The sequence below is a fragment of the Paenibacillus sp. J22R67 genome (assembly GCF_059692175.1).
This window is the reverse complement of record NZ_JCAUAX010000008.1, coordinates 115344-230686: the sequence shown is the minus strand read 5'-3', so window position 1 is coordinate 230686 and position 115343 is coordinate 115344. Positions and strand designations below refer to the sequence as shown.

Sequence of the window (115343 nt, the reverse complement as noted above, 5' to 3'; positions counted from 1 at the left end):
CAACAGCCGGCCAATTTAGTGGTGAAGCTACTTCAGACTTCATTACTTGGCATCCTTATGAGGCGGATTATCCAACGCCTTACGGAATTAGTAAAGGAATTCTTGCGGATGAAGCGATGAACAGATCGACACAAACCGTCCCTGGCATTGTGGAACACTATGGCAATAAAGGCATTGGCTACGTCATGTGGGAGTTCGGTATCGGCCGAGATAACACACGTTTCCCTTGGGGGTCGGACACGAATCCAATGACATCAGAGCCGGCTATGCCTTTCCATGGGATAGCTTATCCAGATGGGCATCCTTGGGATGTGAACGATATTAAGGCTTTGACAGGCGCTGCTTACGATACGCTGCCTGTATTCAACGTAAACTATTTCAAAGATGATCAATTCGCATCGTTAGCCAAATCCTCCATCACGCCAAAAATTGATTTTGACCTTGGAGATGAGAAGGGTACAGGAGCCTCCGATCCAACCGTCGGTATCGGCGAAGACCATTTCTCCACACGATGGATGGGGACTGTGCAGCCTGCGAATACAGGAGCGCATACGATCTACGTGGATAGCGACAACATCGCTAGAGTGTGGATTGGCGAGACACTGGTCGTTAATAAAACAAGCGGTACAAGAGAAGAAAAAAGCGGAACAATTTCATTAACAGCTGGACAACAATACCCTGTTAAAGTTGAGTATGTGCATGCAACTGGTGATGCAAGTTTGCATGTTAAATGGTCTCATGCCAATTTAAGCAAACAAGCCTTAACGCCTGTTTATTCAGGGAAAAGCGTGCAGTCTGTTACTTTGGATGCGGCAACGTTAACTGTCAAGGTGGACGAAACGAAAAAACTGACGGCTACGATCGCGCCTGAAGACGCTTCTAGTCAGCAGCTAACGTGGAGTTCCAGCCATACAGGTACCGCAAGAGTTGATAGCAACGGATACGTGAAAGGGATTAACAAAGGAACAGCGACCATTACGGTTACGGCAGCGGGAGGCGTGAAAGCTTCTGCCGTAGTAACGGTTTCGGATAGCGGTACATTCAAAAATCCGATCGTACCTGTTTCAAGCGGTGCGGGTTCAGCAGATCCGAGCGTTATATTTAAGGATGGCTACTACTATTATGTGAAATCCGAGAATGACGGTTTAATTCAAGTGGCGCAAGCCAAACGCCTTCAGGATATCGGGATCGCGCCTCGCGTAACGGTCTATACACCGCCTACTGGACAAATGTATTCGAAGGAATTATGGGCGCCTGAAATTCAGTATTTGAATGGCAAATGGTACATCTATTTCGCTGCGGATGATGGCAACAATAATAACCACCGTATGTATGTAATCGAAAGTGATACGCAAGACGCGCAAGGGACTTATACGTTGAAAGGAAAGATTGCAGATGCCACAGATAAATGGGCTATTGACGGCACGGTCTTAACGAAAAGCGATAATTCGATGTACTTCGTGTGGTCTGGTTGGGAAGGCGACACCAATGTAAGTCAAAATTTATATATCGCTCCAATGAGCAATCCTTGGACGATTAGCGGGCCTAGAGTGCTGGTGTCCACACCTGATCAAGCTTGGGAGCTGATAGGGGCGCCGCCTAGCATTAATGAAGGTCCGGAAATCTTGATGAAAGATGATAAAATCTTCATCGTCTATTCAGCAAGCGGCAGCTGGACGGATGATTATACGTTAGGCATGTTGACGAATACGGATGGTGATGTGCTGAATCCTGCTTCTTGGACGAAGTCCGGTCCCGTGTTCAGCAAAGCTCCGGGGGCATTTGGTCCGGGACATAACAGCTTTACGAAGTCCCCGGATGGTTCGGAGAATTGGATCGTTTACCATGCTGATCTTAAGTCGGGCGGAAGCTGGGGGAATCGCACCGTTCGTGCGCAAAAATTCACTTGGAACCAGGATGGCACGCCAAACTTTGGTACACCAGTCGCTTATGGCGCATTGGTCCAAGAGCCGTCTGGCACACCGTCTATCTCCATGTACAGCTACGAGGCGGAGGATGCTGATCTTGGCGGAAACGCGAGAATCAACAATTCAGATGACGCATCTGGCGGCAAAGTGGTCGGTTATGTGGACACGGCAGGCAGCGACTATATCTTATTCAACGTCAACGTAGAAGAAGCGGGAACTTATGCTATGACGGTCATTGCCTCTAACGGAACGGGAGGCACGGTCATTTCCCAGCACGATGTTATTGTCAACAATGGAGCTAATCAAGTTATTGACTACAAACAATTCGGGTGGGGACGTTACAATCCGTCTTTCCTATCAGTAACGTTGAATCAGGGCATAAATACGATTAAGTTGACCAAAAAGACGAACTTTGCAGAGGTTGATAGGCTTATTCTCGAGCTTAAGGAGCCAGCCAATCCAACGGGGCACAAGGCGGCTCTATTGGCAGCTATCGCTTCGGCTCAAACGAAACATGATCAAGCCGTTGAAGCTGAGCAAGATGGCTTCTATGCGCCGGGAGCCAAAGCGGCGCTGCAAGCAGCCATCGATCAAGCAGCGCTTGTTGCAGGCAATAGCGTCTCAACGGAGGAGCAGTTGATTGCTGCGATTGACAGGCTGGCAGAGGCGGTTACTGCCTTTGAAGCGAAGAAGATCAATGCTGATCTTAACACCGGAGGCTTTAGCGTGGGCGATTTAGCGATCGTTGCGGCAGCCTATGGCAAGAAGCAAGGCGACGCGGATTGGGACGCTGCAGGGAAGCGAGCAGACATCAACAAGGATAACAAAGTAGATATTACAGATCTTGTCATTGTTGCGAGAGCGATCATGCAATAAGCAAAACTGTCCGGCCATTCATTTGGCCGGACTTTTTGTTTGGCGTGGGAGGGACGCCTAGCGCTCGCTTTCGCCCCAATTCCCACTTTGAGTTCGCGGGAGGGGAACTGTGGTCCGCTAATTGGCCAAAATACAGCTAATTGATTCAGCAGGGGGAACTACAGTCCGCTATCTCGCCATTTTTGGTTGAAGTGCCGGCTCCATCAAGCGAATAGGGCCCTGTGGTTCCCCTCCAGCGCCAAATCCGCCTATTTTAGCCAGAATAACGCCCTGTAGTTCCCCTGGATCTGGTGTTTCGGTATGGCCCATTGTTCCTCCCGCTCCAACCGCTAACTCCCGATGCTGCATGGCAACTCGAACCTTTTTAGCGATTTCCATCCAGTATGACGGAATAAAGCAAAAAATGACTTTTGCGTGTAAAGACCTTTACTACGTTAAATATTACACTAAGGTTGTAAATAATTATTTTGAGGAGGAACACAAATGGTACAAAGAAAAAGAATCATGGGGGCACTTGTAACAGCAACGGTAATTATGTCTCTGGTCGCAGGCTGCGGGGCTAAAACATCTGAAACGACAACAGCTTCAACAGCGCCTCAAGCTACGAAGGCAGCAGAAGCAGCAAAAGCAGGAGATGGTAAAATTACGGTTGGTTTCTCCCAAATCGGAGCCGAGAGCGGCTGGCGCGGTGCGGAAACGCAATCCATTCAAGACACAGCAAAAGCTGATCCAACAATCGATTTGAAGTTCTCTGATGCGCAGCAAAAGCAAGAGAACCAAATTAAAGCCATTCGCTCTTTTATCGCCCAAAAGGTTGATGTAATCGCTATGGCTCCTGTCGTAGAAACAGGCTGGGAAGCTGTTCTGAAAGAAGCGAAGGATGCCAAAATTCCAGTTATCCTCGTTGACCGTGGCATCGACAAAAAGAACGAAGATCTATATACAAGCTTCATTGGATCTGACTTTATCGTAGAAGGACAAAATGCGGCAAAAGCAATGGCTCAGCACCTTGGCGACAAAGGAAATATCGTTGAGCTGGAAGGAACAGTTGGTGCGAGCGCAGCAACCGATCGTAAAAAAGGCTTTGACGACGAAATGAAAAATCACCCGAACATTAAAATCGTGAAATCGCAAAGCGGTGATTTCAACCGTGCAACAGGTAAACAAGTGATGGAAGCGATCTTGAAATCCCCAGAAGGTAAAGATATTCAAGGCGTATACGCTCATAACGACGATATGGCACTTGGAGCGATTCAAGCGATTGAAGAGGCTGGTAAAAAACCAGGTACAGACGTGAAAATCGTCTCCATTGACGGTATCAAAGAAGCTTTCGAAGCAGTTAAAGCAGGCAAGCTGAATACGGTTGTTGAGTGTAACCCGCTTCTCGGACCTCAATTGTTCCAAGCAGCTAAAGATCTGAAAGCAGGAAAACAGGTTCCAAAATGGATTAAATCCAATGAAGATGTATTCTCAGGTCAAAAAGCGATTGACGCTCTGCCAAACCGTAAGTACTAAGATAAATAGAGATTTAAACGAAATCAAGAGTCAATCGGAGCTCTTGATTTCGTTCATCCAAGAATTAATAAAGGAGTGGAGAGGAATGCAACAGCAACCTGTATTAACGATGACTGGCGTTAGTAAATTTTTCCCTGGTGTCAAAGCTTTAACGAATGTGGATTTTCAGCTTAAAAGAGGAGAAATTCATGCTTTGATGGGACAGAATGGCGCAGGGAAATCCACCTTGATTAAAGTTTTGACAGGTGTACATGAGATGGACCAAGGCATCGTCACCTTGAATGGTCAGGAAGTGCACATCAAATCGCCAAAAGATGCGCAGGCATTAGGAATCAGTACGGTCTACCAGGAAGTGAATCTATGTCCGAATTTATCTGTTTCGGAGAATTTATTCATCGGCCGTCAACCACGAAAGCGCGGAGGAAGCATCGATTGGAACGCCTTGAACAGTAAGGCAGAGGAGCTTCTGGAGCGATTGAGCATCCAGCTCGACGTAACCAAGCCGCTATCTGAGTTTTCCGTAGCCATCCAACAGATGGTTGCGATTGCACGGGCCGTAGATATTTCATCTGGGCTGCTCATTTTGGATGAGCCGACTTCCAGTCTTGATCAGCAGGAAGTCAAGGAGCTTTTCCGAATTATGAGGAAACTGAAGGACGAAGGTATGGCGATCGTATTCGTTACACACTTCATGGATCAAGTCTATGAGGTATCAGATCGCATTACCGTACTGAGAAATGGTGAGCTAGTAGGCGAGTATTTAACCGAAGAATTGCCAAGAATTAACCTGATTTCTAAGATGATCGGCCGTGAATGGAATGACGAAGAGCAGCAAAGCAAGATTGTCGGAATGAAAAAAGGCGAGGTGTGGGTGTCAGCCAAACAATTAGGACGTCGAGGTTCCATGGAGCCATTCGATATAACGGTTCGCAAAGGAGAGGTTTTAGGACTTGCCGGTTTGCTCGGATCAGGGCGTACGGAAATCGCTAAGTTGATTTTTGGCATCGATAAGGCGGATGAAGGTGCAATGACGATCGATAATGATAAGATTCGCACCATGTTTCCAAAGAAAGCGATTGAATATGGTCTAGCGTTCTGTCCGGAAGAGCGTAAGGTCGAAGGCATCATAGGGGAATTGACGGTTCGGGAAAATATTGTGCTCGCGCTGCAAGCCAAACGCGGAATCCTGCATAATTTATCTCTTCGCAAGCAGCAAGAAATAGCTGAGTATTACATGAAGCTGCTGAGTATTAAGGCTTCGAGCATGGAGCAAAGAATTGATCAGCTCAGCGGTGGGAATCAGCAGAAGGCAATTTTGGCGAGGTGGTTAGCGACAGAACCGAAGCTCCTCATCTTAGATGAGCCGACTCGCGGTATTGACGTAGGCTCCAAAGCGGAAATTCGCAAATTAATTTTATCGCTTGCTGCGGAAGGAATGACTATTTTGATGATCACATCGGAATGGGAAGAGATGGTTGGCTGCTGTGACCGCATTCTGGTATTGCGGGATCGCCAAATCATTGGTGAGCTCAACGGGAACGAAATCGGTGAACAACGAATTATGCAGATGATTGCAGAGGGAGGGTATAAAAATGACACCGCTAAAGAGCATGTTTCATAATGCGATCCGCTCCAAATTGTTTTGGCCCTCATTAGGGATCGCTATTATCTTGCTATTTAATGCCCTATTTACCCCAGGGTTTTTCAATATTCGGATACAAGACGGTCATTTATTTGGAAGTTTAATTGATATTTTAAACCGGGGGACACCGATCCTCATCATTGCGCTGGGGATGACGCTTGTTATTGCCAAAGAAGGGATCGATATCTCGGTAGGTTCCGTGCTGGCGATAGCCGCTTCCCTGGCGGCATTTCTCTTACAGAAGCATGTTCCGTTCGCTTTAGCCTTATTGGCAGGCCTCGGAATCGGCGTTCTGTGTGGGTACTGGAATGGGTTGCTGGTAGCTAAGTTGAAAATACAACCAATGATCGCCACACTGATCTTGTTAACCGTAGGGCGAGGGATCGCCCAGCTAATCTCCGGGGGAAAAATCATTACCATTTCCGATAAAGCTTATCGCTTTGTAGGAGGCGGCTATCTGCTTGGTTTGCCTTTCGCCGTCATTCTGGCCGTCATTGTTTTCGTTATTTTGCATATTGTCACTCGGAAAACGGCGTTTGGATTATTCCTGGAATCCGTTGGTTCTAACCGCGTTTCCAGTGAGTTCGCGGGCATTAATTCCACTCGCATTATGATGTCTGTTTATATTATTTGTGGGTTTTGCGCAGCCCTTGCAGGTATTATTGTAAGCTCGAACATTACAGGCGCAGATTCCAACAATGCCGGTTTATGGTTCGAACTCGACGCGATCCTAGCCGTTGTTATCGGCGGTACCTCGATGCGTGGCGGACGTTTCTACTTAGGCGGTACCGTGTTAGGTGCTCTATTCATCCAAACCCTAACGACGACCATTTACACGTTAGGCGTGCCATCGGAATCTGTCATGGTTGTCAAAGCAGTCGTTATCATTCTTGTCAGCCTAGTCCAATCGGACGTATTAAGAGACATGTTCAGTCGTACGTTTAGCAGAAAAACGGGAAAGAAGGTGCTTGTTCATGAAAATGCCGCTTAAAATTACATCCTCAAACATCACCATTCTTGCCACGATTCTCTTGTTTATCTCATTGTATGGAACAGGCTCCGCGATGTTTGACAGCTTTTTCTCCATGCAAGTATTTTTAAATTTGTTTGTTGATAATGCGTTTCTTATTATTGTTGCGACTGGACTCGCTTTTGTTATTGTGACAGGGGGTATCGACCTTTCGGTTGCTTCATTGATTGCTTTGGTCAGTGTGCTATCCGCCGTCATGCTAAGAGCCGGTATTCATCCATTCGTTGTCATGCCAAGTGTGCTTCTGCTCGGTACTATTTTCGGATTATTGCAAGGTTATCTGATTTGCCGGTTCCATATTCATCCTTGGATTGTCACCCTCGGCGGTATGTTCTTGGCACGTGGTACGTGCTTTCTAATTAGTCCCGAGAGTATCGTGATTGATAATCCCATATACAGCGCTATATCCAATTTCAGAATTCCGCTGCCAGGGGATGGAACGATATCGATCGGGGTCGTCATCGCGCTAGTCACCGTCGCTGCAGCTGTGTACATTTCACGATATACGGCATTTGGCAGAAATGTTTATGCCATTGGCGGGAATGAGAAGTCTGCGGAATTAATGGGTCTTCCTGTGTACGTAACCAAATTGGCGGTTTATACGCTTAGCGGGTTTTGCTCGGCATTAAGCGGAATCGTGTTTACCTTCTACATGCTGTCCGGCTATGGCCTTCACTTGATGGGAGGCGAGATGGACGCAATTGCGGCCTGTGTCATCGGCGGCATCCTGCTTACAGGCGGATTTGGTTATTTCGTAGGTCCAATGCTCGGTGTATTAAGTGCTGGCGTTATTCAAACCATGATTATGTTTCAAGGGTCTTTAAGCTCCTGGTGGACTAAAATCGTCATTGGCTTCCTCTTATTTGCCTTCATCGCCTTGCAGCGAGCTATCGTGTCAAGAAGAGAAAGAAAGCGGAATCCGCACACGCCCAAAAAATCGAAAAGTACCGTCCAAAACGTAGTCCAGTTGTGATATTATAAGAACCATATCAATTAAGAGGAGGATCGCAGTGAGGGCATATCTTCGTTGGTGGCATGACCGCAGCATTCGTTTTAAGCTTAACTGCATCTTTCTCTTAATTATTCTTATCTCGATTCTTACACTGAGCTTTTGGGGCATTCGAACCTATAGCAGCTACTCCGAGAATCAAGCAGATCAAAGCACGCTTCAAATGATTCATCAAGTAGAAAGTAATGTGGATTATTACATAGATCATCTTAAGGATGTTCAACACTACATAAGCCAGGATCCAGAAGTCGCGAAGTTCATGCAAATGAAGGGGCAAGAACCTTCCAAAGATGAGGTTGCACGGATCGATAAAACGTTGTCCATGTACACAGAGCGCAACAAAGAAATCATGGGTATTATGTTAGTTAATAAAAGTGGTATATTTACATCGCATGATATGTTTCGAATTACACGCGATTCATTGGTCGAGGAAACCTGGTTTCAGGATGCGCTTAAAGCACCTAGTGAAACGATGATTATTAGTAATCCGATAGGACGTAACGTTTCTACGTCTCAGAATTACAGTTCTTACGATGTATTATCGCTCGTACACGCAGTTGTAGATCCCCAAACGGAAGAAGTGCTGGGGGTTGTTCTTATGGATTTAAGAATGGATATGATTAAATCCATCTTCGAAAATGTGAAACTCGGCAAATCCGGATTTATGTACATATTGGATCATAAGGGCAATATTGTGTATGCGCCAACCAATGATATCGTGTATCGCATCCAAGGCAAGTGGCTGCCGGACGGTTCACAAGGAAGTCTAACGCAGCAGATTAAAGGGCACGATTATCGCATTTTATTTAATGATTCCGCAACGAATAAGTGGAGATTCATTGGGGTTATTCCTAATGATGACTACCAACGAGTCATCACAGATATTCAGTTGTATACACTCATCGTTACATTCATAACGATTGTTTTAGCATCTCTGTTGTCCGCTTATTTCACTGGCACATTGATTCGTCCCATCCGCAAGCTGATGAGTTTGATGAGTCATGTGAGGAATGGTGAGCTCAATCAGCGTTTCGTCTCCGAAACCAAAGATGAGATTGGGCAGCTCGGCAATAGCTTTAATCATATGCTCGAAGAAATTAATAATTTAATTAATGTGGTCTACATGGAGCAGAAAAAAAAGCGGGAAGCTGAGCTGCAAGTCCTTCAGGCCCAGATCAAACCGCATTTCCTATATAACACGCTGGATACCATTCAGTGGATGGCGCAAGAATATGAAGCCGACGATATTATTGAAGTGATCGGGGCGCTTACGAATCTATTCCGAATTGGTTTGAATCGCGGAAACGAGTGGATTCCAGTACGGGATGAAGTTAAACACGCAGAGAGCTATATGATTATTCAAATGTCCCGCTATATGGATAAATTAGATTTTAAATTCGATATTCCGGAACATTTGTACAGCTATCATGTACTTAAACTTATTCTGCAGCCTTTAATTGAGAACGCCATTTATCACGGCATTAAGGCAAGAACAGGCAAGGGGAAAATTAGCATTTGTGCTGAGCTGGAGTCAGATCTGATTTGTTTTCGAATCACAGATGATGGGGCTGGCATTCCGCCGGAGAAGCTGGAGGAAATCAATCAGATATTACGTGGCAAGAAAACGCGCGAGGATGAGTACGGAATTGGCTTGTTCAATGTAAACGAGCGTATCCAGCTGACTTATGGTACCGCTTACGGAATTCAGATTTACAGCATTCTTGGCGAAGGAACAACCGTCGAGATCAAACATCCAATGGTGCAAGTAGTGAAAAAGACAGGATGAGGTGACGAATATGTGGAAACTTATGATTGCAGACGATGAACCACGCATTCGAAACGGTTTATGTAAAACGCTTCCATGGGCTGATATGGGCATTGAGGTCGTTGCTGAAGCCGAAAATGGCAAAGAAGCGTTAGAAATCGCGGCTTCGGCTTGTCCTGATCTGATGTTTGTCGATATCAACATGCCATTTATGAACGGCCTTGAATTAATTGAAAAATTACATGACCAGAATCCGAATTGCTTGGTCATCGTCATTTCAGGTCATGATGAATTTTCTTACGCTCAGCAAGCGGTCAGGCTCAATGCCTTCGATTATTTGCTAAAGCCTGTGCAAAAAATGGAGCTAAGCTCAGCCGTAAACAAAGCGCTCGAGGTGCTCATGAAAGATAGAGTTGAGCAAAAGCATACGCAGTGGATGAACAATAAATTGGAGTTCAATGCGGAAACGATGCGGGAAGAGTTTTTTAGCAAATGGATCACTGGGAAGCTCACGAAGGAACAGTTTGAGGAAGAATGGCTGTTTTTTCAGCCGCAGTTTCACGGGAAAATCAGCATGCTGCTTCTGAAACCGCTAGGCAAAGTGACAGCGAATGCCCCTAACAAGATTTGGGACCCGTCGTTGCTTGAGTTTGCCATCAAAAATATTTTAAGTGAAATGCTTCCGCAACTGCCAATTTCCACGGTTTTCAGCGCTGAAAAGGGCCGAATTGCAGCGCTTACACAAATTTCTGATCTTACCGGCATACGTGCTGTCTATCAGGAGTTTGAACGGGTTGTCATGACTTATTTGGGAGTCAGCATGCTGCTTACGCATTCGGTTGTTGAACAGCTTGAACAAGTTCCAAGACATTATGAAGAGATGAATCAGGAACTGATGCGTGAAAGCGCTTTGACCCCCATTGTTATGATGACGAAGAAATATTTGGAAACCTACTATTATAAAGAAGATTTATCCTTGTCCGAAGTAGCGGAACAGATGAATGTCAATGCCACCTATTTGAGTAAATTGTTAAAAAGAGACTTGGGCAAATCATTTGTAGATTGCCTTACCGACATTCGGATCAAAAAAGCCATTCAGTACCTGAATGATCCGACTTCCAAAATGTATGAAATTGCAAAGAAAGTCGGCTACCAATCGCAGCACTATTTCAGTCATACATTCAAAAAAATGACAGGCGTATCGCCACTGGAATATAGAAAGCGTGGAGACTACTAGGATGAAGGTTCCCTCAAAAAAAGGTTACATTTGGCTGCTTGTCTTTAGCTTGATAGGCCTGGTTGTGGTCATGCTCGTCGCAAGCCTCTTGCACCTTAAAGCGGTAAAAGATGAACCGGATTTTTTAATTGGCATTAGTCAGCCCAACCTGAATGAACCCCGGCAGCTGCTTATGAATAACGAAATTCGAAAAGAAGCCGAAAAACATAAGAACGTTAAGCTTATTTTTACCGATGCCGCAGAAAACAGTGAGAAGCAGGTCCACGATGTTCAGAAACTGATGAAGTACGGCATTGACCTTCTCATTATCTCGCTCAATGACTCTGAGAAGTTGACGCCGATCGTGACGGAGGTCTATAAGGAGATTCCTGTTATTGTCCTTGGACGAGGCGTTACCGGCTATGATTACTCCCTTTTTATCGGGTCAGATAATCTGTCGATTGGCAAAAAATCAGGTAAACTGGCTGCTGACTTACTTGGTGGCGCTCCAGCTGATGTAGTGGAGATAAAAGGTGCCGTCAGCTCCAGATCTGTTGAAGAAACGAGCCGTGGTTTTCGAGATTATTTGTCTCAATCACCGTCCATTCAGGTCGATAAAGTGATTGTCGGAGACTGGCAGCGGGATCGGACAGAAGACGAGTTGAAGCGTATTTTACCAAGCTCTCCAGAAATTAAGCTGGTATTTGCCCATAGTGATGCCATGGCGCTTGGCGCATATCGTGCGATTGATGCCTTAGGCTTGAGCCATGTGCAAATTATCGGCATTGATGGATTGGACACGGTGAATGGTGGATTTGATTTAGTTAAACAAGGCGTATTAAGCGGAACGGTTACGAGCCCTACAGGGGGAAGAGAGTCGATTCAATACGCACTCGATATTCTTAACCGTGAGAAGGTTATTCCCAAAAAGATCATTTTGCCAAGTCATGTTATTACGCAAAAAAATACCCGAGAGTTAGGCACAGCCAGTGACCCTAGCCTCAAACAGATTACTTCTCGGATGAGTGTGAGCACGAAAAAGATGAAGTTGGGCGTAGCTGTTGTAGGCTCGGAAAGCAGCTGGCGGGCAGCCAACACCGAATCCATCAAGAATGCGGCCGTTCAAGACCTTGGTATTGACCTTATCATGCAAAATGCCGAGGGCAGTCAAGAGAAGCAGATCGAGATTATTCGAAACTTTATCCAGCAAAAAGTCGATGTTATTGCCTTTACGCCGATTGTTGAATCAGGCTGGGACGATGTTTTAGCGGAAGCCAAGGTAGCTGGTATACCGGTTATTTTGACGGATCGCAAAGTGAAGCTGGAAGATGACTCCTTATGGACGACGTTCATTGGTTCGGATTTCGTTGAAGAGGGACGGCGAGCTGCTAGATGGCTTGTGGAGCACAAGCCCATGTCCGGGGAAACCAAAATTGTGGAACTGCAAGGAACTGCAGGATCGGCACCTGCTATTGAGCGCCGACAAGGCTTTGAAGAGGTACTCTCTCAAAATGCTGGATTTCGTGTCATAGCTTCGGAAGTCGGAGATTTCACGACGGAAAGCGGTCAGGAATTAATGAGTAAAGTACTTCAACAGGGAACGTTACCGCAGGTTGTTTTTGCACATAATGATGATATGGCACTTGGCGCAATTAAGGCGATTGAGCAGACGGGCTTGAAGCCAGGCAGAGACATCATCGTGATATCCGTGGATGCCACGAAGCTTGCTTTTCAAGCTATGCTCGCTGGGAAGCTAAACATGTCAGTGGAGTGCAATCCCTTGCTGGGGCCACAAATCATCAAAGCGGCTAAGGATCTTGCCGCAGGCAAGGAAATTCCGGTAAATATTATTACAGCGGAAAGTATTTTCTCTCAGGAAACCGCTAAACGGGATGTTTCTACACGCAAATATTGATCGAAGACGGAGTGTCTGATGCAGAACGATATGTGGTCAGGTAAAAAAGTTCGATTACGGCCTATTTTGGCTGCGGATTGGGAGAAATTCCATCAGAATGATTTGGATTCGGAGGGTGCCAGGCACTGCGATGTCATCTATTTTCCGAGATCCGAAGAAGGAACAAAAGCTTGGGCAGCAAGTCAAGCAGCGATTGTGCCGGTTAGCGATAATGTCATGCTCGCTATTGAAACATTGGATGGTGAACTCGTTGGGAGTATGAGCACCAATAGCTGCGATCGACGGCATGGGACTTTTAAATATGGCGTAGCCATCTTTCGTGGACATTGGTGCAGCGGGTATGCTTCAGACGCGATACGGATACTGCTGCGGTATTATTTCGAAGAGCTGCGCTATCTGAAAGTTACGGCGCATGTTTATGCGTTTAATGAGGGTTCCGTGGCCCTGCATGAAGGGCTTGGGTTTGTCCAAGAGGGAAGGCTGCGGAATATGGTTTTCACGATGGGGCAGCATTTTGATGAATTCATCTTTGGTTTAACGAAAGGTGAATATGAGGAATTGGCGAAATAAGACGGTGATAAAGGACCTAGCGATTTTCGCTAGGTTTTTTTCGTATTTCATATGATGGAGAGAGTTCAGGGAACTATGATCCGCTATTTCTCTGAAAAGTACATTTTTCATAGGCAGGGGAACTACGGTGCGCTATTTTGGCGGTTTCACCTGAAAATGACCAATGGAGGACAAATAAGAGACTGTAGTTCCGTTCAGATGGGAAAATGCCTGTTTTTCTCTAATTAGAGGACTCCAGTTCCGCTAAGTGCTCACTTAGCGGGCGTCACCCAATTGATAATGAGAATTATTTTCAACTGTGATAAAATAGTTTTATTGTAGAAAGAAAGGAATGACTGATTAATGAGAATTAGCGACCATACCGTATTGTGGAATCACGTTCTCATCCGAGTGATGGACATTCGCCGCATGCTGCTTGAGCCTGGCGAAGTGATGCGTGGTTATCGCTTGCCGACAAGCGCTTTCCTCTATGTCACCAGCGGCAATGCCCAGCTGCACATAGACGGAGTCGAAACCCGCATGAAACGATTTCATGTACTGCATGTAGGGAAGGGGATACGTCTCGACATTACGGCTATGGAGCAGTTGGAATATTTTATGGTGCTGTACAAGGCAACTCTGCCGCTTCCGAGCCGATTGGAGCTAGTCAACCTGATGGAACGCGAGAATCCGTTCCAGCTGCGCTATAGTTTATCGCCTAAGTATCCGATTTCTTGGATGCAGAAGCTGGAGCATATGTATCACATATGGCAGGCACCAAGTCCACTTGATAAATTAAAGGTGAAGACGCTATTTTACCAATTACTTTATGAGCTAGTAGAGCAGCTGCACGAACAAGGGGTCGACGTCATCCCTCCCGATCTCGTCAGCCAAGCCATCTATTATATGGAGGAGCACTATCAGGAAACGGTGACGCTGGAAGAGTTGGCTGATACGCTGGAATGTACGACAAGACAACTGCTTCGTTTGTTTAAAAATCAAATGGATACAAGTCCCATCGAGTATTTAATCGGGCTGCGGCTTAGCAAGGCGAAGGAGCTTCTCGTTTATACGGACAAAACGCTGAAAGAGATTTCGGAGAGTGTCGGTTACGCGGACAGTTACTATTTTAGCCGTATTTTCAAAAAGCAAGAGGGTGTCTCTCCCACAAGATTCAAAGAATTGTACACCTGGGAATGGCGTCGAAATAATCCATTCTTCCTGTCGAGATATCCCATTGTGGCGGGTGGGCTTAGACGCTATAGTAGTAATGGTTATGAGAATCATTATCAAAGTAGGGGAGAGGGAGATTCACAGATGGTTAAGAAATCAAGAGCCTGGATGACTGCCATGGTCGTCATCTGTTTCACATTGTTTCTCAGCGCGTGTTCAACGGGGGGGGCGACATCACCGACTACGACAAGTGGCGTGACGCCGATTCCGAGCGCTAATAGCACGGCATCACCCGCGGCAAATAAGGAAGCTGATGCTCCTCGGGTCATTAAACACGCGATGGGCGAAACGACGATTAAGGGTACGCCATCCCGTGTCGTTATCCTGACGAATGAGGGCACGGAAGCGTTGCTCGCCGTCGGTGTTAAACCAGTGGGCGCCGTTATGTCTTGGCTCGGTGAACCCTGGTACGACCATATCAAGAACGATATGCAGAATGTAACTGTCGTTGGAGATGAATTGCAGCCGAATCTTGAACTGATTGCTAGTTTGAAACCGGACTTGATCATCGGGAACAAAGTAAGGCAGGAGAAAATTTACGATCAACTGAAGCAAATTGCGCCTACGGTGTTCGCAGCTGACTTGGTTGGGGATTGGAAAGTCAATTTCAAGCTGTACTCAGAGGCCGTAAATAAGAAGGATGAAGGCGAGAAAGCGATGGCTGCTTTCGACAAGCGTGTAGCGGAAGTGAAAGGGAAGCTCGGCAGCAAGGCGGCTACGAAAGTTTCACTAGTGCGTTTCTCCGCGTCGCAAGTGCGCATTTACCAGAAACAGACATTCGCCGGCGTACTGCTTGGCCAATTGGGTATCGCACGTCCAGAGTCGCAAGACAAGGAGTCTTTCATTGAAGTCTTGAATAAAGAAAATATCGCCAAAATGGATGGAGATGTCCTGTTCTACTTCGTCACGGAAGCAAAAGGGAAGACGGATGCCGCAAATGTGGTGAAGGAATGGCAGAATGATCCGTTATTCAAAAACTTGAACGCAACGAAAACGAATAAAGTGATTCAAGTAGATGAGGGAATTTGGAACTCCGCAGGCGGGTACAAAGCAGCAAACCTGCTGCTCGACGAATTGATTAAATACTTCGATGTCAAATAATAAAGCTGCTTTACTCGACACGCACAAGAGAAAGATGATGGGACTGACGGCGGGAGCTGTGTTTCTGCTCGTGCTTGCTGTAGCGAGCATTTTACTGGGGGAGCATATATTCGGGTTCGGCGATTTATGGACGAGTTACAGGCATTTCGATGGCTCTAACGAGCAGTTGATTCTAAGAACAACCCGAGTACCGCGGGTTCTAGTTGCAGCAGCAGTAGGCGCGTCTCTTGCAGTAGCAGGCGCCGTCATGCAGGTGTTGACGCGAAATCCGCTGGCGTCTCCTTCCATCTTCGGCATTAATGCCGGCGCTTCCTTATTCATCGTCATCGGGCTGGTCCTTTATGGATCAGCTCTTACGATGAATACGATGATTTGGATCGCTTTTGCCGGCGCGCTCTTCGTTTCGGTCTGCGTCTATGCGATGGCGATGCGTGACAGCTGGTTCGAGCCAGTCAAACTTACGCTGGCAGGCGCGGCGATGGGGGCTTTTGCTTCCTCGATCACATCAGGCTTGATTTTGATTAACAAGCAGTCTCTCGATGCAGCCTTATTCTGGATGATTGGGTCCGTTTCCGGGAGGAAATTGGACCATTTGCTGTCCGTAGCCCCCTATATGGCGATTGGCTTAGGCCTCGCGTTTCTGTTAGCCGGCTCTCTCAATATTATGGTGTTAGGTGAGGAAAGTGCCCTGGGTCTGGGTCAGCGTGTGACGCTCGTAAGGCTGCTATCGTCACTTGCTGTCGTACTACTCGCCGGGAGTTCGGTATCGGCTGCTGGTCCGATCGCGTTCGTCGGACTGATTGTGCCGCACCTGTGCCGAGCACTGGTTGGCCAGGATCACCGCTGGCTGCTGCCATGCTGCGCGTTAAGTGGAGCTGTCCTGCTGGTGGCGGCGGATCTTGCTGCGCGTTTCGTCTTGATGCCGAAAGAGGTCCCCGTTGGGATCGCCATGGCGATGCTGGGCGTACCCTTTCTGATCCATGCAGCAAGGAGGAAGGCAAATGATTAAATCACGCTCGCGAAGATCGGTTGTGATCATCATAAGTTTATTTCTCGCGATGATCGTGCTTTCGATGTTTTGCCTCTCCATCGGCAGTGTAGCCATCCCGATGAAGGATGTCTTCCGCTCGTTGATCGGACAGAACCTAGGCAGCTCAGACCTAATTCTCATGAATTTTCGCTTGCCACGAATCCTTGCAGCAATCCTGATCGGGGCGGCGCTGGCCGTATCGGGGTGCTTACTGCAGGGAGTGATTCGGAACCCGCTTGCTTCACCGGACATTCTGGGCGTCACTGGAGGTGCATCGGCTGCGGCTGTTGCTTTCATGACGCTGTTCACTGGCTACAGCATTCACTGGGTTCCGGTTGTTGCGATGGTGGGAGCGCTTCTCGCGGTCCTAATTAATTATATCCTTGCCTGGAAAAGGGGTGTATCGACCTATAGGTTGGTACTGATCGGCATTGGTCTCTCCGCAGCGATGGGAGCCCTTACCATGTTTCTGCTCATTAGCGGGCCGGCTTACTTGGCGGCTCAAGTATTGAACTGGATGACGGGCAGCATCTACGGGACAAGTTGGAAGTACGTGCAGGTCATTTTTCCATGGATTGCTGTCTTTATCCCGCTTTCCCTCCTGTATGCAAAGGAACTGACGATTCAGACTTTAGGCGAAGCGACGGCATTAGGGCTCGGCAGTCGGCTTCAGTTCACCCGGGTCATGGTGCTGCTCTACAGCGTAGCGCTTGCAGGTGCGGCTGTTGGGGTAGCGGGGATGATTTCGTTCCTTGGCCTCATGGCTCCGCATATTGCCCGCAGGCTCGTAGGTAATTCGTATTCGCTCGTAATTCCCGTTGCGGCTTTGACCGGCGCGATTCTGCTGCTGCTGGCTGATTTGGCCGGGCGTATGCTGTTTATGCCGCTTGATATACCGGCAGGCGTATTCACGGCGGGTATCGGAGCGCCGTTCTTCCTGTACTTATTGTTCAAACGCAAACGGGTTGGATAAAAATAGGCTGGTGGCGGAAGTAAAGCGAAATCCCACCAATTCTCCGGCGAGAAGGCCGAAAAAGCCTTCTCGGAGCCGGAGATGCCCAGTGTCCGGCCGAGAGGGCCAAAAAGGCGGTCTCGGGCTGAAAGATGGGCGAAATCTCGCCAATTCTCCAGCGAGAGGGCCGAAAAAGCCTTCTCGGAGCCGGAGAAGCCCCGGTGCCCGGCCGAGAGGGCCAAAATGAAGGTCTCGGGCTGAAAGATGGGCATAATCCCGCCAACCCTTAAGACTGTGGCCTCCATACCCTCATCCGAGCAATGCTGTTCTACCCAGAAGAACCGTCAGGATTTCCCTGACGGTCTCTTTGGCATTTTAAGGTGGAGAGGCGCCCGAGGAGAGTCAAGCTCATTGGATGAATTCCAACGAACAGGCGATTTTTGACGCTTAAATGCCATTCTCATTGGACGAAACCCAATACAGAGATGAACTTTATAGGGATTCAGCGCCATTTTAGCCGCCCTTGTTGGATTTCATCCAACGAAAAGAAGAATTAACATGTCTGCACGGCGTTCTCATTGGATTTCGTCCAATAAGAGCTGGAAGTACGCTAACTTCTAGCGTGTTTAAGTGCTCAGAAAAGGTAGTGTACAGTAGAGAGGTAAGGTGAGTGGAGACATATAAGAGCAGAATAGTGTGGAAGGAGAAATAAAAAGTAGAAGTAGAAGTAGAAGTAGAAGTAGAAGTAGAAGTAGAAGTAGAAGTAGAAGTAGAAGTAGAAGTAGAAGTAGAAGTAGAAGTAGAAGTAGAAGTAGAAGTAACGTATGGGTTTAGACGAGGACCTAGCTCGCAGGCTAGGTTCTTTTCATTCACGAAAGTCTATGCGCATATGTAAACAGACCTCGATGGAAGTTTTATACATCAGCGTAGCTCATCTATTTGTGGTATATTATTGTGAGAATGGTTATCACTTGCACGGGAGGGATTCGGAGTGAATCGTGAAACGGACCACGGTGTGTATTTAGAAGGGACACTGCTTGAGCTGGTCAAGCTTGAAGTTATAACGGATATAACCGAGTGGAAACGAACGGCAGAGGAAACTGCTCATCACACGCTGCTCTTTTTTGTTAAGATGAGAGGTCAGCTGCAAATGAACCAGATTGAAATTCCGATTCATGGCAAAACGCTGATCTTGCTTCTTCCTGGCATGAGCATCCAAGCGCTGAACTTATCAGGCAATGCAAATAGTATGATCTATCAGCTAGAATTCGATCTGTTTCGAATAAAGGAAAATACGCCATCACGTAAAGTTTATGACAGGGAGCTTCATTTTCCCATTCATGGGAATCTGCAGACGGATCTGCTTCTGTTTCAGCGAAAAATGCAGCTGCTTGCCTCCGCATGCGGGGCTTCCAGCGTAAGGGAACACTTGCGGCAGCAGTATTTGTACGCCTTGGTGGAGCTGATTCTGAAGGATCAACCGCCTTCAATCGCGACACCGAAAGATGCTGATGCATCGCTGCAGCTTACGATTCAATATATGCAGGATGCTTACCATACTGACATCAATCTGGATAAGCTTGCTGAGATCGCTGGCATGCATCCGGCTTATTATTCGCAGCGTTTTAAGCAAAAAATGAATAAATCACCGATTGAATTTCTCACGCAAGTACGGATGAATAAGGCGAAGGAAATTCTGCTTGTCTCTACACCGCAGATACGAGATTTGAGCGGACGCGTAGGTTATCGTGATGAGTTTTATTTTAGCCGCCGCTTTAAAGAAAATTCCGGATATGCCCCCACGCAGTATGCGAATGATCCACTAACGAATATTGTTTCGCTATCGTACCCGTATACAGACCACTTGCTGACATTAGGCATTGTTCCTAGTGCAGCTCAATTTCACCGCAAAAAGTATCTGCCGACTGAAACAATTTCTCTGACTTTGCCGCTACACGCTACGGAATCTTGGGAAATAGGCAGGAAGACTTTTCTCGAAGCGCAGCCAGGTCTTATCCTCTGTAAAGAGAACGTTGTTTTGAAAGCCAGAGAACATATTGGGGATATTGCTCCTATCATTTCCGTTCCTTGGGCATCGCAGGATGTCTTCGATCATTTGAAAGCAATTGCTGGGATTGTCGGTCGCAGGCAGGTGGCTAAAGAATGGATTGAGCGCCATGCCTACAAAGCTGAGCAGGCCAAGAAACAAGTGAATAAGGCGTTCGGAAGTCCTACTGTTGCGATATGCCGTTTGATGAACACAGAGATGAGATTGTATGGTGCCAGAAATGTAGGGCATATTTTCTATCGATCTTTACAGTTGTCTCCTCCTAGTCTTATTGCTAATGAACTTAATCAACATAGAGAAGGTACGAACTTCAATTGGCTTAATGTAACACCAGAGGGTATGACCCAGTATGAGTCAGACTATATCATCTTCTTAAATTCCACGAAGCAAACATCGGCTAAACTTACACAGCAAATTATGACGGATCCTGTTTGGCAACGTCATCCGGCAATTAGGCAGGGGCGGTATTTCATGCTCCACTGGGATGAATGGATGGTCTATGCGCCGCAAGCGATACAGCAGCTTTTGGAGAAGGCGGTATCCATGTTAAGCGGGTCTTCACTAACGAGTTCATCTGTTAATATGAAAATAATCCAAGGATAAAATCTATGAATATGTCATGGACGAATGCAGGAGAGATTTCTATAATGAATTTATTGATAATGATTATCAATATTAATGAGAAGGCTGGATCACATCGAGGAAGTTGGGTCTTTCAAGCATGAAAAGAATGACATATGGATTGATTTGCGTCATGGCCATACTCTCCTTACTAATCGTTATGTTTATAGCGATTTCGTTCGGGGCCAAGGATTTGACGCTACAAACGGTTTGGGCAGCTGTATTTCATTATAATCCTGAGTTAACTACGCATCAGATTATTCATGAATTACGTTTACCCCGTGTTCTCGGTGCGGCAATTATCGGAGCTGGCTTTGCAGTAGCAGGGGCCTTGATGCAAGGAATAACACGTAATCCATTAGCTGATTCCGGTATTCTGGGTATCAATGCCGGCTCAGCTTTCATGGTGGCTCTAAGCTTTGCATTTTTCCCCAATCTGCCTTATTCGAGCCTTATGGTGGTCTCCTTTCTGGGGGCTGCGCTCAGCACTGGTTTCATTTTCTTGCTAGGCTCATCCACGCCTGGGGGGCTAACCCCGCTCCGTTTAACTATTGCAGGCTCCGTGGTTGCGGCTTTACTGCATTCACTGAGTACGGGGGTTGCGATCTATTATGACCTTAGTCAGGATCTTGCCTTCTGGTATGCCGGTGGTGTTGCAGGTGTGAAATGGCAGCATGTCAAACTGCTTGTGCCTATTATTCTTCTGGCGATTGCAGGAGCAGTGATGATAAGTCGATCCGTTTCGCTGATTTCGCTGGGTGAGGACGTTTCCGCAGGTTTAGGGGTCAAAACAAACAGAATCCGCGTGCTCGGTATTGTTCTAGCAATTATTCTTGCCGGTGTGGGAGTTTCAGCTGTAGGGTCCATTGGATTCGTAGGATTGGTTATTCCGCATATCGCTAGAAAACTCGTTGGTGTGGACTATCGCTTCATCATTCCTCTATCTTCTTTGCTTGGAGCGATTCTGCTGGTGATTGCTGATTTAGGCGCACGGATGGTTCATCCTCCCAAAGAATTGGCCATCAGCTTAATGATTGCTTTGGTAGGCGTTCCCTTCTTTCTGTATTTGGCTCGGAAAGAAAGGAGGAATTTGTCGTGAGATCGTATCGTCCTATGGACCGCAAAAACAGGAGTATCTGGGTTGGCATTTGTTTGCTTCTCATAAGCTTGGTTGTGATCTTGATTAGTCTGAACACGGGCTCGATTCGGCTTTCGCCAATTGAAGTTTGGCAAACTCTTCTAGGCTATGGGAGCGCAGATAATCAACTCGTCTTATTCGAGTATCGCTTGCCACGGATTCTCATTACGATGCTGGCAGGTGTTGGTCTAGGCATATCCGGTGCTCTTTTGCAGGGGATAACCCGTAATGGTTTAGCTGATCCGGGGATTCTGGGACTTCATTCAGGTGCTGCATTGGGCTTAATTGTGTTCGTCAGCTTTTTTCACTCCATGAAGGGGACACCGACGCTACTCATCCCGATTTTCGCCTTTGCCGGGGGCGTCATTACCGCTATTTTGATTATGGCCTTAGCCTTTGACCGGTACAAAGGAATTGTGCCCATACGTTTGATACTTGTTGGCATTGCCGTTGCAGCAGGTTTTAGCGCTGTGACCCTCTTTCTGTCGCTGCGATTAGATGAAGCGACGTATAGTTTTACAGCTAGGTGGCTGGTAGGCAACGTGTGGGGGAGAGATTGGGTGCATGTCATTGCGCTCCTCCCATGGATTGGCCTGTTCGTTCCTTTCGCATTAGCCAAGTGGAAAATTTTGAATTCCTTTTCATTAGGGGATGAAACAACATCAGGGCTTGGTATTGCCGTGAGTCGCGAACGCTTGCTGCTTCTGCTGACGGCAGTTGCCTTGTCGAGCGCAAGCGTGGCAATGACCGGTGGGATTGGCTTTCTTGGCTTGGTGGCACCGCATCTGGCTCGTCGATTGGTTGGACCGATGTATCAGTATGTACTGCCGATAGCGGGCTTGGTAGGTCTCGTCATCTTGGTGGCCTCCGACACGATTGGACGCTCTATCTTCCAGCCTAACGCAATCCCCGCAGGTATTGTTGTAGCAGCTGTTGGAGCTCCGTACTTTTTATTTTTGCTTGCAAGAACGAAGTAACGTACTAACGAAAACGAATGAATGAAAACGAAATATAAAAGGGGTTTTTATTGTGAAAAAGAAAAATATGGTAGTCCTAAGTATGATCAGTTCCTTATTCGTCCTGACAGCATGCGGTCAATCTGCAGCACCGAAAGAAGCAGCGCCTGCAGCGTTCACCGCTCCTTCTGCTACAGCTTCAGCTGTGACGAGCACAACTAAGCCAGTGGAGAAAGAACCGCGTATTGCATCGCTGTCCATTCATTTAACGAATGACTTGCTTGCGCTTGGCATTACGCCTGTGGGCTCTGTCATGGGTGGAGATCTTAACGCCTTTCTGCCACATGTCGCTGACCGCTTGCAGAACACGAAGAAGCTAGGTGTTGTGGCTGAGCCCGATATGGAAGCTCTACTTTCCTTGAAGCCTGAAGTGATTTATTTGGATGAGGCGTTCTCAGGTAAGGATGTCGCGAAGTATGAGAAAATTGCGAAATCAGAAGTGTTTAACTTAGATGACGGCACATGGCGCGATCATTTGAAGAAAATCGGTAAACTTGTGAACCGAGAACAGCAAGCAGAAACATACATCAAAGATTACGAGAAACAGGCTGCGAATGTAAAAGGTCTTATTCATGCTAAGATCGGCGACGGGACAGCAATGGCGATTCGTGTAACAGCGAAAGAATTGCGTGTTATGGGAATGAAACGTCCGCTCGGACCGCTTCTTTTCACAGACTTAGGTTTGAAGCCAGCCAAAGGTGTGGAGAAGATCGACAAAGCTTACGAAGCGATTTCGCAGGAAGTTCTTCCTGACTATGATGCCGAAGCCATTTTTGTTATTGTGAACAATGAGGATGGGGCAAAGAAACTCTTTGAGCAGCTGTCTACAAACCCGATTTGGAAAGGGCTTAAAGCGGTAAAAGCGGGTCACATTTACCCGATTGCCGATCAGCCTTGGCTTGATTACTCAGACATTGGTAATAAAATGGCGCTTGATGCAGCAGAAAAGCTTTTCGCTAAATAAAGATTCATAAGGCTATCCTTCCGTCATTCCGATATGGCTGGGGGGATAGTCTTATTTGTGCCCAGATAGAGGACTCCAGTTCCCTCAGTGAAATCGTAGTAGGTGGAATTATCTTCCTAGAATTAAGTTTCATCCAGTGAAACTTTACTGGTGTCCGTGGTTTATACGAAAGCCCTTTCATCTGTTCGACCACAGCGACGAAATAATAAATTTACATTTCATTTACGTTGAAATTGGACTGTATTTTTCCCATAAGAGTTTGCAAAGGTTTAAAAGAAGAAGTGCCGTCACTGCTGAGATGATAGCGTTTTATTGAAAGGAAAATGCACGTTTCGCGCAGAATCTCCCATCCATTTTACCCCAATAATTAACAAAGGAGAGTTCAAACGCTAAACGCTTTCAGGAAAAATATAGAAATTGTGTGGAAATAAGCATCGTTGCTTTTACAATAACTACATGGTTTATTAAGCCGAAAATCATTGAATGTCATATTAATTGACCGTATAGTACCGTTAGGAAAAACCAATTTATTTAGGAGGGAAACTAGTGAAAAAGAGTATTACGTTGACATCTCGTGTGCTTGCAGCCGTCATGATTGTGACCTCGCTGTTCTCAGCAGGTATTGCTCCTGCACAACCAGCGTATGCACAGCCAGATCCCACGAACGTTTTTGCCACAGCAGGAGTTACGGCATCCGCAAATGGGTATATGTCTAACAATGCTGCCCCAGCACATGCGATTGATGGTAATCCGAGCAGCAACTGGGTTTACAAGGGGGATACGAATCAGCCTAATGAGCAAAATCCTTATTGGCTGAAAGTTGATGCGGGCGCAGAAGCTACCGTACATCAGTTTGTTCTTGCGCATGCCGGTTATAGCGGAGAGCCTGATATCTACAATACCCGGGACTATACGATTGAAACCAGCGAAGATGATGTTCACTGGACTCCTGTCGTATCGGTTACAGATAATACTTATGGCCTAACAACCCATAATTTAAGCTCCCCGGTTACTGCAAGGTACTTCAAGCTAAATATTACGGACCCGGGCAGTGCTGATCCAACGACGGGCCAATACGCAGCGAACATTTATGAATTCCAAGCTTTTGGGTTTTTAGAAACTAAACCTCTTGCTCCTTTGGTTACTCCGCTAGCGTCTAGCAGCAATCAGGGATTGCTTGGTGAGTACTATATTGGAAAAAGCGATTTCAGCTTTGGAGATTACAAAGCAACGACGGTAGATCCTCAGATTAATTTTACGAATCTGGATCCCGTACTGCAATCTTGGACTGGTCAACAGGACCATGCCAATGTTCGCTGGACCGGGCAGATCATGCCACCCCAATCCGGAGATTATACCTTTTACATGATGGGTGACAACGGATTCCGCTTGTGGGTTGATGATAAGATTGTGATTGATCACTGGGTGAATGACTGGGATAAGGAGCAAACAGGCAATGTGATCTCCTTGGAAGGTGGAAAGAAATACAATTTCAAAATTGAATATTTTGAAGATTCAGGTGGTTCTAATCTATATCTGCGCTGGTCGACGCCAAATATGGCCAAGATTATCGTACCGAGCAATGTCTTCTACTTGCCGCAAAATTACACAGGACCTATCGCAGGAAATGTTCTAAAAGATGGCTCAAGCGCTTATCTTACGATGTCCTCGGATATGGATAACTTACCAGCTTCTCTTGGGGCTCATCTGTCGGTTATAGCTGATGATCAGCCCATTCAGGTTCAAAGCGTTGAATTAGGCAGTACCCCGTCTATGCTTAAGTTAAATTTAGCGACGAACATTAAACCTAATCAGGTTGTTAAGATTTCGTATGACGGACAAGCAAACTTGCAATTTGCGGATGGAACGGTTGTTGGGAGTTTTATGTACATTCCTGTGAATGATGTGGTCAATTACTCACCAATTGCCATTGCGATGTCCTTCAATGGAAGTCCCAAAACGAACCGTTCATTCGCTTGGTATACAAGCTATGAGAAGCCGGATAATGCACCAGCTAATATAGCGGATAGTATTGTTGAGGTTGTGCCGGCAGATAAAGCTTTTGGTTCAGCTGACGCGAAACGTTTCATTGGAAAACCAGAAGAAACCAAAATCTTAAATCTTAAAATTACAAGCTCGACGAATGGTTCATTTATTAGCCATAAAGCGCTGGCAGAGGGGCTAACGCCAGGAACTGCCTATAAATACCGGGTGGGAAGCGATGGCAACTGGAGCGATACGGGCAGCTTCACAACGGAATCACTCATTGAAAATGATTATGAATTCCTGTACATGACGGATTCGCAGGGTTCTAATTCGCAGGACTATGAAGTTTTTGCGGACACGCTTAAGCAAGGTCTTGAACATTACCCGAATTCAAAGTTTATGGTGATGACAGGTGATGAGGTAGATGCTGGTTCCCTTGAGTCTCAGTGGCTTGATTATTTCGGGAAACCGCAAAATATGTTTTTGAAGCTACCAATTATGGCTGCGGTCGGCAATCACGAAGGGCCTTATAACGACAATTATTATTATCATTTTAATTATCCGAATGATTCTATTCAAAATCCTTTGCCACCAGGCAGCGTGTACTCGTATGACTATGGTGATGCCCATATTATGGTGCTAAATACAATGGATATTGGGTGGGATGATCGCCAGAAAGAATCTTTTAGACAGCAAGTAGAATGGTTGAAAAAAGAAGTAGCTGAAACGGATCGGAAGTGGAAGGTCGTGGCTTTCCATAAGGCGATTTATTCACTCGGCAACCACGCGCTTGATTCAGATATTTTGAGTATGAGACAAATGCTTTATCCCGTCTTTGATGAACTTGGTATCGATGTGGTTTTGCAAGGGCATGACCACACTTTCATGAGGTCCTATCAAATGTACAACAACGCGCCGGTTGCGAATGTGAAAAAGGATCAGAATGGAAATGCCCTCAATCCGGATGGTACCTTGTACATGATTAATAATTCAGCCGGTACGAAGTATTACGAACTCCAAGGTGGCGTAGACCGTTATTATGCGGCGGTATACGATCAACCGCATTTACCGATTTTTTCGGGGATCCGTATGACGGAGAACAGCTTCACGATTGATTCATATAAGTCTGGTCAGGATCAGCCTTTTGATACGTATACGATTGTTAGAAATGACGCGAAGCCAGCGCCAGTTGCACAATTGGCGGCAAGCAAAACGGCAGATGGCAAGGAGCTTCTAACTTGGATCGCACCTCAAGTTGCTAACCCTGAGGAAGATGCGGTCAGAGGTTTTAGAATTTACGAGGTAGACGGCAAATTAGGCATGAACTGGAGCACCTATGTGCCGGCTGTTAAGGACCAAGCGAATTATCAGTATGTTGTGCCTGGTACACAATCAGGGCAATCTTATAAATTTGCGGTCAAAGCCGTCGATAAACGGGACAACTCGGACGCTAGCACAGTTAGCACGGCATTGGCAGCACCAACAACGCCAGTGGTTGACGATGGACGTAACACGTTCGGTTGGACGAATGTGCCTGGTTATGCGAACACGGCTGATTACGAATACTCAGTTGACGCAGGAGTTACATGGCTGCCTGTGACAGCTAATCCACAACCGGTAGGAGATAACGATTATCCTGCGGGTTCAGTACAAGTGCGCATTAAAGCTAATGCCACATCAGGATTAGCGGCTGGTCTATCTCTCGCATCAAATCTGCCGTTCACCATGAACTTCATAGAAGATACGTATAAAATCACGGGTGAACTCAAAAAGGGAGAGCAACTTCAGCTTGATGTGACATTGGAGCCGCTGGCCGATTATAACGGTGACGCTTATATGGTGTTTGAACTTCTGGATGGTGACAAACCGATTCTAATGAACGCCATTCCGATCAAGCAAAACAAGCTAACCTTTAAGCAGTTTTTCAATGTGCAAGGAGCAAATTACAAAGTAAAAGCATTCATTTTTAACCAATATGACAGTGATCTTCGCATACCGCTTCAATTAGCAAGACCTGTGTTGTTTGAATAATGGAATGAAGAGAGGAACTGACGACGGTGAAAAAATATATAGCGGCCATTATGGCGTTGTTGTTCGTGCTCTCACCGGTTTCGGCTCGCGCAGCAGCTTCATTTACACTTGCAATAAGTGTAGATGAAGTGCAGCGTGGCGGCGAAATCCAGCTGTCCGGGACGGTTACGAACAATGCGAAGGATGTTGTGGTTAAAATTATTCGTCCTAATCAAACGATGTTCTATATTAATGCATTAACCCCTGTGGCGGGCAGCTACACTACGAAGGTAACGATACCAGATGACGAGGATTTTGCACCTTTTGGTTTGTACCAAGTAGTTGCAGGTAGTGATAACTTAACGCAAACCAAGACCTTCAAAGTTGTTGATCCGAACGGCGGTGGAACTGATCCGACGGACCCGACGGACCCAACAGATCCCGGGAATCCGACGGATCCAACAGATCCAGGAAATCCCACGGACCCAACAGATCCAGGAAATCCGACGGACCCAACAGATCCGGGAAATCCAACGGACCCAACAGATCCTGGAAATCCGACGGACCCAACAGATCCGGGAAATCCAACTGATCCAGGTGATACTCAGCCTGATGACAGTGACTCTGGATCCGCTCCATCCGACCCGAACACCATCCCGACCAATGCCGGTAAAACCGTCGATGGAATCGTTCAGCCTGAAAAATCGACTGACGGACGTTACCTACTCGGCAGTGAAACATTAAATCAGACTATCCAGCAAGCAAAGGGTGCCGTTACGGTTCAATTGCCAGCAGCAACTGGCGATGCAGGTTCGGCGCTTGAGTTCCCTGCGAAATCATTGCAGGAGTTGAAGGATAAGAATTTGGACCTCATTGTTACATATGAAAATAGCACAGTTCGTTTCCCGGCCAACGCCATTTCGGCTTCGAGCGAAGAACAGTCGCGAATTCGTATTGATCTGAATACAGCTTTCACAACGGATGCTAAAAACTTGTTGAATCAATCTCTTCAGTCCAACCTTGATTACAAGTCAACCGGTGTCATACTTTCTGTTTTGATTAAAATGATTACTGGAGACAACACGGTTGAAATCCATCATTTGGACAAACCTGCCGTGGTTACGATGAAATTAACGGAAGAACAAGAGAAGGCAATTACATCTGATCTTGCTGGCGTTTATCACGTAAATGGCACTAACCTTGAATATGTTGGAGGAACCGTTAGCAAGGGGACCTTCACTTTCACGGCTGAGCACTTTTCTTACTATACAATTCTGGAATATAACAAGACATTTGCAGATATGGCAGGACACTGGGCGGCAAAGTCTGTTCAATCCCTTACAGCCAAACATATCGTTGACGGAGTAGATCCGCAGCATTATGAGCCAAATCGTAGTATAACGCGGGCAGAGTTCGTTACCCTGTTGATGCGTGCACTGAAATGGACCGGCCAAGCTACTCCGCAAGCAGCTTCAAATCCGTTCTCTGACGTTGCAGCTAATGCCTATTACTCCGAACAAGTTATTGGTGCAGCATCCTTAGGCATTGTTTCGGGTTATAACGGAGCATTCCGGCCGAACGATATCATTACTCGTGAAGAAGCGGTGGTCGCGCTTGTACAAGCCGCCAAGTATTTCAGCTTAACGGAGTCAAATAAAGCTGAACCTCTTTTTGCTGATACAAATGAAATTTCGTCATGGGCTGAGGCTTCTGTTAATCAAGCCTGGTCAAAAGGATTAATTGAGGGAGATGGCGCACGTTTCAATCCGAAAAGCTCCGTTACACGGGCTGAAGTTGCTGTCATGATCACTCGGTTGCTGCCGAACGGTTCTTTATAAAACGAAAGCGGGAGGACCCCATCGCAATGTGGAAACGCAAAAAAATAATTTCAGTTGTCATGACAGTATTGTTCTTATATAGCATGCTGGCACCGTTAGCTTTGGAAGTTGTTTCTGCGGCTACGAATCCCTCCATTCAGGAGAGTGAAACCAGAAATGTGGCCTTGAATGCCAAGGTAACAGCTTCGGGACAATGTAATACGAATGAGAGTGCAAGTAGCGCAGTTGACGGCAAAAATGAAACGAAATGGTGCGATAATTCAGGTGTTGCCCAAAAGTGGCTAGCACTCGATTTAGGGAAAGTTTATAACATCAACGAATGGATTGTAAAAAATGCAGGAATTAGTGAGTCGGGGAATTTCCCCTTCTGGAACACGAAGGATTTCCGTTTGCAAAAGAGTAATGACGGACAAACTTGGGAAGATGTCGATGTTGTGAAGAATAATGTGCAGACAATCCTCAACCGGTACGTCCCGGTTTTCTCTGCGCAATACATCAGATTCTATGTGGACAAAGCGGCTTACGACAACAACACAGTTCGTTTGTATGAGCTAGAAGTTTATGGGGTGGATGCCGATCAACTCCCGGCTTACCCTGCAACTAATCTTTCTCCTGTGGATTACGTAGACCCATTTATTAACACGCTTGGCGACAATGGGCAGGCGAATCCAGGTCCAACGACACCATTTGGTCTGGTTTCATTAGGACCGGATAGTGATGGCGGAGCGTTCAGCGGATACTATTACCAGGATAAGTATTTAAAAGGTTTCTCGCATCTGCGTTTTAGCGGCGTTGGCTGCAGCGGTGCTGGCGGTAATATCTTGATGATGCCGGAAACACGATCTTTTACAAAAAATAGTGCTGAGTATAAGCAGTTGTATGACAAAAATAGCGAAAAGGCTTCTCCTGGCTATTATGGCGTGACGCTTGCTTCTGGTATTGGCGTTGAACTTACAGCCTCCCATAATGTTGGTTTCCACCGTTATACGTTCCCAGCGGCTGATACGGGTTCTGTACTGGTTGATCTTTCCAAATCGTATGCGGGTATGGTGGATGCCAATTTGACAGTTGAAAATAACAATGAGATTTCTGGTATGATTCAATCCAAGAATGTGTGCGGACATGGGTATTACACGATGTACTACTCCATTCAATTTGATCATGATTTTGACTCCTACAGTTCTTGGCAGGGAGATGCGGTTGGAACAGAAGCTAAGCGCAGCGGCTCGAACAGTGGCGTATGGGTGAATTTTAATACTAAAGACAATAAAGTGGTTCAAGCGAAGGTTGGTCTATCGACAATCAGTGTAGACCAAGCGAAATATGAACGTACGCATGATATTGCGGATTGGGATTTTGACGCTCAGCATAACCTTTCCAGAAGTAACTGGAGCAAAGAGCTGAACAAGGTTGAGATTACCGATGCCGATGAAACGAACAAACGTGTATTCTATACGCAGTTGTATCACACGTTCCTTCATCCGAATAATGTTACCAGCTCAAACGGGACATTCAAGGCAGCAAGGGACGAGAACACGGTTCGCCAAACCTCCGAGTTTGGTAACGATTTTGACTACTATAATGGTTGGACGACGTGGGATGATTTCCGGAAATATTCATTATTTTCACTGCTAGCACCAAAGAAATATGAAAACATGGTGAAGTCCATGGTTGACGTATATAATACCCGTGGTTCCTATCAGCAGTGGGGTGAAGGATATTGGCCGAGCCCGACGGTAAGAAATGAGTTTAATGGGGCAGTCATTGTCGATGCTTATGCCAAAGGTTTTACAAATTTTGATGTGTATAAAGCGCTCAAAGGTATGGCTGTTGACGCAGACAATTTCTCGATAAGCGACACCGAGATTTCGGGCAAGCTGGAAAAGGCAAACAGCGCTTCATTCCCAATGAAGCTTGCTCAGTTGATCGGAGATCGCGAAACGTACGAGAAGTATAAAAATGTAGCTTTGTCGTATAAAAGCCTGTGGAATGCCACGCAAGTCGATGAAAAAGGCGAGAAACGCGGTTTCTTCACACCGAATGGGCAGACAGTAAATAAGCAAGATATTTTAGCCGTGGACAAATATGCTTATCAAGGCAATCTGTGGTCTTACCGTTGGTCAGTGCCTCAGGATGTAAACGGATTAGCGAGTTTGATGGGCGGCAAAAAAGAAATGGCAGAAGAGCTGCAGCATTTCTTCAAAATCAACGAGTATATGGCAATTAATGAACCAGATTTACATGTTCCTTATTTGTTCAATTACTTGGGATATCCTTATTTGACTCAATATTATGCAAGAGAATATACAACGGAAGTGGTTACGCAAAAATATCATAACCATGGACCTTACACTTTCCCAATGAAATCCCGCGTCTATCGTGATGATCCAGAAGGATATTTGTTATCGATGGATGATGATGCTGGCGGTATGTCTTCGTGGTTTGTTTACAGCAGCATGGGCTTGTTCCCAGGAAATCCGGGGGAAGCGAATTACTTGATAGGTTCGCCTATTTTCTCTGAATTAAAGCTGCATTTGGATAATGGTAAAACCTTTACGATCAAGGCGAACAACGTTTCCAGTCAAAATCGCTTCATTAAGTCAGCACAGCTGAATGGTAAGGATTTCAATCAAGCCTGGATTACTTACGACGATATTATGTCGGGTGGTACTTTGGCTTTTGAAATGGATGCCAAGCCGAATACAAGTTGGGGAGCAGTAGCAAGCGCGGCACCTCCGACGATGGATTATAATGCTGACATTACAAACACATTAAGTCATCAAAAATTGATTGCTGAACAATCTGTTTGGAAGTATCAAGATAAAGGTCAATACGCTGGCGAAGGCTGGATGAACTTGGCTTATGATGACAGCACTTGGGCTTCTGGTCCAGCCATGCTGGGGTATGACAGTTTAGGCAGGGTGAAAACAAAAACAAGTTACGGTCCGGATGCGAACAATAAGTACCCGACGACTTATTTCAGGAAAACGTTTGAGATGTCTGATTTGAACGATATTCTCGAATTGGATGCAAGTCTGATTCGTGATGACGGGGCAGTCGTGTATCTCAACGGACATGAAATTATCCGCACGAATATGCCGACTGGTGAAGTGAGCTACAACACCAAAGCAAATGCAACCGTAGGCGATGAGCGGGATCGGAATGTTTATGTTATAGACCCGTCGTATTTGGTTAAAGGGACTAACATCGTGACCGCAGAAGTTCATCAGGTGAATGCTACGAGCTCGGACATTGCCTTTGAATTTAGTCTCGAAGCGGTGAAGAAGATGACGAAACCGGCAGCACCTACAGCACCAGTTGTGGATGATAAAGCCAACACTTTTGGTTGGACAGCTGTTCCTGGCTTTAGTCAAGCAACAGACTATGAGATCAGCACGGATGGTGGCGCGAAGTGGAAACCAGCAACAGCAAATCCGCAGACCGTAGGGCCGCTCGATTATGCCGCAGGTCAGATTCAGGTTCGCGTTAAAGCGAATGAAAGCTTGAACATAACGTTTGGTCACGAGCTTGTTTCTCCAACTGCGTATACGTCCGACATACAGTGGGATGTTTATGATCTCAAAGCAGATGTGAGCCGGCAAGGAAACATGGCTGTCAATGTCACTGGAACATTGAAAGGTGATTACGGTGATTCGGCTGTTGTTGTCTTCCAGCTCATGGATGAGAATGAGAAGGCCTTAATGTCCAATAGTGTACCCGTTGAAAAAGGAAGCTTCCAGCTTTCGCAGCAATTTAACGTGAACGCAAGCAAATTCCAGATGAACGTTTATCTGGTTGATGCCTACAACGGTAACATCTATGATTCCTTATGGCTGGCGGAACCGATCGTATCGAAGCCTGAGCCTGGCACTCCTTCAGGACCGAAGCCTCCGGTCGTTGTGGACCCTGAGCCGCTTCCTGACCCGCTTCCGTTACCGGATAAAACAGAGGAAGAGGAAGAGCCGCCTACACAAGATGGCTTAACGATACAGTTTGAGAATCGCACCGAATGGTCACCAGATGTTAATACCTTTAACAATGGTCCATTAAAAACAGAAGGTGGTAATAACGGAACGGTTGTATCCAATACGTTTAACGGGGCTTGGCTTGCTTTTGACCGATTTAACTTTGGTACCAAAGGCGCTAATCAAATCACCGTAGAATATGATGCTCCAACGAATAAAGTGCCAGTGGGCAGTCAACTGGAAATTCGATTAGGTGCACTGGATGGTGACCTTGTCGGAACTGTCAACTTGACGAATTCTGGCAATGGTTGGGGAACTTATAAAACGGTGAGCGCTCAATTGAACAAAACGGTAACAGGGCTTCAGAAGGTATACGTGGTCATGAAAGGCAGCACATCAAGTGCGCTTCCATACATTGGAAACTTTGACCGTTTAACTTTTGCGAAAAGCAGAAATGACTTTGCGAAGCTGGAATTGGAAACCTACGATGATTGGTCAACTGACCTGAATCCGGGTAACTCACTACCCATGAAAACGGAGGGTGGAAAAAGCGGGCAGCAAGTTGCTAACACCTTTAATGGTGCATGGCTTGCGTACAAAGGAATGGATTTTGGCACGGAAGGTGTTAACCGCTTGTCCGTTGAGTACGTAGGTAACTCGACGAATACGGCAGCCGATTCAGCTGTTGAAGTTCGATTAGGCGGAGTCAACGGTACGTTAGTCGGGAAACTCTCAGCGCCTCCGACATCAAACGGATGGGGTACCTATAAGACGGTTACTGGCGATTTAACTCAAAAATTAACTGGCATTCAAGATGTGTACTTCGTACTTACAGGAACGACAAGCTCGGCACTCAAATACATCGGTAATTTCGATAATGCCAGCTTTTCGTATGTGAATACAAATCCAAATCCAACTAGAAGCGATTATGCGAAGTTGGAGCTGGAGAAGTATGATGAATGGTCAACTGCTTTAAATGTTTACAACAATAATACTCCTCTCAAAACGGAGAAGCCAAACAACACCACTAGGGAACAGGTTGCCAACACGTTTAACGGCGCCTGGCTTGCGTATAAAGGAATGGATTTTGGCGCGCAAGGTGTTAACCGCTTGTCCATTGAGTACGTAGGTAACACGACGAATACGGCAGCCGATTCAGCTGTCGAGGTTCGATTAGGCGGTATTAACGGTACGTTAGTCGGGAAAATTGCAGTACCACCGACATCAAACGGGTGGGGCACCTATAAGACGGTTTCTGGTGATTTAACTCAAAAGATAACCGGTGTTCAAGATGTGTACTTTGTTCTTACGGGAACGACAAGCGCGACATTCAAATACATCGGAAATTTCGATAACGCGAGCTTTTCGTATGAGCTTCCAATAAGAAGCGATTTTGCCAAGTTGGAGTTGGAAAGCTTCAATGAATGGTCAACTGCTGTAAATGTGTATAACAATAACACACCGCTCAAAACCGAGAAACCAGCCAATACCGATAGGGAACAGGTTGCCAATACCTTCAACGGCGCCTGGCTCGGTTTCAAGAAAATGAACTTCGGCACCGAAGGGGTGGATCGCGTAGCCATTGAATATTCAGGCAACAGTGGAAACTGTGCGACCGATGCAGCCGTAGAGATTCGTTTGGGTGGCGTAGATGGTACGTTGGTAGGGAAACTCCTTACACCTCCGACAGCAAGCGGATGGGGGACTTACCAAACAGTGACGGCTGATTTAACTCAAAAGCTAACTGGGCTTCAAGATGTTTATCTTGTATTTACGGGAACAAACAATTCCACCAAGAAATACATTGGTAATTTCGATAATGCTAGGTTTTCTTTAAACGTTCAGTAACATACAGGCTGCAAGTGAAAAATGATGAGGGCTACCCCAAAGGTCTTATGACCAGAGGGATAGCCCTCTTTATTTTGACCATAAGGCAAAATGAGTCTGGATAATCTTTCCCCGATAGGAAATGATAAATGTAAGTAAACATCAGGAAGAGATCACGCGAATTTACATAAAGGAGTCTACCATATGGAGTCAATCGATATCCCTTTGACATCGTCAGAAATAGGTAACTTGTGGATGACCTATCAAGAAAAAACCATGTTACTTCGATTTTTGGAATATTTCCTTGAACATGCGGAAAGTGAAGAAATTAAACAAATTCTAAAAGCAACGTACGATTTCACGGATCAAATGGTAACGACGATCAAACAAATTTTTGAGCAAGCAGGAGCTGTCATTCCACTTGGCTTTACTGCAAATGACGTAAATAAAGGGGTTCCTAAGTTATTTGATTACCAGTATGAACCAATGTTTTTGCATATGATAAGCAAGATTGAAGTTCCGCTATTTGCGTTTCATTCAACGATGTCGTATCGGAAAGATATAAGACAGCTTTTTAAGCAGTTAACAGCGAATGCACAAGAGATGTACGATCAGTGCATACAATTCCTAGAGGAAAAAGGGATTCTATCGCGGCCGCCTTATATGTCCATGCCCACAGAAGTAACCTTTATTCAGAATGATAATTATTTATCAGGATTCAACTTATTTAAGGATAAAAGGGCTCTAAATGCCATTGAGATTTCGCTCTTGCATCATGCCATTGAAACGAACCTTACAGGGATGCAGCTCATGATCGGTTTCGCTCAAGTTGCTCATGATAAGAAAGTGAAAGAATATTTTGTGAAAGGCATGAAGCTGTCCAAAGAGGTCGAAACGACCTTGGGAGAATTTCTACGCGAGGACTATATTGAGCCGCCTGCCACTCACGCGGGGAAAGCCACCAACTCCACCGTTTCTCCATTCTCTGATAAGTTGATGATGTATCTCACCAATTTATTGGGCTCGTTTGCGGTTGGAAGCCACTCGCTTGGCGGAGCTTTTAGTCTGCGTGGTGATTTACCGCTTGCATTGGCGAAACTTGCTCAAAAAATTATACCCTATGTCAAAGAAGGCGGGGAAATCATGATCGGGCATGGTTGGATGGAAGAGCCGCCACAAGTCGAAGATCGCAGACAGTTAACCAAATCATGATGGCAAGCAAATGGCAAGCAAATGGATACAGACATAGCCACTCCAGTAACTGGAATGGCTTTTTTATATGGCAGAGGCGTCCTTGTTGCGACGCAGCTGGAAACCAAAAATTGCTCTAGCAATTTGTACGAATTTGCAATAAAATATGGATGAAACTATATTTCATCTAATGAAACAAAGGTTTGAAACCCGCTAGTTTGGGGTTGAACGAATGGAGGAATCGTTTTGAGTCAACGCTATCGGCTTACAAGATCTTTGCAAGTAAATGACAGTTCAGAAGCTGTAATCTCTTTGGAAGAATGCAAACAGTATTTTGCTTCCAAATCTGATTTTTCCTATACATCTGTGTTTACGATAACCGGCGCTACGACCATGTCGATAGAAGGTGATTTCTTCATGTGGAGTTATGGCGATAGTAAAATTCCTTTCCGGCATTATCAGGGCGATATTTACGTGTCAGGCACGAATGAAGCCGTGATTCCAAGGATGATGGAGGTTGCCAGCGATTTAAGGGCGGACATCGTAGGAGAATAATTGTCTATTTTCGAAATTTTTAAAAATGTTGTTTACGTTGCAATCGATATCTGATAATATTATCGCAACATTCAAATGCGACGAAGAGAAGAGTAAATAAATGAAATCTTTCACAGAGAGCTCCGTTTGCTGAAAAGGAGTAAAGAATTCTTTATTGAACAAAGACTCAGAGCAGCACATCGGAACCAAGTAAGAAGGGGATGGTGCGCCAGGAGCTCCTGTTACAGAGCTAAAGTATACGCATTACACCGTAATGCCGTACTTGAAGAGGCTAATATGGCGACATATTGGCGAATCTGGGGTGGTACCACGAGGAATCCAAATCTCGTCCCTAAGGCTATAATAGTCTTGGGGGTGGGATTTTTTTGCTTTTATAAAAGAATTGCAGGTCACGCGCTGATTAGGTACACCAATTCAGACTTATTGAATAGTTTATCATACCATTTTGAAAGGATTTGAATATCTCATGTCAGAAAAATTAAAAGTGGGTATTGTCGGAGGAACAGGTATGGTTGGCCAGCGTTTCGTTGAGTTGCTGGATCAACATCCTTGGTTTAAAGTTACAGCGATCGCAGCGAGCAGCAGCTCTGCGGGTAAAACATATGAAGAATCTGTGCAAGGCAGATGGAAGCTGGCTACCCCTATCCCTGAAGGTGTCAAACAAATTGTTGTTCAAGATGCATCGAAAGTGGAAGAAGTAGCTTCTCAGGTTGATTTTATCTTTTGTGCAGTCGATATGAAGAAAAATGAAATTCAGGCATTGGAAGAGGCATATGCCAAAACGGGCACGCCTGTTATTTCCAACAACTCGGCTCACCGCTGGACGCCTGATATCCCGATGGTTATTCCGGAAGTTAATCCGGAACATATTGAAGTGATCGCGGCACAAAGAAAACGTCTCGGAACTTCAACTGGGTTTATTGCCGTTAAGCCTAACTGCTCCATCCAGAGTTATGTGCCGGCGCTTCATGCGTTGCTGGATTTCAAACCAACACAAGTCGTTGCATCCACGTATCAAGCGATTTCCGGAGCGGGCAAAAACTTCACAGACTGGCCTGATATGCTGGATAATGTTATCCCTTATATTGGCGGCGAGGAAGAAAAAAGCGAGCAAGAGCCGCTGCGCATCTGGGGCAGCATCCAAAATAATGCCATTGTTAAAGCGAGCTCACCTTTAATTACAACGCAATGTATTCGCGTTCCTGTAACAGATGGACATTTGGCGACTGTTTTTGCATCGTTCGAGAAAAAACCATCCAAAGAAGAAATTCTTGCTCGTTGGCTGCAGTTCAAAGGACGCCCGCAGGAGCTTGAGCTGCCAAGCGCGCCTAAACAGTTCATCACTTATTTCGAAGAAGAGAACAGACCGCAGACGAAGCTTGATCGTGACATTGAGCGCGGTATGGGCGTCTCCGTAGGTCGATTGCGTGAGGATTCCATCTACGATTTCAAATTCGTAGGATTATCGCATAATACTTTGCGCGGAGCGGCAGGCGGCGCTGTACTGATCGCTGAATTGCTGAAAGCAGAAGGTTATATTCAAGCGAAATAACTTTGAAAAAAACAACAAGAGGCCGTCCGGAAGTCATCCAATGACCGAGGGAGAGCCTCTTACTGTTTGTATGTTAAGACCGTATATTAATAGGCAATATCGAACTTCTCGTCTATTATTTGCGAAATTCGGACGAGATCCCTCCAAATATGGTGACACGACACATGGATACTATTCAGTTCATTCCAGCCTTTATCTATCTCCGCAATCATTTGTTCAATATCACGACTCGTAATTTTTCTTTCCTCGATATTGGCTAGCATTGGAAGCCCTCCATGACAACGTTTCTAAATATATATCATATATTTTCGTTAGGCTGATCCTATATGAGGGTGTTGCATTCAGAGATTGAAAATTCCTCGTGATAACAGCCGTTCCCTAGGGCACATCTCCCAACATAAGATTACTTAGGAGTGTGATCCCATATGACCATGAATAGACGTATACCCTCGTTTCATTTCGCCTACGTTACGAATTATAAGGACAACACCATCTCGGTGATTAATACCCGAACAAGAAAGGTCAACGCAACGATCAAGACTGGAAAAGGTCCCTTTGAGATCGCTGTCACACCCGATGGGAAGTATGCAGTTGTCGTCAATAAAATCGATAACACCGCTCAAGTCATCCAGCGAAGTACGAATAAAGTGATTAGCACGATCCCAGTTGGAAAAAGTCCATCCGATGTTGGAACATCGCAAAGGTACGTGTATGTTACGAATTCGGCCGATAAGACCGTTTCAGTTCTATGTATCAAGAGGAGAAAGGTCATTCAAACGCTAAAGGTTGGTCATAGACCAATAGGTGTAACGGTCACACCTCAGAAGTCAGGCCAAAGAACCTTGGGTTACGTGAGCAATCACGACAGCCATACCATTTCTATTTTTAATGCGAAGTGCAATAAGGTCATAGACACCATTCCCGCTGGAGTAGGTCCGGATCAAATTGCTTTTACCCAAAATCGCAGATTGGCTTATGTGACCACGAATCACAATGTCTTGGTGATCGGTACGCGCAGTAGAAGGATTCTTAGCAAAATTAAAGTCGGTTCAAAGCCTATCGGGGTAGCGATAACGCCAAACGATCAATTTGCTTACGTCGGTAATGAAGGAGATAACACCGTTTCTGTCATTATGCTTAAAAAAAATAAAGTGATAGCTACCGTTCCGGTGGGAAAGAAACCCGGTATAGTCGCTATCACTCAAAATGGCAAATATGCTTATGTGGCTAATTTTGGAGAAAATACTGTCTCTGTTATCAGAGTCCAGGATAATAAGGTCATTGACACCATCAAGGTAGGAAATGCAGCCTCAGGGTTAGCCATTATTCCACTATAAGTCTTGTAAAATAGAACTAGAACATCCTTCTAGCCGTGGCAAAACGCTTTTTCCATTTATCATCAAAGTCTTCGAAATGTACGCCTTGCTCTTTGGAGTAAGTATGAAGAATCCGCCCGTCTCCTGCATAGATGCCTACATGCCCGATATCGAGCCCGCGTGCGTCAAAGAATAGCACATCACCTTTGCGCAGCTCATCTAGAGGGACTTCAGTTCCTTTCAAAGCTTGGTTGTAGGAGACTCGCGGGAGATCGATCGACAATGCTTGCTTGAACACATATTGGACGAATGAAGAGCAGTCGAATGTCTTGGTTTGGCCAGAATCTGCACCGAATTCGTAAGGCGTTCCGAGATATTTTGCTCCGAAAGCGAGCAAATCATCGGCTTTTTTATCCGCTGGAGCCAGGTTGGCGTAATCCGTATACTGCGACCCTGCTGATAGGAAGCCAATGGACTTGTCTTTCGTCTGCACCTCCAGCCAGTTGGTGTCGACTTCTCGGATTACATGAATGTTCTCACTCTTCGGAAGCATTCGAAGGACTTGCGCACTCGTATTTGGAGCATCACGCAGATTGACGCCATATTCAATCTTGGTTTCATACTCATTAGCTGAGGAAATCGTAATCGTTCGAGAATATTCATGCCATTTCACGAGATTGCCTAGCGTTTCACTAATTAACCGAAGCGGAATCATCGTTGATCCGTCAATAATTTTACCTGCAATCGGCATTTCAAGTTGATCCTTATTCTTAAGAGCGGTCCTATCACCAATGCGGTATGTAAATACGATATCATTTTTCGTAGCTGTAACTGTGCGTGTGATTTCATCCCAAGAAACTTTTGCGCCTTCAGCCTCGAAAATAGTACGAAGTGGAACGAGACTGTAGCCATCTTCGATAACGGGAGGAGTCTCAAAGCTGAGCGGATGACCATCCAGATAGACTGGAAGCGACGTGTTCGCGTCTGCATGCGCACTTGCTGCGGGGAGCATGCCCATGAGAAGCAGCATAAGCGCGGCTCCAGTTTGTAAACCAGTTTTTATCTTCATATCATAAACTCCTTAGTTGACTTTAGTAATGTATAGACGCAGAAAAAGGCTTGTTTGTTGCTCGAAATTTTGTGGTAAATTAAGGATGCAGGCAAAAGGAAGAGCATTTGGCGTTAGATGAATCTGGGAGGTATGGATTTGCAAAATGAACTTTCAAGGGCAAACAAGGTGGCTTGGGAAACGAAAGCGTATCAAGCTTGGGTACACAATTTTGGGACACCAGATGAACTTGCCGTAGCATTGAAGCGGGAACATAAGCATCATCTGCGCTATTGGCTGAAATACATAGGTGATCCAAATGGAAAGCGAATCATTAATCTTCTTGGCTCGCACGGCAGAAAAGCAATCTCACTTGCAATGTTAGGTGCGGAGGCAACCGTAGTAGATATTTCGGAAGAAAACCGCTTGTACGCCAAGCAGGTTGCTGATGCCGTCGGTGTGAAGCTCGATTATATTTGTTCTGACGTCTTGCAAATCCCGAATGAAGAGTCACTTGGCCAATTTGACATCGTGCTGATGGAGTTTGGTGTTTTGCATTATTTTACGGATCTTAACGATATCTTTGCGGTGGTCCGTCGCAGACTTGGTAGAAATGGTCGGTTCCTCTTGACCGACTTTCATCCTTTTGCACGTGCTTGGATGAACACAGTCAATCTGACCCAACCAAGTGGCAACTATTTTGAAAAGGGGATAAAAGAAGGGGAAGTGGCATTTGCTAAATTGCTGCCTGAGGAAGAACGCTCTGGTTTGGAGAAGGTTCTCATACGAAGTTGGACACTTGGTGAGATTATCTCGGCAATTGCGGCTTCTGGGCTAGTGATACGCGCATTGGAAGAGATACCAAGTCCTACTGATGCAAGGTTTCCTGAGTTTTACACGTTAGTTGCTGATAATATGGAGTTGGAGTTACCGCCGCTGCAAAATCTAGCGTGAATTCTGCTAGGCTTCCTTAAAGAGAACTAGAGTCCGCTAATTCGAGGAACACGCGACCTCTAGTTCCCTTAGATTTTTTCTCCATAAAGCCTGACGGTTCAAGCTCCGTCAGGCACTAAGTTAGCTACTTTACCAACCTTCCACCATCCTCTCGCACACCCCAATACAGCCAACTTCCACAACATGCCCAATAACAAATCAAAGAAAATGACGGATTTGCGCCTCATGGAGGCAAGACGGTTAATGGGTGAGCAGACCAAACTTTCACTCACGGAAATTGCATATAAAGTTGGCTACAAGAACGAAACGTACTTTAGCAATATGTTCAAGAAACATATAGGACTAGCCCCCGCTGTATATTTGAAAAATAGATCAACTAAAATTGCTGCGTACAGTTGGGTGAATATCGGTCAGTTGCTAGCTCTTCGTACGATTCCCTATGCAGCGCCTATCGATCAGTATTGGACAGACTATTATAGAAATAAATATGCCTTTGATGTGTCTGTACCGCTCAGCCATGACTATGATTTCAACAGAGAAGCTTTGCAAAAAGCGCAGCCTGATTATATTATCGGTGTCGACTCTTGGATCGATGCAGATGAGCAAGCCCGGCTTAAGCAGATAGCCCGTTCCCTGTTTCTGCCGTGGGAAGAAGGCTGGCGTCAACATCATTTGTTGACAGCAGATTTCCTCGACAAGATGAAGGATGCAACGAGATGGCTTCATAGCTACGATCAGAAGGCTGCAGGGATTAGGGAAACTGCCAAGAAAAGGCTGCAAGATGAGACGGTTATTGTTGTCGTGGTCGATAAGATGAGGATGTATGTCTGGGGGCAACACGCAGGAACTGTCCTGTATGATGATCTTCAACTTGCCCCAGCACGCCATATTGATACTATCTTTTGGACGCAAGCAATTGAGATTCACGACCTAGGCGCCTATGATGCAGACCATATTTTCCTGAGCGTGCCCAAAGATGAGATTTCGCAGGCGACATGGCATCGAGTTAACCGATCTCCCGCATGGCTGGAACTGAAAGCTGTGAAAGCGAAGCAAGTGCATGCGACTGGGGGTTACGCAGGCTTACAAGCACCGTGGAACGAGTATAATGCGTTTTGTCATGACCGGTTTCTTGATCACATGTCAAAGCTGCTGGATCACAACGCGTAATCTAAAATAAGTAAAAGCCCTAACGGATAACCTTCTGTTAGGGTTTTTTTAGGCTTAAGTTCGGTTCATATGCAGCAAGCAACCAATATGCTTGAAGCAACTTCGTTAATCGGTCCAGGCGGCCTATTCCCAATGAAACTGAAGCATATCCTGTATTTTTTGCAACCATAGGAAAAAGGTTATCTCAAATGCATAGTGTGACATCCTATCCTCAAGCATAATAGCTAGTAGGTAGGGAAGACATGAAAGAGCACTGAGAGGGAAGGCGGGAGTATCAGATGAAGGAAGATAATCAATGGTCAGTCAAAACAGCGCAAACCATCATGAGGAGCACAAGTGAAAGAGGTTATCACCCGGAACTTGAGCAAAGATGGATGTATGTGAATGGAATGACACTGAAAGCGCTGCTTCACGTTGGTGAACAGACGGGGGATGACACTTACTACGAATACGTCAGAAAACATATGGATTTGTTCGTTCAGGAGGACGGTACAATCCGTACCTATACAATGGAAGATTACAATTTGGATCAAATTAATCAAGGAAAGGTGCTTTTTTCACTTTGGAAAAAGACGTCTGACACGAAATATGCGCAAGCAGCTGCAGGGCTCATCCTTCAAATAAAAGGGCATCCGCGAACGAGCGAGGGGGGCTTGTGGCATAAAAAGATTTACCCGTTCCAAATGTGGTTGGACGGCTTGTATATGGCGACTCCGTTCATTGCGGAGTATGCGAAGCTTTTCGATATCCCGGAGCTATTTGATGAGGCTGCAAGGCAGCTCCTCCTGGTCGAGCGGAACACCCGCGATCGTGAGACAGGTTTGCTGCATCATGGATGGGATGAGAGTGGAGAGCAGCGGTGGTGTGACTCCGCGACAGGGAAATCGCGGCATTTCTGGAGCAGAGGCATGGGCTGGTACGCGATGGCGATCGTTGATGCTTTGGAGCACTTTCCGAAGGATCACCCGCAGCGAGGGACGATTATGGGCGTTTTTGAACGTATGATGCATGCTCTTGCGCGTGTTCAGGACCCGAATACGGGGTTATGGTATCAGGTTTTGGATAGAGGCGGCGAGGGAACAAACTATTTGGAAGCGTCAGGGAGCAGTATGTTCGTGTATGCGGCTGCCAAAGGCGTGCGGTTGAAGTACCTTTCCGGACCTTTTAAGGAAGTAGCCCTGAGAGGTTTCCAAGGCCTATTGAATGAACTTATCGAAGAAGACGTTAGTGGGGTACATGTTAATGGGATATGCCACGGAGCGGGGCTTGGCGGTAATCCTTATCGAGATGGCAGCTTTGAGTACTACTTAGGGGAGAAGATTGTGAAGGATGCCCTGATGGGGATGGCGCCTTTCCTGCTTGCCAGTGTGGAAATTGAGCGATTACAAGGAGGAGAACGGACATGAGCGTCAGTGAAAGTAAAGTTAGGCCAGTATGGTATGCCGACCTAGGAGATGGCACGTATCGCAATCCCATTCTATGCGCGGATTATTCGGATCCTGATGTTATAAGGGTGGGCGAAGACTTCTATATGACGGCTTCCAGCTTCGTCAGTACGCCAGGGTTGCCAATTCTGCATTCCAAGGATTTGGTTAATTGGACGTTAATCGGTCATGCAATTGATCAACTTCCGGGCGGCTACGATGATCGAGTACGGCATGGCGACGGTGTGTGGGCGCCTGCGATTCGATATCACGACGGGAAGTACTGGATTTATTTCAGCGCTCCAGATGAAGGTATTTATATGACGACCGCCGAACATCCGGCAGGTCCATGGACATCTCTTCACATGGTGAAGGAAGTGAAAGGATGGATTGATCCTTGTCCGTTCTGGGATGAAGACGGGCAGGCTTATTTAGTGCATGCCTTTGCCAAAAGCCGCTGCGGCATCAAAAGCAAGCTGCAAATATGCCGGATGTCGCCAGATGGCACATCGCTGCTGGACGACGGCAGGATTATTTTCGATGGGACAGACAATCATCCGACAATCGAGGGGCCGAAGCTGTACAAGCGTGGCGGCTATTACTATGTTTTTGCTCCTGCTGGTGGAGTTGCTGTAGGCTGGCAGACTGTGCTTCGAGCTGAGAACATTTGGGGACCGTATGAGGATAAAATAGTTCTTCATCAAGGCGATTCGCCCATTAACGGACCGCATCAAGGCGGTTATGTGGAGCTGGAATCGGGTGAGTTTTGGTTTCTACATTTTCAGGACCGTGAAGCATACGGCCGTATTGTCCACCTCCAGCCCATGAGCTGGGAGAATGATTGGCCTATCATCGGTCTTGATACGAAAGGTGACGGCATCGGAGAGCCTGTTCTTGTACATAAGAAACCTGATGTAGGACGTGCATGGCCGAGTATAGTACCCGAAACTAGCGATGAGTTCGATCAGCCGGTTCTAGGGTTGCAGTGGCAATGGCAGGCTAACCATCGTCCGCAGTGGTACTCGCTGACCGCGAACCCTAGTCATCTGCGGTTATACGCGCAGCCGCTGCCTGCTGGCGCATCAACCTTGTACAATGCGATGAATATCATTTGCCAAAAGCTCCCTGCTCCAGCATTTACAGCAACGGTGAAGCTGACGTTTATTCCTGGCTTTGGCTCTGGTTTCGGCTCTGGCTTCAGCTCCGATACGCAGGAAGAGTTGGCGGGTTTGACGGTTTTCGGACACGAGTACTGCTATATTGCGCTAAAGTCTACGGAGGAGGGGCTTGAGCTCGTCTTCGCCAAAGGAAGCGGCAGCAAGGAGACATCAAGGGAACAAATAACTGCGCGTGTGCCTGTAGCTGAATTAGCACGAACGATTTATTTGCGAACAATTGCTGTAGAAGAAGCCGTGTTCAGCTTTTATTATAGCTGGGACGACGTGGCCTACCACCGTATTGGAGACGAGTTTGCAGCGGTGCCTGGCGGGTGGGTCGGCGCCAAGCTGGGGCTTTTCTGTTTGCAAGACAAGGCAGACACATCGGCAAGCCAAGGCTTCGTGGATATCGATTGGTTCCGATTCAGCGATGTCAGCCTTGAGAAAGAAGGGATATCCGTATGACAAGCTCACATGTAGAAAACATCGAGGCACATAACGGTTGGACCATGCCAGAGGTGCAGCTGCCGGAAATACCTGATCGCTTGTTCTGGATAACGGATTTTGGCGCTGTCGGTGATGGACATACAGACAACACGCAGGCATTCCAGCAAGCCATTCAGGCTTGCTCCGAAGCTGGCGGCGGGAGGGTAGTCATCCCGGCCGGTTTATGGTTAACGGGGCCGCTCAAGCTTGTCAGCCGATTAGAGCTGCATGCAGAAGCAGGAGCCCTGGTCATGTTCACGAAGGAGTTTGCCCAGTATCCACTCGTCATGTCCAGCTTTGAAGGCATTCCCTCGGTCCGTTGTCAATCGCCGTTAGACGCTGAGGGGTTGGAGCACATAGCCATTACAGGTGAAGGTGTATTTGATGGAAATGGGGAAGCTTGGCGGCCGGTCAAACGCTGGAAGATGACAGTGTTGCAATGGGAAAGCTTGCTGCAATCCGGCGGAGTCACGGATGCTGAAGGCGAGTTCTGGTGGCCGTCGGTTGCTGCTATGAACGGTAGAGCACAGACGGCAAAGCTTGTTCAGGAAGGCATTCAGGACCCATCAGCCTATGAAGTCTATCGCGAATATCTTAGGCCGAATTTACTCAGCTTCCGCAGGTGTAAGCGTATTTTGCTGGATGGTCCTACGTTCCAAAATTCGGCAGCATGGTGCTTGCACCCATGGGCTTCAGAGCATGTCACCATTCGCAATGTGACGATCAGGAATCCATGGTTTGCTCAAAACGGGGACGGGTTGGATTTGGATTCCTGCCGATACGCCGTCATTGACAACTGCAAGTTTGACGTGGGAGATGACGCAATCTGTATGAAGTCAGGCAAGGATGAAGCTGGGCGTAAGTTAGGAATCCCTTGCGAATATGTCACGATTCGGAACTGCATTGTTTATCACGGTCACGGAGGTTTTGTCATCGGCAGCGAGATGTCTGGCGGGGTTCGGAGGATTCGTGTGTCGGACTGCACGTTCATAGGTACCGATATCGGGCTGCGGTTCAAAAGCGCTCGCGGACGCGGAGGCGTTGTCGAAGAGATCGATATCAGCCGAATCCGGATGACCAATATCGCCGGGGAAGCGATCTCCTTCCATCTGTTTTATGAGGGTGTGGAAGGCTCGGGCAGCGCGCAGGAAGATGCTTTTCCTGTTACGGAAGGCACGCCGGTTTTTCGCAAGATTGCGATTGCGAATGTTACCTGTACAGGGGCTCAAACAGCGCTCATTGTGAACGGACTTCCCGAAATGCCCTTGGAAGATGTGCGTATCAGCAACTTTCATGCGACTTCCGAGCGGGGGGTTATCGCACATTACGCGAAAGATATGCAGCTGGATTGTTTGCAATTGCAAACGAGGGTCGGCCCTGTGATCAAGCTGCATCAATGCCAGGATGTGGAGATTACGCAGCTTGGGCAATCCAATTCTGCATCAGGTGAAAGTATGCTGGTTGTAACCGGTTCGGATTCCAAGAACATCCAATATGATCAAAAGAAGTAGCTGCTATGTATATATGCAGTAGATAACTTGTATGCATGAAACAACTTCCTCGCATATCATGGAGGATCTAACTTCGAAAAATCCCTTATCCTGTAAGGGGTTTTTCGTCGTATAACCCAAAAGTTATCTAAACTGCATAGTTTGAAGCTGCATACTCTGATAATGTAAGCGATATCATAAGGCGTTCCTCGCTTGATGGGTTCGTATGATTATGTAATACTAGTAATATTACCAGTTGGAAGGTTGTGTGGATCTTGCATAAATATTTGCTTCGGCTCCTGGGGTTTAGTCTGATCCTAGGTGCGCTTCCTACCGTGTTTATCGGCATCGCTTCCTACTATATAGCCACCAAGGATGTTGAAGCGAAAGTCAATGAAGCGAATATGCAATTGCTTCTGCAAACACAATTGCGCGTGGAGCAGACCGTCAAATCGCTTGAAGTGACCACCTTGCAATTTATTAATTCCGCACTTGTCAAAGAAGTGATGAATGAGTCTCTGACGGGTGAAGATTTTATCCGGGTACGAGATGTGATGACGGGTCTGTACAATTTGCAAGCCAAAGCGGTCATCTCAGAGGCTTATCTCGTGAATTTCGATAAAGGCTGGGCCGTAACTTTAAATAATTTGAAGCAGGTAGATCAGCTCCAGAATAGAAATGAACTGCTGCTGTATGCCAAGCAGCCTGAGAGCTTATTTTGGAATACGCATTTGTTGAATCAAGTTCAGACCACTAGCAGCGAAGACGAAGGGGATAGCCAGTCAGCGAGATCGAGTACTAGAAATACGCTTAGTCTCGTTTATAAAATTCCCATTGTGCCCAAAACGAACACCCCTAAAGGCATGCTGGTCGTGCAAGTTTCGGCTGATGAGATACGTGGTGGACTTACTTCAAACAATCAGCTCGGAACGAATTACGTGCTCGATCAGAAGGGGAACGCCTTCTTATCCAAACCTGAGGATCAAGCCGCTTACCAAGAAATTAACACCATTATTACAGATAAAATTAGCGGTGCCACTAACAAAAGCGGTTTTTTTAAAGCGAAAATCGGGGATAAGCAGGTTGGGGTCACTTATCTGTCCTCGGGGTATAACGCTTGGACTTTTGTATCGGTTGTTTCCATCTCCGAAATGACGCAGGCCAGCAAAAAAATCGGCTTGTTGACGGCAGCAGCTTGTGCGTTAATCCTGCTAATCGTTCTGGCTTTTGCATTTTACGGAAGTAAACGAATGTATTCCCCCATACGTAATTTGCTCGAGGTGACAAGCACATACGAAGTGGAGCCTTCCGTGAATAGTCAGACAGGCCGAAGAGACGAATTGGCTTACATTCAAGAAAAGTTCCAATCGCTGGCCGTATCGCGAGGACGATTGGAGAAGCAGATGCAGGGGCAGTCGGTGCATTTGAAGGAATTTTTCGTGCTAAAGCTGTTCACGGGTCAAATATCAGATGAGGATTTCAAGCATCGCTCGCAAATGTATGGTTTTCCAACAGAATGGAGCACCCTAGGCGTACTGACCTTGCAAGTCGATCAGCTGCAGGAGACACGCTATCAAGAGCAGGATCGTGAATTGCTGCTGTTCGCTATTAACAATATCGTTGGCGAGCTGCTGCCAGCTCCCACCCGGTTCAGTCCGATCCTGATGGGCGAATCGCAGGTCACTTTACTGGCTCTGGACACGATAGATCCACAGGAGCTGAAGCATTTGTTCTACCAAACAGCGGAGCTCATTAAATCAAATGTGAGCAAATTTCTCCAGCTCCAGGTCAGTGTGGGCATCAGCAAGCCGTATCAGAAGCTGTCTGAGACCGTTAAAGCTTACGGTGAAAGTCTTGTGGCCTTGAAATGCCGGATAAGTCTGGGGCCAGACATCATCGTTCATTTTGAAGATATTGAAAGCAGCGAGCGCGCGGAATCGGCGGTATATTCGCATCTGAAGCTTATGGAAGATCAACTGCTGCAAGCGCTCAAGGATGTACAACTCGATAAAGCGATGGAAGTGTTTCAAACCTATTTATCCACGCTGCTGAATAAGGATGGCTTTCTTCATGAACATCACATTCTGCTCCTGCAGCTGATGTCACGGATTTTGACGGTCGTTCAGGATCAAGGTATTTCGGTTAAAAAGGTGCTGGAAGGCGACTCTGCTGTGGAACGTTTACTAAAGCTCCAAACAAGAGAGGAAATCGCTATCTGGTTCCAAACGAGGCTGTTTGCGCCCATTATCGTTATTTTATCGGAGAAGGCGGATTCACAGTATTTGAACATTGCGGACCGTCTGGTTCGGATCATTCATGATCAGTACGATCAAGATATAACGTTAGAGTCCTGCGCAGCGGCACTTTGCTTCCATCCCGTGTATTTAAGCCGTGTTTTCAAAAGGGAAATGGGGATTCCTTTTAGCGATTATTTATCGGACTACCGGATGAATATGGCAAAAGTGATGCTGGAAACGACCACGTTAAAAATTTCCGAAATCGGTGAGAAGCTGCAGTATAAAAATATCAGTGCTTTCATTCGCAATTTCCGCAAAACGTTCGGCATGACACCAGGCAGCTACAGGGAGCTGTTTGAAAGCAATAAATAAAAAGAGCTGTTTCCATGCGTGATGACAATCACCCAAGGGAATAGCTCTTTTCTGGTTTTCTGTGGCATACGCCGAGTTATGCAGGAGGTATTGCCGCAGCGAATAGCCATGAAGCAAGGGGTTATTCTTGCACGGAACACACAAGTTATCTGCTAGGTATATCTATCCATGTGCTCATGGTCAATAATCAAGGCATATCGGTTTCGAGCTGGAAGGAGAAGAGAGCATGAAGGAGACTGCGATAGAAACAACTGCGCCCGTAACCCCAGGGCATAAGCTTCGAAAAAGTGAATGGGTTAGAGACGTAATCAGAGATAAATGGCTCTATTATATGCTGCTTCCCGGTATCGCTTACTTCTTAATATTCAAGTATGTACCTATGTACGGCATCATTATGGCTTTCCAGGACTACAAGCCGCATCTAGGTTATGCGCATAGCCCATGGGTCGGGCTGAAACATTTTCAGCGATTTTTTAGCGAACCCCAGTTTTGGATGCTTTTTCGAAATACAGTGTTATTAGCGATTTACAATTTAGTGTTTTTCTTCCCATTACCCATTGTTTTGGCTTTGATGTTAAACGAGGTTAGAAAAGAGCGCTTCAAGCGGTTCGTGCAGACATTGGTATACATTCCCCATTTTGTTTCATGGGTTGTTGTAGTTGGGATTTTTTACATGCTGCTTACGACTGAAAACGGGATACTGAATGAACTTTTATTCTATTTAACGGGTAAGAAAATTGCCTTTCTGATGGAACCGGAGTGGTTTAGAACGATGATCGTCTCCCAGTCCATCTGGAAAGAGGTCGGTTGGGGTACGATTATTTTCCTGGCGGCGCTATCGGGCGTTGACATGCAGCTATATGAAGCCGCAAGAATGGATGGCGCAGGACGCTGGCGTCAACTCTGGCACATTACGCTGCCTGCTATCTCCAGCACGATCGTTATTCTGCTTATTCTAAGGCTCGGTAACTTCCTGGACGCAGGCTTTGAGCACATCTTCCTTATGTTAGCGCCAACGAATCGGGAAGTTGGAGAGGTCTTCGACACTTATGTGTATATGAAGGGGTTAAGTCAAGGTCAATTCAGCTACAGTGCGGCAGTCGGTCTGTTCAAATCATTGGTCGGACTCATTCTTGTACTAGGCTCAAATTGGATGGCCAAAAAATTCGGTCAAGAAGGCGTTTATTGACGCCGCTTGGGATGGAGGTTGCACGACATGCAATACGATAAAACGCTTGGAAATCGCATTTTTAACGTAGTCAATTACAGTTTGCTGCTCATTATCGCCATCGTCTGCGTACTGCCGTTTGTTTATGTCTTGGCGGTATCCTTCACAAGTCCAGCAGAGGTAGCTAAGGGCGGGTTGATTTTATTCCCAAAAGAGTGGTCTCTATCTGCGTACAAGTACATTTTCTCCACGGACACTTTGCTTCGCAGCCTCGGAGTTTCAATCTATATCACGGTAGTAGGGACGATTATCAATCTGGTTTTTACCGCTTTAATGGCGTATCCGCTCGCTAAGTCCAAGCTAAGAGGGCGTCAAACGATCCTCCTTGCTGTGCTGTTTACGATGCTGTTCAGCGGGGGCATGATTCCTACTTATTTCGTCGTCAAAGGTCTGCACCTCACGAATACGTTGTGGTCCTTGATGATTCCAAGCGCCATAAGCGCCTTCAACCTGATTGTGCTCAAAAACTTCTTTCAGCAGATTCCCGATGGGCTGGAGGATTCCGCCAAAATAGATGGATGTAACGATATGGGGGTGTTATTCCGGATTGTGCTCCCGCTTTCGATGCCAGCTATGGCAACGTTTGCCCTCTTTTATTCCGTTACGCATTGGAATCAATTTTTTAACGCTATTTTGTATATCAATGATAACGGTAAATGGCCGATTCAAGTGTTATTGCGAGAAATCATCATGTTGGCGCAAAGCCGAATTGGCGATTCAGGATTTGACGAAGCAGAGATTCAACCGCTGACCATTCGAATGGCTGTTATCGTGTTTGCAACGCTTCCGATTCTGCTGGTGTATCCGTTCCTGCAAAAGCATTTCACGAAAGGCGTCTTGCTAGGCTCTGTGAAAGGGTAACCTCACAAGCTATTTACGCTCTGCCTGTTTCTTTAAGGAGATAGGCGGAGATTGAAAATAGAGTATAATAAGGGATAACGAAAGGGGAAAGCTCGATGAAAAGAAATCAAGTGGCTCTGATGTTGGGAACGGTATTCATGTTATCTACGGTGCTGTCTGCGTGCGGCGCTGATCCCAGCTCGGATGCTGGAACGAACGGGGCGCAAAGCACGGCGGCAGCGGAGGATAAGACGCCATTTCCACTCACGTTGGTTGTGAATCAAGTTGGCGAAGTCCCGGCGAAAGACAATGAGATTGAGAAGGCGATTAAAGCCTATACGAATACGAATTTACAAATCCAATGGATTCCGGCTTCTGCCTACGATGAAAAGGTTAATGTTATGATCGCCTCTGGCGAGCTTCCTAAACTGATTAAACTGAATTATAGTAATCCAAGTATGATCAGTTCCTTGAAGTCAGATCTATTCTGGGAAATCGGTCCCTATCTCAAGGATTATAAAAACCTTCAGGCGCAGAACAAGCTGTTTTATGACAATATCGCCGTCGATGGCAAAATATATGGTGTTCCGCTGTATCGCGATCTAGGGCGCGCCGTGATCCATTACCGCAAGGATTGGCTTGATGCGTTGAACCTCCAGTCTCCCAAATCATTAGACGATTGGTACAATGTTATTAAAGCGCTTACGCTGAATGACCCGGATAAAAACGGGAAAAACGATACCTACGGCTTGATGCTTGAGAAGAAATACAACCAGGATGTCAGTTCTACTTTGACACGAATTTCAGTCTCACAAGGCGGGCCGTCCAAATGGATGGTTGAGAAGGGCGTTTTTACACCAGAGTTTGTCACTCAGCCTTTCTTCGACACGATGAAACTATTTAAACGCTTGTACGATGAAAAGCTGATCAATCAGGATTTCCCTGTCGTCGACACGACAGAAGTGGACAAAGCGTACGAATCAGGCCGCGCAGGCATTCGGATATCCGGTGGGAATGCGCAAAGCTGGCAGGATAAAATCGTGAAGGTCGTTCCAAGCGCAGTCATTGAAGCTGCTGCAGTGGAAGGACCGAGTGGCCGACGAGTGCCTGGGGAGAGCGGAAATGCCGGCTTCCTGGCGATTCCCAAATCTTCTGTGAAAACAGAAGCGGAGTTCAAGAAGGTGCTCGCTTTCGTTGATAAGCTACTTGATCCACAGATGGCGAATCTGATCGTGAAAGGCATTGAGGGCAAGCATTATGCGGACAAAGGCGAGTTCACAGAACCGCTTGATCGCGATGCGGATTTGAAAGAAGTGAAGCCCTATCGGGATACACTGCCGCAGCGCGGAGAGAGCTATAATGTGGCGAAGGTGATGAAACAGCCGGATCTGTTCCGCAGGAGTCAGAAGATCGGGCAGTCGAATGAACAGTATATCGTGCCGAATCCGGCGCTGACGCTTAATTCGGCAACGTTCTCAGAGCGCGGCAAGGAACTGGAGCAGATGATTACAGACGCTGAAACCAAATTCATTATGGGCAAGATTGATGAAGCGGGTTGGAAAGCGGAAATCGAGAAGTGGAAAACGGCAGGCGGCAACAAAATGATTCAAGAGTATCAAGAATCGTATGCCCAAAGCCAAAAGAAATAAGCTGCGGGAATGTTTCGCGGCTAATGCGATAGCGCCGAAAAGAACCTAGCGGAGATCCGCTAGGTTCTTTGGGTTAACTGGCGTGGGAGTGGCATCGACACTTTATCATTGGATTAAATCCAACGGAAGGATGGAATTGGGGACTAAAAGGTCGATTTCATTGGATGAAATCCAACGAAAGGAGGGAATCGGAGCTCAAAAAGTCGATTTCATTGGATTTCATCCAATGAAGAGCGTGGTTTATGCCTCTGGAAAGACGTCTCATTGGAATTCATCCAATGAAACGTAGTCATGTTCTTGTGAGCCCTTCCATATGCAAACCTCTCTACTACAGGAGGAACTGTGATCCGCTATTTTCGAAGGAACAGGCTATTTGGCAGATGGAGGAGAACTACGGTCCGCTATTTCGGCGCAAGCTGTTAAAATACAGCCTATTGCGGGGAAATAGGACCCTGTAGTTCCGCTCACAGCCAGAAATCAGCCTATTCGCTAAAATAGTGCCCTGTAGTTCCCTATCACATCCACCCAGCGGACTGCATGTGAATAAGAAGTGGGGATCTGTACATGCGTGTTATCCCTCACACGAGCGGCAACAAAAGAAAAAGGCAGTTCCCCAGGGAACTGCCTTCATTTTACAACCTTACGGCTAAGCGCGATTTGCCCGTTTCAGGCGTAAGCACGATACCGTTAGCGGAATCGATCCAATCCGCCCCATCTACGCCAGCGACTTCATGGATGCCTCTGAGCACGATGGTATACGGCTTCGTTGCACCTTCAATGAAGAAGCTTACTTCTTCCTTTTCGCGAACAGCCTTCACAGACACTTCCAGCTCGCCTTGCAAGCTGTAGAGCGATGCTGCAGCGCTGACGCCATCCTGCAGTTCAAACAAATGCAGGGATACGCCATCCGCGTAGTCGTAATCGGGCTTCTGATCGTTCGCTCCGATAGCGAGCAACGAATTCGGCTTAACCAACAATGGAAGTGTCATGTAACCATGGGTTTCTTCGTGCCATTTGCCACCTTCAATGACTTGTCCGCCAAAGAAGTCGGTCCAGCGTCCTTCTGGCACATAATACATCACTTGTCCGCGATCATTGAAGATCGGAGCCACAAGCAGATTATCGCCTAACATGTACTGCGTATCCAAATGATGGGTAGAAGGGTCCGCCGGGAAATCGAGCACCATCGCGCGCATCATCGGAATTCCTATCTCCGTAGATTGGATGGCACTTTCAAACAGATAAGGCATCAACGTGCTTTTGAGCTTCGTGAAATGCCGGAGCACATCGACGGCTTCTTCGTCAAACAGCCACGGAACGCGGTAAGACTCGTTGCCGTGCAGACGGCTGTGTGAAGACAGTAGGCCAAAGGCAACCCAGCGCTTATAAATATCAGGCGGCGCTGTTCTCTCGAAGCCGCTGATGTCGTGGCTCCAGAAGCCAAAGCCGGATAATCCGAGCGAAAGGCCTCCGCGCAGCGACTCCGCCATAGAGTCGTAATTGGCTGAGCAATCGCCGCCCCAATGCACAGGGAATTGCTGGCCACCGGCAGTGGCTGAGCGGGCAAACAGCATCGCTTCATTTTTGCCAAGCTTTTCTTCCAGCACCTCAAATACGGCCTTGTTGTACAGGAAAGTATAATAGTTATGCATTTTCAGCGGATCAGAACCATCATGGTATTTGACATCGGTAGGGATGCGCTCGCCAAAGTCGGTTTTGAAGCAGTCCACACCCATATCGATCAGTCTTCTCAAATGCTCTTTATACCACTCTGTTGCCGCTGGGTTAGTGAAATCGACCAGTCCCATGCCAGCCTGCCAGAGATCCCACTGCCACACGTCATCTTCCAAGGTTTTGACCAAATAGCCTTGCTCCATGCCTTCTTTGAATAGCGGAGACTTCTGGCCGATATAAGAGTTGATCCATACACAAATTTTCAGACCTTTATCTTTTAACCGTTTGAGCATGCCTACCGGATCTGGGAACATATCGGCATCCCACTCAAAGTTGGTCCATTGATATTCCTTCATCCAGAAGCAGTCAAAATGGAAAACATGCAGCGGAAGGTCGCGTTCAAACATACCATCAATGAAACTGTTCACAGTGGCTTCGTCATAGTTGGTTGTGAAAGAAGTGGTTAGCCACAAGCCGAACGACCAAGCGGGCGGCAGAGCGGGCTTTCCAGTCAACTTGGTGTAATTATTCAGCACATCCTTCAGCGTTTGGCCGCCGACAATGAAATACTCCACGTTTTCGCCAGGCACACTGAATTGGACTTTAGACACGACCTCAGAGCCAACTTCAAACGATACATGCTCAGGATGATTGACGAACACGCCGTAGCCTTTGCTCGATAAATAAAAGGGAACATTTTTGTAGGCTTGCTCACTGCTTGTGCCGCCATCTTCGTTCCAGATGTCAACGGCTTGCCCATTTTTCACGAAGGGGGTGAAGCGTTCCCCAAGCCCGTAAATATGTTCGCCAACTCCAAGATCCAGCTGTTCGCGGAAGTATACGTCTTTGTTATCGGTTGTAATATGTCCCGCACCTTTGCTGTTGGAGCCAGTCAAACGTTTGTCCTCATAAAAGAATTCGGTTCCCCAAGTTTCTTGATTATTTATTTTGACACTCAAGTTGCCTGATTTAAGCGTCATATGGTGACTGCTCTCTTCTATAGAAATAAGCGTCTGTGGATTATCAAACAATTCAAAAGCAGGTCCCTTGGTTTGCTTGCCTGCATGATGCGTCCAGCGTACCCGGATGACATCTGGCAGAGGCGAGCTAAATTCACATGTCAGCATCCCGCCATTTAAAGTATCACCTTTTCGCTGAATCTTCCTCGCAGCGGCATAAACCGTAAGATTGCTATCTGTTTGCTCTATATCGCGGACATCAACAGGGTTCAAAACTGTGTATCCTTCTTTTGCCATCCAATAGCCATTAGAAAATTTCATTGCCATCAGCCCTCCATTGTAATTTAATATAAGTATATTGATTTATAAATCGCTTTCCTTTCTCTATATTGCGAGAATATATCAGTATTTTGACATAGGGATTAATTTTGTGAAGGAGGAACGAACGCTATGCAGCAGGCCCATCTCAAAGAAGACCGCGTTCACGGTGACCCGCTATATCCAATTCGTGTGTATGAAATCTGTTGTCAGCCAGGGGAAGAGCTGCTTGACCTCCATTGGCATGATGAATTGGAGTTTCTTATGTTGACGAAGGGAAAGGCCAGATTCCGCGTATCGATGGATGAGTATGAACTGGAGGCGGGAGAAGCCATTTTCGTAAATGGTGGTCAGCTTCACTCGGGTTACATCGCCTCAGACGAAGAATGCTGTTTCACTGCTGTGGTGTTTCACCCGGATATTGTAGGGAACGGGCGGTTTGACCTTGTGGGCGAGAAATATATTACACCGCTCATCCAACAGAAATATGTCATTCCTGCACATATCACGCGTCATTCTACGGAAGAAGAGGAGCTGCTTCACCTGTTGGTGCAAGTGTTCGAGCTGAACCTCAAGGAAGCACCCTTATATGAATTGACGACAAAAGGTTATCTACAAGTGATGATTTCGAAGCTGATGATGTTGGGAGGTCCTGCTTATCGCGAGCTTCCACCCACTGTGAGTCCAACGCATATTGATCGGTTAAAGCTAATTATTGAATATATTCAAATGAATTATAGCGGGACCATTCGCTTGGAGGAGTTAGCGGCGCTCGTGTCCTTCAGCGAGTCGTATTTCTGCCGGTATTTCAAAAATTTCACTGGCAAAAGCCCGCTGGAGTACTTAAATCAGGTGCGATCACAGCGAGCGGCTTACCTGCTGAAGGATACGGATAAGAAAATTACGGAAATTTCGCTGGACGTCGGATTTAATACGCTAAGTTATTTTATCGGTGTGTTCAAAGCGCATTTTGGCTGTACGCCATCCGAATATCGAAGAAGAGCCCATGCATAAGAAATGGAAACAGAATCAGGGGTGAAGTCATTTGTTTGCTAAGCTAAGAGACTTTATGAGGACATGGATGTATGATTATTTAACTTTAAAAAAGCGAATCTTTATCATCTTTCTTTGCAGTACGCTGATACCGTTTATTTGTATCGTTCTTATCTCTTATTACACGATTTACTCGATCCTGACGAATAAGATTCAGAACGGGATTCAAAGTAATTTAAAACAAGTTGAGCTCTCCCTAGAGAGTACGATCAGCAATTTAAATCATGTTTCTCAGCAGCTTGCTTTTGCAGGGAGTGTAGGGAAAAAGCTGGATCAGATGTTATCGCTTTCCCCTAGTCAAACCTATGAACGATCTCAAATGATCAGCAATTTAAGAGACGAATTAAGCTTAGTCACTTTTACGAATCCGAATATTGGTCTAACCTTGTACTATTTCCAAAATGATCATACTTATGATCTCGAAAATGTAGGGGTTAAAGATCAATTCACCCCTGAAAAGCTGCCCTTGCTGGCGGAATACTCAGGAATTTCATATTATGGCCCTCATATTAGCAACAGTCGGTTTGATAATAACTTTGTTTTCTCTGCACTGCGTAAGGTGGATTTGCCGCTGCGCGATGATGTGTATGTCTACATTGAATCAGGGTTTCATCTAACACAGAACATCCTTAATAATGATCAATTTGGCGGCGGTAATTATCATATCTTTCTGGACAATAATGGTCGCATTGCCTATTCGGAGCTGCCGAATTCGTTCGTGAAAGATACCATATTCCCGAATTTCTCTAGTGACAAAACGCACGGCAAACAGAGTGAATTTTATTGGTTTCGACAGGCCAGCAATCAAGGTTGGAGTATCGTATCTGTCATTCCGAAGGCGGATTACAATAGGGAAATGAATCAGTGGTTCCTGCAAATATTATTATTTGCGCTTATTTTTCTAGGGATCAGTCTGCTGATGGCCTGGCTGCTATGGAAAATGGTCTATGTGCCATTGAATGGATTTAACCGAGAAATCAAGCTGATGGCGCAAAATCGTGTGCAAACGGTTAATGTAAAAACCAAAATACCGGAGTTCGACTTCCTATTAAATCAATTTAGGCAAATGAAGGAGCAGATTTGGGAGTTATTCGCCGAGGTTGAACGTAAAGAGAAGCGGCGGGTGGATCTCGAAGTTGAGAAGCTGCTGTATCAAATAAATCCCCATTTTTTGATGAATACGTTGGATACAGTGCATTGGTTAGCCCTTATGAATGGCCAAACTGAGATCGATCGTCTTGTGTCTTCACTGAATAAGCTGCTGCATTATAATCTAGGCAAGTTGGGTGAGGCTTCAACGATTAATGAGGAAATCGAGGCCTTGAAGCAATATTTGACGCTGCAGCAAATTCGTTATGATTTCAAGTTTGATGTCCAGATGCATGTCGATGAAGAAGTATGGAGTATGCCGGTTCCTCGGTTTATCCTCCAACCGCTGGTGGAAAACTCTCTTTATCATGGGTTAAGCGATGATGGATATATTCGAGTCGATGTGAGTTTGACGAATGCCATTCTGATCTCGATTCAGGATAACGGTTCAGGCATGTCGGAAGAAACGATTCATAACCTCCTGCATAATCCGGAAATTGAAAATAAAAAAGTCGGTATGGGGATTGGGTTGAATTACGTGAAGCGGATGCTCGAATCGCAATATGGCGACAAAGCGGAGCTGCGTATTCAGAGTGTGTTCGGCAAAGGGACAACCATATTTGTAACGATACCTATTGTGGAGGGGAACCGCCGTCATGATTAGAGTGATGATTGTCGATGACGATAAATTGGTGCGGAAAGGGATTATTTCCGCGATGCCTTGGGGCGATTTTGATATGGAGATTGTTGGAGAAGCGAGCAATGGCGAGAAGGCTTTGGAATTCATAGCTGACAATGCCGTGGATTTATTGCTAACGGATTTAGCGATGCCCGTCATGTCAGGAATTGAGTTATTGAAAGTTGTACGTAAGCAATACCCGAATATGTATACCGTTGTGCTCACCTTCCACCAGGATTTTGAGTATATCCAAGAGGCGCTGAGGCTTGGAGCTATTGATTATATTGCCAAGGTGCAGCTTGAAAAGGAGCGCTTTGAAGAAGTGCTAGGGAGAATTCATAAACGCATTCTGGAGGAACAGAAGCATGCACCACAAGCACCGGATGCCTTCTATGAGGGGGCTGTCTTCCAGGAAGAAGCGGTTCTCCAAGTGGATAAGACTGTGCCTAATTTAGATCAAGTGAAGGAACAATGGTCGGGGCACGAATGGATGAATCAAGATCAGATATTTGCTGCTCAGGTTAAACAGTTGAAGCATTTGCGTTTGCCGCCAACGAAGTTAATCGGACTATTGTATACGTTAACCGATAAATGGAATCTATTATTCCACCCTGTTCATATGGCCAAAATTGCGCTGCCGGATGCTTTTGAGAGTTGGCAGGAGGTTGAAGCGTGGTTAACGGATACGCGTGACATGATCCGCAAGGCGATGGACAAGCCAGCCTTCTCGCAAGAGGTCGTCGAATGCGTGATGAAAGCTGTTCACATCGTGAATGAAGAGATCCAAGAGCAGATTACCGCGGCAATCATTGCGAAGCGGGTGAATATGAGCAGAAGCTACTTCAGCCAGTGTTTTAAGGAAATTATCGGCACGAATTTTAGCGAATTTTTGCGCAATAATCGGATTGAAAAGGCGAAGGAGTATTTGCTTTATACGAATAAAACAATCCTGTGGATTGCTGAGCATGTAGGCTATATGGATGAAAAGTATTTTAGCCGTACCTTCCGGGAGCAAACGGGATTATTGCCAAGCGAGTATCGGCAGAAGCATGCAGCAGGTAGAGAAATGTCCGAAAGTTAGGGGGTCAAATGCCGGAAATGTCGAAGAATGGATGCGAATGCCAGAAAACATCGGTCAATTTCCCATCTAAAGGTGTAACCGTTTTCCATCCTTGCATGTGGATGGTTCGTGTTATTTTTAACGTGTAGACAAATTCTATGAACGAAAGAAGGGGATTTATATGAGCAAGCCTAAAAAAAGCATGCTGCTTCTACTCGCAGGAATGCTAGTTGTCTTATCTGCCTGTTCGGAGGCCAACACGGCCAAGGAATCACCTAAAGCTTCAACAGGGGCTGCACAAACAGCAGCACAATCAGCGGCAGGTCCTTTCACTAAATCAGAGAAGCCGATTACGATTAAAATTGGTAAAGATGTCGACGCAGCGGATAAGAGCTTGCCTGCCGGAGATTCACCGGAGAGCAACCAATATACGCGCTACATCAAAGAAAACTTGAACATTGATACGAAGATTGTTTGGCAAGCGGCGAGCGGCAAGGATTACGATCAAAAAGTGAACTTATCCATTGCCAGCAATGATTTGCCGGATGCTGTTGTTGTGAAGGACACACAGTTCAGACAAATGGTGAAAAGCGGTCAGCTCGCGGATCTGACAGAGGTCTATAACAAATATGCCTCACCAGCGCTCAAAAGCATCATTGATAGTACGCAAGGTCTTGCGCTTAAATCTGTCACTGTTGATGGAAAAATGTATGCCCTTCCGAACGTAACGACCGAATCAGACATGGTTCATATGATGTGGATTCGCAAGGATTGGCTGGACAAGTTAGGCTTGCAGCCGCCGAAAACAATGGATGACCTGGAGAAGGTAGCCAAAGCCTTTGTCGAGCAAGATCCAGACGGGAATGGCAAAGCGGATACAATCGGGATTTCAGGCCCGCAATTGGGCGGCTTGTTGAATGCAGATTTTATCAATCCTAACAATAATAACTATGGCTTCGATCCGATTTTCGCTTCATTCCATTCCTACCCAGGATTTTGGTTAAAAGGTGCTGACGGCAAAACAACGTACGGCTCCCTTCAACCAGAAACGAAGCAAGCGCTCTCGAAGCTGCGTGATCTGTATGCCAAAGGTTTGATTGACAAGGAAATGACGATCCGTAAGGACGCGCAAGAGTTGATCAAAAATGGAACTTCCGGCATTTACTTCGGCCTATGGTGGGCTGGCGGATACGGTCCATTAGCGGATGCCATCAAAAACAATCCGAAGGCGAACTGGCAAGCCTACACGGCGCCTCTGGACGTGAATGGCGAATTTACGCCACACATGGGGAACCCGTCCAATCAATATCTTGTTGTTCGTAAAGGTTATGAGCATCCAGAAGCTGCTATTCAAATGGAAAACTTGTTGCTGCGTGACGAGTCCAAATTTGATGTTAAAGTGAACATTGGTAATTATCCATTACGTATTGTATTTGCTCCAATGGATGAGATGGACGTTACGTACAAAATGATGAAAGAAGTGCTTGCTGGCACGAAGAAACCGGAAGATTTGGATATCCCGGGCTACAAATTGCTGAAATCAGACGCGGAAAAAGTGAAAAAAGTAAAACTTGAGCCTTATGATAAATACGATATCCAGTACTGGGATCCAAACGCGGATTTAGGAACATGGAAACGGATGTATTCCACACTTGTAGGGATATCTGCGCTCCAGCAGCCGTATAAGAAAACCTACAGCGTAACGTATTCCCAGACGAAAACGATGGAAAGCAGATGGGCTGCGCTGGATAAATTAGAGAAAGAAACTTTCCTCAAAATTATTATGGGTGCTGCTCCGCTAGAATCCTTCGATAAGTTCGTCGAAGACTGGAAAAAGCAGGGTGGAGACCAAATTATTACGGAAATCGATGCAAACTTGAAATAGTCGATAGGAAAATAAGGCGTCAGACTACTCTGGCGCCTTTCACTTAACAACAATGAATGGAAGTGATTGATAGGATGGTTACGAAGGGTTTTGCCAAACATTACTATCTCATGCTTCTTCCTGGCTTTATATGGTTGACGCTGTTTAGTATCGTGCCTATGTTCGGCATTGTCATTGCTTTTCAGGATTTTAATCCAGGTTTAGGCATGTTTCATTCCGAATGGATCGGCTTGGAAAATTTCAAGTACATGTTTTCACTGAACGACAGTAAAACGGTGTTTTTCAATACCTTGTTTATCGCTGTTATGAAAATTATCGCGAATATGATTGTTCCGCTGATCTTCGCGTTACTGTTGAATGAATTGCGCATTGCTGTGTTGAAGAAATGGATTCAGACCATTGTTTATTTACCGCACTTTTTATCATGGGTTATTCTTTCAGGTATTTTGCTTGATATCTTGTCCTATAAAGGACCTGTAAACGGATTGTTGGGTTTCTTCGGGATCAGTCCAACCCTGTTTTTCGGGAAAGCGGAATTGTTCCCCTTTATCATCGTCGGAAGTGATGTTTGGAAGGAATTTGGCTTTAACACCATTATATTTTTGGCGGCTCTAACGGGAATTAACCCTTCCTTGTACGAAGCAGCAGCGATTGATGGCGCTACGCGCTGGCAGCGATTGCTTCATGTCACACTTCCCGGCATCATGACAACGGTCATTTTACTTTCAGTGCTTAGTCTAGGGAATGTCTTAAATGCTGGCTTTGACCAAATTTTCAACCTTTACAATCCTCTTGTGTATTCAAGCGGGGACATTATTGACACTTGGGTCTATCGGACAGGTCTATTGAATCTGCAGTATGGAGTGGCAACAGCAATGGGGCTTTTAAAATCCGTCATTAGTTTTGCGTTAATTACCACTTCCTATGTACTAGCCGCTAAGTTTGCAAATTATCGTATTTTTTAATATAAAGGAGCAGGATTATGGTCAGAGAAACAACAATAGGCTCCAAAGTGTTTGATCTTTTCCTAATCGTGCTGCTGGTTGGCATCGCTCTCTTGTGTGTGCTTCCGCTATGGTACACTTTGGCTGTTTCGTTAAGCGACAATGCAGCAGCGTCATCGGGGCAGGTCAGCTTTTGGCCGGTTGGATTTAACTTGAATTCCTATCATGAAATCATGGGCGACAGTAAATTCTTCAATTCCTTTTGGATTTCGATACAACGTGTAGTTCTGGGATCGAGCCTTAACTTTGTAGTTATCGTGCTGCTTGGTTATCCTTTATCCAAAAATGCAAAGGATTTGCCGTTTCGCAATGTGCTGATGTGGATCTTGGTGTTCACCATGTTATTTAACGGCGGTTTGATTCCTTGGTATCAAACGGTTAAATCTTTAGGGTTGATTAATAATATTTGGGCGCTAGTCCTTGGGAATAGTGTTCCGATCTTCAGTGTTATTCTTGTCATTAACTATTTCCGGAATTTGCCTAAGGAACTAGAGGAGGCAGCACTCGTCGATGGTGCAGGTCCTTGGTATATGCTTGTGAAAATATTCATTCCACTGGCCGTGCCTGTACTGGCGACCGTGACCTTGTTCAGTATCGTTTATCACTGGAATGAGTTCTTTAACGGTCTGGTGTTGATGTCGAATGCGGATCATTATCCGCTGCAGACCTACATTCAGCAGCTGGTCGTCATTGTGGATGCCAATACCATGACAGCCGAGCAAATTCAGAAGATGAGCGAGCTTTCGAATCAGACGTTGAATTCGGCCAAAATCTTTATTGCGATGATCCCGGTGCTTGTCATCTATCCATTCTTGCAGCGCTTTTTCATTCATGGGATTACGCTTGGTTCTGTGAAAGAGTAAGGAATTTGAACTGGCTTTGAGATTTACATAGAAAACGGCTGACTCTGTATAACCAGAGCAGCCGTTTTTGTGTTTCATAGGGGCATTAGCGAAGTTCATGCTGTTTTCGAAATTCTTTCGGTGTAATGCCCTCGATTTTCTTGAATACTTTAATAAAATAGCTGGGGCTTTCGAAGCCAACTTTTTTGGTAATCATCTGGATTTCCCACGCGGGGAATTGCTGAAGAAATTCTTTCGCTTTATGAATTCGAAAGCGGTTGATGTACTCAAATGGTCTTGTGCCGAGTGTTTGCTGAAAGAGGACACACATGTAGTGCGGCGTAACCGATAGGAGATTGGCTAAATCAATCAGTGTAAGCGGCTGGTCATAGGAGTTCTCGATATGGTCAATTACTGGCTTTAAATGCTCATATTGCTCTTGATTGGAGCGGGTATCCGAAGTGGACGTATACCTGAACAGATCGAGCAGCAAGCCGTAGAGGAGCTGAGATCCCTCGTAGCTTGAGCTGTATTTCCGGACGCTGAACATATGATTAATTTCATGGATACGGGACTCGAACACCTCGGGTTTCGTCATAAAAAGTACAGAAGACTCGCGAAATTGCATGGATTGGAGAATTTCCTCTGCGAAGGTGCCATTAAATTCTATCCACTGTACCGTCCAAGGCTCTGCGAGCGGGTAATAACGGTGCGGAACTCCTGGATACAACAGCATGCCTTGCCCTTTGGAAATGGTAAGGGACTTCCCGTCTATTTCTAGTATTCCTTGGCCATTCAGGCATTGAAACCATTGAAATTCCTTGTAGCCATCTTTTCGGAAAACCTGAGGCTGATGAGTCCAACTCCCAGTTGAGACCATATAGAGGGGCAATCGAAAGTCGATATCCGTTAATACGTTCCAGTAAGAAGGTTTCATCTGCACCACTCTCATTAAAATATTAATATTGTTATATTAACATAAATATCATCGGATTGTTGGCTAATAAATTAGAACTTATAATTATTAATAAAATTATATACAACATTAGAGTATAGAGAGAGGTTTAATAATGGATCATTTACAATCTAGGAGTAGAACGTGTTTTGACAGGGACTGGTTTTTCCACAAAGGTGACATAGCAGTGAAGTACGCTATTAAAGCGGGGATGACAGGCGGTATTACGGACTGTGGAAAGCGGGAAGAAGGCGAATGGCTTGAAATCGCTTATGCTGACAAAGAAACAGCCGAAGCGGCATTCCCGGAGAATTGGAGCAGAGTTCATATTCCTCATGATTGGATCGTTGAAGGGGATGTGGTGAACGATCCGGATTTGGGAAGTCGTCCAGCCAGCCATGGTTATCTGCCGATGGGGATCGGGTTTTACAGAAAAATGTTTGCCATACCGTCGCATGACGAAGGGAAAATCATCAGCATTCACTTTGATGGTGTTATGGGTGTAAGTACGGTCTGGTTAAACGGACATCTGCTAGGCACGCATGATAGTGGCTACACCAGCTTTCATTATGATGTTTCAGATGTCCTTCGATACGGAGAAGAAGGCAATAATGTCATCGTCGTAAAGGTGGACGCTACGCGGTGCGAAGGTTGGTGGTATGAAGGCGGCGGTATTTACCGGCATACGTGGCTGCAAAAAACCGACCGGCTGCATGTTGGCCACTGGGGAACATATGTCACTACGCCTGTCATAACAGAACAGACAGCGGAAGTTGTCATACGTACAGTTGTGCACAACCAATATGAGGAAGATCGGGTATGCGAGTTGACATCGACCATTGTGAATGCGGAAGGTGTGATGCTCGCTTCACAATCTGTTCAAGTTAGCGCACCTTGGCTGACTAAGCGGGAGACAGAGCAATCTATTTGGATATCAGATCCTAAGCTTTGGTCGCCTGAGCGTCCTTATCTGTATCGAGTAATTTCGGAAGTGTCCCTGGACGGCAGTCTCATGGATGTCTATGAAACAGTCTTTGGCATTCGCACCATTGAGTTTACGCGAGATGGATTCTTCCTGAACAGCAAGCCAGTGCTCATCAAAGGCACCTGTAATCATCAGGATTTCGCTGGCGTCGGGGTCGCCTTGCCAGATCGGCTAATTGCTTACAAGCTGGGGCTGTTGAAAGAAATGGGCTGCAATGCGTATCGGAGCGCTCATCATCCGCCAACACCGGAATTGCTTGACATGTGTGATCGACTGGGCTTACTGGTTATTGATGAGAATCGCCTCTTGGATAGCACGCTCAAAGGGATTGCTGATCTCGAAAGTTTGATATTACGGGATCGCAACCATCCTTCCATCATCATCTGGTGTATGGAAAACGAAGAGATTCTTGAAGGCAAGCGCATGGGAGCACGCATTCTTCGATCACTGCACAATGTCACTCGAAGACTGGATCCGACCAGGCCAACGCTCGCGGCTATGAATCACGGTTGGAATAACGGGACATACAGCGAGCAGGTAGATATCGTCGGATATAATTATGGTCAGCGCAAAAAACAAGATATATCGGATCATAAGTCCCACCCATCCCGAATCATGATCGGAAGTGAAAGCGCGAGCAGTACAACTACGCGAGGCATCTATGAAATAGATAAGGAAAGAGGATACTGCCCAGCGTATGAAGGGATCTACATGCCCTCATGGTCTTGTACGGTGGAGAAAGCTTGGAAAGATGTGCTTAAACACCGGTTTCTGACCGGCGTGTTCCTCTGGACAGGTTTCGACTATAGAGGGGAACCGACGCCATATAAATGGCCTTGCATCAATTCCCATTTTGGCGTTATGGACACGTGTGGTTTTCCGAAAGATGTTTATTATTATTTAAAATCCGTTTGGACGGAAGAGCCGATTGTTCATGTATTGCCGCATTGGAACTGGGCCGAAAAGGCTGGTAAACCTATTGATGTATGGGTCTATTCCAATGGAGATCATGTTGAGCTTACGCTGAATGGACGTAGTTTAGGTGTTAAGAGCATGGTCGAAGCCGGTCATTTGGCATGGTCAGTGCCTTACGAGTCTGGCGAGCTGATGGCTACGGCTTACAAAGACGGCGGCATATTCGCGGTAAAGCAGGTTCAAACCACGGGCGTCGCAGCCCATATTCATATGGAAGCGGACCGAACAGAGCTTCAAGCAGACGGGACAGACGTAGCTGTTATCTGTGTATCGATCCGCGACGAGCAAGGACGCGTTGTGCCTATCGCAGATAACGAGGTTGTTTTCACGGTGGAAGGGGCTGGAAGCCTACTCGGAGTTGGCAATGGAAACCCGAGCAGCCATGAGTCAGATAAGGCGAATAGACGCAGAGCTTTTAATGGCTATTGCCTGTTATTGGTTCAAAGCGCGGATGTTCCTGGGGAAATCGAAGTAACGGCGACTTCGATAGGCTTGCAAGCTGTGAAGCTCGCTTTGATGTCACGATAGAGAAACGGAGCGCCATTGTTCGCTCGCCATCGATTAGCGGGAAAAACTCCCGTTAATCTAAGGGGCGCTCCCGAAAGTTCAAAAAAACGGCTGTCCCGCGGTCGTCATTGGACGACTTGGATAGCCTCTCTTTTTCAATGCTCATCGTAAAAAAAGACATAGCAGTGGAAGTTCTGACAATGTAAGAGAACCTGATAAATAGTAAAATTTAGGAAGAGTCCATTGCAAATGAATGGTGATGGGGGACGGTCCCTCACGGCTTTCCAATCCAGAGGCACATGCGATCGAATATATTTTGAGGGAAATGTAAGGAGGTATTTCATCGGTATGCCTATCAACTATGCTTTAAAACGACCAGTAATTTGCAGCTCAGAGCACATGAATGGCGAAGGAAGATGTGCTGTGGATGGGGAAGCGGGCACTTGTTGGCAGCCACTAAGTGTCGATAGAAAAGAAGATAATAAGGTGTGGATAACGGTTGATTTGGAAAGTATCGTCACGTTTAACCACATTATTTTACAATTTGCCTCAGGCTTCATAAGTGCTTATCAGATCGTCTATTCAGAGGACAACCTTATTTGGCAAGAGGCTTACCGCAAAGATGCTTCCAAAGAAGAGATTGGGAGCACCAATGCCAGTATCTTTCCACGAGTTACAGCCAGATATGTCAAGCTTGAAGTGGAACTTTTCGACCCTGAACGCGATTTTCAATTACTTGATTTCGGTGTATATGCGATGCCGTTAATTCCGGAAGGACCTTTGTTAGCAAAAGTTTATGTAAGTGATGGTGAGGGAGATTCCTTTGAGCAAGGGAATACATTGTCGCTTGTAAAGGGAGGAAGTAGGCGACTTTCTGTTAAAGGAGTCATGACCGATGGGACGGTGGCAGATCTGACTCAAGCGGAGGTCATCAACACCAGCATGAATCCAGAGGTAGTCGCATGGGAGGAAGAAGGCACTATAACTGTGCTTAAACCAGGTATTGCTCAAGTTAAAAGCCGTGTTACTTTACAGGGGGTAACGCAAGAGATCAGTCTATTCGTTGACGCTCTCGATCCTACCAAACAGATAGCAGAAATATGGCTAACACATCCTTCCCTCGTGATGGAAATAGGCCAACCTGCTCTAATGACAGCGGGCAGTGAATTTCCCGTCCTGCACATCATGGCTAGTGAACGAATGTCTGTGAAGACTACATGGATAGATGACTTAACAGGCGAGACCGTTACCCAATTACCGGAACAAGAAGTTGATGCGCATACGGAGTGTACATTGACATTCCCAGGTTATGTATCTCAAGCGGCGCACTATCAATGGCGTGTTGAGCTTCAAGTGAACGGTAAGGTTGTAGGTTACGATGCTTTTTATTTCACAATTTTAGCTCCTACGGCATCTAAAGAAGGCCAGAGCCAAATCGTTTACCTGAGTGAGACTGGTAAGCTTGCCTACGTGCCTGATTATAAGGGGAATCGAGTCATCGACTTTTCAAACGCTGGTTATGGCGGAGGCGGTGTTCCATTGCCGGATGTGCCGACACTCATCACAATTGAACCTGTCGAAGGCGACAATACGGCGCATATCCAAGATGCGATTGATCGCATCTCGGCGTTGCAGCTTTCTCCGGAAGGCTTCCGAGGGGCTGTTCTTCTGAAGAAAGGCGCGTACCCAGTCGGTGGACAGCTGCATATTCGTGCAAGCGGAGTCGTATTGCGGGGAGAAGGCGCAGACGAAGATGGCACACTGCTGTATGCGACAGGGACGGAGAAGCGGAGTGTGATCGACATTCAGGGGGCAACGGCTCCTGAGCTGTTAACAGAGACGTCAACGACTATAACGGATCTCTACGTACCGTCAGGCTCGCGCAGCATCCATGTCGAGGATGCATCCCGTTTTCGTCCCGGTGATACCGTGAAGGTGCTGCGATACGGAAATGAACGTTGGATTCATGCCATTGGGATGGATTCAATTAGAAAAAGGCCTGTAGCAGGTGGGACCGTGCAGTGGTCGCCTTTTGAACTAGCCTTCGACAGGGTGATCACGTTTATTGAGGGCAATAGTATAACACTCGACGCTCCTATTGCTAATGCCATTGAGAAACAGTGGGGGTCAGGAGCGATCGTCAAATATGAAGATACAGGCCGGATTGAACAGATCGGTGTGGAACATTTGCGAATTGATGTGACCTACGACCCGAGTATCACGGAAACGAGAATTGATGGCAATGAGGGAAGCGCCACCTACTTGGCCGATGAAAATCACGCAATCACAGGTGTTTATATGGACCGCGTTAAGCATGCTTGGGTCCGCGGTATTGTTGGCCTCCATCTACAGCATGCGCTCGTGCAAGTTGAACGCGATACCAAATGGACGACCATTCAAGATTGCACTGTATCCAATTTTATAAGCGTTATAACTGGCGGACGCCGTTATTCGTTTCATCTTGTTGGTGAGTTGACATTGGTTCAACGTGTTTATTCGGAAGCAGCTAGACATGCTTTCACGGTTGATTCGCGTGTGGCGGGTCCGAATGTGTTCCTCGATTGCGAATCCAAACAGGATTATAACACCAGCGAGCCGCATCATCGATGGTCGGTGGGCTGTTTGTATGACAATGTGAATGGCCGCATCCACATTCAAGATCGGGCTTGGTTGGGCAGCGGTCATGGATGGGCCGGGGCTAATTATGTCACTTGGAATACCAGCAATGAGCTTGTTTCCCAACAACCGCCAACTGCGCAAAATTATGCGATTGGACATGTGGGGAAGAGAGGGAAGGCTCTGCTGCCTAATTCCTATGATCCTAGACCACGGAATGAAGCCTATTGGGATAGCTTTGGCACACATGTAACGCCACGCAGCTTATATGTACAACAATTACACGACCGCCTTGGCGCCGAGGCATAGAACTACCGTATCAGGTTTATAAATAAGAGGCTGTCTCTCGGTCATTTCTGACTTATGAGACAGCCTTTTCGTTATCTCATCAACTAGTTAGTCAGTATACAACATAACGGACTCCCCTTGCAGGACATGATGGTCAATCAACGTCTCGGCCGGCACTTCATCATCGTTAATGCGGCGAATTAACAGATCAGCGAGCTTCGTACCGATTTCGTTCACATTATAATCCACCGTCGTCAGGGAGGGATTAATATACTTCAGAAACTCAATATTATCGAAGCCCATCAGGCCGACTTGGTCAGGCACGCGGATTTTACGTGCTTTGAGCCATTTCAGAACCTCCAGAGCGTACACATCGCTGGAGCAGAGGATGGCGCATTTGCTGTCGATTGTATCCATCAATGTTTCTAATTCAGTCAAATATTGCTTGTGTGCGATGACGTTAAACCGCATGTCTGGAATCTCCGCACAGGCTTCGATAAAGCCTTGATAGCGCTGTTCGGGCACGTAAATATTCTCTTTGCCTTTGCGCATTAACGGAGGGCTTAAATAGATAAGATGACGGTAGCCCTGGTCGGCAAGATACGCAACAGAATCACAGATCGCCTGCTTATCGTTAATCCAAATGTAGGGGAACGGACCGGATAGCCGGTTGCCGAACGTTACAATCGGTGTGCGCGAGCGAAGGAGGAAGGACTCGAACTTCTTGTTGTCATTCGCCGGCAGCAGGGCAATCCCATCGACACGTCGATCAAACAAGTTGTTGATGTATTCCATTTCGAGCTCCTTATCCCGATTGGAAAGCACCAGATAAACGATATAACCTCGTTTCCGAGCTTCAGCCTCGAAGGCATGGAAAAGTTGGGAGAAAATTTGGTTGTGAATGTCGAATAACACAATGCCAAGTGTTTTTGTGTGTCCTTTTACAAGACTCTGCGCTAAGAAATGCGGCCGGTAGCCTAGCTCCTCAGCGACGCGCATAATCTTATCTCGCGTATCCGGGTGGATACCGGGACGGTTGTTCAACGCGCGATCGACGGTCCCTCGGGTAACGCCGCACAATTCGGCGATTTGTTTGCTAGTAACGTTCATAGGATGGACCTCCGTGAAAAGGCTCTAGTGGTCTAATCGTAGCTTAACTCAGCGTATAGGTCAATACCCGTGCTCGTGAACGTAAAGGGGATGCGTGATTATAGGCATTAGGAACGAATTTTTATTTAAAGCGTTTACAAAACAAAACTTATTTGTTAAGATGAGTTCGTTCACGTGCACGATGCAGGTGAGTGGAGCTCCAATGCAAGATTAGCCGAAGCGGGGGACGCCTTTTATCGGCACAGTTGCTTTGTTGCAAATTTTTTTAGCCTTAACCGTGCACGTGCACGGAGATGGCATCGGACCATGGCTCACAACGTAGAAAGGCAGCAGGCCGCACCGGGCATGTGATTACGGGAGCGCGGCGTCACATTCTGTTAAGGATGGTGTCTGTATGAAAAAGGTTTGGGTCATCTTATTAATTTTTGCGCTCGGATGGTCACTAGTCGCATGTAGTTCCGATTCTACAACAACCTCTTCGAAATCAAGCAAAGCCGAATTAACGTTAGTTTGGAGTAAAAATGAAGCCTCTGATGAGCAATTAACGAATATTTTAGCTGAATTTAATAAGCAAAACCCCGATATCACCGTCAAAAGGGTGGAGGTAGTCAGCAGCGGTTGGGCAGATTACTTCAATAAGATCCAGACGATGATTGCCGGTGGCAAATCGCCTGACGTCATTCGCGTTGCAATCGAAGGCATTCAAATGTTTGCGAAGCAGGATTTGCTTCTCCCGCTCGATACCTACATGAAAGCGGATCCGGCTGCACTGGATAATTACAGTGATTTGCATCCAAAACTTCAGTCGCCTTTTGTCATCGACAAGAAAACGTATGGCTTTGTATGGGACTGGAACAATGTCGTGATGCATTTTAACACGGATATGCTCAAACAAGCTGGCTTGACTATGCCGAATAAAAGCTGGACGAAGGACGATTTTCTCCAATATGCGCAGAAGTTAACCACGGAAAAAGACGGCAAGAAGCAATACGGATTTGCGATTCCAAATTATTATTTCGGAGCTTCCGCCTGGTTGTTCAACAATAGCGCAAGTGTTCTGAATGACGAGATGACAACGAGTAAATTGGACGATCCGAACGCCATCGAGTTGATGCAATTTTTCCAGGATCTCATTTATAAATATAAAGTTGCGCCAGTTCCAGGGCCGAAGGATGATCAAATTCAGATGCTAATGAATGGTCAGGTGGCTATGATTTCTGCAGGGAAATGGCCATTTGGCACGTATGACAAAAATAAGTTCACGAATATCGATGTGCAGTTCTTACCGACTTTCAAGACGAACAAAGTGATCTTTGGTTCCGGGGCGTTCCCTGTACTCAAATCGACCAAATATCCGGAAGCCGCCTATAAGCTTTCAGCTTTCCTGAGCGGTGTGTACTCACAGAAAACAACGCTTTCCAATACTTCCATTCCTACACGTATTTCTGTCATGAACGAAGTATTGCCGAAAACACCAGCTCAGAATTGGAAGGTGTACGCAGAAAGCGCAGATATCGCGAAAGCGGTAGAAGCGCCTATGCAATATGGTGAAATACAAGGCGTATTCGACCGTCACGTATCGGAGATTCTGTCTAATCAATCCGATGCGGCGACAGCTATGAAAAAAGCGAAACAAGAAATCGACGCTATCCTGAAAAAATGACGCCGAATCGCTGGCAGTCCATCCGGCGATCCGCAGGGGTCGCCTGGCTGCACGGTTCATGAAAGGAGTCTAGCGTGGGAACCTATCGCAAGATGTCTAATACATTTGTCGGCCTGTTATTTCTGGCGCCAGCCTTGCTATTTTTTGTACTTTTTATTGGCGAACCGGTTGTGGCTACTCTTTATTTAAGCTTTACGAAATACAACGTCATTACGCCGGCCAAATGGATCGGTTTTGACAATATCAAACATTTATTCTCAGATGATCGCCTATGGCTAACGTATGGAAATACGCTTAAGTATGTACTGATTTTAACCCCAATGCACGCGATTCTCGGTCTATTGATTGCTCTAGCGGTGAATAGGAATATCGGCAAAGGGTGGAAATATTTGTACCGTACGATTTTCTATTTCCCCGTACTCGCGACTTCTGCTGCGGTTGCGGTCGCCTGGCAGTTCATTTTCAGCAAAGATTTCGGTATATTGAATTACTTGTTAGGTAAATTTGGTGTCAGTCCAATTGCTTGGATGCAATCTCCCCATTGGGTATACGTGGCTGTAGCGATATATAGCTTTTGGAAATTTATCGGCAATGCCTTCCTTTATTACTTAATTGGACTTCAAAGCATACCTGCTGCACTATATGAAGCGGCTGAAATTGATGGAGCGAATAAGACACAACGCTTTTTCTCCATCACGCTGCCAATGCTCTCGCCAACCATTTTCTTTGTCTTAGTGACTACTCTGATTGGTGCGACCCAAATTTTTGATGAGCCGTACCTCATTACGTCTGGTGGACCAGGAGACGCTTCTCGTTCAGTGAATATGTATATTTATGAAGTGGCGTTCCAGCATCATGAGATGGGATACGCGTCTACACTTTCGCTCAGTCTGTTCTTAATCATTCTGTGTGTTACGGTCTTTCAATTTTCCATTAGTAAGAAATGGGTCAACTATGACCGGGATTAAAAGAGGAGTTGATACAAGTGGAGGCTTCCAATCTTCACGCAGCAGGGACTGGGACTAAAACGGGCGCCATGCGGGGATTTAAGCCGGGACGTATTCTATTAGATGGCGTGCTGCTGCTCTTATCTTTTCTCATGCTGACCCCATTCCTATGGATATTCTCCACCTCGCTGCGCTTGCCAAAAGATTCGTTTTCGCTGCCACCTGCCATCTTTCCGACAGCATGGCACATTGGCAATTATGCGGAGGTGTTTGCGAAGGTACCGTTTTTCGATTTTATTTCCAACAGCATGAAAATTTGCTTGATCATCGTGCTCGGGCATATCTTCATCTCCAGCATGGCGGCTTTTGCCTTTTCTCGTATCGCTTTTCCGGGACGCAACGCGCTATTTCTCATTTTTCTTTCCGGACTGATGATTCCGGGACAAGTAACGATCATCCCGCAGTTTATTCTGATGTCGAAGCTGGGTCTCGTTGACACGCATCTAGCACTTATTTTGCCAGGGCTTATTAATCCGTTCGGCATTTTCATGATTCGGCAGACGATGATGTCGATATCTAGCGCTTATGATGAAGCTGCCTATATGGATGGAGCCAGCCGTATCTGGGTGTTTCTTAAGGTCATTCTTCCGATGTCCTATCCAGCCGTGGCCGTCACTTCGGTTATTAGCTTCATTGGGCATTGGAATGATTTCTTCCGGCCGCTGATTTTTCTGAATTCATTTGAGAAAATGACGCTGCCGATTGGTATGACGGCATTAACCGGAGCATTTGGCACCGGGAACCTTTCAGCGATCCTGGCAGGGGTAACATTGTCGCTCATCGTGCCGCTGCTTTTTTACATTTTCGGACAAAAATATTTGCTCGATGGCATTACGGCCGGTGGACTTAAAGTGTAAATGAACACAAGAATTTATGTTTGAAAATCATGAGGAGTTTGAGGAGGCCGTCTTATGAGTACGAATCAGTCAAATGAACAGTTTGGTATGGAGAAAAATTTTGTGTATCAAGGTGCCAAAACGAGTCAAATCTCGTTTCCGCTTGGTGGTATTGGGACGGGCAGCATCGGTCTGGCCGGGAATGGACGGCTGATCGATTGGGAGATTTTCAATCGTCCGAATAAGCTGAGCTTTAACGGATTCTCCTTTTTCGCTGTAAAAGCGGAGCGTCAAGGCGAGGTGATCCTGACCAAAGTATTGAACGGGGATCTGCAGGCTCCTTATACCGGCGAAGGAAAAGGGAAATTTGAAGGCTACGGCTACGGCCCTAGACGTGAGAATATGTCTGGATTCCCACATTTTAAGAATACGTCATTTCGTGGTGAATTTCCGTTCGCGGAGATGACGTTCGATGATCAAGATGATCCCATCCATGTCAAGTTAACAGCCTTCAATCCGTTTATACCGCTGAACGATCGGGATTCGTCGATCCCGTGTGCCATTTTCGAATATGAAGTAACGAACCGCTCTACGGATGAATTAGATCTCAGTGTGGTAGGTAACTTGACGAACCCTCTTCGCAAAGGAGCTATTAACGAAGCTACGGAGGTAGAGGGACGAAGAGCGATTCGGATGTCCTCCCTGCATTACAAAGAAGATGAAGCTGACTTCGGGGATTTGACGCTGCTTGCCGATCATGATGACGTCAGTTATCAATCGTATTGGTTCCGTGGAAGCTGGTTCGATAATTTGACCGTATTCTGGAAAGATTTTGGCCGCCCAGGCCGCTTTCAGGAGCGGAATTATGAAGCGTCCAGTGAGCTGGATCCGAGAAGAGTGCATGAAAAACACCAAGATGTCGGCTTGCTGAGTGGGCACCGTACGGTACCTCCAGGCGGTAAAGCAACGTTTCGTTTCATCCTAACATGGAGTTTTCCGAATTATGTTAACTTCTGGAATCCAGGCGGCGATCAACTACCTTCATGGAAAAATTATTATTCAACGTTATTTCAGGATTCTACTGGTACGGCTAAATACGTGATGACTAACTACGAGCGATTGCATGCGGAGTCGCGAATGTTTAAGGATACGTTATTCGGGTCAACACTGCCTGATACAGTTGTTGATGCCATTAGCAGCAATATTTCTATTTTAAAATCTCCTACTGTGCTGCGTTTAACGGATGGGACCTTGTACGGGTTTGAGGGTGTACATACCAATGAAGGTTCGTGCGAAGGCTCTTGCACACACGTATGGAATTACGAGCAAGCGACGGCTTTCCTGTTCCCGGCTCTAGCACGTTCAATGCGGAAGATCGATTATACCTATGCCCAGTTTGAAAATGGGAAAATGGCGTTCCGCCTCATGCTGCCACCGGAACGGACAACTCGCGATAACAAGTTCAGAGCCGCTGCCGATGGTCAAATGGGCGGTATCATTAAGTCATATCGCGAATGGAAAGTGTCCGGCGATACAGAGTGGCTGCGATCTCTGTGGCCTAACATTCGCAAAGCGCTTGAGTTTGCCTGGGAGCCAACCAACGAAGACCAGTGGGATGCCGACAAGGACGGCGTCATGGAAGGGCGGCAGCACCATACGCTCGATATGGAGCTGTTCGGCCCGAATTCCTGGCTGACTAGCATGTACTTGGCTGCTTTGAAGGCAGCAGCCGAGATGGCTAATGCGCTAGGGGAGCCAGATACAGCGGCAGAGTACGATGCGATCAGGCTTAAAGGTTCGACATGGACGAATGAGCATTTGTTTAATGGGCGTTATTTTCATCAAATGGTTGATCTCAAAGATCGTGCTGTGCTCGAAAAGTATGGTGCGGAAACCGTGTACTGGAATGAAGAGGCCGGAGAGCATAAATACCAAATTGGTGAGGGCTGCGGCATTGATCAGGTGCTCGGGCAGTGGTTTGCTCATCTGGTTGGCATAGGGTACGTACTTGATTCTGAGAAAGTTAAGCGTGCGGTTCAATCCATTTATGAGAACAATTTCATTGAAAATTTAGGCGACCATCCGAATGCTTGCCGTATTTATGGGTTAAATGACGAGTCCGGTCTCGTCATCTGCTCTTGGCCGGATGCGAACTCTCCAATTGTGCCTGTCCCCTACGCGGAAGAGTGCATGAATGGCTTCGAATATCAAGCTGCATGCCATATGATTTATGAGGGATATGTAACGGAAGGGCTGCGTGTGGTGAAGGCGATTCGCGACCGGTATGACGGTGAACGCCGTAATCCGTGGAATGAATTCGAATGCGGCAGCAATTATGCACGCTCGATGGCTTCCTTCGGATTACTGCTTGCGCTAAGCGGTTTTGAGTATGATATGGTCCAAGGACATATTGGCTTTAGTCCGAAATGGCAGGAAGACGAATTCAGCAGTTTCTGGAGCTTAAATGACGGTTGGGGCGAGTTCCGCAGCACGGCGGGACAGCTGGAGCTGGAGGTTAAGATGGGTAAACTCGCGCTATCCAGTTTCGGCAGCGAATTGTTGAAAGGGCGCGAGATTCAAAGCGTCTTGCTTGGAGGAGACGAGGTGGCCGTAGTCTGTTCAGAAGGGAAAGTATTATTTAAAGAAAAGATCACCCTTGAACCGCAAACGACCCTTATCGTAAAGTTTTAGTATCAAGGTGGGTGATTAGTCTATGGAAGCCAATGAAGTCATACAAACGGCTGTAGAGCAGCTACAAAAAGTAGAAGGAATCGCTGCTATTGTATTAGGCGGTTCACGTGCCTGCGGCACCGAAACACCGGAGTCAGATATTGACATCGGCGTGTACTATCGGCCTGAGCAGCCGATCGACCTTGCAGCTTTGGAGAAAGCTGCGGAGTTATTGGATGACCAGCACCGCAGCGGTCTTATCACGACTATAGGCGGTTGGGGGCCGTGGATCAATGGCGGCGGCTGGCTTAGCAGCGGCGGCTTTCCCTTGGATGTGCTGTATCGGGATGCCGCGAGAGTGTCAGGCATCATCGAGGATTGCCGGCAGGGACGGATCGATATCCACTATCAGCCGGGGCATCCGCATGGCTTCTGCACATCGATCTACATGGGAGAAGTCGCGCGCTGCCGGCCGCTCTGGGATCCGGAGGGCCTCGTCGCTGAAATGAAGGCGAATACATCTCCGTATCCGGATGCGCTGCGGCAAGCGACTATCTCGAAATTCATGTGGGAAGCCGATTTCTCTGTAGCTAACGCTAAGAAAGCTTTGGGACGTAATGATGTTTCGTACGCAGCAGGGCATCTATTTCGAACCGCAAGCTGCTTGGTTCAAGTGTTGTTCGCGTGCAATGGGCAGTATTTGCTGAACGAGAAAGGGGCTGTCGCTCAGTGTAGCCATTTTGCAGCGGCCCCTGCTGATTTCGAGAGGCGAATCCAGGAGGGATTCGCTTGCATGACTGCCGATCGAGCGGATTTAACGAGGGCGATTGCTTCTTTTGCGGCGCTTGTTGGTGAGGTTCAGGCGATTGCTGTCTAGGGAGACAGGGCCTGAAGCCCGCGCGATCGTCACCCGAGAAGCCATCGATCGATCGTTCTCCCGCAAGGATAAGTAGTATTGGGGAACTACAGTCCTTTATTTCTTTGACAAGGCACATTTTCTGCCTGCAAGGGGAACTACGGTCCGCTATTTTGCCAAATTTACGTGAAAACTGTGACATGAAGGACGAATAAGGTCCTGTAGATCCCCTCCGCGAGGAGGTAGTTTGTTTTCATCGGAATAGAGGACTCCAGTTCCCTTAGCATCGTCATTGGGCTACGCGGAGCGCCTGCAGCGATGAAAAACATCGCTGGGAGGCAATAGCACGAGCGAGCGCGTGCTTTTCGCAGCCGCAACGATGAAAAACATCGTTGCAGCTGGTATTAGGCTACGCGGAGCGCCCTGCAGCGATGAAAAACATCGCTGGGAGGCAATAGCACGAGCGAGCGCGTGCTTTTCGCAGCCGCAACGATGAAAAGCATCGTTGCAGCTGGTATTAGGCTATGCGGAGCGCCTGCAGCGATGAAAAACATCGCTGGGAGGCAAGAGCGCGAGCGAGCGCGTGCTTTTCGCAGCCGCAACGATGAAAAGCATCGTTGCAGCTGGCACTAGGCTACGCGGAGCGCCTGCAGCGACGTTGCTTTTCAGCCATCGCTCAATCATGGTAAACTCAGTAAAGGATCCTGGAAATTATTCTAGGGTCCTTTTAAATTTCAAGAAGCGGCGGGTGAAGGTTTGGATAACGCTAAATTTAACGAAGATTGGGAAGCGAATGAAATCATTATGAATCTTGCAAAGGAAGCGCTGGCAAAGGGATCACCTCCGCATGAAGTACGCGAGCTTGTGCTTCAGTCGAATGCTTTTAGAGAATGGAATTCCATGGAAAGATGCTTCGCTGTTGAATATCATGAGATATTTATATACACGGATTTACTCGGGGAGATAACGTTCAAACTTTACGATAATAACATTAGGGAAATTGCTACAGCAACAATGACAGGATTAAAAATAAATAAAGAAGCGTACAGTTGGAAGCATGAGTACGACAGATCATTTGATCAAATTGGGGTAAGAATAACGCCGGTCGAATTAGGAGTAAGCATTGGTTTGTTTTGCAAAAATATGAATTTGGCACAACCACTAGGTGTATTGGAATTTCTAGGTTTAATTACGAATAACGCAAGCTCGTTATTAAACTTAGAACTAGAGATTCTGGGGGACTTATCCAGTAAACAAAGTGAAGTCACACAATGGATAGAGGAGTTCATGAATGCACATTTATGAGGAACTGTATAAAGTAACAAATTTTATCGTTCTCATCACAAAAAGGTTTTGACCTTAGGCAAATTCATGTAAAATATAACGTAGAATTAGAGAGTAATCATAAGGAGAGATTCAGAATGACTGTTTTGGACATTAAAATTGATGATTTAACCGGTCCTGAGGTACAAACATTAATCCTTGAACATCTGAAAGGGATGTCAGAGCTTTCACCACCAGAGAGCATGCATGCCCTGAATATTGATGGGCTTAAATCACCGAAAGTCACATTTTGGAGTGCATGGGATCAAGGTCAATTAGCTGGATGCGGCGCAATGAAAGAACTTGACTCCGGACACGGTGAGATAAAATCCATGCGCACTTCGTCAGCCCATCTAAGAAAAGGGGTTGCCAAGCAGCTTCTAGAACACATCATTGGGGAAGCCAAGCAACGTGGCTATCAGCGAATAAGTCTGGAAACAGGCTCCATGGAAGCCTTTGAACCTGCAAGAAGACTTTATGAAAACTTCGGGTTTGAATATTGTCTGCCGTTTTCGGATTACACCGATGACCCGCTTAGTTCATTTATGACATTAAAACTATAAAAAAAAGGCTGCTGGACCAACAGGTCTAGACAGCCCTTTTCTATTTGATCGCCTAAGGCGTTTTCGAATAAACGAAAAATCCGCTTCTTTTTTCCCAACCCGCTGCCGTCCAGAAAGAATGGCCAAGATCATTATTTTCGAGCACAAAAATATGACATTTCTCAATGCCTATTTCTCTTAACTGAGCCAAACTCATCTCTACGAGCCGATGTCCAATCCTTTGTTTGCGGTTTTCCGGATTAACAGCTAGGTGATAGATAAACCCTCTTCTGCCATCATGCCCCGCTAAAATAGTTCCAACGATCCTTTTATCCGCTTCGCAGACGAAACAAAATCCTTTATTTCGATGCAGATAGCTCTCGATATTAGGTTTGGAATCTGCCTCACTTAATACAAGACCTTCAATCTGACTCCACAGTAAAAAGGCTTGTTCATAATCTTCGATTGTCATTTCTCGAATCGTCGACATAGATAAATTCTCCTTAGGATGTACATGTTTTATTCCATCCTATCATACGCATTGAAATCTATGTCATTAATTGTTATGATGAATTCATAGAAGCAACTGTGTGTGACTGGCGGAACATGGGTAACCATGAGGGAGCACATAGATAATCAGCCGTACGCCTGGGCAGAGGTAAGGGGATATCCCCTTACCTCTTTGCGTTTCCAATTTACTCAAAAGGGATGATTAACATGTCAGCAGAAACATTAATCTTGGATGGTAATCGAGTCGCAGACGCCATGAAGGAATCGTTGTTCAGCAGAGTAGAAAATTTGGCCGAAAAAGGAATCGTCCCTTGTTTAGCGACTGTGCTAGTCGGTGATGATCCTGCGTCAGCAACCTACGTACGGATGAAAGGAAATGCTTGCAAGCGACTCGGTATTCAATCTATTCGTGTTGTTCTTCCTGAGGACACGACTACGGAGGAGTTAATTGCGGCAATTAACAAGCTTAATGATGATGATAGCGTGCATGGTATCTTGCTGCAGCACCCAGTCCCGAAACAGATCGATGAAAGGGCAGCTTTTGAGGCGATTCATATTGATAAAGATGTCGATGGAGTGACTACATTGGGATTTGCTCAGAATGCTTTCGGATTTGCTGAGTTCCCTTCCTGCACGCCGGCGGCGATAATTGGAATTTTAGACTATTATAAAATTCCTGTTGAAGGTAAACATGCGGTTGTCATTGGAAGAAGTCCAATCCTCGGCAAACCTGTTTCTTTGATGCTGCTAAATAAGAATGCAACAGTTACGACCTGCCACTCGAAAACAGCGAATTTGGCCGATATCGTACGCTTAGGAGATATTATCGTGGCTGCAGTGGGGAAGCCGCAATTTGTTCAGGGTGATTGGCTGAAACCAGGCGCAATTGTTTTGGATGCAGGCTACAATCCTGGCAACATCGGGGATGTTGACTATGAGGCTTGTAGGAAGGTGGCTTCGGCCATTACACCGGTTCCAGCCGGGGTCGGTCCAGTGACCATAGCAACTTTACTCAAACATACGGTCGATGCTGCTGAGAAATTAGCAAGTAAACGATAAGATAACAGCGGCGTCCCAGACTTTTGTAAACAACATATTTTCGCCAACAACTGGTCATACTAGGGGATCTAGAGTGAAGAGGTGAAAATCATGCTGTTAAACATTATTGTAGGATTTTTAATCCCCTGGGTGTTTGGCATCTATCTGTATAGGAAGTCTCGCATTATTGTTTTTCTTATAAGCCCAATTACGGTCACAATAGCAGGATTAATCAATGATACGGGCTATCATTTGGAATTCTGGGACTTTACTCCATTGATTGAAAATGATGAGACACTTTCGGCTCTTCCGCTTGATTTAGGTCTTTATCCCGTTATGGCGGGTTATATGATTTATTGGATTAGGAAAAATAATCGACATGCGCTCCTGAAAATAGGCTGTTTGTGCCTAGCTACGACTTCGCTGGAATATTTGGCGTTTATTTTTGGCAAAGTAGAATACAGCAATCACTGGAATATAGGTTGGACCTTTGTATCCTATATACTTGCTTATGGCTTAGTTTATTTGTATTACAGGCTTTTGGTAAGATACGGCTATTTCAAATGATAAACTCTTAATTGCTCTTCGGGCCTTTGGTCAGTGTGAGTTGTTAAGAGTTTTTTTGTTGTTATGTATTCAGGAATAATTTGGATCAACATGTTAAAAATACTCCTGTAACAATTGAAGTGGAGGTAACGGATGAAAATAAAAATGATAGTAGTCAGCCTGTTGATTTCAGTTTTATGGTGTAAAGTCGGATTTGCTGAACCCAAGCATTCCATACAAGCTGCGTTTGTACGGGGCGGAGATCTATGGGTCAAAAAAGAGGATAAGGAGCTCCAAGTCACTCTAAATCAACTGGTGAGCGAACCCAAATGGTCGTCTGATGGGAAGTTCATTGCCTACTCTCTTGCCCTCGGAGAACAGAAGCATGAGATATGGGTGTATAGCTTGGAGATGAAAAAACATAACCGTGTGTATCCAGGCGGTGACAATTTTCAGTGGTCTCCCAATAGGAATGATCTTGCTTTTAAAATAGATGGCGTTTTGAATATCGCAAAGGTTAACCGTGATAAAGTGGAACCCTTTAAGAACGTAACACGGGGTGTGGATAACTATTCGTGGCTACCTGATGGCAGTGGATTTCTGGTATCATCACCTGCTCAGCTGCGGCCATCGGGGTGGACGAATGTTGAACTCTATATGGTTCCGACAGACGCCAAAATGGACCCTAATAAGAGCAAACATTTTTATACGCTTCCTACGGAATCACCTAGCTTTTTTGCCGTCGGCACAAGCCTATTCAAGTGGTCGAATGATAAGAAATGGATCTCGTTTACCGCGAATCCAACGGCATCTTTGTCAGCTGACGGCAATGCCTTATGTGTGTTGTCTTCGGATGGCAATCAGTTTCAGCAGATGGATAACATGCTGCATTACCCGCAATGGTTTGCATGGTCACCTACGAAAGCTAGACTTGCTTATATTGCAGGAGAAGGCCGAATGGCCGTGCAGAATAAGCATTTGAAGCTCAAGGATCTCCCTGCTATGAAGCCTGCTTCGTTTACGCCGCAAGGATTCGCCGATCGTGATTTTACATGGGAAAATGACCGAATGATTATTGTTTCAAGGTCTAAGGAGTCCAAAGAGGATGGCGATTGGCCGCTTCCCGCCTTGTATCAGGTGAGCCTTTCAAATAAAGAGCAGAAGCAACTCACTAACCCACCGGAAAAAAACGGAGACTTCGGACCGTACATGCTCAGGAAGAGTAATAAACTGACATGGATCCGGTCCGATGGCAAACATGCGGAAGTGTGGAGATCGAATCCAGATGGGAGTTATGCGGAGATCTGGATCCCTCAGTTGGATGTAGGCGTTCCTTATTATGGATGGAGTAACTGGAGCACGGTTTTGGCCTGGTATGAGCCTCATCGATAGTGTCAAATTACAAGCAGCCCGTTCGCTGACCATGCTTCGGATCTCACAGGTTTGTTGCAGAAGGCGGACGAAGCGATGTATGAGGTAAAGAGGAGTGGGAAGAATGCGATTTCTATCGCGGCTAATTGAGTGTGTTAAATGGAGTAGAATAAAAGAAGGTTGTCTCAAAAGGTAAATACCTTGAGAGCAGCCTTTTTTTATTTTTCCTATTGATTTATGGTGAATAATTGGATTAATTATGGTCTTTCACGGATGAAACTTCATGATGCTGACGAAGTAATAGTTTACATAATTTTTACTTGTTCAACGAGATGTCACAATTACAGTCGTGTAATTTTCTGCATTATGAATTTTTTTTGACTACATGTATATAAAGTTGCGATTTCATATATCTATTGCGGACCTGATCTCGTCGTGATTAGAATTCTTTGTCGTCGCCTATGATAGCGTTTTAAATGAAAATATAAAAGGGCAGTTTCATATCCTAATCATTCATGAAATACCATGTTATGTGCATAAATGTTCTGAAACTGCTTAGTAACGATGTAGTTTCGCACAATTTTTTGTGAGATTCTTGTTCCTTTTTACAAAATCAACATGTTTCCTTTCCTTCGATTGTATTGAATGAAGCCTTATTAAGTCGTATAGTACCGTATTGTAAAAAGTATAGTTAGGAGGGAAAAAGAAGTAGGAAAGCTTATTGCTCTTCCAGATTAAGCGCTACATCTTTATTCATGTTTTTAGTAACCGTCTTACACGATTGAAGGGAGAGTTGTATGAAAAGAATCATTAGAAACAAAAAATGGCCGGCGATGCTGCTGGCACTCGCGACTGTACTGAATGTATCAAGCATTGGCGCTTTGACGGTCAATGCAGCTCCGCCGGGCGACGTTAACGTACTGAGAAGCGAGAAAGTTTCCTCCGGCGTCCACTTTACTACGGAGGAATACAGTAACTACTATAAACCGAACAATCGAGTCGTCGTTAACCGTCTGGATATTAATCCGAAAGATTCGAACACGAAGATCATCACTGCCAAGGCATACGATACCATCAGTGCCGTGGAAACAATCGGCGATCAGGCAAACCGGGAAATTTTGAAAGGCAATCAAGTCATCGCCGGAGTCGACGGTGATTTTTACGATATCGATCCGGTATCCGGAAATCCGCTCGGGTTAATGATGAAGGACGGCGAGCTGATTGTAAGCCAGATGCCAGGCGATAACGATCGTATCAGTTTTTATATGGATACCGCAAATAAGCCCGAAATTAAGGAGGTTCATGCTGAAGGAACATTCTCGGTTACGGGGGCTGTCTACGGCGTAAACCTGCTTAACCGAAACCAGGCTGTCAATAACGCTTTAGTCATCCATACAAGCAAAGTTACGAAAACACGTAAAATGACGCATAACTACGCTACGGACAAAGGCAAGTCCGTGTTCGCGTTGATCCGCGTGGGCAATAATTTCGACGGCGTTCATCCGGGGCAAACTTACACGGGTACCGTCGTTAACGTAACGTCGACAGAAGGCTTCGATATTCCCGACGACTCCGTCGTTCTGGAAGGCGTAGGCACGTCGAAATCAATCGTCCAGGCGTTGCAGACTAACGCCGAGGTTAGCTTTAAATACGATTTATACGCAGGTAATGATGCCGCGAACCAAGATATCTTGAACAATAATATCGTGACTTCAATCACCTCTAACGCTTGGCTTGTACGTGACGGCGTAGCGGTGACGACCGGAGATCCGGCCGCTAACGCGCGTACAGCATTAGGTATGAGGGCAGATGGAAGCCTTGTCGTGGTAACCGTAGACAAACCAAGCACTAGTTATACGGGGAGCGTTGGAACAGGTCTTCCCGATCTTGGGAAATATTTATTAGAAGCGGGAGCCGTCAATGCACTTAATCTGGACGGCGGCGGTTCGACGGAGATGATCGTACGCCAAGCAGGCAGCGATCGTCCGGTAACCATAAGCCACCCTGGCGATGTCAATGGCTCGAGACTCGTTTCCAGCTCCTTGTTATTCGTCAGCACGGCGACGAAAGGCACGACGGTCGGAAACGTGGTCGTCGATAAGAACGTGACGCTTTACACCGGCTCGAAATACGATTTCTCCTATCGTTTGGCGGATGAATTCGGCAATCCGATCTCCAACGGCAACCGTCCCGCAACTTGGGCGTCGACCATTGGGAGCGTCGACCCGAACGGCCATTATATCGCGAATACCGGAATCGGCGCGGGAGAAGTCTCCTCGACAGTCGACAACGTGAAGGGAAGCGCGAAAGTGTCGGTCGTGGATGCCGTGGCTACCCTTGCTTTGACGAGCACCAACGTGGTTATGAACAATAACGCGAAAAAGCAGTTCGGATTTGTGGCTACCGATGCAACTGGAGGGCAGGTTTACATCGACCCTTCCGTGGCAACGTGGAGCCTTTCCGGCAGTATCGGTACCGTGAACGAGAGCGGTTTGGTCACTTCCAACGATAGTAACGGAACAGCAACGCTTACGGTAACGGTTGCGGGTAAGACGTTAACAACACAAGTTACGGTCGGTATCAAAGAGCAGGTCATCGACAATTTCGAGACGTACCCGATCGAAGGTTACCATCTAGGCGGCTACGCTTATGGTAATGTAGATCAATACGCAGGAAGCGCCGGAACGAGCCCTTTCTTGAGCCTATCCACGACGGTCAAACATTCGGGCGACAAAAGCTTCAAAATGAGCTATGACACATCCAAATGGACGAATAGAAGCTTGAACGGAACAATGAACTGGTTACCGCATTGGTCTAGCGTGGCGCAAATGGACGCAACGTACAAGACCGACGTATACCCGAAGAGATTCGGCATGTGGGTATACGGGGACGGCAAAGCTCCTTGGCTGAGGGCGATTTTTAGAGACGGCACTCCCTCGAACAAGACGCTCGACTTGACCACGGAGACGGATGATATAAACTGGGTTGGATGGAAGTATATAGAGGTACCTATCCCTGAGGGCTGGCAGCTGCCGATTCGTCTTAACTATGTATATATGGTTGAGACAATAAAATCGAAGCCAGCATATTCCGGATCGGTCTATTTCGATGATATGAAATTCATCTATACGGACGAGGTTACGGATACTAGCGGTCCGGAGTTTACCGAGACAAGTCCTTCGTCGGATGGCTTGTTCAGCAATACCCTTGATTTCTCGACTACGATTATCGATAGTCTCTCCGGGGTAGACGAGAACAAAATAACGGTTAAAATCAATGACGTGGATTATAAGGATTACACGTACGATAAAGTCACGGGTCGTCTTAGCTTCAAGCTGGAAAATCTAACCCAAGGGGATTACAGAGTATTCGTAGACGCCTACGACAAAGCGTTAACTCCCAACGAATCAGTTCCATATATCGACAAAACGTATCATGTGGATTTGACTCCGGACGAGGAAGCTCCGACGATGACAGACGTAACTCCTACGCATGACGTCAAAGTGAAAATTCCGACGCCGAGGGTCACGTTCAAGCTTTTGGACAGCAAATCTCAAGTGGATCCGGCGAGCATTTCCGTTCGGATGAATAATATCGAATTGCCTGCTTATTACGACGCCAACACGGGTTGGGGATATGCCGAACCGACAAGCGACTTGGCGAATGGCGAGTATGCCTTAAGAATCAATGCTCGGGATAAAGCCGGGAACGCCATGCCGACTTATAAGGATCAATTGTCTCTAGCCTCGATCCCGCAACCGCAAGATGGAGATAACTTCAAAATCTCGCTTATTCCGGATACACAAGGCAACGCGTTTACCGATAAATTGTTCGCTAAGGTTGCAGCGGATGATAGTTCTTTAGTCATGCACATGGGCGATATCGTAGATGACGGTTCCCAACTGCAATACGATCAAGCGTCGGGCTTCGTCAACAAGTATTTCGGGGACCCAGGTTCTAAACCGTTCTTCGTATTGGCAGGTAATCATGAAGCGTTCCAGAACACTTTGGATATCTATTATAAGAAATTCGGTTCTCCGACGATGCATTTCGACTATGGGGATACGCTGTTCATCATGTTGAACTCTGCCTACATCCAAAGTCTTACCTTGTCGGATTCCACCCAGTTCCATTGGTTGGAAGAAGTTTTGAAGAAGAATACGAAGAAAAACATTATCGTTTTTGACCATGTGATTACGCGCGACGCATTCGGCACCAAGCATGAAATGGATCCGAAGGACGCTGCGAAATACGAGTCTATTCTAAGCAATTACAAGCTCGAGCATCCAGATGCGGATATCTACAGCATTTTCGGACATTTGCATTCTCTTCAAACTTGGGATGTCGGCGGAGTCAAATACATCATCACGGGTAACGGCGCCGATAAGACGTACCTTCCGCATAGCGATGGAGATTTGCTGGGCACAGGTAAGATGACGGTTTCGGGCGGCAAAATGAAATACACCTTCGACCCTCTTTTGACGAAGGTTTACATTCATAACGACGCGATTATCTCGGGCAAAATGAACACGGTCATCGGCTCCCAAGTCCAATTGGATTTGTTCGGGGACTTCAGAGAGTATCCTGCTAATTACTTGACTCAAATCAATAACCGCAAATTAGTTGGAATTGACTGGAAGTCCAGCAACGAAGACGTTGCTTCCGTGGATACAAATGGCGTTATAACTTCAAAGTCTTCCGGTACGGCAATCATTACGGCAACATCCGGAGGAAAGAGTAATTCTATTTCGGTCGAGACGGTTAAGCCGGCGGACGTAACACCGGTCAAACTCGATTTGTCCGTTCCTGCGGAAACAGAGGTCGGCGACACATTCATCCCGACGATTAAAGCGACTAACGCTTACGGCGTGGTTTATGCCCTTGACGCGAAGGACGTTACCTTCAGCTTCAAGAACGGAAAGGCACACTTGCAAGATGAGGGAGTTATCATCACAGATGCTGAAGGCGACGAAGAAATTACGGCTACGTTTAGCGGTTTGAATGCGACAGCCATCGCGAAAATCATTGCAAAGCCGATTACGCCTCCAGAGCCAGGCCATGAGGATTCAGGCAATGGCAATCTGGGTAATTCCGGTCCGATCGTGATCGCTCCTCCGACTAAACCGAACGTCGATCTTACCAAGGATAGCGTCGTGAAATCCGATGTATTCGCGGAGCTCGCGAAAGACAAGAACGCGACGATGACGTTCGTGGGCAACGGCTACAAATGGAAAGTCAATGGCTCGGACATCACAAATCCTAACGCTGACGCAGACTTGGGTGTTAACGTCACAAATCAAGCTCCCGCAGGGAAAGTTTCGACCCCTGTTCAAGTCAATAAAAAGAAAGTCGTTATGGGCTTGTCTCTCAACCAAAACGGAGCTCTTCCGGGGAAGATGACGCTTGAAATCCCGACGAGCAAAGAACAAGCAGGCAAAAAGCTGTTCTTCTACGCGGTAAATTCCGCGGATCAAGCTCCTGTACTCGTATCCGAGCTTACTGTGGACGAAAACGGAAACATAGCGATTACTTTCGCTTCCTCGACATCGGCCGAGTACATGCTAACGACGCAAAAGATCTTGGATTTCAAAGATGCTGACGACCACTGGGCGAAATCAGATATCTATTATCTGACTGGCAAAGACATTATCAGCGGAGTAAGCGACAATCAGTTCTCTCCGAATAATGAAATTACGCGTGGCGAATTTGTAAAACTTATCGCAGGTGCCGCTGGTGTGGATGTATCCTCTTATACGAACAGCACATTCGCGGATGTTAAGTCTACCGATTGGTATGCGCCGTACGTTGCATGGGCAGAGAAAAATAAAGTAGTCAATGGAATTGACGCAGAATCTTTTGCACCAAATGCGAAAATCTCCAGGGAGCAAATGGCTGTCATCCTTATCCGATTAACGAATCTCGTTGGATATAAGTTGGAAAGCAACGTAACACCGAATCAGTTTGGGGACGAAGCGAGTATTTCCTCTTATGCTGTTGAAGCGGTGAAATTCGCGCAACAAGCCGGGATTATTAACGGATTGCCGAACAACCAATTTGCACCTGCTAAGAGTGCAACTAGAGCTGAAGCAGCTAAGATGCTAGCGACGTTGCTCAAAGCAATGGAAAAGCAAAATTAAGAAACTCTTGTTTAAATGAAATGATAAAACGATCGCTCTCAAGCATTTACATGCCGAGAGCGATCGTTTTGCATTTGTATTCGATTAATTGCTCGGCCAAACCACGTGGCTGAAATTCCCAGTGGTGAATTTACCTTCTTGAACGCCAATAGCAAACAATCCGGCAGTGAAAGTTAAGGCAGGATCTTTCATATTCTTGGTTCCCTCGCGGTTTTTTTCTGCGTTGCAGAGTTTTGGATTAAACGGAACTATGGTCCGCTATTTCCTTGGAAAATCACGTTTTCCAGGCTAAGGGGGAACTACGTTCCGCTATTTCGCCAATTTTAGCTGAAAAATGCAGCATGTGGGACAAATAAGTCCCTGTAGTTCCGTTAAAAGTGGAAATATCGGGTTTTTCTTAAAATAGGGGACTCCAGTTCCTCTAGTAGGACTCTGGGGTCAATATCTAGCAGAGCTCATGAAGGAAAGGAGAATGAGCATGTATATGATGGAAGGTTACCCTCCAACTTGATAAAGCATACATTTTTTGTTATAGGAAATACTCCCAGTAGAGGGGGTTTTAGTGATGCTTAATGATCTAGAAATGAAGCAATTTTCAATGAAAATTAATGATCGTGAATTTCTCTGTAATCCAACCCAAACGATTCTGGATGTGGCTAAAACCCACGATTATTACATACCTCATATTTGCTTTCACAGCAATTTAGGTCCGATCCAGTCTTGTGATACTTGTATGGTGGAAGTGGATGGAGAACTGAAAAGGGCTTGTGCTACCAAAGCAGAGCCTGACATGCAAGTAGAAAGTAAGTCTATGAAGGCCAAAGAAGCCCAAATGGAAGCTATGCAGCGTATATTGAAAAATCATGAACTGTATTGCACGGTTTGTGATAACAATAATGGCAATTGCATGGTTCACAATACAGCTGAGCATTTGCAAGTTGAGCACTCGAAGTATGAGTTTACGCCAAAACCATATCCGCAGGATACCTCGCACCCGTTCTATCGTTATGAACCGGATCAGTGCATTCTCTGTGGTCGCTGTGTAGAGGCATGTCAAGATCTTCAGGTTAATGAGACCCTAACGATTGACTGGAGTATGGAGAGACCGCGCGTTCTATGGGATAACGGAGCTCCGATCGATCAATCCTCATGCGTGTCATGTGGACATTGTGTAACCGTATGCCCTTGTAATGCTTTGATGGAAAAAACAATGATCGGTGAAGCCGGTTATCTCACTCGTATTCCGAATGATCTTCTGATGCCGATGATTGATCTGACGAAGGAAATTGAGCCTGGTTACCAGGAGATTTTCGCGATTTCGGAAGTTGAAGCAGCGATGAGAAAGTCTAGAATTAAGCGGACGAAAACCGTTTGTACATATTGCGGTGTGGGCTGCAGCTTTGAAGTATGGACGAAGGATCGCAAAATCCTCAAGATCGAGCCGCAGACGGAAGCTCCGGTCAATGGCATTTCGACATGCGTGAAAGGAAAGTTCGGCTGGGACTTCGTGAACAGTGAAGAACGACTGACTAAACCGTTGATTCGAAAAGGGGATACATTCGTCGAAGCATCATGGGAAGAAGCGTTATCTTTGATTGCGGAGAAGCTCCAAGGCATCAAGGATACGCATGGCCCCGATTCGATTGGTTACATTGCTTCCTCCAAATGCAGCAACGAAGAAAATTATCTGTTCCAAAAGTTTGCCCGATCTGTCATGGGGACGAACAATATCGATAATTGCTCACGGTATTGTCAATCTCCTGCCACGGCTGGGTTAATGCGGACGGTTGGAATTGGTGCAGATTCCGGAACCATTCAGGATATTGCGAGCAGCGACTTAGTGATTGTGATTGGGGCAAACCCAGCTGAATCCCACCCCGTATTAGCGACGCGGGTCAAACGTGCTCATAAGCTTCATGGTCAAAAGTTGGTCGTGTTCGATCTAAGAAAACATGAGTTGGCGGAAAGGGCAGATGTGTTCCTTCGTCCTAAACCAAGTACTGATTTAATCTGGCTGAACGCAGTGGCGAAATACATCATCGACCAAGGTTGGGAAGATAAGCCTTTTTTGGACACGAGGGTAAATGGCTACGAGTCTTTCGTTCAGTCGCTTGAGAAATATACGCTCGAGTATGCGGAAGAAATGACAGGACTCACAAAAGAAGAGCTCATTCATTTTGCTACGATGGTTCACGAAGCCAAGTCGGTATGCGCTCTTTGGGCGATGGGAGTCACCCAACATCTCGGAGCGACGGATACAAGCACAGCGATCTCCAATTTATTGTTGGTTACTGGAAATTACGGGCGTCCAGGGACTGGCTCCTATCCATTGAGAGGTCATAACAATGTGCAAGGAGCTTGTGATTTTGGCACGATGCCCTCCTGGTTTCCAGGTTATGAAGCGGTTCAGGATGAGAAGGTACGAGCTCGCTATGAACAGGCGTGGGGAGTTAAACTTCCTGAGAAACCTGGCCTGAATAATCATCAAATGATTGAAGCGATTCATAATGGCAAACTTAAGGCCATGTATTTATTTGGGGAAGATATGGGGCTCGTCGACTCTAATTTGAACCATGTGGATTCCGCTTTTAATAAGCTCGATTTCTTCGTTGTACAAGATATTTTCTTCTCGAAAACCGCTCAGTTCGCGGATGTCGTCTTGCCGGCTTCCCCAAGTTTGGAGAAAGACGGGACATTTACGAACACAGAAAGACGGATCCAGCGGTTTCATCGGGTTTTCGAACCACTAGGCGATTCCAAGCCTGACTGGGAGATCTTCCAAGAAGTTGCCAACCGGCTCGGGGCAAATTGGAACTATACACACCCGAGTGAGCTGATGGCTGAAGCGGCAAGCCTGGCACCACTTTTTGCTGGAGTTAGCTATGAACGGTTGGAAGGGTGGAACAGCTTGTTATGGCCTGTTGCTCCTAACGGGGAAGATACGCATCTATTATTTACAGAGCGGTTCGGATTTCCTGATGGCAAGGCTAAATTGTTCCCGGTAGATTGGACTCCGCCTTATGAGGCGGGCATTGATTTCGACTTGCATTTGAATAATGGACGGCTGCTTGAGCACTTCCATGAAGGGAATATGACGTATAAATCCAAGGGGTTATCGCACAAAGTGCCAAGCGAATGGTTGGAAGTATCACCTGAGCTGGCGGAGGAACGCGGCATTGATAACGGCGCTTTAGTTCGCCTTACTTCGCCCTATGGAAATGTGGAGGTGCGGGTAGAGGTAACTGATCGGGTTAAGGGGAAAGAACTGTATTTAACGATGAATACATCTAACGATCAAGCAGCTGTGAACCGACTGACAAGCAGTTATCACGATAAGGTCACACACACGCCAGCGTATAAAGAAATGAGTGTGAAGATGGAGATTCTGCAGCGTAAAGGCAAGCGCCCCTTACCCGCGGTGAACTACCGATTCGGCAATCGAGTTCCACAAATCGGAATTAGGGTGGAAGAAAAGTGGAAGCGTTCAGACTACATCCCGATACCGGAGATGATTGAAGGAGAGATTTCCGATGGCCAAAGCAATTACACACATTGAAAAGGAAACCCCTGATCCATCGGAAGAAGAGGCGCTCGCGATCAGTCAAATCTTGCAAGCTGCTGTGAATCATCGTGAAGCGTTGCTTGGTTTCATGAACATTTTGGAGGAACTCCAAAAATTAGGGCTTTTGGATGCTATTCAGGGATTGCTGACGAATAGCAAACAAGTTGCATTAATCGGAATGGATCAACTGAATAAACCAGGTGCTCATCGCATTATCAAAAATGGGATGGGGGCTGTTGAATTTCTAAGCCAGATTGACCCTGACAAGCTGCAGACTATGCTCAGAGGCGTGATCACCGGAGTAGACCATGCTATTGATCCGAAGGCGAATCAGAAACAGCCGGGTTTATGGGGGCTCTTCAAAACCATGCGTCAGCCTGAAGCGATGTCGTCTTTAAATATGCTGACGAGATTTCTACAGGGTATGGGTAGGGGATTGAACAAACCTCATTGATTTAAAGAAAGAGGACGGTGCATTATCATGCCGATGAAATGTGAAATATGCGGAAGCGTCGAAGTGCAAGGGGAAGCACCAGATTCTGCTCTATTAAGTGAGCAGGAACACCTCCATATTTGCGCGTCCTGCGTGAAGGATAGGCAATATGAAGGAGATCTTTTTTCGGATGAAAGTGCATGGAGGGAATCAGAGTAACTTCAAAGTGGTACACGAATTCGGTGTCGATCGCAATGATTTGCGCCGAATTCGTGACTTTCTTTTCTGACGGTCAACATCAAATGGGAGGTCGAGTATGACGAATTCCGTGGAGAAATCACGCGAAATAATCCGTTTTAACAACGGCAATATCGTGCGCTTGCAGGATAAGATTGTTACTGAGTACCCTGTTACCATTAAAATTAATGGTGAAGAATTTGCGACGATGGTAAGCTCACCGGAATATATCGAGGATTTGGCAATTGGCTTTCTGGCTTCAGAAGGTGTTATTCAAAGTTACGAGGACATTACGGATATCTGGTTTGAGGAGAAGGCTGGTTTTGTTCATATGAAAGTCAAAAATAAGAACGAATTTTTCCAGAGGTTTCATTCAAAACGCTATATCACCTCCTGCTGTGGAAAAAGTAGACAAGGCTTTTATTTCATGAATGACGCCAAAACGGCTAAAGTGATGAAGGAAACTCATGTTACTTTGACGTTCGAGGATTGCTTTCGTTTGATGACCTTAATGCAAGACTCAGCGAATACGTTCCGAGATACCGGAGGCGTTCACAATGCTGCACTTTGTAATAAAGACGGCATCGTGATATCTAGACTGGATATAGGTCGACATAATGCCTTGGACAAAATTTACGGATTTTGTTTAAAAAACAATATACCATTATCCGATAAAATTATTGTATTAAGCGGACGCATTTCTTCCGAAATCCTGTTAAAGGTTGCGAAGATTGGATGTGAAATCGTCCTCTCCAAATCTGCTCCCACGGAACTTGCTCTTCAATTGGCTGATGAGTTAGGAATCACGACAGTTGGATTTATTCGGAATCATTCTTTAAATGTATACACCCACGCCTCGCGGCTTCAAGGAATGAAAGAATGGATGGAAATTTAATCAGTAGAGGATGTACGCTATTGTGTTGTATGTATCATACAAGTCAATGATTCTTGTATACTTGATTATTTTCAAATAAATTCCTAACCTGATCGCCCATAAATTGCGTGGAATGCGGCATTTGATGGCGAATCCACCACTCCACAATGCCGATAAAAGCAGAGGCCATGAACTGGGCTTTTAACTCATGATCGATATCGGTCTGATTGTCCGGTCTTTCCATTTTCACCATCAAATTGACAGAGATAAAATTCAGCAGTTGTTCCCGGAATAGAAAGACTCTTTGATTGGAAAACATGGCTGAGAAGAAAGGGAAATGATCACGAAAATAATCAAATATCGGTGTGGGGTCCTGCACCATTCCTTGGTCATCCTTATGGGCCTCCCTTTTGGTGCAGAGCGAGATCAATTCGTTGATGTGATCTTCAATGCATTTGTCCAAAAGGTCGTATTTGTCACTGTAATGCAGATAAATGGTGCCGCGGTTAACATTGGCGCGTTCTGCGATCTCGTTGATGGTGATTTGTTCAAAATCTTTTTCCGAAAATAGCTCCAGAAAAGATTTGATAATGGATTGTTTGGATCTGAGAATGCGACGGTCGGTTTTTACTATGGTTTCCATATCTTTCGCTACCTCCTTCCGATAATGAACAATAGTGAGCGTGATGTTGGATATGTAACAAATGCACGCCAATCAACCATTGAGTAATCGGGGCTTCTGTCTATAATATTAATCAACGGCCGTTAAATATTCAACACGCGTTATATAAAAATGAAAACAAAGGAGCGTTTAACGATGGAAAACATACAAGATAAAGTGGTCATTATTACGGGAGCATCCAGTGGAATAGGTGAAGCTACAGCGAAGTTGTTGGCGAAAAATGGGGCAAAGGTGGTATTGGCAGCGAGAAGAGAGGAGCGTCTTCATGCCATTGTTGCTGAAATCAAAGAGGGTGGCGGGGAGGCTGTATCTGTAAAAGCAGACGTCGCTTCAGCGGAAGATATGCAGCAATTGGCCAAGTTTGCACTGAGTGCATATGGCCGAATCGATGTGTTGGTGAACAATGCAGGCGTCATGCCGAGCTCGAGGATGAATGAATTAAGAGTAAGAGAATGGGATCAAATGATCGATGTGAACATCAAAGGCGTTTTATACGGTATCGCGGCAGTACTACCTACTATGAGGGAGCAGCAGGCCGGACATATCATCAATCTGTCCTCCACTTCTGGATATCAAGTGTCACCGACATCAGCTGTTTACGCAGCTACCAAGTTCGCTGTCAGAGCCATCTCGGAAGGACTGCGACTTGAAGAATCTGCGGCTTCGAATATCAGATCAACCGTAATTGCTCCAGGTCTGACGAAGACCGAACTTTTTGATAGCATTACAAGCCCTGAAGTGCAGGCGTTAGCAGGTCAAATAAGCGGCTTAGGGATTGCTCCTAACAGCATTGCCAGAGCCATTGCTTTTGCCATTAATGAACCTGACGACACGCTTATCAGCGAAATCATGGTAAGGCCGACCGCGTTAGCTTAACCATCTCCAAGCAAAAATGAAAGGCTGCCGATAACAAACTATCGGCAGCCTTTTTCTACAATGTGTACATGGTTTCTTGTACGTTGGATACACTTCTAACAAAGGCACTATTTGAAAATATGATAAATAACATCTTGTAGTGTTTTATTTCTAAGCTCATTTTCCATGGCCAATTTAACACTTTCAAAGGTTTTATCTAAGGTTTGTTGAATTTCCCGACCTACTGTACAATTCGGATTGGGATTATCATGGATATTGAAAATCTCTGACTCCAGTTGGACGGATTTATATATATCATATAAGCTGATTTCGCTTGGACTTTTGGTCAATGCAAACCCGGCAACTCCCACTCTTGAAGATAATAAGCCAGACTTTTTCAACATACTCGTAATTCTTCTAATAACAACTGGATTCGTTGAGACGCTTCCTGCGATCATCTCAGACGAAGCCTTAGGGTTCGAATGAACTAAAGACAAAATATGAATAGCAACGGAAAGACGTGTGTTAACCATGAATATCACCCCACAAGGTGTCATAATGAAAGTATGAGGTTTCTTTCTATCCGACACATTTTCCCCATTATAGCAGAAAAATCAGCTTCTAGCTTCTCAACTGTCATGGCGCTGCCACAAGAGGCTATCTCGAAAGGTTCAAAAAGCTTGCTTTACTTTCGTTTGTTCAGAAAAACCTTTTCTTCCAAAAAATAAAAGCAGTTGTACTAGAAAGAAGTATCGAGATCAATATAGCAACCAAGAAGGCATGGGGACCCGTCTGATATGGAATCGGTACGTTCATCCCATAGAAACTTGCAACAATCATTGGCAATGACAATATGATCGTCACAGATGTCAAAAATTTAATCACGACATTTAAATTATTGGAAGTAACGGAAGCGAAAGCATTCATCATGCCGCTTAAAATCGTGCTGTAGGTTTCAGCCACCTCAATGGCTTGCTGATTCTCAAGCATCACATCTTCCAATAGCTGACGATCATCTTCCCCTATTTTCAAAAGGTGATGTCGAAGCATTTTTTGCATAACCATTTGGTTAGATTTCAGTGAAGTCGTAAAGTAAATTAAGCTTTTCTCTAAATTTAGTAATGAGAAAAGCTCTTTATTTTTTTTGGATTGGAGCAATTCATGCTCAATTTCATTCATCATTTTGCTAATTTGCTTCAGATATCTCAAGTAAAGCAGGGTGATTAAATATAGGACTTGAAGTGAAAATCTTGTTTTTTTATTCGTGTAGAATTGCTTCACTTTTTTATGAATAAATTGATTCATGATCGGATGTTCGGTTGAACAGACCATAACAATACAATCGCCGGTTAGAATGATCCCTAAAGGGACAGTCTCATAGATAAGTTGATTTTTCTCGTTTTTGGTGATGTTAGGCATATCAACAATAATTAGCGTATGATTATTTTCTTTTTCAATTCTAGCGCGTTCTTCTTCATCCAATGGAGCTTTAATGAAATCAATTGGAATGCCAAGTGTGCTAGCAACATGAGTCATTTCGTGCCCGCTTGGAGCGACCATATGAACCCAGCACCCATACCCGATCTGATTATTTTTACACAAAATGCCGTTTTCATTATTGGAATAGATGTTGTACATAAGATCGCCTCCTCTGTATGAGGAAGTCATTCATGAACCCATTCGTAGAAGAGTTGATGTTTAACCGTAATCAGTCTCTCATGATTAGACGCGTTCATGACTTCCCCGTGATGATGTTTGGGTTCAGGTTCACTACAACTTCGACTGCTCATTAAACTTTCAACTCCTTTAATGGGATCAATGATGTGCTAATGTACTGAATAATTGTAACGCAGAAACCTATAAAAAAGAGGTAAAAAATCCATATCAAACGTATAAAAAACCAATAAAAATGAAAGTCAGCTGATTTTCAATGCATCAATGTTCGGGTTCAGATTCACTGAAATTTATAAAAAACGGAAGAAAACCAAAGCATTCTCATAGAAAATGAAAGTGTCTACTAATTGGACGCGTTTTCATATGCGAAATACGTCAAAAAGCATGAATAGCGTCCAACCACCGCGTTTTACAAAGATTGCTAGAAAGCGTAACATTCGTTCCAAGAACTTCACATGAAGTTCCAAACGCTGCTTAGAAGCTCGAGAGTAGAGATTCTCTGCTCTTAGGCTTCTTTTTGTTGTTCAAAAATTTGAGGAGTCTCTTCCTAGGGTGGGTCCGCATGAATCAATGGTTAAAGCATTTATTTCATTCGAAAATGGTCGTTAGAGCCCTTGTAGAACCTTTTTTGAAGTTGAATCCAAAAGTAATGATCAAGAATCCAGTCCTATTCGTATTGGAAACAGCTACCTTCGTCATTGGTTTACTCATTCTATTTCCACACTATTTTCACTCCGAGAATCAAACGTCCTATAACATCACGGTATTTTTCATTCTCCTGTTTACGATTTTATTTGCAAATTTTGCTGAGGCATTGGCCGAGGGCAGAGGTAAGGCACACGCGGATAGTTTGATCAAAACAAGAAAGGAATTAAAGGCCAAACGGTTATCCAAAGATGGCCGTATCCAGGTGGTGGCCGGAACGGATTTACGCAAAGGTGATCTTGTACTGGTCGAAATGGGAGATTATATTCCCGGAGACGGTAAGATTGTGGAAGGCATCGCGGCTATCGACGAATCTTCGATTAATGGGGAGTCAGCGGTTGTCATTAAAGAGGCGAATGGTGAACATAGTGCTGTAATTGGCGGGACTACCGTGGTCAGTGATTGGATTAAAGTTGAGATTACCGTAGACCCTGGACACTCCTTTCTGGATCGGATGGTTCAAATGGTAGAAGGGGCCAGGCGGCAGAAATCACCGAACGAAATCGCATTGACGACATTGCTTACGGTATTAACGTTGATCTTCTTAATCGTCGTGGTTACCTTGTATCCATTAGCTGCATTTGTTGGTGTTCATCTGGAGGTGTCTACGTTAATTGTCCTTCTCGTATGTCTAATCCCAACGACAATCGGGGGATTGCTGTCCGCCATTGGCATCTCGGGAATTGACCGTGTCACCCGCATCAACATATTGGCGAAATCGGGGAAAGCCGTTGAGGCGGCTGGTGATATTAACACCGTCATTCTGGACAAGACGGGAACGATCACTTTCGGTAATCGGATGGCTTCCGCCTTTTATCCCGTTGCAGGCGCATCACAGGAGCAGTTAATGGAAGCAGCGGTGCTCACTTCTTTGTTTGATGACACGCAGGAAGGGCGGTCTATCGTAGATCTGGCCAAACGACATCATATAACAGGTGATCTCAGAGCGTATCAGGGGGAAGTAATTTCCTTCGCAGCTGAAGAGCGGATGAGCGGGTTAAATCTGAATGGCAGCTTTTTTCGAAAAGGGGCGGTTAGCGCGATTTGCAGCTATGTTACTGTCAGGGGCGGTTATATTCCTGAGGAGCTGGAGGAGATCAATGCTTTTATTGCGCGAGAAGGTGGGACGCCCCTTGCGGTAAGCAAGGATAATTACATACTGGGGCTTATTTACTTAAAAGATACGATTAAGCCGGGCATTCGCGAACGATTGCAATTTCTGCAGCAAATGGGGATTCGAACGATCATGTGTACAGGGGATAATCCACTGACCGCCGCAACCATTGCGAAAGAGGTTGGCGTCGATACGTATTATGCCGAGAGTAAGCCGGAGGATAAATTACGGATCGTCCGGGAGGAGCAAAGCGAAGGGAAGCTTGTTGCCATGACGGGCGATGGGGTTAACGACGCCCCAGCTTTAGCTCAAGCTGATGTAGGTATTGCGATGAGCAGTGGAACATCAGTCGCCAAAGAGGCAGCCAATATGGTCGATCTGGATTCAGATCCTACGAAGATCCTGGATGTGATTTCGATTGGCAAACAGCTGCTCATTACACGCGGAGCGGTGACTACGTTCAGTATTGCGAATGATTTCTCCAAGTATTTTGCTATTATACCTGCGATGTTTGCGGGGGACCTCCCGGAGCTGCAGGTTTTTAATATTATGCATTTGCAATCGCCAACGAGTGCTGTACTATCCGCGCTCATCTTTAACGCAATTATTATTCCGGTTTTGATTCCGGTTGCCTTGAAAGGTGTTTCCTACAAGCCCATGAGTGCAAATCAACTGCTTAGTCGGAATTTAGCCATCTATGGCGCAGGAGGCATCATTTTACCGTTCCTAGGGATCAAGCTCATCGATTTTCTCCTGCATACTTTTTTCGAACAACTATAAGACTGGAGTACATAAGTATGGATAAGCTACTAGACATCAGAAAAAAAGAAGAAGGGAAAAAGACTTCTTTTCGCATCGTATCTATGTACGTACTGCTCGCTTGTCTGCTGCAAGTTGCCCTTAAGATGGGGGCCTCTTATCTGTCTTTCAGCTTGATGATCATTGTAACAGCCTACCTGCTGTACACGATGATTCAGCGCAATATAGCGAAGGTTAACCAGATAGAGACATTACAGCTGATACGAGAGGAACAGAAAATACGCTCAACCTTGGATAGTATCCAAGATGGCTATTACGAAATAACAATGACTGGCAACTTCCTAGTTTTTAATCATTCTCTCGTAGTGCTGCTAGGTAAGGTGGAGAATGAATTGCTAGGCTGTCAAATCGCGGATTTCATGAGTGCGGAAGATGCGAAAAAACTGAAACAAGCCTATCAATGGGTAGCCCATACCGGAACGGCTGTCAATTGTGTGGAATGGGAGGTCATTCGCGAGGATGGCACACGTAAGTATGTGGAGGCTTCTATTGTCCTTGTTCTAGACGCGCAAGACTCGGCGCCAACAGGCTTCCGGGGTATTATTCGAGACATAACCGACCGCAAAGATTCAGAGAGAATGTTAGAGGAAAGTAGATTCCGGTATAAATCTTTAGTTGATCATAATCCCGATCTTGTCTGTTCATTTGAGTTAAATGGTTTGGTTACAGCCATTAATCCGGCAACGGAGAAAATAACGGGATATTCGGCGAATCAATTAGTTGGCACTTCCTGTACGCATATCCTGAGTGTGCTCCCAAGATCAACTTACTTGAGACCCTTTATGCTTGCTAAAAAAGGGTTATCCGCTAGTTTCGAAATTGCTATCGCTCATAAACGAGGTTTTCCAGTCGATTTGCACATTCGATTTGTTCCGATCATCGTCGACAGCCAAGTGGTCGGTGTATTTGCCATTGGCAAAGATATTACAGAACATAAGCAAGCAGAGGAAACGATCAACCATATGGCTTATCATGATGCGCTGACAGATCTACCGAATCGTCGATTGTTTACGGATCACCTGACGAAAAGCTTGGAGCAAGCGGACCGTGGCAAACATAAGCTTGCTGTGCTGTTTCTGGATTTAAATCGATTCAAATATATCAATGATTCTTTGGGTCATGCCTTTGGTGACACGCTGCTGCAAACGATAGCGAAACGTCTATTAAGCTCGGTTGGTCATCATGGCACGATAGCACGCATGGGCGGGGACGAGTTTACGATTTTATTGCCATTCCTCAAACAGGAGAGCTTTATTCTTTTCATCGTAAAAGAGATTATTGAGGCGATTAATCGTCCGATTCTTATTGAAGGTCTTGAGTGTTCGGTTACAACGAGTATCGGCATTAGTCTTTATCCAAATGATGGGCATGACGCCAAAACGTTGATGATGAATGCAGATTCTGCTATGTATCGAGCTAAGGAAAGTCACCGCAATCAATACGAGTTCTTCACACCAACGATGAGCGTTCAAGCTTCTGAGACGCACACGATTGAGCAGGAGCTCCGTAAAGCATTGGAGCGTAATGAATTGCTGCTGATGTACCAACCTCAACTGCAGTTTGAGACGGGTCAGATTACAGGTGTCGAGGCGCTTGTTAGGTGGCTCCATCCGAAAAGAGGCCTGGTATCGCCGACAGAATTCATTCCGCTCGCAGAGGAAACGGGCATTATTATCCCCCTTGGCGAGTGGGTCCTACGGACAGCTTGCGGACAAAATAAAGCTTGGCAAGATGCGGGATTCCCTCCTATGCGGGTAGCCGTCAACCTCTCTGCATATCAATTCAAACAAGCTAATATTGTCCAGATTGTCGCTGATATCTTGCAAGAAACGGGTCTTCATCCAGCTTATTTGGAGCTAGAGATTACCGAGAGTGTCGCTATGCAGAATGCGAAACAAGTCATAGGGACTTTGGAGGAGCTAAAGAAGCTGGGGATTCAAGTGTCTATCGATGATTTCGGTACAGGCTATTCTTCGCTGAGTTACCTTCGAAGCTTCCCGATTGATCGTCTCAAGATTGATCGATCATTTGTCAATGACATCACTTCTACGCATGGTGAAACTACAATTGCAGCATCGATTATAGCAATGGCTCAAAGCTTGAACCTTGAGGTAATTGCGGAAGGCGTAGAGACGGAAGTGCAGTTTGAGTTTCTAAAAAATAAAGGCTGCCATGAAATGCAAGGTTATTTCTTTAGCAAGCCGCTTCTTAAAGACGACATGACGGGGCGCTTGGCTAGTATTCACGCCTAGTCGGATGAAATTTACAAAAGGAGTGAGACTTCATCGTGGTTATTATTTGTGTATTAACAGTAGCGATGCTGGTGTACCTCGCCTATGTGCTGCTGCACATTGAACAGTTCTAATAGCTGAGAATTCGTAGAGTTTTAGTTCATTGGAGGTTTTTGAAATCATGTTAAATCAAAGAAAGAGTCCTATTATTTATAAAGCACTGCTCGAGGCTGTGTTGAAACTAAATCCGATTATCATGATAAAAAGTCCTGTTATGTTTGTCGTAGAGGCAGGAGCGTTCTTGATCTTGTTAATGATTCTTTTCCCGAGTACTTTTGGTGCTGATGGGAGGCAGATACATAATCTTTTTATCTTTTTTATCCTGCTTTTCACCATTTTGTTTGCTAATTTTGCGGAAGCCTTGGCGGAGGGGCGAGGAAAGGCGCACGCGGATCATTTGAAGAAAACGCAAATGGATACGAAAGCGAAGCGCATTCGAAAAAATGGCGACATGGAAACCGTCAGCTCTACGGAATTACGAAGGGGAGACATGATCCTGATTGAAAATGGTGATCTCGTCCCTGGAGATGGCGAAATCATCGAGGGGACAGCAGCCATCGATGAATCGGCGATCACAGGCGAGTCTGCCCCTGTAGTCAAGCGGGCGAAGAGTGACTTCAGCTCGGTCACCGGAGGAACGAAGGTCATCAGTGATTGGATTAAGGTGAGAATTATGGCTGATCCAGGGGAAACTTTTTTGGATCGGATGATTCTCTTGGTAGAGGGAGCGAAACGGCAGAAATCTCCGAATGAAGTCGCACTGAACACCCTTCTGGTCGTGCTTACCATCATCTTTTTTATTGTTACGATCACAATGATTCCAATGGCTGGTTATTTGGGAGTTGTTATTGAAACCTCAACGCTGGTTGCTTTGCTCATCTGTCTGATCCCTACGACAATTGGTGCTCTTCTGTCGGCTATCGGCATTGCGGGCATTGATCGTGTAACTCGGTTTAACGTACTCGCGATGTCTGGCAAAGCCGTTGAAGCTGCTGGTGATGTGAGCACGATCATATTGGATAAAACGGGTACGATTACTTATGGCAATCGGAAGGCATTTCGCTTTACTCCTGTATATGGGATTTCCGAACAAGAACTGATACATGCTGCGGTAGCAACCTCAATTTTTGATGAAACGCCAGAAGGTCAATCTATATTGGAATTGGCTGCAAGCATGAAAATCACCTGGCGAGAGGATCACTATGGGGCGGGAAAAGTCATTCCTTTTACAGCAGAAAGCCGAATGAGCGGTTTAATCCTTGGCGACGAAACTTATTATAAGGGAGCAGTTGAAGAAATCGTCTCGCACATGGAACAGCAAGGCGGCGTCAGATCTCCAGAGGCGCTGCTTATCAGTGAGGAAATTGCCAAGGAAGGCGGCACACCGCTGGCTGTTAGCAGGGGCAGCCAACTGTTAGGCATTATTTATTTAAAGGATATGATTAAACCGGGATTAAGAGAGAAGTTTGAGGATTTGCGTAAAATGGGTATTAAGACGGTTATGTGTACAGGGGATAATCAGCTAACGGCCCAAACCATTGCGCGAGAAGCCGGGGTGGATACCTATATCGCGGAATGCAAACCAGAAGATAAAATTCGTATCGTCAGGGAAGAACAGGCGCAAGGCAAGCTAGTTGCGATGACAGGAGATGGGACGAATGATGCGCCAGCGCTGGCTCAAGCTGATGTAGGGCTGGCAATGAACAGTGGAACCATTGCGGCGAAGGAAGCGGCGAATATGGTGGATTTGGATTCGGATCCGACGAAGCTGATTCAAGTGATCTTTATCGGCAAGCAGCTGTTGATTACGCGTGGCGCGCTGACTACCTTTAGCATTGCAAACGATTTTGCCAAATATTTTGCGATACTTCCAGCCATTTTATCATCTGAAATTCCGCAGATTGAGGCACTGAATATCATGCGACTGCATTCACCGGAAACAGCCGTGATTTCATCGCTAATTTTTAATGCCATCATTATCCCAATTTTAATTCCACTGGCTGTGAAAGGCGTTAAATATTCGCCAATGAGTGCGGAAAAGCTGCTGTTTCGTAATATTTGGTTATTCGGTGTCGGTGGGATTCTTGTTCCATTCGCCGGGATCAAAGCGATTGATATGATGATGCAAATTTTTTATTAACCATAGTGAGCGCTGGGAGGCATAAAATGAGATATACAATTCAGACCAAGCTGATGATCAGCTTTTCATTGGCTGCTTGTCTACTGGGCGTGACTGGGCAAGTTTGGTACAATTTGGCGCAAAATGTTCAGGCGCAGCACTTGTCAGCAGAGGGCTTTTCCTCTATCGTAAATTTTGCGCTAGGAGTTACTGTGGCTTCTTTTGCTTGCATACTGGGAATAGGATTATGGACCTCGAAAGTTCTGTCGCATCCTGCCGTACAAATCGCAGAAAGGATGGAGCATATGGCATCTGGTCATATCGTGGAAGATGAACTCTCTGTTCAGATTCGTCATCGGGATGAGTTAGGAGATGCTGCCAAAGCCATGAGCCGTATGGCGCGTAATTTACGAAGCTTGATACGGCGAGTATCCGCTTCCTCACAGCAATTAACAACAGGCGTAGAAACACTGAACCTTACAGCCGAACAAACGGTGAAGACAACCAAAGAGATTGGTGACTCTATGAATCATGTCACTATGGGAGCCGAGAGGCAAGTTGACCGTGTTTCTGTCACCATGAATACGCTTAATGAAATGAACAGCGGTCTTCACCGTATTGCTGATTTTTTCGAAACCGTCGATGCCTCTGCGCATAATGCGATGAATGAAGCGGTCGCTGGCAATGAGGTTATCCATAAAAATATGGCGCAAATCAAGTCAATTCAATCTGTCTGTGATGACTCGGCCGAGAACGTCAGGAATTTGAGTGTACATACGCAAGAAATTGGAAATTTTGTGCGAATCATTACTGGGATTTCAGAAACGACGCATTTACTTGCACTGAATGCATCCATTGAAGCGGCTCGCGCAGGGGAGCATGGGCGTGGTTTCTCGGTGGTTGCCAGTGAAGTGAAGAAACTAGCTGACGATTCCAAGAAAGCAGCAGATCATATCTCGAGCGTTGTGAAGTCGATTCAAAATGAAACCCTTCAAGCTTTTTACACTATGCAGCAAAGCAGTAAAGAAGTGAGTACAGGGATGGAACTCATGTCAGAAGCTAGCCTTGCCTTTAAACAAATCTCCGAGGCGGTTAATGAAGTCACTACGCTCAGCGGGCAAATTCGCGAAATCACGCATGATGCGTTCGTTCGTGCTGCGCAAATCACCTCAGCCGTCAATGAGCTGGCATCGATTGCTAAAGAAGCGGTAACAAGCTCAAACCTGGTAGCTTCTTCCTCTCTAGAGCAGACTGCATCCATGGAGGACATCTTTCAAGCCACGGAGGAATTGCAAAAGATGGGGCATGAGCTTAATGACTTGGTTAGAATGTTTAGAGTTTGAAATAAACCTTAGATCCTCAGCACATTGCTGTGGGTCTTTTTTTTGTCGCGCCGCGCCTTGGGAAACAATGGTATAATCAGTTTTGTTGATCATGATCTCATAGAAAGTTGAGGCAGAGAATAGATGATGACAAGAATGATTTATCGAGCAGAATGGCAAGAGGGGCAAGTATCTACGGGTGTAGAGGCGCTAGAACGAAGTGAACAAGCCATACAACGGGTCATGCAGGGAGAGTTGATGACCGCTGCTGCCTATGTGTGGAAGAAAAGTCTATTCCTCTATTATGAGTGCATGGACTGCGAGTTAAGTCCCGATGATATCGCTAGTGCTGCTTTACCTTATCTTAAGGATTGGCCAGGGCATCGGCAGCCCCGCAAATGGATTCGCATGATTGACGTGTTCCACTTTAATGAGCCTGCTAATAACGAACATTGGCTGCGAAAGGAGCGGGTAGAGAAGCGCGTTGGGAGAGTAGCGCATTTGAAGCCTGAAATGATCAGCAGTTATATCTATTATCATTATCAACTTCAGGAAGAGCGATCGTTCACAGGCGACAAATACGAAATCATTGCGATGCACGAGAATCTGCTGTTTGGGTATCAAGAATTTCCTAAGGTAATTGAAGATCCAGTTGTACCGGGTCGTTTGAGAACGAGAGGAACTCCCGAGAATTGGCAGGATTCGCGAATGGATTTGCACTTCCAGCCTTGGGAAGAAGATGGCTATCTATACTTTAAACCGATTGAACCCATTTTCGCCTATTATATTGGTGACTATAAATGAAGTAAGCTGCATGGAGGAATGACAACGTGGAACAACGTTTGGATAAGTCCAAAAAGGTCTACGCCATGCAACTGGCTACGATTTTTCTAGGCTTCATTGTGTTTGGCTTTTCAGAGAATATTAAGGGACCCGCCATCCCGCGCATTCAATTCGATTTTATGCTGAATGAATCGCAGCTTGGCACATTGCTGTCTCTCAACGCGCTGGGTTACCTCATCGCCTGTTCCTTCACGGCTTTTTTAACGCGCCTATGGGGGATTAAAATCGTCAGTATTGCTGCCTTTGGCATGATGATCCTTTCAGGTTTTTGTATCTACTTGTCTAGTAGTTTTCCGATGTTTTCTTCCTCCTACTTTCTCATGTACATCGGCAACGGAATGCTTGAGATTGCGCTCGCTATTCTGGGGGCGAGAATCTTTGTGAGAAATACGGGAACGATGATGAATCTCACGCACGGCTTCTATGGGCTTAGTTCCACGGTTGCCCCGTTGATTGCAACAGGACTTATGACGGTAAGCGTGTTCGGTCATGCGCTTGATTGGCGCGGTATGTATGTGGTGATGCTTTCATTGTCCATTCTTCCTATCCTATTTGCTTTACGCAGTTCGTTTCCTTCCGACGAGATCTCCCATGAGGACCGGGTTCCTTTGAAAACATTAACGCGTGATCCAGTATTGTGGTATATGGTCCTGATTCTTTCCTTTGGCGTAGTATCGGAGCTTGCGGTAGGAGGGTGGTTAGTCAATTTCTTAGAGAAAGCGTACGAATGGGAAGCGGTAAAGGCGTCTGGCATGTTGTCTGCTTTCTTCCTCTGTTTTGCGCTAGCGAGGCTAATTTTGGGTCCTATTACGGATAAAATAGGATTCAATTTGTCCTTGATTATTTTCTCGGGATTTTCTGCGATCTGCACGTTTGGTGCGATTCTGGGAGGGGAACCCCTTGCTTTCCTATTCGCAGCAGCGGGAATCGGCATCGCAATGATTTACCCAACCGTTATGGCGTTTATTGCCAAAAGATACCCGAACGGCAGCGATACGGCAATTACGTTTACAGTTACGCTAATGGGCGTCGGCAGTGTCATTGGGAATTATCTCATTGGCGGTGTTATTGAATGGGTCAAACAATGGGTTGGAGCGGACACCCAAATTGGCTTGATTCGCGGTCTCCAGACCGGATATGGGTTCATTGGGCTGTGCGCTGCGATCTGCGCCATTTGTAGTTTCATTTTATACCGCTACTTAAAAAATCAAAAAGAACTTATCTGAATCTAGCCATTTGTGGTACGATTCTTTCATAGTATGGAGAGGAGATTTGAGGATGAGACCTAAAGTTTTTCTCGCAAAGCGAGTTCCAAGTGAAGTAGAAGCGTACATAGCGCAGTACTGCGATTATCGTAAATGGGACAGGGAAGAAGAAATTCCTCGTCAACAGCTATTAGAGGAGCTGGCTGATGTAGATGGACTGTTACTATCTGGTGGAAGCATTGACGAAGAGTTGCTCAATCATGCACCGAAACTCAAAATTGTGAGTAACGTGTCGGTAGGCTACAACAATTTAGATACGGCTGCTATGAAGGCCAGAGGTGTTATGGGAACGCATACACCGGGCGTACTGGATGAAACGGTGGCGGATACGGTGTTCGGGCTGATTTTGGGCGCAGCAAGGCGAATACCGGAGCTTGACGCTTACGTGAAAGCTGGCCAGTGGAAAAAAGGAAGCGATGATCATATTTTCGGCATCGATGTTCATCATGCTAAGCTCGGGATCATTGGCATGGGGCGTATCGGGGAAGCTATAGCCAGACGGGCAAAGTTTGGTTTTAATATGGAGGTTATGTACTATAACCGCAGTCGCAAAGAGGAAGCTGAGCAGAAGCTAGGCGTGGTTTACCGGTCGCTGCAGGAGCTGCTTCAGGAGTCGGATTTTGTGGTGCTAATGACGCCGCTAACACCTGAGACGACCCGTCTAATCGGCCGCGAAGAGCTGGCGCTCATGAAGAAAACCGCGATCTTTATCAATACCTCCCGCGGGCAAACCGTTGATGAGGAAGCACTGATTGAAGCTTTGGAAAAAGGGCAAATCCGCGGAGCGGGTCTTGATGTTTTTGAGCAAGAACCCGTAGACCCGGATAACAAGCTGTTGAAAATGGCCAATGTCGTCACCTTGCCGCATATCGGATCGGCCACCCATCAGACTCGGTTTGATATGGCGATGCTTGCCGCGAATAACTTGGTGAAGGGTGTTCAGGGTGAAGTTCCGCCGAACCTCGTTGCGGAGTTGAAGTAATTATAGAGAAGCCGGTATGCGGATTTCGCCGCATGCCAGGCTTTTTTTATTTGGCGGGTAACCGACCTCTCATCCATCCAATCACTATAATGCTTAGCGGATAAACAATGCCTATAATGAGGGCAAGAGGAATGTAAGTGTGGTTATCCCATTTCTGTTCAAAGGCTCCATTCGGGTAAACGACAAGAGCTAGGACGATAACGATTAGCCCAAGTGGAGTGCAAAGCGATTTGTAATCACGGAGTTGGAATGTGTGTGCTAACCCTCTAAGTGTTGTTTGAAAATACATCGATGTTTTAAAAAAAATGGAAACCAGCCATAAGAAGGCTACGACAACTTCAATTCGCTGTAAAAAATTCCCGATGCTAATTCTTTGTGCTAAGGCATAACTGGGGAAAGATTCCATGGCGGTAGAATCAGCCCCCAGCACCAGCACACTGGATACCACGAGTAAAAGCATGGCCAGGCCGCTTATAACAACGCCTACGAGGTATCCCTTTCCAGCTCTTTTAACATTTGAAACTTGATGGATAATAGGGCCAATTGTAATAAATAAGGGAATATAGGTAAAGCTGATGATTCGTATCACAGACCGAATGATCGGGATCGCGTTAGCTTCGCCAATCGGCAAGAGATTGTTTGTATCCATATTAGGAATATTCATGGTCATAAATAATGTAAACAATAAGATGAGCCAAGGAAAAAAGATTTCAGCAGTTCTAAGAAAAACAACCAATCCCAGCTTGGCTCCCATCATGACAACCAGCATGAATAGGATGTTAATTGCCTGGATAGGCGTTGAAGGCATAATTTGAGTACTCATAAAATGGCCGACGTAAAAAACGTCCTGAGCGCCAAAAATAAGTGTCAAAAAGGAAATACCCAAGGTTATAATTCGGCCCAGCCACTTGCCAAAAACGAGGTCGTTGATGTCGAAGAGTGAAGAGACCGAATATTTTTTGGCAACTGCTGTATAAAGGAGGGTCAGAATTATGCCCAGACCTATGCTCAGTACAAGTGGTATCCATGCATCCTGTTTGACATCCGCTGCTATCGATGCTGGAATGACCAATATCGCAGTGCCTATGGAATAGAGGATGACGATGATCATGAGTTGCCGCGGTGTTATGGACTCTTTGCCCATGCAAGCACGTCCTTGTTTAGCCGTTTTTAGCTTTTTTTCTGCGCAAGCAGCCAATGATGATTAGTAGACCGGGATGCAGGCAGCCGAAAAATAATCCCAGAGGTACCCAGGTAAATTGATCCCATTCATGCATGTAGGCTACATTGGGGTATACCATTAAAGAAAGCACGATCACAATGAGACCCGTTGGTGTTGCGAGAGACTTATAATTTTGGATTTGAAAAAAGGAGGCAACGGCTCTGAGCGTGACATGAAAATATAGCGTCAGCTTAAAATAAATGGAAATAAACCATAAGAAAGCGACCGTAACCTCAATCCGTTGAAGAAAATTCCCAACGCTAATTTTTTTGGCCAGCGCGTAGGTTGCATAAACATGTCGTGACGATTGGTCTGCCCCCATCACCAGAATGCCTAATAATGTGATGATGATCATCATGATTCCGCTTGTTATGCCCCCATAGAAGAAGGATTTGGCGAACCTCGCAGGGAACTTCGTCTCTTTTGAGATTAAACAGAGCGTAAATACGATTGGAAAAAAGGAGTATACGATCATAAACATGGCAGGTCGAGCAATCGACATGAAGCTTGCTTCGCCAATAGGAAGCAGATTCTTGATGTTGGACTGCGGAGCCACAAAGATCACCAATAAGAAGAACAGCAAGAGAATCCATGGAAAAAAGATCTCCGCGGTTCTCCCTAAGATGATCACACCCAGCTTTGCACCAATGACAGTAAACGTGATCATGAGAATATGAATGGATTGGATCGGTGTCGTTGGCATGATTTGGGTCGTCATGAAGGTGCCAATAAAGAATAGGACCTGCGCGCTTAGGACGAACATGAGATAGATGTAGAGAAGCGTTAATGCTTTGCCAAGCCATTTGCCCAATACATATTCATTCATATCAAAAAGCGTCATTGCCGGATACATCCGGGCTAACTTGACATACATCCAAATGAAGAGTAAACCAACGCTTACTGCCGCTATTCCGGCGATCCAGGCATCCTGTTTGGATTGTGCGGCCAAAATGGAGGGGACGACAAGAATTGTTGTTCCAAGTGAAATCAAGAAAATAAAAATCATAAGCTGCCGAGCTGTTAATGTACTCTCGTTATTCATGCTCTGCCTCCCTATGCCGAGCCCAACTTTACTTATTTGATTAACCCGATCTGCACTAACAGCTTGCTTAATGGGGCCATAAGAAACGTAATTCCATCGGCTGGATTTGGCAGTATTTTTCCCATTCCTTTGAACGTAGCAAGCACATTTCCGATCAGCATGAGTGTAACGTACAACCAAACCGTCTTTTTACATCCTTGCTTCCACAAACGCGGAAGTTCATACCACGCAATCAGGGTGGAAATCACAAGTATACTGATGCCAATTAACATATCGGCTACTCCTTTACATCATTTACAACAGAGTCCCCCATGGTACCTGTACCTCTCACCTTAGCAATCACATTCATGTGAGGCTCCACTTGCTTAAAGACCTGTTCCCAATTATCTTTGACCTTGTTCCAATATGTCGGATCAGCTCGATGAACAGCTTCACCGAATCCATAGATATCTGTCCCTAACTGCTGCGTCTTCTTAATGGTTTTCTCCATATTGGATTTAATGAATTCAACGTACTGTGAATCCAAATAGGCGATCGTTTCTGTTTTGAAAAGATTGATTTTACACTCAACATCAGACACATTGCCTTCCGTCCGTGTGTTGATGAAAATTTCAGGTTTATCGTTGTTAATGACAGCGTGTATCTTGCTTTTGACACGGGCAATATCAATACCAATGTTTCCGCCATCGGGACAGACGAGGTGGATGGAAGAGCGCTTGGATTGATTGGTAATGATCGAGTAAGCGCGGGACTCTTTCTCATTCAGCCATCCAACGAGCTTATCTCTCTTGAAGACGGCATTGCCGGAATATTGCAGCCTCACACGGGGGGCCGTGTAATTAATGTTGTTGTTGCTCGTGCCTGTCGTATGATCACCTACAATTTGTATGCCTGATACAACGGCGCTTTTTCCAGGGGTAACAAGACTGCTCGATAATTGATCGAGTTTAATTGTGACCGCAGAAGTCCATTCCTTTTTGGCAGCTTCGAGAGAATTGAATATATAGTTTGCTGGAACTTTCTCTAGCGGTGTCATGACACTTAATAAGTCCTTGGCTGTGCTGTCTCTGGCAATGACAACGTCAAAATCGGTTCGGAATTCGCTCCCTCTCATGAGATAATCCATCGCTTTCACGATTCCTTTGGAGGCTAGGTCCTCTGAAATGACAAGGATGCGAATATGGGCGAAATAGATGTTTCTCGAAATCGACGAAGTCAATCTTTTGACAGCTTCATTCAGGGTTACGCCTTTGGAAGAATAGACGATAATGGGAACTTCAGAATTCCCATTTGATTTTGTCACACTCCCCGGGTTCACGATTTGAACCGTTAACTCAAACTGACCTCCATCTGAAATATCAATCCCTACACCTTCGGCGATGGCGATGTCGTTCAACTCTCTGCGGCTCCAACAGCCGCTTAATAGGAAAATGATCATCAATAAGCATGCTGTTAGTCGCATCCAGGATATCAATTGAGCCTCGTGCCTCCCTTAAGGTCTGAATGGCTTTCTTTTCGCTTTCTTGACAACGTTATTGGTATGGACGGTACGCACTCGGGAAAATAACGACTGAAAGGGCATCCGAAATAAGGCATCCTTTTGTTTGTCTAATTCCAGCGGAGCAAAAGGGCTTAAGTAAGGCACGCCAAACGATTGTAAACTGTTCAGATGTAAAATCAGCCCAAGCAAACCTGCCAGTATCCCGAAAAATCCGAAGGAAGCCGCTAAAGCCATCAGCGGAAACCGTAAGATGCGAATGGCGTTTGATAAATCATAGGAAGGAAAAACAAAGCTGGAAATCGCCGTGATGGATACGACAATAACCATCGCAGCCGATACAATACCAGCTTCGACCGCTGCTTGCCCGATGACCAGTGTCCCGACGAAGGATAACGCTGATCCGATGCTTCGCGGCATACGCAGGGCGGCCTCCCGCAGTACTTCGAAGGTGATTTCCATCAACAAGGCTTCAATGAAAGCTGGGAAGGGAATGCCTTCTCTCTGCGCGGCTAAGGAAATGAGCAGCTGCGTTGGCAGCATTTCCTGATGAAACGTCGTAATGGCTACGTAGAAGGACGGCGCTAATAAAGCTATGAGAAACCCGGCATATCGGAGTATCCGGACTAAAGTGCTGATATCCACGCGATGATAGTAGTCCTCGGAAGCTTTGAGGAAGGTTTCAAACAAAGCGGGAGCGATGAGCACGAAGGGGGTTCCATCGACAAGAATAGCAACTTTGCCTTGAATGAGTTCAAGAGCGACGACGTCTGGACGTTCAGAGTTGTAGACGGTTGGAAAAGGCGTGATGACTTCATCCTGAATGAGCTCCTCGATATTGCTGCTTTCGAAGATGCCGTCAATTTGAATCTGACTGAGCCGATTGCGGGCTTCGATAATGAGCGAATCCTGGGCGATCCCATGCACATACATCAGCACAACGTCTGTCTGGGTCACTTCACCGACCTGGAAAGTTTCCACCCACAAATTAGGGTCCTTAATCTTTCTGCGGATGAGTGCCGTATTCGTTCGGATCGATTCGGAGAACGATTCACGCGGTCCGCGGACAACGGTTTCAACATTCGTCTCCGTTACACCCCGATCTTTCCAGCCTTTGGTGCTTGCTGCAAGCCCAGTGGTGTAGCCGTTCATCAAGATAACCGAGTCGCCTGATAGGATATGATGAAACAACTTTTTCATATCGGAAACCTTCTGAATTTCGCCAATCGTTAGCGTATGCAATTCTAATACGTCAAAAGGGTTTTGTTTAGGATCAATGTCCAAAGAATCTGTCATCATAGCTCGCATAATGAAGTCATTAATGACATTCCCATCCACAAGGCCATCGGTATACAGGATGGCGACGCCCTCTGTAATTGAGTTATAGGTAAACTCTCGAATCACAATATCCGTGCTGTTTCCGAGAGCTTGCCTGACATAATC

79 protein-coding genes, 1 riboswitch and 1 other annotated feature (2 of these 81 cut by a window edge) are annotated in these 115343 nt (G+C 45.9%); of the genes, 63 read left to right on the top strand and 16 right to left on the bottom strand.

Features of this window, described 5'->3' with window-relative positions; genetic code table 11:
* Positions 1 to 2804: the end of a family 43 glycosylhydrolase gene (locus AC58VC_RS26825; RefSeq protein ID WP_497373109.1), read on the top strand. It extends 2878 nt beyond the left edge of the window; only the last 2804 of its 5682 coding nucleotides appear in the window; the start codon falls outside the window, past its left edge; it ends in the stop codon at positions 2802 to 2804.
* Positions 2805 to 2972: 168 nt separating this feature from the next.
* On the opposite strand, the gene AC58VC_RS26820 is transcribed toward AC58VC_RS26825, so the two are convergent.
* Positions 2973 to 3182 (bottom strand): hypothetical protein, encoded by a 210-nt coding sequence (locus tag AC58VC_RS26820; RefSeq protein ID WP_497373107.1) that lies wholly within the window; start codon positions 3180 to 3182, stop codon positions 2973 to 2975.
* A 105-nt stretch (positions 3183 to 3287) separates the two neighbouring features.
* Between AC58VC_RS26820 and AC58VC_RS26815 the strand changes: the two genes are divergently transcribed.
* The 21 genes from AC58VC_RS26815 (at position 3288) to asd (ending at position 38492) form a co-directional block, all read left to right on the top strand.
* The gene (locus tag AC58VC_RS26815) at positions 3288 to 4319 is read left to right on the top strand and encodes an ABC transporter substrate-binding protein (RefSeq protein WP_497373105.1); all 1032 of its coding nucleotides are present in this window, start codon (positions 3288 to 3290) and stop codon (positions 4317 to 4319) included.
* Positions 4320 to 4404: 85 nt separating this feature from the next.
* Complete coding sequence (locus AC58VC_RS26810) at positions 4405 to 5940, top strand: sugar ABC transporter ATP-binding protein (protein ID WP_497373103.1); 1536 nt, start codon at positions 4405 to 4407, stop codon at positions 5938 to 5940.
* The gene (locus tag AC58VC_RS26805) at positions 5912 to 6952 is read left to right on the top strand and encodes an ABC transporter permease (RefSeq protein WP_497373101.1); all 1041 of its coding nucleotides are present in this window, start codon (positions 5912 to 5914) and stop codon (positions 6950 to 6952) included. Before AC58VC_RS26810 ends, AC58VC_RS26805 begins: the two co-directional genes overlap by 29 nt.
* Positions 6936 to 7964, top strand: coding sequence for a galactofuranose ABC transporter, permease protein YjfF (gene yjfF / locus AC58VC_RS26800; RefSeq protein WP_497373099.1), 1029 nt, complete (start codon positions 6936 to 6938; stop codon positions 7962 to 7964). Before AC58VC_RS26805 ends, yjfF begins: the two co-directional genes overlap by 17 nt.
* Before the next feature lie 37 nt (positions 7965 to 8001).
* Positions 8002 to 9786, top strand: a complete 1785-nt coding sequence (locus AC58VC_RS26795; protein WP_497373097.1) for a sensor histidine kinase — start codon at positions 8002 to 8004, stop codon at positions 9784 to 9786.
* Between the two features lie 10 nt (positions 9787 to 9796).
* On the top strand, positions 9797 to 11002 hold the full coding sequence (locus AC58VC_RS26790) for a response regulator transcription factor (RefSeq protein ID WP_497373095.1): 1206 nt from the start codon (positions 9797 to 9799) through the stop codon (positions 11000 to 11002).
* Position 11003: 1 nt separating this feature from the next.
* A complete protein-coding gene (locus AC58VC_RS26785) occupies positions 11004 to 12896 on the top strand; it encodes a substrate-binding domain-containing protein (RefSeq protein ID WP_497373093.1) in 1893 nt (630 codons plus the stop codon).
* Positions 12897 to 12914: 18 nt separating this feature from the next.
* Positions 12915 to 13466 carry a GNAT family N-acetyltransferase gene (locus tag AC58VC_RS26780; protein ID WP_497373091.1) on the top strand — a complete coding sequence of 184 codons (552 nt, stop codon included), beginning with the start codon at positions 12915 to 12917 and terminating at the stop codon, positions 13464 to 13466.
* A 342-nt stretch (positions 13467 to 13808) separates the two neighbouring features.
* A complete protein-coding gene (locus tag AC58VC_RS26775) occupies positions 13809 to 15779 on the top strand; it encodes an ABC transporter substrate-binding protein (RefSeq protein WP_497373089.1) in 1971 nt (656 codons plus the stop codon).
* Entirely contained in the window at positions 15769 to 16788 is a 1020-nt protein-coding gene (locus tag AC58VC_RS26770; protein ID WP_497373087.1) for a FecCD family ABC transporter permease, read from the top strand. The genes AC58VC_RS26775 and AC58VC_RS26770 overlap by 11 nt, the downstream gene beginning before the upstream one ends.
* The gene (locus AC58VC_RS26765; RefSeq protein ID WP_497373085.1) at positions 16781 to 17782 is read left to right on the top strand and encodes a FecCD family ABC transporter permease; all 1002 of its coding nucleotides are present in this window, start codon (positions 16781 to 16783) and stop codon (positions 17780 to 17782) included. Before AC58VC_RS26770 ends, AC58VC_RS26765 begins: the two co-directional genes overlap by 8 nt.
* Before the next feature lie 970 nt (positions 17783 to 18752).
* Positions 18753 to 20432 carry a helix-turn-helix domain-containing protein gene (locus AC58VC_RS26760; RefSeq protein ID WP_497373084.1) on the top strand — a complete coding sequence of 560 codons (1680 nt, stop codon included), beginning with the start codon at positions 18753 to 18755 and terminating at the stop codon, positions 20430 to 20432.
* A gap of 127 nt (positions 20433 to 20559) precedes the next feature.
* Positions 20560 to 21549, top strand: coding sequence for a FecCD family ABC transporter permease (locus tag AC58VC_RS26755; protein ID WP_497373310.1), 990 nt, complete (start codon positions 20560 to 20562; stop codon positions 21547 to 21549).
* Between the two features lie 14 nt (positions 21550 to 21563).
* Complete coding sequence (locus AC58VC_RS26750; RefSeq protein ID WP_497373308.1) at positions 21564 to 22565, top strand: FecCD family ABC transporter permease; 1002 nt, start codon at positions 21564 to 21566, stop codon at positions 22563 to 22565.
* A gap of 67 nt (positions 22566 to 22632) precedes the next feature.
* The gene (locus AC58VC_RS26745) at positions 22633 to 23568 is read left to right on the top strand and encodes an iron-hydroxamate ABC transporter substrate-binding protein (RefSeq protein ID WP_497373306.1); all 936 of its coding nucleotides are present in this window, start codon (positions 22633 to 22635) and stop codon (positions 23566 to 23568) included.
* 546 nt (positions 23569 to 24114) lie between these two features.
* Positions 24115 to 27585, top strand: coding sequence for a PA14 domain-containing protein (locus AC58VC_RS26740; protein WP_497373082.1), 3471 nt, complete (start codon positions 24115 to 24117; stop codon positions 27583 to 27585).
* Between the two features lie 26 nt (positions 27586 to 27611).
* Positions 27612 to 29402, top strand: coding sequence for an S-layer homology domain-containing protein (locus tag AC58VC_RS26735; RefSeq protein WP_497373080.1), 1791 nt, complete (start codon positions 27612 to 27614; stop codon positions 29400 to 29402).
* A gap of 26 nt (positions 29403 to 29428) precedes the next feature.
* Entirely contained in the window at positions 29429 to 35215 is a 5787-nt protein-coding gene (locus AC58VC_RS26730) for a glycoside hydrolase domain-containing protein (protein ID WP_497373078.1), read from the top strand.
* A gap of 183 nt (positions 35216 to 35398) precedes the next feature.
* The gene (locus AC58VC_RS26725; protein WP_497373074.1) at positions 35399 to 36406 is read left to right on the top strand and encodes a DUF3231 family protein; all 1008 of its coding nucleotides are present in this window, start codon (positions 35399 to 35401) and stop codon (positions 36404 to 36406) included.
* Positions 36407 to 36631: 225 nt separating this feature from the next.
* On the top strand, positions 36632 to 36940 hold the full coding sequence (locus AC58VC_RS26720) for a hypothetical protein (RefSeq protein WP_497373070.1): 309 nt from the start codon (positions 36632 to 36634) through the stop codon (positions 36938 to 36940).
* 71 nt (positions 36941 to 37011) lie between these two features.
* Positions 37012 to 37276 (top strand) — a binding site (T-box leader).
* 130 nt (positions 37277 to 37406) lie between these two features.
* Positions 37407 to 38492 carry an aspartate-semialdehyde dehydrogenase gene (gene asd, locus AC58VC_RS26715; protein ID WP_497373069.1) on the top strand — a complete coding sequence of 362 codons (1086 nt, stop codon included), beginning with the start codon at positions 37407 to 37409 and terminating at the stop codon, positions 38490 to 38492.
* Positions 38493 to 38578: 86 nt separating this feature from the next.
* Here asd and AC58VC_RS26710 read toward each other — a convergent pair whose 3' ends face one another.
* Positions 38579 to 38755: a hypothetical protein gene (locus tag AC58VC_RS26710; RefSeq protein ID WP_497373067.1), complete on the bottom strand. Its 177-nt coding sequence runs from the start codon at positions 38753 to 38755 to the stop codon at positions 38579 to 38581.
* Between the two features lie 162 nt (positions 38756 to 38917).
* Between AC58VC_RS26710 and AC58VC_RS26705 the strand changes: the two genes are divergently transcribed.
* Positions 38918 to 39829, top strand: coding sequence for a beta-propeller fold lactonase family protein (locus AC58VC_RS26705; RefSeq protein WP_497373065.1), 912 nt, complete (start codon positions 38918 to 38920; stop codon positions 39827 to 39829).
* A gap of 16 nt (positions 39830 to 39845) precedes the next feature.
* On the opposite strand, the gene AC58VC_RS26700 is transcribed toward AC58VC_RS26705, so the two are convergent.
* On the bottom strand, positions 39846 to 40877 hold the full coding sequence (locus tag AC58VC_RS26700) for a stalk domain-containing protein (protein WP_497373063.1): 1032 nt from the start codon (positions 40875 to 40877) through the stop codon (positions 39846 to 39848).
* Positions 40878 to 41015: 138 nt separating this feature from the next.
* Between AC58VC_RS26700 and AC58VC_RS26695 the strand changes: the two genes are divergently transcribed.
* From AC58VC_RS26695 to AC58VC_RS26655, 9 genes are all read left to right on the top strand, one after another.
* Positions 41016 to 41810 (top strand): class I SAM-dependent methyltransferase, encoded by a 795-nt coding sequence (locus AC58VC_RS26695; protein ID WP_497373061.1) that lies wholly within the window; start codon positions 41016 to 41018, stop codon positions 41808 to 41810.
* Positions 41811 to 41993: 183 nt separating this feature from the next.
* Positions 41994 to 42980, top strand: a complete 987-nt coding sequence (locus AC58VC_RS26690; RefSeq protein WP_497373059.1) for a helix-turn-helix domain-containing protein — start codon at positions 41994 to 41996, stop codon at positions 42978 to 42980.
* Positions 42981 to 43258: 278 nt separating this feature from the next.
* Positions 43259 to 44386 (top strand): glycoside hydrolase family 88/105 protein, encoded by a 1128-nt coding sequence (locus AC58VC_RS26685; RefSeq protein WP_497373057.1) that lies wholly within the window; start codon positions 43259 to 43261, stop codon positions 44384 to 44386.
* Positions 44383 to 46026: a glycoside hydrolase family 43 protein gene (locus AC58VC_RS26680; RefSeq protein ID WP_497373055.1), complete on the top strand. Its 1644-nt coding sequence runs from the start codon at positions 44383 to 44385 to the stop codon at positions 46024 to 46026. Before AC58VC_RS26685 ends, AC58VC_RS26680 begins: the two co-directional genes overlap by 4 nt.
* Positions 46023 to 47558, top strand: a complete 1536-nt coding sequence (locus AC58VC_RS26675) for a glycoside hydrolase family 28 protein (protein ID WP_497373053.1) — start codon at positions 46023 to 46025, stop codon at positions 47556 to 47558. Before AC58VC_RS26680 ends, AC58VC_RS26675 begins: the two co-directional genes overlap by 4 nt.
* A gap of 245 nt (positions 47559 to 47803) precedes the next feature.
* Positions 47804 to 50146: a helix-turn-helix domain-containing protein gene (locus AC58VC_RS26670; RefSeq protein ID WP_497373051.1), complete on the top strand. Its 2343-nt coding sequence runs from the start codon at positions 47804 to 47806 to the stop codon at positions 50144 to 50146.
* Positions 50147 to 50372: 226 nt separating this feature from the next.
* On the top strand, positions 50373 to 51335 hold the full coding sequence (locus tag AC58VC_RS26665) for an ABC transporter permease (RefSeq protein WP_497373049.1): 963 nt from the start codon (positions 50373 to 50375) through the stop codon (positions 51333 to 51335).
* A gap of 27 nt (positions 51336 to 51362) precedes the next feature.
* On the top strand, positions 51363 to 52235 hold the full coding sequence (locus AC58VC_RS26660) for a carbohydrate ABC transporter permease (RefSeq protein WP_497373047.1): 873 nt from the start codon (positions 51363 to 51365) through the stop codon (positions 52233 to 52235).
* Between the two features lie 95 nt (positions 52236 to 52330).
* Positions 52331 to 53863, top strand: coding sequence for an extracellular solute-binding protein (locus AC58VC_RS26655; protein ID WP_497373045.1), 1533 nt, complete (start codon positions 52331 to 52333; stop codon positions 53861 to 53863).
* A 632-nt stretch (positions 53864 to 54495) separates the two neighbouring features.
* On the opposite strand, the gene yicI is transcribed toward AC58VC_RS26655, so the two are convergent.
* Positions 54496 to 56817 (bottom strand): alpha-xylosidase, encoded by a 2322-nt coding sequence (gene yicI, locus AC58VC_RS26650; RefSeq protein ID WP_497373043.1) that lies wholly within the window; start codon positions 56815 to 56817, stop codon positions 54496 to 54498.
* 129 nt (positions 56818 to 56946) lie between these two features.
* Between yicI and AC58VC_RS26645 the strand changes: the two genes are divergently transcribed.
* The 6 genes from AC58VC_RS26645 (at position 56947) to AC58VC_RS26620 (ending at position 64447) form a co-directional block, all read left to right on the top strand.
* Positions 56947 to 57828 carry an AraC family transcriptional regulator gene (locus AC58VC_RS26645; protein ID WP_497373041.1) on the top strand — a complete coding sequence of 294 codons (882 nt, stop codon included), beginning with the start codon at positions 56947 to 56949 and terminating at the stop codon, positions 57826 to 57828.
* Positions 57829 to 57895: 67 nt separating this feature from the next.
* The gene (locus tag AC58VC_RS26640) at positions 57896 to 59620 is read left to right on the top strand and encodes a sensor histidine kinase (protein WP_497373039.1); all 1725 of its coding nucleotides are present in this window, start codon (positions 57896 to 57898) and stop codon (positions 59618 to 59620) included.
* Positions 59613 to 60716 (top strand): response regulator transcription factor, encoded by a 1104-nt coding sequence (locus tag AC58VC_RS26635; RefSeq protein WP_497373037.1) that lies wholly within the window; start codon positions 59613 to 59615, stop codon positions 60714 to 60716. The genes AC58VC_RS26640 and AC58VC_RS26635 overlap by 8 nt, the downstream gene beginning before the upstream one ends.
* Positions 60717 to 60876: 160 nt before the next feature.
* On the top strand, positions 60877 to 62580 hold the full coding sequence (locus AC58VC_RS26630) for an extracellular solute-binding protein (protein WP_497373035.1): 1704 nt from the start codon (positions 60877 to 60879) through the stop codon (positions 62578 to 62580).
* 74 nt (positions 62581 to 62654) lie between these two features.
* A complete protein-coding gene (locus tag AC58VC_RS26625) occupies positions 62655 to 63545 on the top strand; it encodes an ABC transporter permease (protein ID WP_497373033.1) in 891 nt (296 codons plus the stop codon).
* A gap of 17 nt (positions 63546 to 63562) precedes the next feature.
* A complete protein-coding gene (locus AC58VC_RS26620; protein ID WP_497373031.1) occupies positions 63563 to 64447 on the top strand; it encodes a carbohydrate ABC transporter permease in 885 nt (294 codons plus the stop codon).
* A gap of 85 nt (positions 64448 to 64532) precedes the next feature.
* On the opposite strand, the gene AC58VC_RS26615 is transcribed toward AC58VC_RS26620, so the two are convergent.
* Positions 64533 to 65363, bottom strand: coding sequence for an AraC family transcriptional regulator (locus AC58VC_RS26615; protein WP_497373029.1), 831 nt, complete (start codon positions 65361 to 65363; stop codon positions 64533 to 64535).
* A gap of 133 nt (positions 65364 to 65496) precedes the next feature.
* On the opposite strand from AC58VC_RS26615, the gene galA reads away from it, so the two are divergent.
* Complete coding sequence (gene galA, locus AC58VC_RS26610; RefSeq protein WP_497373027.1) at positions 65497 to 67869, top strand: beta-galactosidase GalA; 2373 nt, start codon at positions 65497 to 65499, stop codon at positions 67867 to 67869.
* A 327-nt stretch (positions 67870 to 68196) separates the two neighbouring features.
* Positions 68197 to 70773, top strand: coding sequence for a discoidin domain-containing protein (locus AC58VC_RS26605; protein ID WP_497373025.1), 2577 nt, complete (start codon positions 68197 to 68199; stop codon positions 70771 to 70773).
* An 87-nt stretch (positions 70774 to 70860) separates the two neighbouring features.
* Here AC58VC_RS26605 and AC58VC_RS26600 read toward each other — a convergent pair whose 3' ends face one another.
* Positions 70861 to 71862, bottom strand: a complete 1002-nt coding sequence (locus AC58VC_RS26600) for a LacI family DNA-binding transcriptional regulator (RefSeq protein WP_497373023.1) — start codon at positions 71860 to 71862, stop codon at positions 70861 to 70863.
* A 394-nt stretch (positions 71863 to 72256) separates the two neighbouring features.
* Between AC58VC_RS26600 and AC58VC_RS26595 the strand changes: the two genes are divergently transcribed.
* From AC58VC_RS26595 to AC58VC_RS26560, 8 genes are all read left to right on the top strand, one after another.
* Entirely contained in the window at positions 72257 to 73525 is a 1269-nt protein-coding gene (locus tag AC58VC_RS26595) for an ABC transporter substrate-binding protein (RefSeq protein ID WP_497373021.1), read from the top strand.
* A gap of 92 nt (positions 73526 to 73617) precedes the next feature.
* A complete protein-coding gene (locus AC58VC_RS26590) occupies positions 73618 to 74493 on the top strand; it encodes a carbohydrate ABC transporter permease (RefSeq protein WP_497373019.1) in 876 nt (291 codons plus the stop codon).
* 17 nt (positions 74494 to 74510) lie between these two features.
* Positions 74511 to 75389, top strand: coding sequence for a carbohydrate ABC transporter permease (locus AC58VC_RS26585; protein WP_497373017.1), 879 nt, complete (start codon positions 74511 to 74513; stop codon positions 75387 to 75389).
* 54 nt (positions 75390 to 75443) lie between these two features.
* The gene (locus AC58VC_RS26580; protein ID WP_497373015.1) at positions 75444 to 78059 is read left to right on the top strand and encodes a GH116 family glycosyl-hydrolase; all 2616 of its coding nucleotides are present in this window, start codon (positions 75444 to 75446) and stop codon (positions 78057 to 78059) included.
* 22 nt (positions 78060 to 78081) lie between these two features.
* Positions 78082 to 78915: a nucleotidyltransferase domain-containing protein gene (locus tag AC58VC_RS26575; RefSeq protein ID WP_497373013.1), complete on the top strand. Its 834-nt coding sequence runs from the start codon at positions 78082 to 78084 to the stop codon at positions 78913 to 78915.
* 471 nt (positions 78916 to 79386) lie between these two features.
* Positions 79387 to 79527, top strand: a complete 141-nt coding sequence (locus AC58VC_RS26570) for a hypothetical protein (RefSeq protein ID WP_497373011.1) — start codon at positions 79387 to 79389, stop codon at positions 79525 to 79527.
* A gap of 123 nt (positions 79528 to 79650) precedes the next feature.
* A complete protein-coding gene (locus tag AC58VC_RS26565) occupies positions 79651 to 80199 on the top strand; it encodes a hypothetical protein (protein WP_497373009.1) in 549 nt (182 codons plus the stop codon).
* A gap of 125 nt (positions 80200 to 80324) precedes the next feature.
* Positions 80325 to 80780 (top strand): GNAT family N-acetyltransferase, encoded by a 456-nt coding sequence (locus AC58VC_RS26560; RefSeq protein ID WP_497373304.1) that lies wholly within the window; start codon positions 80325 to 80327, stop codon positions 80778 to 80780.
* A gap of 52 nt (positions 80781 to 80832) precedes the next feature.
* On the opposite strand, the gene AC58VC_RS26555 is transcribed toward AC58VC_RS26560, so the two are convergent.
* Complete coding sequence (locus AC58VC_RS26555) at positions 80833 to 81249, bottom strand: GNAT family N-acetyltransferase (RefSeq protein WP_497373007.1); 417 nt, start codon at positions 81247 to 81249, stop codon at positions 80833 to 80835.
* A 92-nt stretch (positions 81250 to 81341) separates the two neighbouring features.
* A riboswitch (ZMP/ZTP riboswitch) is annotated at positions 81342 to 81420 on the top strand.
* A gap of 56 nt (positions 81421 to 81476) precedes the next feature.
* Between AC58VC_RS26555 and AC58VC_RS26550 the strand changes: the two genes are divergently transcribed.
* From AC58VC_RS26550 to fdhD, 7 genes are all read left to right on the top strand, one after another.
* On the top strand, positions 81477 to 82328 hold the full coding sequence (locus AC58VC_RS26550) for a bifunctional 5,10-methylenetetrahydrofolate dehydrogenase/5,10-methenyltetrahydrofolate cyclohydrolase (protein ID WP_497373005.1): 852 nt from the start codon (positions 81477 to 81479) through the stop codon (positions 82326 to 82328).
* 90 nt (positions 82329 to 82418) lie between these two features.
* Positions 82419 to 82874: a CBO0543 family protein gene (locus AC58VC_RS26545; protein ID WP_497373003.1), complete on the top strand. Its 456-nt coding sequence runs from the start codon at positions 82419 to 82421 to the stop codon at positions 82872 to 82874.
* 132 nt (positions 82875 to 83006) lie between these two features.
* The gene (locus AC58VC_RS26540) at positions 83007 to 84245 is read left to right on the top strand and encodes a TolB family protein (protein WP_497373001.1); all 1239 of its coding nucleotides are present in this window, start codon (positions 83007 to 83009) and stop codon (positions 84243 to 84245) included.
* A gap of 776 nt (positions 84246 to 85021) precedes the next feature.
* Positions 85022 to 90361: an S-layer homology domain-containing protein gene (locus AC58VC_RS26535; protein ID WP_497373000.1), complete on the top strand. Its 5340-nt coding sequence runs from the start codon at positions 85022 to 85024 to the stop codon at positions 90359 to 90361.
* Positions 90362 to 90926: 565 nt separating this feature from the next.
* The gene (gene fdhF / locus AC58VC_RS26530) at positions 90927 to 93917 is read left to right on the top strand and encodes a formate dehydrogenase subunit alpha (protein WP_497372998.1); all 2991 of its coding nucleotides are present in this window, start codon (positions 90927 to 90929) and stop codon (positions 93915 to 93917) included.
* The gene (locus AC58VC_RS26525; protein WP_497372996.1) at positions 93892 to 94377 is read left to right on the top strand and encodes a helical membrane plugin domain-containing protein; all 486 of its coding nucleotides are present in this window, start codon (positions 93892 to 93894) and stop codon (positions 94375 to 94377) included. Before fdhF ends, AC58VC_RS26525 begins: the two co-directional genes overlap by 26 nt.
* Positions 94378 to 94672: 295 nt before the next feature.
* The gene (fdhD, locus tag AC58VC_RS26520) at positions 94673 to 95488 is read left to right on the top strand and encodes a formate dehydrogenase accessory sulfurtransferase FdhD (protein ID WP_497372994.1); all 816 of its coding nucleotides are present in this window, start codon (positions 94673 to 94675) and stop codon (positions 95486 to 95488) included.
* 43 nt (positions 95489 to 95531) lie between these two features.
* Here fdhD and AC58VC_RS26515 read toward each other — a convergent pair whose 3' ends face one another.
* Complete coding sequence (locus tag AC58VC_RS26515; RefSeq protein ID WP_497372992.1) at positions 95532 to 96110, bottom strand: TetR/AcrR family transcriptional regulator; 579 nt, start codon at positions 96108 to 96110, stop codon at positions 95532 to 95534.
* A gap of 174 nt (positions 96111 to 96284) precedes the next feature.
* Between AC58VC_RS26515 and AC58VC_RS26510 the strand changes: the two genes are divergently transcribed.
* Complete coding sequence (locus AC58VC_RS26510; protein WP_497372990.1) at positions 96285 to 97025, top strand: SDR family oxidoreductase; 741 nt, start codon at positions 96285 to 96287, stop codon at positions 97023 to 97025.
* 107 nt (positions 97026 to 97132) lie between these two features.
* Here the strand turns inward: AC58VC_RS26510 and AC58VC_RS26505 are convergent, their stop codons facing one another.
* The 3 genes from AC58VC_RS26505 to AC58VC_RS26495 all read right to left on the bottom strand — a co-directional run bounded on the left by AC58VC_RS26505 (position 97133) and on the right by AC58VC_RS26495 (position 98794).
* On the bottom strand, positions 97133 to 97537 hold the full coding sequence (locus tag AC58VC_RS26505) for an Rrf2 family transcriptional regulator (protein ID WP_497372988.1): 405 nt from the start codon (positions 97535 to 97537) through the stop codon (positions 97133 to 97135).
* 166 nt (positions 97538 to 97703) lie between these two features.
* A complete protein-coding gene (locus tag AC58VC_RS26500; RefSeq protein WP_497372986.1) occupies positions 97704 to 98642 on the bottom strand; it encodes a magnesium transporter CorA family protein in 939 nt (312 codons plus the stop codon).
* Positions 98643 to 98668: 26 nt separating this feature from the next.
* Positions 98669 to 98794, bottom strand: coding sequence for a hypothetical protein (locus tag AC58VC_RS26495; RefSeq protein ID WP_497372984.1), 126 nt, complete (start codon positions 98792 to 98794; stop codon positions 98669 to 98671).
* A gap of 446 nt (positions 98795 to 99240) precedes the next feature.
* Between AC58VC_RS26495 and kdpB (AC58VC_RS26490) the strand changes: the two genes are divergently transcribed.
* The 7 genes from kdpB (AC58VC_RS26490) to AC58VC_RS26460 all read left to right on the top strand — a co-directional run bounded on the left by kdpB (AC58VC_RS26490) (position 99241) and on the right by AC58VC_RS26460 (position 110138).
* The gene (gene kdpB / locus AC58VC_RS26490; RefSeq protein ID WP_497372982.1) at positions 99241 to 101277 is read left to right on the top strand and encodes a potassium-transporting ATPase subunit KdpB; all 2037 of its coding nucleotides are present in this window, start codon (positions 99241 to 99243) and stop codon (positions 101275 to 101277) included.
* Positions 101278 to 101294: 17 nt separating this feature from the next.
* Positions 101295 to 103568 (top strand): sensor domain-containing protein, encoded by a 2274-nt coding sequence (locus AC58VC_RS26485; protein WP_497372980.1) that lies wholly within the window; start codon positions 101295 to 101297, stop codon positions 103566 to 103568.
* 160 nt (positions 103569 to 103728) lie between these two features.
* Positions 103729 to 105747, top strand: coding sequence for a potassium-transporting ATPase subunit KdpB (kdpB, locus tag AC58VC_RS26480; RefSeq protein WP_497372978.1), 2019 nt, complete (start codon positions 103729 to 103731; stop codon positions 105745 to 105747).
* Between the two features lie 26 nt (positions 105748 to 105773).
* Positions 105774 to 107069 (top strand): methyl-accepting chemotaxis protein, encoded by a 1296-nt coding sequence (locus AC58VC_RS26475; RefSeq protein WP_497372976.1) that lies wholly within the window; start codon positions 105774 to 105776, stop codon positions 107067 to 107069.
* A gap of 135 nt (positions 107070 to 107204) precedes the next feature.
* Positions 107205 to 107852 carry a hypothetical protein gene (locus AC58VC_RS26470; RefSeq protein WP_497372974.1) on the top strand — a complete coding sequence of 216 codons (648 nt, stop codon included), beginning with the start codon at positions 107205 to 107207 and terminating at the stop codon, positions 107850 to 107852.
* 65 nt (positions 107853 to 107917) lie between these two features.
* Positions 107918 to 109117, top strand: a complete 1200-nt coding sequence (locus tag AC58VC_RS26465) for an MFS transporter (protein WP_497373302.1) — start codon at positions 107918 to 107920, stop codon at positions 109115 to 109117.
* Positions 109118 to 109169: 52 nt separating this feature from the next.
* Positions 109170 to 110138: a 2-hydroxyacid dehydrogenase gene (locus AC58VC_RS26460; RefSeq protein ID WP_497372972.1), complete on the top strand. Its 969-nt coding sequence runs from the start codon at positions 109170 to 109172 to the stop codon at positions 110136 to 110138.
* Between the two features lie 46 nt (positions 110139 to 110184).
* Here AC58VC_RS26460 and AC58VC_RS26455 read toward each other — a convergent pair whose 3' ends face one another.
* The 5 genes in view from AC58VC_RS26455 to AC58VC_RS26435 are tightly spaced (at most 32 nt apart) and all read right to left on the bottom strand, a layout consistent with a single transcriptional unit that may run on beyond the window.
* Entirely contained in the window at positions 110185 to 111282 is a 1098-nt protein-coding gene (locus AC58VC_RS26455) for a GerAB/ArcD/ProY family transporter (protein WP_497372970.1), read from the bottom strand.
* Positions 111283 to 111298: 16 nt separating this feature from the next.
* Positions 111299 to 112402: a GerAB/ArcD/ProY family transporter gene (locus tag AC58VC_RS26450; protein WP_497372968.1), complete on the bottom strand. Its 1104-nt coding sequence runs from the start codon at positions 112400 to 112402 to the stop codon at positions 111299 to 111301.
* Between the two features lie 32 nt (positions 112403 to 112434).
* A complete protein-coding gene (locus tag AC58VC_RS26445; RefSeq protein ID WP_497372965.1) occupies positions 112435 to 112674 on the bottom strand; it encodes a hypothetical protein in 240 nt (79 codons plus the stop codon).
* Between the two features lie 5 nt (positions 112675 to 112679).
* Positions 112680 to 113864 (bottom strand): Ger(x)C family spore germination protein, encoded by a 1185-nt coding sequence (locus tag AC58VC_RS26440; protein ID WP_497372963.1) that lies wholly within the window; start codon positions 113862 to 113864, stop codon positions 112680 to 112682.
* A 30-nt stretch (positions 113865 to 113894) separates the two neighbouring features.
* Positions 113895 to 115343 carry the 3' portion of a spore germination protein gene (locus AC58VC_RS26435; protein ID WP_497372961.1) on the bottom strand. The gene runs 111 nt beyond the window's last position, so 1449 of the gene's 1560 nt are visible here — the last part of the coding sequence; its start codon lies beyond the right edge, outside the window — the gene reads right to left on this strand; its stop codon occupies positions 113895 to 113897.

Coding starts and splice junctions, on each gene's coding strand:
- AC58VC_RS26450 (WP_497372968.1), bottom strand. CDS start 112,402: ATGAATAACGAGAGTACATTAACAGCTCGGCAGCTTATGATTTTTATT.
- AC58VC_RS26500 (WP_497372986.1), bottom strand. CDS start 98,642: ATGTACAACATCTATTCCAATAATGAAAACGGCATTTTGTGTAAAAAT.
- galA (WP_497373027.1), top strand. CDS start 65,497: ATGGATCATTTACAATCTAGGAGTAGAACGTGTTTTGACAGGGACTGG.
- AC58VC_RS26625 (WP_497373033.1), top strand. CDS start 62,655: ATGGTTACGAAGGGTTTTGCCAAACATTACTATCTCATGCTTCTTCCT.
- AC58VC_RS26515 (WP_497372992.1), bottom strand. CDS start 96,110: ATGGAAACCATAGTAAAAACCGACCGTCGCATTCTCAGATCCAAACAA.
- AC58VC_RS26595 (WP_497373021.1), top strand. CDS start 72,257: ATGAAAAAGGTTTGGGTCATCTTATTAATTTTTGCGCTCGGATGGTCA.
- AC58VC_RS26580 (WP_497373015.1), top strand. CDS start 75,444: ATGAGTACGAATCAGTCAAATGAACAGTTTGGTATGGAGAAAAATTTT.
- AC58VC_RS26615 (WP_497373029.1), bottom strand. CDS start 65,363: ATGAAACCTTCTTACTGGAACGTATTAACGGATATCGACTTTCGATTG.
- AC58VC_RS26455 (WP_497372970.1), bottom strand. CDS start 111,282: ATGGGCAAAGAGTCCATAACACCGCGGCAACTCATGATCATCGTCATC.
- AC58VC_RS26540 (WP_497373001.1), top strand. CDS start 83,007: ATGAAAATAAAAATGATAGTAGTCAGCCTGTTGATTTCAGTTTTATGG.
- AC58VC_RS26510 (WP_497372990.1), top strand. CDS start 96,285: ATGGAAAACATACAAGATAAAGTGGTCATTATTACGGGAGCATCCAGT.
- AC58VC_RS26785 (WP_497373093.1), top strand. CDS start 11,004: ATGAAGGTTCCCTCAAAAAAAGGTTACATTTGGCTGCTTGTCTTTAGC.
- AC58VC_RS26665 (WP_497373049.1), top strand. CDS start 50,373: ATGAAGGAGACTGCGATAGAAACAACTGCGCCCGTAACCCCAGGGCAT.
- kdpB (WP_497372978.1), top strand. CDS start 103,729: ATGTTAAATCAAAGAAAGAGTCCTATTATTTATAAAGCACTGCTCGAG.
- AC58VC_RS26780 (WP_497373091.1), top strand. CDS start 12,915: ATGCAGAACGATATGTGGTCAGGTAAAAAAGTTCGATTACGGCCTATT.
- AC58VC_RS26700 (WP_497373063.1), bottom strand. CDS start 40,877: ATGAAGATAAAAACTGGTTTACAAACTGGAGCCGCGCTTATGCTGCTT.
- AC58VC_RS26445 (WP_497372965.1), bottom strand. CDS start 112,674: ATGTTAATTGGCATCAGTATACTTGTGATTTCCACCCTGATTGCGTGG.
- AC58VC_RS26570 (WP_497373011.1), top strand. CDS start 79,387: ATGAAAAGCATCGTTGCAGCTGGTATTAGGCTATGCGGAGCGCCTGCA.
- AC58VC_RS26555 (WP_497373007.1), bottom strand. CDS start 81,249: ATGTCGACGATTCGAGAAATGACAATCGAAGATTATGAACAAGCCTTT.
- AC58VC_RS26545 (WP_497373003.1), top strand. CDS start 82,419: ATGCTGTTAAACATTATTGTAGGATTTTTAATCCCCTGGGTGTTTGGC.
- AC58VC_RS26605 (WP_497373025.1), top strand. CDS start 68,197: ATGCCTATCAACTATGCTTTAAAACGACCAGTAATTTGCAGCTCAGAG.
- AC58VC_RS26775 (WP_497373089.1), top strand. CDS start 13,809: ATGAGAATTAGCGACCATACCGTATTGTGGAATCACGTTCTCATCCGA.
- AC58VC_RS26465 (WP_497373302.1), top strand. CDS start 107,918: ATGCAACTGGCTACGATTTTTCTAGGCTTCATTGTGTTTGGCTTTTCA.
- AC58VC_RS26635 (WP_497373037.1), top strand. CDS start 59,613: ATGATTAGAGTGATGATTGTCGATGACGATAAATTGGTGCGGAAAGGG.
- AC58VC_RS26765 (WP_497373085.1), top strand. CDS start 16,781: ATGATTAAATCACGCTCGCGAAGATCGGTTGTGATCATCATAAGTTTA.
- yjfF (WP_497373099.1), top strand. CDS start 6,936: ATGAAAATGCCGCTTAAAATTACATCCTCAAACATCACCATTCTTGCC.
- AC58VC_RS26505 (WP_497372988.1), bottom strand. CDS start 97,537: ATGGTTAACACACGTCTTTCCGTTGCTATTCATATTTTGTCTTTAGTT.
- AC58VC_RS26495 (WP_497372984.1), bottom strand. CDS start 98,794: ATGAGCAGTCGAAGTTGTAGTGAACCTGAACCCAAACATCATCACGGG.
- AC58VC_RS26550 (WP_497373005.1), top strand. CDS start 81,477: ATGTCAGCAGAAACATTAATCTTGGATGGTAATCGAGTCGCAGACGCC.
- AC58VC_RS26750 (WP_497373308.1), top strand. CDS start 21,564: ATGGACCGCAAAAACAGGAGTATCTGGGTTGGCATTTGTTTGCTTCTC.
- kdpB (WP_497372982.1), top strand. CDS start 99,241: ATGAATCAATGGTTAAAGCATTTATTTCATTCGAAAATGGTCGTTAGA.
- AC58VC_RS26475 (WP_497372976.1), top strand. CDS start 105,774: ATGAGATATACAATTCAGACCAAGCTGATGATCAGCTTTTCATTGGCT.
- AC58VC_RS26805 (WP_497373101.1), top strand. CDS start 5,912: ATGACACCGCTAAAGAGCATGTTTCATAATGCGATCCGCTCCAAATTG.
- AC58VC_RS26730 (WP_497373078.1), top strand. CDS start 29,429: ATGTGGAAACGCAAAAAAATAATTTCAGTTGTCATGACAGTATTGTTC.
- fdhD (WP_497372994.1), top strand. CDS start 94,673: ATGACGAATTCCGTGGAGAAATCACGCGAAATAATCCGTTTTAACAAC.
- AC58VC_RS26680 (WP_497373055.1), top strand. CDS start 44,383: ATGAGCGTCAGTGAAAGTAAAGTTAGGCCAGTATGGTATGCCGACCTA.
- AC58VC_RS26460 (WP_497372972.1), top strand. CDS start 109,170: ATGAGACCTAAAGTTTTTCTCGCAAAGCGAGTTCCAAGTGAAGTAGAA.
- AC58VC_RS26655 (WP_497373045.1), top strand. CDS start 52,331: ATGAAAAGAAATCAAGTGGCTCTGATGTTGGGAACGGTATTCATGTTA.
- AC58VC_RS26620 (WP_497373031.1), top strand. CDS start 63,563: ATGGTCAGAGAAACAACAATAGGCTCCAAAGTGTTTGATCTTTTCCTA.
- AC58VC_RS26710 (WP_497373067.1), bottom strand. CDS start 38,755: ATGCTAGCCAATATCGAGGAAAGAAAAATTACGAGTCGTGATATTGAA.
- AC58VC_RS26790 (WP_497373095.1), top strand. CDS start 9,797: ATGTGGAAACTTATGATTGCAGACGATGAACCACGCATTCGAAACGGT.
- AC58VC_RS26485 (WP_497372980.1), top strand. CDS start 101,295: ATGGATAAGCTACTAGACATCAGAAAAAAAGAAGAAGGGAAAAAGACT.
- AC58VC_RS26725 (WP_497373074.1), top strand. CDS start 35,399: ATGGAGTCAATCGATATCCCTTTGACATCGTCAGAAATAGGTAACTTG.
- AC58VC_RS26745 (WP_497373306.1), top strand. CDS start 22,633: ATGGTAGTCCTAAGTATGATCAGTTCCTTATTCGTCCTGACAGCATGC.
- AC58VC_RS26660 (WP_497373047.1), top strand. CDS start 51,363: ATGCAATACGATAAAACGCTTGGAAATCGCATTTTTAACGTAGTCAAT.
- AC58VC_RS26630 (WP_497373035.1), top strand. CDS start 60,877: ATGAGCAAGCCTAAAAAAAGCATGCTGCTTCTACTCGCAGGAATGCTA.
- AC58VC_RS26770 (WP_497373087.1), top strand. CDS start 15,769: ATGTCAAATAATAAAGCTGCTTTACTCGACACGCACAAGAGAAAGATG.
- fdhF (WP_497372998.1), top strand. CDS start 90,927: ATGCTTAATGATCTAGAAATGAAGCAATTTTCAATGAAAATTAATGAT.
- AC58VC_RS26575 (WP_497373013.1), top strand. CDS start 78,082: ATGGAAGCCAATGAAGTCATACAAACGGCTGTAGAGCAGCTACAAAAA.
- AC58VC_RS26705 (WP_497373065.1), top strand. CDS start 38,918: ATGACCATGAATAGACGTATACCCTCGTTTCATTTCGCCTACGTTACG.
- AC58VC_RS26440 (WP_497372963.1), bottom strand. CDS start 113,864: ATGCGACTAACAGCATGCTTATTGATGATCATTTTCCTATTAAGCGGC.
- AC58VC_RS26640 (WP_497373039.1), top strand. CDS start 57,896: ATGTATGATTATTTAACTTTAAAAAAGCGAATCTTTATCATCTTTCTT.
- AC58VC_RS26820 (WP_497373107.1), bottom strand. CDS start 3,182: ATGGAAATCGCTAAAAAGGTTCGAGTTGCCATGCAGCATCGGGAGTTA.
- AC58VC_RS26810 (WP_497373103.1), top strand. CDS start 4,405: ATGCAACAGCAACCTGTATTAACGATGACTGGCGTTAGTAAATTTTTC.
- yicI (WP_497373043.1), bottom strand. CDS start 56,817: ATGAAATTTTCTAATGGCTATTGGATGGCAAAAGAAGGATACACAGTT.
- AC58VC_RS26685 (WP_497373057.1), top strand. CDS start 43,259: ATGAAGGAAGATAATCAATGGTCAGTCAAAACAGCGCAAACCATCATG.
- AC58VC_RS26535 (WP_497373000.1), top strand. CDS start 85,022: ATGAAAAGAATCATTAGAAACAAAAAATGGCCGGCGATGCTGCTGGCA.
- AC58VC_RS26815 (WP_497373105.1), top strand. CDS start 3,288: ATGGTACAAAGAAAAAGAATCATGGGGGCACTTGTAACAGCAACGGTA.
- AC58VC_RS26690 (WP_497373059.1), top strand. CDS start 41,994: ATGCCCAATAACAAATCAAAGAAAATGACGGATTTGCGCCTCATGGAG.
- AC58VC_RS26470 (WP_497372974.1), top strand. CDS start 107,205: ATGATTTATCGAGCAGAATGGCAAGAGGGGCAAGTATCTACGGGTGTA.
- AC58VC_RS26675 (WP_497373053.1), top strand. CDS start 46,023: ATGACAAGCTCACATGTAGAAAACATCGAGGCACATAACGGTTGGACC.
- asd (WP_497373069.1), top strand. CDS start 37,407: ATGTCAGAAAAATTAAAAGTGGGTATTGTCGGAGGAACAGGTATGGTT.
- AC58VC_RS26645 (WP_497373041.1), top strand. CDS start 56,947: ATGCAGCAGGCCCATCTCAAAGAAGACCGCGTTCACGGTGACCCGCTA.
- AC58VC_RS26755 (WP_497373310.1), top strand. CDS start 20,560: ATGACATATGGATTGATTTGCGTCATGGCCATACTCTCCTTACTAATC.
- AC58VC_RS26525 (WP_497372996.1), top strand. CDS start 93,892: ATGGCCAAAGCAATTACACACATTGAAAAGGAAACCCCTGATCCATCG.
- AC58VC_RS26600 (WP_497373023.1), bottom strand. CDS start 71,862: ATGAACGTTACTAGCAAACAAATCGCCGAATTGTGCGGCGTTACCCGA.
- AC58VC_RS26590 (WP_497373019.1), top strand. CDS start 73,618: ATGTCTAATACATTTGTCGGCCTGTTATTTCTGGCGCCAGCCTTGCTA.